This window comes from Caulobacter endophyticus (genome assembly GCF_003116815.1).
Classification (GTDB): Bacteria; Pseudomonadota; Alphaproteobacteria; order Caulobacterales; family Caulobacteraceae; genus Caulobacter; species Caulobacter endophyticus.
Genome location: NZ_QDKQ01000064.1, coordinates 1 through 111,688, shown reverse-complemented (window position 1 = coordinate 111,688; position 111,688 = coordinate 1). Strand labels below are relative to the sequence as shown.

105 protein-coding genes, 1 tRNA gene and 2 pseudogenes (1 of these 108 cut by a window edge) are annotated in these 111,688 nt (G+C 68.8%); 57 read left to right on the top strand and 51 right to left on the bottom strand.

The window, feature by feature from the left end:
- On the bottom strand, window positions 1-330 hold the start of the coding sequence (locus DDF67_RS19190) for an AsmA family protein (RefSeq protein WP_109102441.1). Its footprint begins 1,761 nt before the window's first position; 330 of the gene's 2,091 nt are visible here — the first part of the coding sequence; the start codon lies at window positions 328-330; its stop codon lies off the left edge, out of view.
- 359 nt (window positions 331-689) lie between these two features.
- On the opposite strand from DDF67_RS19190, the gene ahcY reads away from it, so the two are divergent.
- The gene (ahcY, locus tag DDF67_RS19185) at window positions 690-2,081 is read left to right on the top strand and encodes an adenosylhomocysteinase (RefSeq protein ID WP_109102440.1); all 1,392 of its coding nucleotides are present in this window, start codon (window positions 690-692) and stop codon (window positions 2,079-2,081) included.
- Window positions 2,082-2,225: 144 nt separating this feature from the next.
- Entirely contained in the window at window positions 2,226-3,074 is an 849-nt protein-coding gene (locus DDF67_RS19180) for a PfkB family carbohydrate kinase (protein WP_109102439.1), read from the top strand.
- A 50-nt stretch (window positions 3,075-3,124) separates the two neighbouring features.
- On the opposite strand, the gene DDF67_RS25375 is transcribed toward DDF67_RS19180, so the two are convergent.
- The gene (locus DDF67_RS25375; protein ID WP_146198058.1) at window positions 3,125-3,835 is read right to left on the bottom strand and encodes a hypothetical protein; all 711 of its coding nucleotides are present in this window, start codon (window positions 3,833-3,835) and stop codon (window positions 3,125-3,127) included.
- Between the two features lie 169 nt (window positions 3,836-4,004).
- A complete protein-coding gene (locus DDF67_RS19175) occupies window positions 4,005-4,916 on the bottom strand; it encodes a 2-hydroxyacid dehydrogenase (RefSeq protein WP_109102438.1) in 912 nt (303 codons plus the stop codon).
- Between the two features lie 73 nt (window positions 4,917-4,989).
- On the opposite strand from DDF67_RS19175, the gene DDF67_RS19170 reads away from it, so the two are divergent.
- A complete protein-coding gene (locus DDF67_RS19170) occupies window positions 4,990-6,129 on the top strand; it encodes a serine hydrolase domain-containing protein (protein WP_109102437.1) in 1,140 nt (379 codons plus the stop codon).
- A gap of 28 nt (window positions 6,130-6,157) precedes the next feature.
- On the opposite strand, the gene DDF67_RS19165 is transcribed toward DDF67_RS19170, so the two are convergent.
- The 3 genes from DDF67_RS19165 to DDF67_RS19155 all read right to left on the bottom strand — a co-directional run bounded on the left by DDF67_RS19165 (window position 6,158) and on the right by DDF67_RS19155 (window position 8,683).
- Complete coding sequence (locus DDF67_RS19165; protein ID WP_109102436.1) at window positions 6,158-6,487, bottom strand: hypothetical protein; 330 nt, start codon at window positions 6,485-6,487, stop codon at window positions 6,158-6,160.
- Window positions 6,488-6,598: 111 nt separating this feature from the next.
- Window positions 6,599-7,504, bottom strand: a complete 906-nt coding sequence (gene rarD, locus DDF67_RS19160; protein WP_109102435.1) for an EamA family transporter RarD — start codon at window positions 7,502-7,504, stop codon at window positions 6,599-6,601.
- A gap of 150 nt (window positions 7,505-7,654) precedes the next feature.
- Entirely contained in the window at window positions 7,655-8,683 is a 1,029-nt protein-coding gene (locus DDF67_RS19155) for an aspartate-semialdehyde dehydrogenase (protein ID WP_109102434.1), read from the bottom strand.
- Between the two features lie 226 nt (window positions 8,684-8,909).
- Here DDF67_RS19155 and DDF67_RS19150 point away from each other — a divergent pair, with 226 nt between their 5' ends.
- Window positions 8,910-10,160 (top strand): UbiH/UbiF/VisC/COQ6 family ubiquinone biosynthesis hydroxylase, encoded by a 1,251-nt coding sequence (locus DDF67_RS19150; RefSeq protein ID WP_109102433.1) that lies wholly within the window; start codon window positions 8,910-8,912, stop codon window positions 10,158-10,160.
- Window positions 10,161-10,251: 91 nt separating this feature from the next.
- On the opposite strand, the gene DDF67_RS19145 is transcribed toward DDF67_RS19150, so the two are convergent.
- Window positions 10,252-10,458, bottom strand: coding sequence for a Trm112 family protein (locus tag DDF67_RS19145; protein WP_058348402.1), 207 nt, complete (start codon window positions 10,456-10,458; stop codon window positions 10,252-10,254).
- A gap of 106 nt (window positions 10,459-10,564) precedes the next feature.
- Here DDF67_RS19145 and DDF67_RS19140 point away from each other — a divergent pair, with 106 nt between their 5' ends.
- Complete coding sequence (locus DDF67_RS19140; RefSeq protein ID WP_109102432.1) at window positions 10,565-10,969, top strand: hypothetical protein; 405 nt, start codon at window positions 10,565-10,567, stop codon at window positions 10,967-10,969.
- A gap of 143 nt (window positions 10,970-11,112) precedes the next feature.
- On the opposite strand, the pseudogene DDF67_RS19135 reads toward DDF67_RS19140, so the two are convergent.
- Window positions 11,113-11,768: pseudogene (locus DDF67_RS19135) on the bottom strand (LON peptidase substrate-binding domain-containing protein).
- 95 nt (window positions 11,769-11,863) lie between these two features.
- Entirely contained in the window at window positions 11,864-12,772 is a 909-nt protein-coding gene (gene trxA / locus DDF67_RS19130) for a thioredoxin (protein ID WP_109102431.1), read from the bottom strand.
- 150 nt (window positions 12,773-12,922) lie between these two features.
- On the opposite strand from trxA, the gene DDF67_RS19125 reads away from it, so the two are divergent.
- Window positions 12,923-13,390 carry a hypothetical protein gene (locus DDF67_RS19125; protein ID WP_109102430.1) on the top strand — a complete coding sequence of 156 codons (468 nt, stop codon included), beginning with the start codon at window positions 12,923-12,925 and terminating at the stop codon, window positions 13,388-13,390.
- A 9-nt stretch (window positions 13,391-13,399) separates the two neighbouring features.
- On the opposite strand, the gene DDF67_RS19120 is transcribed toward DDF67_RS19125, so the two are convergent.
- A complete protein-coding gene (locus DDF67_RS19120; RefSeq protein WP_109102429.1) occupies window positions 13,400-13,906 on the bottom strand; it encodes a prolyl-tRNA synthetase associated domain-containing protein in 507 nt (168 codons plus the stop codon).
- 77 nt (window positions 13,907-13,983) lie between these two features.
- Window positions 13,984-14,676 carry an OmpA family protein gene (locus tag DDF67_RS19115; protein WP_109102428.1) on the bottom strand — a complete coding sequence of 231 codons (693 nt, stop codon included), beginning with the start codon at window positions 14,674-14,676 and terminating at the stop codon, window positions 13,984-13,986.
- A gap of 166 nt (window positions 14,677-14,842) precedes the next feature.
- On the opposite strand from DDF67_RS19115, the gene DDF67_RS19110 reads away from it, so the two are divergent.
- Entirely contained in the window at window positions 14,843-15,778 is a 936-nt protein-coding gene (locus tag DDF67_RS19110; RefSeq protein WP_109102427.1) for an isopenicillin N synthase family dioxygenase, read from the top strand.
- An 81-nt stretch (window positions 15,779-15,859) separates the two neighbouring features.
- On the opposite strand, the gene DDF67_RS26275 is transcribed toward DDF67_RS19110, so the two are convergent.
- Complete coding sequence (locus DDF67_RS26275) at window positions 15,860-17,725, bottom strand: TadE/TadG family type IV pilus assembly protein (protein WP_109102426.1); 1,866 nt, start codon at window positions 17,723-17,725, stop codon at window positions 15,860-15,862.
- A gap of 92 nt (window positions 17,726-17,817) precedes the next feature.
- Window positions 17,818-18,717 carry a LysR family transcriptional regulator gene (locus DDF67_RS19100; RefSeq protein WP_109102425.1) on the bottom strand — a complete coding sequence of 300 codons (900 nt, stop codon included), beginning with the start codon at window positions 18,715-18,717 and terminating at the stop codon, window positions 17,818-17,820.
- Between the two features lie 137 nt (window positions 18,718-18,854).
- On the opposite strand from DDF67_RS19100, the gene DDF67_RS19095 reads away from it, so the two are divergent.
- Both DDF67_RS19095 and DDF67_RS19090 read left to right on the top strand, forming a co-directional pair.
- Window positions 18,855-19,853, top strand: a complete 999-nt coding sequence (locus tag DDF67_RS19095) for an aldo/keto reductase (RefSeq protein ID WP_109102424.1) — start codon at window positions 18,855-18,857, stop codon at window positions 19,851-19,853.
- Between the two features lie 74 nt (window positions 19,854-19,927).
- Complete coding sequence (locus tag DDF67_RS19090) at window positions 19,928-21,280, top strand: metallophosphoesterase (RefSeq protein ID WP_109102423.1); 1,353 nt, start codon at window positions 19,928-19,930, stop codon at window positions 21,278-21,280.
- Window positions 21,281-21,304: 24 nt separating this feature from the next.
- Here DDF67_RS19090 and glmS read toward each other — a convergent pair whose 3' ends face one another.
- Complete coding sequence (gene glmS / locus DDF67_RS19085; RefSeq protein WP_109102422.1) at window positions 21,305-23,125, bottom strand: glutamine--fructose-6-phosphate transaminase (isomerizing); 1,821 nt, start codon at window positions 23,123-23,125, stop codon at window positions 21,305-21,307.
- 208 nt (window positions 23,126-23,333) lie between these two features.
- Between glmS and glmM the strand changes: the two genes are divergently transcribed.
- The 3 genes from glmM (at window position 23,334) to DDF67_RS19075 (ending at window position 26,262) form a co-directional block, all read left to right on the top strand.
- Window positions 23,334-24,680, top strand: a complete 1,347-nt coding sequence (gene glmM / locus DDF67_RS19080; protein ID WP_109102421.1) for a phosphoglucosamine mutase — start codon at window positions 23,334-23,336, stop codon at window positions 24,678-24,680.
- A gap of 163 nt (window positions 24,681-24,843) precedes the next feature.
- Window positions 24,844-24,996: a hypothetical protein gene (locus DDF67_RS25590; RefSeq protein ID WP_158278073.1), complete on the top strand. Its 153-nt coding sequence runs from the start codon at window positions 24,844-24,846 to the stop codon at window positions 24,994-24,996.
- 111 nt (window positions 24,997-25,107) lie between these two features.
- Window positions 25,108-26,262 carry an acyltransferase family protein gene (locus DDF67_RS19075; protein ID WP_109102420.1) on the top strand — a complete coding sequence of 385 codons (1,155 nt, stop codon included), beginning with the start codon at window positions 25,108-25,110 and terminating at the stop codon, window positions 26,260-26,262.
- Between the two features lie 150 nt (window positions 26,263-26,412).
- Here the strand turns inward: DDF67_RS19075 and DDF67_RS19070 are convergent, their stop codons facing one another.
- The 3 genes from DDF67_RS19070 to kefF are packed head-to-tail and all read right to left on the bottom strand — an operon-like array spanning window position 26,413 to window position 29,768.
- Window positions 26,413-27,159, bottom strand: a complete 747-nt coding sequence (locus DDF67_RS19070; RefSeq protein ID WP_109102419.1) for a DUF6065 family protein — start codon at window positions 27,157-27,159, stop codon at window positions 26,413-26,415.
- 50 nt (window positions 27,160-27,209) lie between these two features.
- Entirely contained in the window at window positions 27,210-29,171 is a 1,962-nt protein-coding gene (locus tag DDF67_RS19065) for a monovalent cation:proton antiporter-2 (CPA2) family protein (protein WP_109102418.1), read from the bottom strand.
- Window positions 29,172-29,174: 3 nt separating this feature from the next.
- Window positions 29,175-29,768, bottom strand: coding sequence for a glutathione-regulated potassium-efflux system oxidoreductase KefF (gene kefF, locus DDF67_RS19060; RefSeq protein ID WP_199229280.1), 594 nt, complete (start codon window positions 29,766-29,768; stop codon window positions 29,175-29,177).
- 108 nt (window positions 29,769-29,876) lie between these two features.
- Between kefF and DDF67_RS19055 the strand changes: the two genes are divergently transcribed.
- The 8 genes from DDF67_RS19055 to DDF67_RS19020 all read left to right on the top strand — a co-directional run bounded on the left by DDF67_RS19055 (window position 29,877) and on the right by DDF67_RS19020 (window position 36,605).
- A complete protein-coding gene (locus tag DDF67_RS19055; RefSeq protein WP_109102417.1) occupies window positions 29,877-30,596 on the top strand; it encodes a CoA transferase subunit A in 720 nt (239 codons plus the stop codon).
- On the top strand, window positions 30,596-31,237 hold the full coding sequence (locus DDF67_RS19050) for a 3-oxoacid CoA-transferase subunit B (RefSeq protein WP_109102416.1): 642 nt from the start codon (window positions 30,596-30,598) through the stop codon (window positions 31,235-31,237). Before DDF67_RS19055 ends, DDF67_RS19050 begins: the two co-directional genes overlap by 1 nt.
- A 224-nt stretch (window positions 31,238-31,461) precedes the next feature.
- Complete coding sequence (locus DDF67_RS19045) at window positions 31,462-32,391, top strand: alpha/beta hydrolase (RefSeq protein ID WP_199229279.1); 930 nt, start codon at window positions 31,462-31,464, stop codon at window positions 32,389-32,391.
- Between the two features lie 56 nt (window positions 32,392-32,447).
- Complete coding sequence (locus tag DDF67_RS19040) at window positions 32,448-32,918, top strand: SRPBCC domain-containing protein (RefSeq protein ID WP_109102414.1); 471 nt, start codon at window positions 32,448-32,450, stop codon at window positions 32,916-32,918.
- A complete protein-coding gene (locus DDF67_RS19035; RefSeq protein ID WP_109102413.1) occupies window positions 32,915-33,376 on the top strand; it encodes an iron-sulfur cluster assembly scaffold protein in 462 nt (153 codons plus the stop codon). The genes DDF67_RS19040 and DDF67_RS19035 overlap by 4 nt, the downstream gene beginning before the upstream one ends.
- A gap of 55 nt (window positions 33,377-33,431) precedes the next feature.
- Complete coding sequence (gene yidD, locus DDF67_RS19030) at window positions 33,432-33,686, top strand: membrane protein insertion efficiency factor YidD (RefSeq protein WP_101716378.1); 255 nt, start codon at window positions 33,432-33,434, stop codon at window positions 33,684-33,686.
- Entirely contained in the window at window positions 33,683-35,659 is a 1,977-nt protein-coding gene (thrS, locus tag DDF67_RS19025) for a threonine--tRNA ligase (RefSeq protein WP_109102412.1), read from the top strand. Before yidD ends, thrS begins: the two co-directional genes overlap by 4 nt.
- A 1-nt stretch (window position 35,660) precedes the next feature.
- Entirely contained in the window at window positions 35,661-36,605 is a 945-nt protein-coding gene (locus DDF67_RS19020) for a glycosyltransferase family 2 protein (protein ID WP_109102411.1), read from the top strand.
- Here the strand turns inward: DDF67_RS19020 and DDF67_RS19015 are convergent.
- The 5 genes from DDF67_RS19015 to DDF67_RS18995 all read right to left on the bottom strand — a co-directional run bounded on the left by DDF67_RS19015 (window position 36,602) and on the right by DDF67_RS18995 (window position 40,155).
- Window positions 36,602-37,150, bottom strand: coding sequence for a DUF4166 domain-containing protein (locus DDF67_RS19015; RefSeq protein WP_109102410.1), 549 nt, complete (start codon window positions 37,148-37,150; stop codon window positions 36,602-36,604). The genes DDF67_RS19020 and DDF67_RS19015 overlap by 4 nt on opposite strands.
- Entirely contained in the window at window positions 37,147-37,569 is a 423-nt protein-coding gene (locus DDF67_RS19010; protein ID WP_233247701.1) for a thiol-disulfide oxidoreductase DCC family protein, read from the bottom strand. Before DDF67_RS19010 ends, DDF67_RS19015 begins: the two co-directional genes overlap by 4 nt.
- Entirely contained in the window at window positions 37,566-38,108 is a 543-nt protein-coding gene (locus DDF67_RS19005; RefSeq protein WP_109102408.1) for an SRPBCC family protein, read from the bottom strand. Before DDF67_RS19005 ends, DDF67_RS19010 begins: the two co-directional genes overlap by 4 nt.
- 51 nt (window positions 38,109-38,159) lie before the next feature.
- Complete coding sequence (gene galE, locus DDF67_RS19000) at window positions 38,160-39,149, bottom strand: UDP-glucose 4-epimerase GalE (protein ID WP_109102407.1); 990 nt, start codon at window positions 39,147-39,149, stop codon at window positions 38,160-38,162.
- A 127-nt stretch (window positions 39,150-39,276) separates the two neighbouring features.
- Window positions 39,277-40,155 (bottom strand): isoaspartyl peptidase/L-asparaginase family protein, encoded by an 879-nt coding sequence (locus DDF67_RS18995; protein WP_109102406.1) that lies wholly within the window; start codon window positions 40,153-40,155, stop codon window positions 39,277-39,279.
- Window positions 40,156-40,276: 121 nt separating this feature from the next.
- Between DDF67_RS18995 and DDF67_RS18990 the strand changes: the two genes are divergently transcribed.
- The 5 genes from DDF67_RS18990 (at window position 40,277) to DDF67_RS18970 (ending at window position 44,144) form a co-directional block, all read left to right on the top strand.
- Entirely contained in the window at window positions 40,277-41,275 is a 999-nt protein-coding gene (locus DDF67_RS18990) for an NADPH:quinone oxidoreductase family protein (RefSeq protein WP_109102405.1), read from the top strand.
- Window positions 41,276-41,442: 167 nt separating this feature from the next.
- Window positions 41,443-42,351 (top strand): WecB/TagA/CpsF family glycosyltransferase, encoded by a 909-nt coding sequence (locus tag DDF67_RS18985; protein ID WP_109102404.1) that lies wholly within the window; start codon window positions 41,443-41,445, stop codon window positions 42,349-42,351.
- A gap of 21 nt (window positions 42,352-42,372) precedes the next feature.
- Window positions 42,373-42,582 carry a hypothetical protein gene (locus DDF67_RS18980; protein WP_109102403.1) on the top strand — a complete coding sequence of 70 codons (210 nt, stop codon included), beginning with the start codon at window positions 42,373-42,375 and terminating at the stop codon, window positions 42,580-42,582.
- Between the two features lie 99 nt (window positions 42,583-42,681).
- Entirely contained in the window at window positions 42,682-43,572 is an 891-nt protein-coding gene (locus DDF67_RS18975; protein ID WP_109102402.1) for an SDR family NAD(P)-dependent oxidoreductase, read from the top strand.
- A gap of 59 nt (window positions 43,573-43,631) precedes the next feature.
- Entirely contained in the window at window positions 43,632-44,144 is a 513-nt protein-coding gene (locus tag DDF67_RS18970) for an SMI1/KNR4 family protein (protein ID WP_109102401.1), read from the top strand.
- 13 nt (window positions 44,145-44,157) lie between these two features.
- On the opposite strand, the gene DDF67_RS18965 is transcribed toward DDF67_RS18970, so the two are convergent.
- Complete coding sequence (locus DDF67_RS18965) at window positions 44,158-45,135, bottom strand: NAD-dependent epimerase/dehydratase family protein (protein ID WP_109102400.1); 978 nt, start codon at window positions 45,133-45,135, stop codon at window positions 44,158-44,160.
- Window positions 45,132-45,635 (bottom strand): annotated as a pseudogene (locus DDF67_RS18960) (UDP binding domain-containing protein); the annotation flags it as partial. The pseudogene DDF67_RS18960 and the gene DDF67_RS18965, both read right to left, overlap by 4 nt.
- Before the next feature lie 269 nt (window positions 45,636-45,904).
- Between DDF67_RS18960 and DDF67_RS18955 the strand changes: the two are divergent.
- The 4 genes from DDF67_RS18955 (at window position 45,905) to DDF67_RS18940 (ending at window position 52,396) form a co-directional block, all read left to right on the top strand.
- The gene (locus tag DDF67_RS18955; protein ID WP_109102399.1) at window positions 45,905-46,702 is read left to right on the top strand and encodes a metallophosphoesterase family protein; all 798 of its coding nucleotides are present in this window, start codon (window positions 45,905-45,907) and stop codon (window positions 46,700-46,702) included.
- 66 nt (window positions 46,703-46,768) lie between these two features.
- Window positions 46,769-47,404 (top strand): polysaccharide biosynthesis/export family protein, encoded by a 636-nt coding sequence (locus tag DDF67_RS18950; RefSeq protein ID WP_109102398.1) that lies wholly within the window; start codon window positions 46,769-46,771, stop codon window positions 47,402-47,404.
- A 168-nt stretch (window positions 47,405-47,572) separates the two neighbouring features.
- A complete protein-coding gene (locus tag DDF67_RS18945; RefSeq protein ID WP_109102397.1) occupies window positions 47,573-49,987 on the top strand; it encodes an EAL domain-containing protein in 2,415 nt (804 codons plus the stop codon).
- A gap of 93 nt (window positions 49,988-50,080) precedes the next feature.
- Complete coding sequence (locus DDF67_RS18940; protein WP_109102396.1) at window positions 50,081-52,396, top strand: ATP-binding protein; 2,316 nt, start codon at window positions 50,081-50,083, stop codon at window positions 52,394-52,396.
- A 26-nt stretch (window positions 52,397-52,422) separates the two neighbouring features.
- On the opposite strand, the gene DDF67_RS18935 is transcribed toward DDF67_RS18940, so the two are convergent.
- Window positions 52,423-53,964 (bottom strand): helicase HerA-like domain-containing protein, encoded by a 1,542-nt coding sequence (locus DDF67_RS18935; RefSeq protein ID WP_109102395.1) that lies wholly within the window; start codon window positions 53,962-53,964, stop codon window positions 52,423-52,425.
- Window positions 53,965-54,072: 108 nt separating this feature from the next.
- On the opposite strand from DDF67_RS18935, the gene DDF67_RS18930 reads away from it, so the two are divergent.
- The 4 genes from DDF67_RS18930 to DDF67_RS18915 all read left to right on the top strand — a co-directional run bounded on the left by DDF67_RS18930 (window position 54,073) and on the right by DDF67_RS18915 (window position 63,672).
- A complete protein-coding gene (locus tag DDF67_RS18930) occupies window positions 54,073-55,200 on the top strand; it encodes an AI-2E family transporter (RefSeq protein WP_109102394.1) in 1,128 nt (375 codons plus the stop codon).
- A gap of 343 nt (window positions 55,201-55,543) precedes the next feature.
- Window positions 55,544-60,370 (top strand): NAD-glutamate dehydrogenase, encoded by a 4,827-nt coding sequence (locus DDF67_RS18925; protein ID WP_109102393.1) that lies wholly within the window; start codon window positions 55,544-55,546, stop codon window positions 60,368-60,370.
- Between the two features lie 212 nt (window positions 60,371-60,582).
- Window positions 60,583-61,752, top strand: a complete 1,170-nt coding sequence (locus DDF67_RS18920) for a DUF418 domain-containing protein (protein ID WP_109102392.1) — start codon at window positions 60,583-60,585, stop codon at window positions 61,750-61,752.
- 216 nt (window positions 61,753-61,968) lie between these two features.
- Entirely contained in the window at window positions 61,969-63,672 is a 1,704-nt protein-coding gene (locus tag DDF67_RS18915; RefSeq protein WP_109102391.1) for an alkaline phosphatase D family protein, read from the top strand.
- A gap of 118 nt (window positions 63,673-63,790) precedes the next feature.
- On the opposite strand, the gene DDF67_RS18910 is transcribed toward DDF67_RS18915, so the two are convergent.
- On the bottom strand, window positions 63,791-64,417 hold the full coding sequence (locus tag DDF67_RS18910) for a LysE family translocator (RefSeq protein ID WP_109102390.1): 627 nt from the start codon (window positions 64,415-64,417) through the stop codon (window positions 63,791-63,793).
- Window positions 64,404-64,826, bottom strand: coding sequence for a phosphoribosyl-AMP cyclohydrolase (gene hisI / locus DDF67_RS18905; RefSeq protein WP_109102477.1), 423 nt, complete (start codon window positions 64,824-64,826; stop codon window positions 64,404-64,406). Before hisI ends, DDF67_RS18910 begins: the two co-directional genes overlap by 14 nt.
- Window positions 64,827-64,900: 74 nt before the next feature.
- On the opposite strand from hisI, the gene DDF67_RS18900 reads away from it, so the two are divergent.
- Window positions 64,901-65,785 carry a DUF817 domain-containing protein gene (locus tag DDF67_RS18900; RefSeq protein ID WP_109102389.1) on the top strand — a complete coding sequence of 295 codons (885 nt, stop codon included), beginning with the start codon at window positions 64,901-64,903 and terminating at the stop codon, window positions 65,783-65,785.
- 137 nt (window positions 65,786-65,922) lie between these two features.
- Here DDF67_RS18900 and folE read toward each other — a convergent pair whose 3' ends face one another.
- Complete coding sequence (gene folE, locus DDF67_RS18895; protein WP_109102388.1) at window positions 65,923-66,558, bottom strand: GTP cyclohydrolase I FolE; 636 nt, start codon at window positions 66,556-66,558, stop codon at window positions 65,923-65,925.
- A 192-nt stretch (window positions 66,559-66,750) separates the two neighbouring features.
- Between folE and cysS the strand changes: the two genes are divergently transcribed.
- Entirely contained in the window at window positions 66,751-68,142 is a 1,392-nt protein-coding gene (gene cysS, locus DDF67_RS18890) for a cysteine--tRNA ligase (RefSeq protein ID WP_109102476.1), read from the top strand.
- 88 nt (window positions 68,143-68,230) lie between these two features.
- Here cysS and DDF67_RS18885 read toward each other — a convergent pair whose 3' ends face one another.
- A complete protein-coding gene (locus DDF67_RS18885) occupies window positions 68,231-69,814 on the bottom strand; it encodes an ArnT family glycosyltransferase (protein WP_109102387.1) in 1,584 nt (527 codons plus the stop codon).
- A gap of 188 nt (window positions 69,815-70,002) precedes the next feature.
- Between DDF67_RS18885 and DDF67_RS18880 the strand changes: the two genes are divergently transcribed.
- The 3 genes from DDF67_RS18880 to aguB all read left to right on the top strand — a co-directional run bounded on the left by DDF67_RS18880 (window position 70,003) and on the right by aguB (window position 74,481).
- Window positions 70,003-72,444, top strand: a complete 2,442-nt coding sequence (locus tag DDF67_RS18880) for a TonB-dependent receptor (protein WP_109102386.1) — start codon at window positions 70,003-70,005, stop codon at window positions 72,442-72,444.
- A 143-nt stretch (window positions 72,445-72,587) separates the two neighbouring features.
- The gene (locus DDF67_RS18875) at window positions 72,588-73,592 is read left to right on the top strand and encodes an agmatine deiminase family protein (protein WP_109102385.1); all 1,005 of its coding nucleotides are present in this window, start codon (window positions 72,588-72,590) and stop codon (window positions 73,590-73,592) included.
- A 7-nt stretch (window positions 73,593-73,599) separates the two neighbouring features.
- A complete protein-coding gene (aguB, locus tag DDF67_RS18870) occupies window positions 73,600-74,481 on the top strand; it encodes an N-carbamoylputrescine amidase (protein WP_109102384.1) in 882 nt (293 codons plus the stop codon).
- Between the two features lie 146 nt (window positions 74,482-74,627).
- Here aguB and DDF67_RS18865 read toward each other — a convergent pair.
- Window positions 74,628-74,703: transfer RNA gene (locus DDF67_RS18865), tRNA-Ala, on the bottom strand.
- A gap of 239 nt (window positions 74,704-74,942) precedes the next feature.
- Between DDF67_RS18865 and DDF67_RS18860 the strand changes: the two genes are divergently transcribed.
- The 3 genes from DDF67_RS18860 (at window position 74,943) to DDF67_RS18850 (ending at window position 77,506) form a co-directional block, all read left to right on the top strand.
- Window positions 74,943-75,257 carry a YggT family protein gene (locus DDF67_RS18860; RefSeq protein WP_109102383.1) on the top strand — a complete coding sequence of 105 codons (315 nt, stop codon included), beginning with the start codon at window positions 74,943-74,945 and terminating at the stop codon, window positions 75,255-75,257.
- Window positions 75,258-75,264: 7 nt separating this feature from the next.
- Window positions 75,265-75,552, top strand: a complete 288-nt coding sequence (locus DDF67_RS18855) for a DUF167 family protein (RefSeq protein ID WP_109102382.1) — start codon at window positions 75,265-75,267, stop codon at window positions 75,550-75,552.
- A 193-nt stretch (window positions 75,553-75,745) separates the two neighbouring features.
- Window positions 75,746-77,506, top strand: coding sequence for an ATP-binding protein (locus DDF67_RS18850; protein ID WP_109102381.1), 1,761 nt, complete (start codon window positions 75,746-75,748; stop codon window positions 77,504-77,506).
- On the opposite strand, the gene DDF67_RS18845 is transcribed toward DDF67_RS18850, so the two are convergent.
- From DDF67_RS18845 to DDF67_RS18830, 4 genes are all read right to left on the bottom strand, one after another.
- A complete protein-coding gene (locus tag DDF67_RS18845) occupies window positions 77,503-77,961 on the bottom strand; it encodes a very short patch repair endonuclease (protein WP_109102380.1) in 459 nt (152 codons plus the stop codon). The two genes, DDF67_RS18850 and DDF67_RS18845, sit on opposite strands and share 4 nt — an antisense overlap.
- A complete protein-coding gene (locus DDF67_RS18840; protein ID WP_109102379.1) occupies window positions 77,958-79,160 on the bottom strand; it encodes an FAD-dependent oxidoreductase in 1,203 nt (400 codons plus the stop codon). The genes DDF67_RS18845 and DDF67_RS18840 overlap by 4 nt, the downstream gene beginning before the upstream one ends.
- 79 nt (window positions 79,161-79,239) lie before the next feature.
- Complete coding sequence (cysK, locus tag DDF67_RS18835; RefSeq protein ID WP_109102378.1) at window positions 79,240-80,226, bottom strand: cysteine synthase A; 987 nt, start codon at window positions 80,224-80,226, stop codon at window positions 79,240-79,242.
- Between the two features lie 78 nt (window positions 80,227-80,304).
- Entirely contained in the window at window positions 80,305-81,432 is a 1,128-nt protein-coding gene (locus DDF67_RS18830; RefSeq protein ID WP_109102377.1) for a DNA cytosine methyltransferase, read from the bottom strand.
- Window positions 81,433-81,479: 47 nt separating this feature from the next.
- Here DDF67_RS18830 and DDF67_RS18825 point away from each other — a divergent pair, with 47 nt between their 5' ends.
- Both DDF67_RS18825 and DDF67_RS18820 read left to right on the top strand, forming a co-directional pair.
- A complete protein-coding gene (locus DDF67_RS18825; RefSeq protein WP_109102376.1) occupies window positions 81,480-81,947 on the top strand; it encodes a COG3650 family protein in 468 nt (155 codons plus the stop codon).
- 84 nt (window positions 81,948-82,031) lie between these two features.
- Window positions 82,032-82,340, top strand: a complete 309-nt coding sequence (locus tag DDF67_RS18820; protein WP_146198057.1) for a hypothetical protein — start codon at window positions 82,032-82,034, stop codon at window positions 82,338-82,340.
- A 4-nt stretch (window positions 82,341-82,344) separates the two neighbouring features.
- Here DDF67_RS18820 and DDF67_RS25800 read toward each other — a convergent pair whose 3' ends face one another.
- On the bottom strand, window positions 82,345-82,482 hold the full coding sequence (locus DDF67_RS25800; RefSeq protein ID WP_199229278.1) for a hypothetical protein: 138 nt from the start codon (window positions 82,480-82,482) through the stop codon (window positions 82,345-82,347).
- A 289-nt stretch (window positions 82,483-82,771) separates the two neighbouring features.
- Window positions 82,772-83,251 carry a cupin domain-containing protein gene (locus DDF67_RS18815; protein WP_109102374.1) on the bottom strand — a complete coding sequence of 160 codons (480 nt, stop codon included), beginning with the start codon at window positions 83,249-83,251 and terminating at the stop codon, window positions 82,772-82,774.
- An 80-nt stretch (window positions 83,252-83,331) separates the two neighbouring features.
- Here DDF67_RS18815 and dapE point away from each other — a divergent pair, with 80 nt between their 5' ends.
- From dapE to DDF67_RS18790, 5 genes are read left to right on the top strand one after another with little or no spacing between them, the layout of a single operon-like run.
- Window positions 83,332-84,492 carry a succinyl-diaminopimelate desuccinylase gene (gene dapE, locus DDF67_RS18810; RefSeq protein WP_109102373.1) on the top strand — a complete coding sequence of 387 codons (1,161 nt, stop codon included), beginning with the start codon at window positions 83,332-83,334 and terminating at the stop codon, window positions 84,490-84,492.
- 58 nt (window positions 84,493-84,550) lie between these two features.
- On the top strand, window positions 84,551-85,306 hold the full coding sequence (locus tag DDF67_RS18805; protein ID WP_109102372.1) for a hypothetical protein: 756 nt from the start codon (window positions 84,551-84,553) through the stop codon (window positions 85,304-85,306).
- A gap of 10 nt (window positions 85,307-85,316) precedes the next feature.
- A complete protein-coding gene (locus DDF67_RS18800) occupies window positions 85,317-86,237 on the top strand; it encodes a glutaminase (RefSeq protein ID WP_109102371.1) in 921 nt (306 codons plus the stop codon).
- A complete protein-coding gene (locus tag DDF67_RS18795) occupies window positions 86,237-86,758 on the top strand; it encodes a DUF3916 domain-containing protein (protein ID WP_109102370.1) in 522 nt (173 codons plus the stop codon). The genes DDF67_RS18800 and DDF67_RS18795 overlap by 1 nt, the downstream gene beginning before the upstream one ends.
- Window positions 86,755-87,303, top strand: coding sequence for a hypothetical protein (locus tag DDF67_RS18790; RefSeq protein ID WP_109102369.1), 549 nt, complete (start codon window positions 86,755-86,757; stop codon window positions 87,301-87,303). The genes DDF67_RS18795 and DDF67_RS18790 overlap by 4 nt, the downstream gene beginning before the upstream one ends.
- 298 nt (window positions 87,304-87,601) lie before the next feature.
- On the opposite strand, the gene truA is transcribed toward DDF67_RS18790, so the two are convergent.
- Both truA and fmt read right to left on the bottom strand, forming a co-directional pair.
- The gene (gene truA / locus DDF67_RS18785) at window positions 87,602-88,345 is read right to left on the bottom strand and encodes a tRNA pseudouridine(38-40) synthase TruA (protein ID WP_109102368.1); all 744 of its coding nucleotides are present in this window, start codon (window positions 88,343-88,345) and stop codon (window positions 87,602-87,604) included.
- Window positions 88,345-89,271, bottom strand: coding sequence for a methionyl-tRNA formyltransferase (gene fmt / locus DDF67_RS18780; RefSeq protein ID WP_109102367.1), 927 nt, complete (start codon window positions 89,269-89,271; stop codon window positions 88,345-88,347). Before fmt ends, truA begins: the two co-directional genes overlap by 1 nt.
- 138 nt (window positions 89,272-89,409) lie before the next feature.
- Between fmt and DDF67_RS18775 the strand changes: the two genes are divergently transcribed.
- The gene (locus DDF67_RS18775; protein WP_109102366.1) at window positions 89,410-89,766 is read left to right on the top strand and encodes a cell surface protein; all 357 of its coding nucleotides are present in this window, start codon (window positions 89,410-89,412) and stop codon (window positions 89,764-89,766) included.
- 9 nt (window positions 89,767-89,775) lie between these two features.
- On the opposite strand, the gene DDF67_RS18770 is transcribed toward DDF67_RS18775, so the two are convergent.
- The 10 genes from DDF67_RS18770 to DDF67_RS18725 all read right to left on the bottom strand — a co-directional run bounded on the left by DDF67_RS18770 (window position 89,776) and on the right by DDF67_RS18725 (window position 97,642).
- The gene (locus DDF67_RS18770; protein ID WP_109102365.1) at window positions 89,776-90,225 is read right to left on the bottom strand and encodes a DUF805 domain-containing protein; all 450 of its coding nucleotides are present in this window, start codon (window positions 90,223-90,225) and stop codon (window positions 89,776-89,778) included.
- 86 nt (window positions 90,226-90,311) lie between these two features.
- On the bottom strand, window positions 90,312-91,157 hold the full coding sequence (dapD, locus tag DDF67_RS18765; protein ID WP_109102364.1) for a 2,3,4,5-tetrahydropyridine-2,6-dicarboxylate N-succinyltransferase: 846 nt from the start codon (window positions 91,155-91,157) through the stop codon (window positions 90,312-90,314).
- Window positions 91,154-91,819, bottom strand: coding sequence for a pyrimidine 5'-nucleotidase (locus tag DDF67_RS18760; RefSeq protein WP_109102363.1), 666 nt, complete (start codon window positions 91,817-91,819; stop codon window positions 91,154-91,156). Before DDF67_RS18760 ends, dapD begins: the two co-directional genes overlap by 4 nt.
- A gap of 136 nt (window positions 91,820-91,955) precedes the next feature.
- Window positions 91,956-92,870, bottom strand: a complete 915-nt coding sequence (gene argB, locus DDF67_RS18755; RefSeq protein WP_109102362.1) for an acetylglutamate kinase — start codon at window positions 92,868-92,870, stop codon at window positions 91,956-91,958.
- Window positions 92,871-92,930: 60 nt separating this feature from the next.
- A complete protein-coding gene (locus DDF67_RS18750; protein ID WP_109102361.1) occupies window positions 92,931-93,227 on the bottom strand; it encodes a SemiSWEET family sugar transporter in 297 nt (98 codons plus the stop codon).
- Window positions 93,227-93,691 carry a response regulator gene (locus tag DDF67_RS18745; RefSeq protein ID WP_109102360.1) on the bottom strand — a complete coding sequence of 155 codons (465 nt, stop codon included), beginning with the start codon at window positions 93,689-93,691 and terminating at the stop codon, window positions 93,227-93,229. The genes DDF67_RS18750 and DDF67_RS18745 overlap by 1 nt, the downstream gene beginning before the upstream one ends.
- A gap of 13 nt (window positions 93,692-93,704) precedes the next feature.
- The gene (lovK, locus tag DDF67_RS18740; RefSeq protein ID WP_109102359.1) at window positions 93,705-94,814 is read right to left on the bottom strand and encodes a photosensory histidine protein kinase LovK; all 1,110 of its coding nucleotides are present in this window, start codon (window positions 94,812-94,814) and stop codon (window positions 93,705-93,707) included.
- 159 nt (window positions 94,815-94,973) lie between these two features.
- Window positions 94,974-96,020, bottom strand: a complete 1,047-nt coding sequence (locus DDF67_RS18735) for a sulfate ABC transporter substrate-binding protein (protein WP_109102358.1) — start codon at window positions 96,018-96,020, stop codon at window positions 94,974-94,976.
- Window positions 96,021-96,124: 104 nt separating this feature from the next.
- Window positions 96,125-97,153 (bottom strand): sulfate ABC transporter substrate-binding protein, encoded by a 1,029-nt coding sequence (locus tag DDF67_RS18730; RefSeq protein ID WP_109102357.1) that lies wholly within the window; start codon window positions 97,151-97,153, stop codon window positions 96,125-96,127.
- A 99-nt stretch (window positions 97,154-97,252) separates the two neighbouring features.
- Complete coding sequence (locus DDF67_RS18725; RefSeq protein WP_109102356.1) at window positions 97,253-97,642, bottom strand: hypothetical protein; 390 nt, start codon at window positions 97,640-97,642, stop codon at window positions 97,253-97,255.
- A 153-nt stretch (window positions 97,643-97,795) separates the two neighbouring features.
- Here DDF67_RS18725 and DDF67_RS18720 point away from each other — a divergent pair, with 153 nt between their 5' ends.
- Window positions 97,796-98,389: a hypothetical protein gene (locus tag DDF67_RS18720; RefSeq protein ID WP_109102355.1), complete on the top strand. Its 594-nt coding sequence runs from the start codon at window positions 97,796-97,798 to the stop codon at window positions 98,387-98,389.
- Window positions 98,390-98,458: 69 nt separating this feature from the next.
- On the opposite strand, the gene DDF67_RS18715 is transcribed toward DDF67_RS18720, so the two are convergent.
- Together DDF67_RS18715 and DDF67_RS18710 are read right to left on the bottom strand one after the other, a co-directional pair.
- The gene (locus DDF67_RS18715; RefSeq protein ID WP_233247699.1) at window positions 98,459-99,988 is read right to left on the bottom strand and encodes an OprO/OprP family phosphate-selective porin; all 1,530 of its coding nucleotides are present in this window, start codon (window positions 99,986-99,988) and stop codon (window positions 98,459-98,461) included.
- Window positions 99,989-100,194: 206 nt separating this feature from the next.
- Window positions 100,195-103,437 (bottom strand): autotransporter outer membrane beta-barrel domain-containing protein, encoded by a 3,243-nt coding sequence (locus DDF67_RS18710; RefSeq protein WP_109102354.1) that lies wholly within the window; start codon window positions 103,435-103,437, stop codon window positions 100,195-100,197.
- Between the two features lie 242 nt (window positions 103,438-103,679).
- On the opposite strand from DDF67_RS18710, the gene DDF67_RS18705 reads away from it, so the two are divergent.
- From DDF67_RS18705 to phoB, 6 genes are all read left to right on the top strand, one after another.
- Complete coding sequence (locus DDF67_RS18705) at window positions 103,680-105,137, top strand: sensor histidine kinase (protein ID WP_109102353.1); 1,458 nt, start codon at window positions 103,680-103,682, stop codon at window positions 105,135-105,137.
- A 101-nt stretch (window positions 105,138-105,238) separates the two neighbouring features.
- Window positions 105,239-106,681: a phosphate ABC transporter permease subunit PstC gene (gene pstC, locus DDF67_RS18700; RefSeq protein ID WP_109102352.1), complete on the top strand. Its 1,443-nt coding sequence runs from the start codon at window positions 105,239-105,241 to the stop codon at window positions 106,679-106,681.
- Window positions 106,674-107,987, top strand: coding sequence for a phosphate ABC transporter permease PstA (gene pstA, locus DDF67_RS18695; protein WP_109102351.1), 1,314 nt, complete (start codon window positions 106,674-106,676; stop codon window positions 107,985-107,987). Before pstC ends, pstA begins: the two co-directional genes overlap by 8 nt.
- A gap of 55 nt (window positions 107,988-108,042) precedes the next feature.
- Entirely contained in the window at window positions 108,043-108,885 is an 843-nt protein-coding gene (pstB, locus tag DDF67_RS18690; RefSeq protein ID WP_408608625.1) for a phosphate ABC transporter ATP-binding protein PstB, read from the top strand.
- Between the two features lie 18 nt (window positions 108,886-108,903).
- Window positions 108,904-109,596, top strand: coding sequence for a phosphate signaling complex protein PhoU (gene phoU, locus DDF67_RS18685; protein WP_109102349.1), 693 nt, complete (start codon window positions 108,904-108,906; stop codon window positions 109,594-109,596).
- Between the two features lie 21 nt (window positions 109,597-109,617).
- Window positions 109,618-110,310, top strand: a complete 693-nt coding sequence (phoB, locus tag DDF67_RS18680; protein ID WP_058349669.1) for a phosphate regulon transcriptional regulator PhoB — start codon at window positions 109,618-109,620, stop codon at window positions 110,308-110,310.
- 126 nt (window positions 110,311-110,436) lie between these two features.
- Here the strand turns inward: phoB and DDF67_RS18675 are convergent, their stop codons facing one another.
- Window positions 110,437-110,841 carry a MerR family transcriptional regulator gene (locus DDF67_RS18675; protein WP_109102348.1) on the bottom strand — a complete coding sequence of 135 codons (405 nt, stop codon included), beginning with the start codon at window positions 110,839-110,841 and terminating at the stop codon, window positions 110,437-110,439.
- 60 nt (window positions 110,842-110,901) lie between these two features.
- Here DDF67_RS18675 and DDF67_RS18670 point away from each other — a divergent pair, with 60 nt between their 5' ends.
- Window positions 110,902-111,576 (top strand): cation transporter, encoded by a 675-nt coding sequence (locus DDF67_RS18670; RefSeq protein WP_109102474.1) that lies wholly within the window; start codon window positions 110,902-110,904, stop codon window positions 111,574-111,576.
- Window positions 111,577-111,688 lie beyond the last annotated feature (112 nt).

Below are 111,688 nucleotides of genomic sequence, written 5' to 3'. Positions count from 1 at the left end.
GCCCGCCTGCGGACCGGTCTTGGGCGCCCAGCCGGGCTGGCCCACGAACAGACCGTAGGCCTCGGCCTTGGGCGAGAACGACCAGGGATGGACGCGCAGGTCGCCGTCGATCCTCACCTCGCGCTTCAGCTGGGCCGAAGCGAACCGACCGACCGGTCCGCGCAGCATGTTCCAGTCGAACCAGACGAAGAAGGCGACGATGGCCGCCAGGATCAGCAGGGCGCCGCCGATGCCCCAGCGGGCCGATCGGGGCAGGGCGCGCCAGCGGCTCCCGGGCTTGCGCCCGGGGCTGGTCGGCGGCGGCGGTGTCGAAACGGAACCTTCCGGCATCCGCCTACAACGCGCGGCGAACGCCGTTCCGTTCCCTGATCGCCTGTCCGGAGCCTAAATCAGTAGACGAGTTTCAGGCTGCCGACGACGGCGGCGACGATGACGAAGGCCACGATGGCCACGACTTCATAGGCCTTGAAGAAAGGCCGGCTCGGCGAGCGCATATCGATAGTCCCCCACATCCCACATTGGCACTAGAGCCGCGGTCGTCCGCAAGGGTCACGCCAGTTCTCCCGTCGCGCGTATTCGCCTTGCCGCTTTCTTGGGCTGGCGGACATAAGGAAATCTTTATGTCAGTTTGCCAGTGTCGCCGCCGCGCGCTATAGAGCGCACAAGACACCCCCATCAGGAGCCGAAACGTGGCTGACTACATCGTCAAGGACATCTCGCTCGCCGACTTCGGCCGCAAGGAACTCGCGATCGCCGAGACCGAAATGCCGGGCCTGATGGCCACGCGCGCTGAGTACGGCCCGCAGCAGATCCTGAAGGGCGCCCGCATCGCCGGCAGCCTGCACATGACCATCCAGACCGGCGTGCTGATCGAGACCCTGACGGCTCTCGGCGCCGAAGTCCGCTGGGCTTCGTGCAACATCTTCTCGACCCAGGATCACGCCGCCGCCGCCATCGCCGCCGCCGGCATCCCGGTCTTCGCCTTCAAGGGCGAAAACCTGGTCGAGTACTGGGAATACGCCCACAAGATCTTCGAGTGGCACGACGGCGGCTACCCGAACCTGATCCTCGACGACGGCGGCGACGCGACCCTGCTGTGCGTCCTCGGCCCGAAGGCCGAGAAGGATCCGTCGATCCTCAACAACCCGACCAACGAGGAAGAAGAAGCGCTCTACACCGTGATGAAGCGCTACCTGGCCGAAAAGCCGGGCTTCTACTCGGCCATCCGCGACGCCATCGGCGGCGTGTCGGAAGAAACCACCACGGGCGTGCACCGTCTGTATCAGATGGCTCAGAAGGGCGACCTGCCGTTCCCGGCCATCAACGTCAACGACAGCGTCACCAAGTCGAAGTTCGACAACCTGTACGGCTGCCGTGAATCGCTGGTCGACGCGATCCGTCGCGGCACCGACGTCATGCTGTCGGGCAAGGTCGCGGTGGTCTGCGGCTACGGCGACGTGGGCAAGGGTTCGGCCGCCAGCTTGCGCCAAGGCGGCGCCCGCGTGATCGTCACCGAAATCGACCCGATCTGCGCCCTGCAGGCGGCGATGGAAGGCTACGAAGTCCAGACGCTGGACGACGTCGCCGGCAAGGCCGACATCTACGTGACGGCGACCGGCAACAAGGACGTCATCACCGTCGACCACATGCGGCAGATGAAGAACAACGCCATCGTCTGCAACATCGGTCACTTCGACTCGGAAATTCAGGTCGCCGGCCTGAAGAACTTCAAGTGGGACGAGATCAAGCCGCAGGTCCACCACGTGGAATTCCCGGACGGCAAGAAGATCATCCTGCTGTCGGAAGGCCGTCTGGTGAACCTGGGCAACGCCACGGGCCACCCCTCGTTCGTGATGTCGGCCTCGTTCACCAACCAGACCCTGGCCCAGATCGAACTGTGGACCAACAAGGACGCCTACAAGAACGAGGTCTACACCCTGCCCAAGCACCTCGACGAGAAGGTCGCCTTCCTCCACCTGGAGAAGCTGGGCGCCAAGCTCTCGACGCTGAGCAAGGACCAGGCCGACTACATCGGCGTGCCGGAAGCCGGTCCGTTCAAGCCGGACCACTACCGCTACTAGGCGAACCGCCGACAGGCGTTTCACGGAAAGCCCGCTCTTCGGAGCGGGCTTTTTTGTTGCGGAGGCGGCAGCGAGACGGCGGCCTCGGTTTTGCCGTCGTGACGCCCTGTTCAAGTTCCGCAGGCTCGGCTAATCGCTTTGGCCATGCCGCTCGCGCTTCTCATTTCCAGCCATGTCGCCGGCAGCCAGGTCGGCGCCACCGCCCAGGCCGCGGCCCTGACCCAGTTCCGCATCGACACCATGGTCGTGCCGACCGTGCTGTTCGGCCGCCATCCCGGCTGGGGCGTTCCCGGCGGCGCGCCGGTGCCGATCGAGGTGGTCGAGGGCATGCTCGACGGGCTGGAGGCCAACGGCCTGTTCGGCCTGACCGACCTCGTCATCACCGGCTATTTCGCCACGGCCGCCCAGGTGCGCGCGGCCGCCCGCGCCATCGACGCCGTGCGGGCCGCGCCACGCGACGGGTCTTCGGGCCGCAAGCCGACCATCATCGTCGATCCGACCATGGGCGACGCCGGCAAGGGCCTCTACGTGCCCGCCGAGGTGGCCGACGCGATCGCCGCCGACCTGATCCCGCGCGCCGATATCGTCGCCCCCAACGCTTGGGAACTGCAGCGCCTGACCGGCGCGGAGGTGCGCGATCCGGCCGGGGCCGTTCGCGCCGCCCGCCTGCTGAACAAGCCGGTGATCGTCTCGTCGGTGCAGCGCGGAAACGAGATCGGCGTCGTCTACGCAGATCGCAAGGAAGGCTGGCTGGCCGCCCACGCCAAGGCCGAGCGCTCGCCCAGCGGCACCGGCGACCTTTTGACCGCCCTGTTCGCCGCCTCGATCCTCGAAGGCCAGACCCTGTCCTACGGCCTGGCCCGCGCCGTCGGCGGCGTCGCCGAGACCGTCACCGCCGCCAACATCTGGAACGCGCCGGAGCTGCCGATCGTGGCCATGGCTGCCCGCATCAAGCAGACCTCGCCGACGGTGCGCATCGAGCGGCTGGCCTAGGGGCGATCCTCGTTCTCTGGCGGGCTCGCCCGGGATGCGGTTCGTAAAGTCTAAAAAATAGCTTTCAGATATAGATCGGCCCTTTCGGAGGCGCTTATGATAGAATCCCTGGAAGACATATCCAGGGGTATTTTATCGATATTTGCCTTCAAGTCGGAATTGTAAATCAGCCGCGCCATGTCAGGAGATATGAAGCGACTATTTTTAATTAATCCATGTATGGCAAATATTCCCTGCGCATCATTGTGGGCGCGAAGTATAAGTTTCGTCCATCCGGAAAATATTTTATCTTTAATGTTGGCTTTGTTTCCGAACGTAGACTTTTCCCAGTCTACGCAGTCCACCCTATTCCAGCAATTCAGGATATAGTATCCATCAATGACATCGCCTCCGCCGAGCTCGTTTGAGGCAATGTCCTTTCCTGTTTCCAGTTCAATCGGGATGTATTCCAGGCGGTCCCAATCGCCGACAGTTGAGCGAAAAGCCTGTGAGACCACGATCAGGTGACCGGAAGCCATCAGGTCGGGAAGGTTATCTCGGCTTGCGCTAGCGTATACACGCAAAGGTGACGGCAGGCGGTGCGCGATGGATTCAGCGATCTCGTTTCTCATATCGCTGGCGACGCCGCCAAGCCTCAGTCTGCCGCCGCCAATCCCGAATATCTTTACATGGGAAATATCTTGATCTGGCAGGTCTTGAAGCGTGACGCCCACATAATTCGTGGTTCTGAGAACAAAAAGAACGGGTGGGACGTGCGTCATTATTAAATCCATTCGGCCAAATCGTGTGGGATATACAGGCGCTATAACCGTGCCGCGCGGTGATGGTGGCGATGCCGCCCCCGGAGCCTCCGAAGCGCACTCCGGGTTCCTGGCCCAAGCGCTACGCGCTTTTCGGTACGACAGTGGCGGTTCGGTCGGCGCGCCGTTCTCAAGTCTCGAAATGCCGCGACAGGTTCGCCAGCACAAGCGTGGCCATTGCCGACCGCGCCTCTTCGGTGGCGCTGCCGCGGTGGGGTTGCAGCACGACGTTTTCCATCGCCCACAGCGCCTCCGGCACGTTCGGCTCGTCCTCAAACACGTCGAGCCCCGCGCCCGCGATCGTCCCATTCGCCAGGGCCGCGACCAGGGCGGTCTCGTCGACCACCGAACCGCGTGCGACATTGATCAGCAGGCCGTCAGGCCCCAACGCCTTCAGCACGGCCGCGTCGACCAACTGGCCAGCGTCGCCGGGCGTGACTAGGAATAGTACGTCCACCGCTTCAGCTAGAGCCTCGGGGCTGGGATGGTAGGCGTGGGCGACCTCCTCAACCGGTCTGCGACTGTGATAGGCGATCTCGCTGGTGAACGGCGCGGCCATGACCGCGATCGCCCTGCCGATCTGGCCAAGCCCGAGGATCCCGACCTTGCGGCCGCTGGCCCGTCGCGCCAGGGGGAGGCGCTCGGCCTTGGCCCAGCGGCCCTCGCGCACATAGCGGTCGGCGGTCACCATGCGGCGTGAGAGGGCAAGCCACAGCCCGATCGCCAGTTCCGCCACGTCCCGGGTCAGCACGCCCGGCGTGGTGGTGACGGTCACGCCTCGCGCGGCGGCGATATCGAGGTCGACCTTGTCGAGACCGACGCCGTGTACGGCGACGATCTCCAGGGCCGGCAGGCGGTCCCAGAGGTCGGCGGGCACGCCCAGGTCGCCGCCGGTGACCACGGCCCGCGCTTTGCCCGCGACCTGCGCGATCAAGGCGTCCGGATCGGCGGCCCGATAGGGGCGGTGGACCGTGTAGGCCGCCTCCAGCCCGGCTTCGAGCTGCGGGGAAAGGGCCTTGAGCTGCAGGACATCGGGCTTCATCGGCGGGCTCCGGTTACGCATCGCACTGTCCTTCGGATGACAAACCCCGGCCCGGCGGGCTAGACGAAACTTCATGAGCCTCGACATCACCGGCGTCTGCCCCGCCCCGTTCGCCCAGGTCTACGAAGCCTTCGAGGCCAATTTCGATCCGGCCTCGCCGGGCGGCGGCGAGCTTGGCGCGCGCTTCACCCTGGCGATCGACGGCCAGGTGGTGGTCGACCTGATGGCCGGCTATGCGGACCGCAAGCATCAGGTCGCCTTCGGGCCCGACACCCTGACCCCGCTGTTCTCGACCACCAAGGCGATCGCAGCCCTGCTGGTTGCGCGCCTGGTCGACCAGGGCAAGCTGACCTACGACACGAGCGTCGCTTCCGTCTGGCCGGAGTTCGCCCAGGCCGGCAAGCAGGACGTCACCGTCGGCCAGGTGATGTCGCACCAGGACGGCCTGTCCGGCTTCCTCGACGAGGTCGACCCGGCCATCTGGTTCGACTGGGAGGCGACGACCGTGAAACTGGCGGCGATGGCCCCGCTGTGGCCGATCGGCTCGGCCAGCGGCTACCATCCGGTGACGTTCGGCTTCACGGCCGGCGAGATCTTCCGCCGCGTCGATGGCCGCACCATGGGCACGGCGCTTCGCGAGGACCTGGCCCAGCCGCTGGGCCTCGACATCTGGATCGGCCTGCCCGACAGCGAGCATGCGCGCTGCGCCGACCTGATGCGCCCGACCGCCTTCCCGAAGTTCGGCGAGATCAACGACGCGGTGAAGGCCGCCTTTATGACCAAGTGGGCCGCGCCCGGCGGCCGCGGCACCGGCGAGTGGCGCCGGGCCGAGATCCCCTCGGCCAACGGTCACGCCACCGCCCATTCCCTGGCCCGCCTGATGGGCGCCCTGGCCAGCGGCGGCACGCTCGACGGCGTGAAGATCCTGTCGCCGGAGACGATGGAAAAGGCCCGCGCCGAGCGCATCGCCGGCCAGGACCTCGTGCTGCCCTATCAGATCAGCTGGGGCGCGGGCTTCATGCGCAACACGCCCAACTTCTTCTACGGCCCGACGGCCGACGCCTTCGGCCATTCGGGCTGGGGCGGCTCCTGCGCCTTCGCCGATCCGAAGAGCGGCGTCTCGGGCTCTTACGTGATGAACCGCCAGGGCAACGAACTGATCGGCGATCCGCGCGCGGTCAGCCTGATCAAGGCGGCGTACGCGAGTCTATGAGGCCGTGCGTCGAAGGACGCAGGGCTGATCAGACCGCCAGCCGGCCTCTCAGGCGTTCGGCCACCGCGCCCAGGGTGATGGTCGACAGGGCGTCCTGCACGGCCAGCGGCACGCCTTCCGGAGCGGACTGCACCAGCTTGGCCGTGAAGTCGGTGATGGCGGTGATGTGCTGGGCCAGGTGATCGACCGTGTGCAGCTCCTGCATCACGGCCATGCGCGACTCTGGTGGAGTGTTCTCGAGGATCTTGCCCAGAGCGCTGTCGAGGTGCCCGCAGGCCTCGGCGGCCAGCGACATTTCGACCGACAGGGCCTCGAGCACGGCGGCCAGATCGGGCGTGGTGATGGTTTCCGTGGACATGGTTCCCCCAGCATCAAGTCTGTCGGCATACCTGACGCAGCGCGTCTTGCCGCCGGCTTAAGGGCCAGCGGCGGTGCGACAAATTGACCAACGTTTGTCGGCCGTGACGGTTCAGGCGGCGGCTGGCGCCGTTCGCGTGCGCTTCCAGGCGCCGTAGGCGAAGGCCGCCACGCCCAGCCAGATGAACACGAACGACAGCGCCCGCAGCGGCGTGAAGGCCTCGCCCAGGAACACGCCCAGCAGGAACTGCAGGGTCGGGGCGATGAACTGCAGGAAGCCCATGGCGCTCAGCGGCAGGCGGCGGGCCGACCAGGCGAACAGGGCCAGGGGCACGACGGTGGCGGGGCCGGCGGCCAGCAGCAAGATCGCCGTGCGGGCGTCCTGGGTGAAGTGCCCGGCGCCGGTCGACTGCAGATGCCAGACATAGAGCAGGCCGGGGATCGCCAGATAGGCGCACTCGATGAACAGGCCCGTCTGGGCGTCGGCCTTCACCTGCTTCTTGAGGATCGCATAGATGCAGAAGCTGAGCGCCAGGCCCAGCGACACCAGCGGCAGGTGGCCCAGGGCGATGGTCTGGATGGCCACGCCGATCGCGGCCAGGCCGATGGCGACCTTGCCCTCGGCGCTCATGCGCTCGCGGAACAGCAGGGCGCCGGCCGCCATGTTCATCAGCGGGTTGATGTAGTAGCCGAGGCTGGCCTCGATCACCCGGCCGGCGTTCACCGCCAGCACGTAGATCGTCCAGTTGCCGAAGATCGCCAGGGTCGAGAGCAGCAGTATGCCCAGGGTCTTGGGCTGGCGCAGCACCTCGCCCACCTGGCCGCCCTGCCTGGCCAGCAGGACGAGGCCCCCGGCCCAGATCACCGACCATAGCGTCCGATGCGCGATCATTTCGAACGAGGTGACGCCCATGATCGACAGGGTATGGAAATAGAGGGGCAGGAAGCCCCAGAGCAGATAGCAGCCGACGCCGGCGAGATAGGCCGAACGCGCGTCTGTGGACGGACTGGGAGGCATGGACCGCACCTTTCGCGGAGGGATCTGACAGATAGGGATCCCGCTGTCCGCCCACATCTTGCGGGCCCGCGCTCTGGAGGGTGCGAAGGTTCGCCGTAAGGCGTTCCCGTCGTCCCTCCTCTGGCGGAAGGACGACGGGGAGAAGTCGTCTTAGGCCAGGGTCTTCTGCTTGATCAGGCCCTTGTCGTGCAGCAGCTGGGCGATCTGCACGGCGTTCAGGGCCGCGCCTTTGCGCAGGTTGTCGGCGACGCACCAGAGGGCGATGCCGTGCTCGACGGTCGGGTCCTTGCGGATGCGCGACACGTAGACCGGGAACTCGCCCTGGCTTTCCTTCGGCGTGATGTAGCCGCCGTTCTCGCGCTTATCGACCACCACGATCCCTTCGGCGTCGCGCAGGATCTCGCGGGCGTCGTCCTCGTCCAGCGGACCGGTGAACTCGATGTTGACCGATTCCGAGTGGCCCACCATCACCGGCACGCGCACGCAGGTGGCGACCAGTTGGATGGCCGGATCCAGGATCTTCTGGGTCTCGACGGTCATCTTCCACTCTTCCTTGGTGAAGCCGTCGTCCATGAAGACGTCGATGTGGGGAATGACGTTGAAGGCGATCTGCTTGGTGAACTTCTTGGGCTCGGGCGCGCCCAGGACGAAGACGCCCTTGGTCTGGTCCCACAGCTCGTCCATGCCTTCCTTGCCCGCGCCGGAAACCGACTGGTAGGTCGACACCACCACGCGCTTGATCGGCACCTCGTCGTGCAGCGGCTTCAGCGCCACCACCAGCTGGGCGGTCGAGCAGTTGGGGTTGGCGATGATGTTCTTGGGGATGCTGTTGACGGCGTCCGGATTCACTTCCGGCACCACCAGCGGCACGTCCGGGTCCATCCGGAAGTGGCTGGAGTTGTCGATCACGATCGGACCGGCCGCGCCGATCTTCTCGCCCCAGGCGGCCGAGATCGAGCCGCCGGCGCTCATCAGCACGATGTCGACCTTGGAGAAGTCGAACTGCTCAAGGTCCTCGCACTTGAGGATCTGGCTGCCGAACGAGACCTCCGTGCCGATGGATTTGCGCGAGGCGATGGCGTGCATCTTCTCCACGGGGAATTTAACTTCCTCGAGGATGTTGAACATCTCGCGGCCCACGTTGCCCGTGGCGCCGACCACGGCGACCCGGTAACCCATCGCAGTCTCCAATCTTTCAGCCCCGACAAGGGGAAATGCGCCGTCCCGTTACGCCTCGTAACGCGGGTAGGCAAGGGCATGGTTTTGCAAACGCAGCGGCGGATGGCCGCGTCTGGAGGAAAAATCTTGCTTTGCCTATATGGCGAGGCCGAGGCGGCTCCCTAAGGGCCCGTCGGACGCTTCGTCCAACTGGACAGCACGCCCGGCGCGGGCGCATACCCACGCCATGCGCAAGCACGACGCCGACGTCATCATCGCCGGGGCCGGCATGGCCGGAACCACCCTGGCGCTCGCCCTCGCTTCCGGCGGCGTCAGGCCGCTGCTGGTCGACCCGCAGCCCTTCGACGCTCAGCTGGCGCCGACCTTCGACGGCCGCTCGTCGGCCATTGCGTACTCGTCGTTTCGCCAATGGCGGGCGATCGGCGCTGGCGAGGCCCTGGCGCCCCACGCCCAGCGCATCGAGCAGATCCTGGTCACCGACGGCAAGGCGCCGGGCGCGGCTTCCGGAAAGCCCTCGCCCTTCTTCCTGCGCTTCGACAGCGGCGAGATCGCCGACCGCTCGGAAGGCGAGCCTCTGGGCTACCTGATCGAGAACCGCCAGATCCGCGCGGCCCTGTCCATGGTCGCCATCGAAAAGGGCATCGAGGTCATCGCCCCGGCCGGCGCGAAGGGCCTGGAGGTCGACGCTTCTGGCGCGCGTGTCACGCTCGCCGACGGCCGGGTGCTGAGCGCGCCGCTGGCGGTCAGCGCCGAAGGGCGCAACTCGGCCCTGCGCAAGGCGGCCGGCATCGGCGACATCGGCTGGGGCTATGGCCAGAGCGGCGTCGTCGCCACGGTGAAGATGCAGCACCCGCACGAGGGCGTGGCGCATGAATATTTCCTGCCCAGCGGCCCTTTCGCCATCCTGCCGCTGACCGACAACCGCGCCAGCCTGGTCTGGACCGAGAGCACCGCCCGCGGCGAGGCGCTGCGCCACGCCAGCCCCGAGGCCTTCCACGCCCACCTGATGCGCCGCTTCGGCGACTTCCTGGGGCAGGTCGAGATGGCCGGGCCGGTGTTCGTCTATCCGTTGTCGCTGTCGCTGGCCGAGCGCCTGACCGCGCCGCGCCTGGCCCTGATCGGCGACGCCGCCCACGGCGTGCACCCGATCGCCGGCCAGGGGCTGAACCTTGGCCTCAAGGACGCCGCGGCCCTGGCCGAGGTGGTGGTCGAGGCGATCCGCAACGGCGAGGACATCGGCGCCGAGGCGACGCTGGAGCGCTACGCCCGCTGGCGCCGGTTCGACAACGTCACCAACGCCCTGGCCTTCGACGGCTTCGTGCGGCTGTTCTCCAACGACAACCCGCTTCTGCGCGCGGCGCGCGGGATCGGCATGGCGGCGGTCAACCGCATCGCGCCAGCGCGCCGGTTCTTCATGCATGAGGCCGGCGGCGGGGTGGGCGATCTACCCAAGCTTTTGCGCGGGACGGCGCTTTAGGCCTCCCTCAGTCGCTTCGCGACAGCTCCCCCAGACGGGGCATCCAAATCCTCCCTCGTTGGGGGAGGTGGCCCGTAGGGCCGGAGGGGTTCTACTCCCCGTCCGCCAGGCTGCGGGCTTCTTCCGGCAGCATGATCGGCACACCGTCGCGGATCGGATAGGCCAGCTTGGCCGTGTGGCTGACGAGCTCGCCGCGGGCGCGGTCGTAGAACAGCGGCGCGCGGGTCACCGGGCAGACCAGCACCTCCAGCAGGCGCGGATCGACGTCGACGGGCGGGGGCGGAGGAGCGGCGGTCATGGCGCTGTTCTAGATCGGGGTTTCCAAATGGGAAACCCCGTACCGGAACCTCTCGCGCAGGCTCGCGGTTGTCGCAGAAGCGATAACAACGATCCCGGATAGCCACATGACCGTCATCGAACGGACCTTCTTGGCCGCCGCCGTGGCCACCAGCACCCTGACCCTGGCCGCTTGCGGCTCCATGGGCGGCTCTATGGGCGCCGAAAACGCCTACAGCCCGCGGCTGTCGGCGGGGGCCAGCGACGAGAAGGCCTTCGCCAGCACCTTCGCCTCGTGCCGCGACGAGGTGCGCGCGGGCAAGACCAGCGGCTTCAAGGTTCACCCCGCCAGCGCCACGGCTCGCGATCTGCAGCCGGGTCCGACGGGCCTCGTCCTGAAGGTGCCCTACGACAAGGCCAAGGGCACCAAGAGCCAGCGCGCGGCCTATGATGAGCGCCACAAGGCTGCCGTCGCCCAATGCCTGTCGGAAAACGGCTATCAGGTGGCCGCCTGGGATGCAGTGAAGCCGTAGGCGGCGCGTCCGCGCCATGCGTCCTTCGAGGCTCGGCTGCGCCTCGCACCTCAGGATGAAGACGTCATTGCACTGAAACAACCTTCATCCTGAGGCGCGGGCCTTGGCCCGCCTCGAAGGACGCAGGGCATCTCCGCCGCGCTCTACTGCACCGACGGCGGCTCGTCGTCGTCCTGGGCCGCGTCGATCTCCAGCAGCGCCACGAGGGTGCTGCGGCGGTCGGCGATCGTACGGGCTTCGAGCAGGGCCTGCTTCTCCAGCGGATCGAACGGCAGGGCCATGGCCAGGCTGTTGATCAGGGCGTCTGACGGCGCAGCCTGGGCCTCGCTCCAGTCGATGGCCAGGCCGCGGTGGTCGAGATAGCGGCGCAGGGCGTTCAGCAGCGGCGCGGAATCGCCGACAGGCTCTTGCTGGTCCTCGCGGAGATCCAGGTCGTAGGGCGCGAAGTCGGCCCGCACCTGGCGGTAGGGGGTCTGAGTCGGCAATTCCTCGCCCAGCCGGACCGCGCTACCCCGGTCAGGGTGATCAGGTAGCGGCCGTCGCTGGTCTCGGCGAAGCTGGTCACCCGTCCCGCGCAGCCGATAGGGGCCAGCGCCGGCCGCGTGGCGTCGCCGCCCGGCCGGGTCTGGACCATGCCGATCATCCGCTCGCCCGACATGGCGTCGTCGAGCATGTTCAGGTAGCGCGGCTCGAAGATGTTCAGCGGCAGCTGCCCGCCGGGCAGCAGCAGCACCCCGTCCAGAGGAAAGACGGGAATGACCAGCGGCAGGTCGAGGGTCTTCCGGTATACGCCCGGCATGGCGGCCTCCTTGACTGGACTGTTCTGAACGCGTGACCGCGCCGGGGTTTCCTCAGGGTTGGAGCGCGCGGGGCGACACCTTCGCCCGACGCGCCCTAGCTGAACAGGATCGACGACAGGCGCTTGCGGCCCTGCTTGGCGACTTCCGAGGTCGGACCGGCCGCCTCGAACACCGTCAGCAGCTGCTTGCGGGCGGCGTCGTCATTCCAGGTGCGATCGCGCTGGATGATGGTCAGCAGCTGGTCGCTGGCCTCGTCCAGCCGGCCGGCGCCGGCCAGGGCCTTGGCCAGTTCGAGCCGGGCCTCGTGGTCGTCGGCGTCGGCGGCCAGGCGCTGTTCGAAGGCGGCGGTCTCGGACGGAGCGGCTTCGGCCAGCTTCAGCGCCGCGCGCACGCTTTCCAGGTCCGGGTCCTTGGCGTTGGCCGGGGCCATGTCGGCGATCTCGGCCGCGCGCTCCAGGTCGCCCCCCGCCAGGTAGACGCGAGCCAGACCGCCCAGCGCCTTGATGTTGTCGGGCTCCATCTGCAGCACCTGGGCGAAGGCCTGGGCCGCGCCACCCCGGTCCTCGACGTCCAGGCTCTCCTTGGCCATGGCCAGCAGTTCGTCAACGGCGCCGGCGGCCGGCGGTCCCGAGATGCGCTCGACGAACTGCTGGATCTGGCTTTCGGGCAGGGCGCCCTGGAAGCCGTCCACCGGCTGGCCGTCGACGAAGGCGTAGACGGTGGGGATCGACTGCACGCGCAGCTGGCCGGCGAAGCCCGGGTTCTTGTCGACGTCGATCTTGACCAGCTTGACCGCGCCCTTGGCGGCGGTGACCACCTTTTCCAGCGCCGGGGTCAGCTGGCGGCAGGGGCCGCACCAGGTGGCCCAGAAGTCGACGATGACCGGCTGTGTCTTCGAGGCCTCGATGACGTCGGCCAGGAAGCTGGCGTCGGTTCCGTCCTTGATGTGCTCGCTTTTGCCGCCGGCCGGGATGGGGGCCGGCTTTTCACCGATCAGGGACATGACTGCTTCTTCTCTCGTGCGCGGACGCTCAGCGCCGCAAGATGGTCCTTGGCGAGGCGGTTCGCAATCGGGGGCTGCGCCTTCTTGCTGTGAAGGCGTTTGGCGGCGATGGTGCGCGCCGCCCGTTCGGGGTGTTCCGCCAGGACCCACATGATCCATCGTTTCGTATCGCGCGTACCTGCGGGCCTGGCCCTGGCGACGGTGCTGGGCCTTTGCTGCGCGGGCCAGGCGGCTCAGCCGGCGGGACCGGCCAAGGCGATGGCGTGCGATCCGCTGTACGCCTTCATCGGCTCGACCCCGCCGGCCGACAGCCACGAGGCGGTGTTCTTCTGGCCGGCCGACGAAACCGCCGATGCGGTCTACATGTACGCGGTGCTGGCCGGCTCGCCGGCGACGCCTGACGAGGCCCGCACCGTGCTGTGGGAGGGCTATGCCCGCGCCACCCACCATGTCGAGCTGGAGAAGATGGCCAAGACCCTGAGCGACTGCCTGACCGCGCCGGCCGGTCGCAAGCTGACGGCGCTGCGCCCGGCGACGGTCGATCTGGACTGCACCGGCGAGCCGACCGTGCGCGCCCGCGGCGCATGCCTGCGCTTCCGGGTGGGGCCCCAGCGCTAGGACCCGGCGTCAGCCGACGACGGCCATCGCCTCGAAGTCGACGATCATCGGCTCGATCCCCAGCGCGGACAGGAAGCGGCGGAAGCCGGCCTGGCTGACGGCGGTGGTGGCGTCGTTCTTCAGCGGGTGGAAGTTCACCGGATCGGCCTCGCTCAGCGCCTTGTCGAGCACGAAGCGGATCCTGCGCTCGCCGTCGTTGATCAGGCCGAAGGCGGTGACCGAGCCGGGCGTGACGCCCAGGGTCTCGACCATCATGGCCTCGGGGCCGAACGACAGCCGGCCCGAGCCGATCACGTGATGCAGCTTCTTGAGGTCGATGGTCGTCTCGCCGAGCGCCGAGATCAGCCACAGCTGGCCCTTGGCGTCCTTGAGGAACAGGTTCTTGGTGTGGCCGCCGGGCAGGGCCTTCTTGATCTCGAGCCCCTCCTCGACGCGGAACACCGGCGGATGGTCGAGGGTGGCGTGGTCGACGTCGTGGGCGTCGAAGAAGGCGAAGAGGTCGGCGCGGGTCTTCATGGGGTCTTGTAAAGCGAAGGGCGGGGCCGCTGGTCAAGCCGCCCTGCCCCTTTCAAGGACGATCCCGCCGCCTCCGCCTACTGGGTCAGCGGACGCAGGATGATCTCGACCCGGCGGTTCTGGGCGCGGCCCTCGGCGGTGTCGTTGCTGGCGATCGGCTGGCGCTCGCCCTGGCCGGCCACGAAGACGCGGTCGGGCAGAACGCGGCCGGGACCCGTCAGATAGCCCGCCACCGAGCCGGCGCGGCGCTCGGACAGGGCCTGGTTGTAGTCGTCCGGACCGGTGCTGTCGGCGTGGCCGACCACGTCGATGGTCGTCTGGGGATAGGCGTTCAGGGTGCGGGCCACGTCGTCGAGCACACGGGTGAACTGCGGCTGCACGTCCGACTTGTCGACGGCGAAGGTCACGTCGCTGGGCATGACCAGGACGATCTGGTCGCCGTTGCGGCGGATGGCGACGCCCGAACCTTCCAGGCTGCGGCGGAAGTCGGCCTGCTGGCGGTCCATGTAGTTGCCGACCGCGCCGCCGGCCAGCGCGCCGATGCCCGCGCCGATCAGCGCGTTCTTGCGGCCCTGCTCGCCCTTGTTGGTGTTGGTCAGGTAACCCAGCAAGGCGCCGCCAGCGGCGCCGGCCAGGGCGCCGGTGCCGGTGTTGTTGCGAACGGGCATGCCCGTGTACGGGTCGGTGGTGGTGCAGGCCGTCATCGCGCCAGCGCCGATCAGGAGCGCGCCGAAAGCAGCGGCGCGGAACGCGGTCTTCTTGGTCGTCATGGCCGGGATCCTGTCGTTGGTCGTGCCGAGTGTAAGCTCAAGCCGGGCAAACGCGCCCGTTTATAGTCAAGTTCCGACAAACCAGATGAGCGGGGAATGAACGGCCTTCGTTCCGCCGCCTGTTGGGTGTAGTAAGGCCCGTCTTACTAATCTTCGAAGGCCAACCGTGTCCGCATCCGCCATCGAGCCCATCTCGTTCACCCTTTACAGCAAGGACTTCGCGCGCTTCGCCCAGGAGCTGGGCGCTTCGTTCGAGCGCTATGGCTTTGCGGTGCTGTCGGAGTACGACCTGCCGCAGGATCGCATCGACGCGGCCATCTCCGACACCAAGGCCTTCTTCGCCCTGCCGGTCGAAACCAAGAAGCAGTACGCCGGGGTCAAGGGCGGCGCGCGCGGCTACATCCCGTTCGGCGTCGAGACCGCCAAGGGCGCCACGCACTACGACCTGAAGGAATTCTGGCACATGGGCCGCGACCTGCCGCCCGGCCACCGCTTCCGCGCCACCATGGCCGACAACGTCTGGCCGGCCGAGATCCCGGCCTTCAAGCATGACGTCAGCTGGCTCTACAACGCGCTCGACAGCATGGGCGGCAAGGTGCTGGAGGCCATCGCCACCTACCTGAAGCTCGACCGCGAGTTCTTCAAGCCGACCGTCGAGAACGGCAATTCGGTGCTTCGCCTGCTGCACTATCCGCCGATCCCGCAGGACGCCACCGGCGTGCGCGCCGGCGCCCACGGCGACATCAACACCATCACCCTGCTGCTCGGCGCCGAAGAGGGCGGCCTGGAGCTGCTCGACCGCAATGGCGAGTGGCTGCCGATCAACCCGCCCCCGGGCTGCATCGTCATCAACATCGGCGACATGCTCGAGCGCCTGACCAATCATGTCCTGCCCTCGACCATCCACCGCGTGCAGAACCCGCCGCCGGAGCGCCGCCACCTGCCGCGCTATTCGACGCCGTTCTTCCTGCACTTCGCGTCGGACTACGAGATCAAGACCCTGCCCAACTGCGTGACCGAGGAGAACCCGGACCGCTATCCGGAGCCGATCACGGCCGACGAGTTCCTCCAGCAGCGCCTGCGCGAGATCAAGCTGGCCTGATCGGCCGGCGCGGTCCCTGAACGACGAAGGCCCCGTCCTCGCGGACGGGGCCTTTTTCATGCGCCGCGACAGGGTTGGTCGCTACTTGGCGATCCGCAGGGCCGAGATTTCCTGGGCGATCGACTTGAAGGCGGTCTTCAGCTCGCCTCCGGTGGCGGGGAAGTAGGCCTGGGTGGTCTTGGTGGCGCAGGTGGTCAGCATCGACTTGGCGGTGGAGTCGACGTCGAAGCCGACGGTGAACACCACCACGTTCTTGGCCTTGATCTTGGTGCACAGCTCCTTGGCCTGGGCCGTGGCGTCGCCGTTGGTGGCGTTGCAGTTGATGTGGTCGGAGGCCGAGCCGGAGCCGGAGCCCGCGTTGGCGGCGATCACGCCCTTGCAGTAGGGGGTGTTGAAGGCGCCGTCGGTCATCATCACCACGATCTTCATGGTCTCGGCCGTGCCGTAGGCGGCGGGCTTCTGGCTGGCCTTGGGCCACAGATAGGCGAAGTTCGGCGACACCATGTACCAGCCCCAGGCCAGGCCGATTTGGCCGGCGGTCGAGCCGCCGTCGTCCAGCGTCGAGATCTGGTTCTTCAGCACCGTGCGGTCCGAGGTCAGCGGGGTGATCGTCGGCCCCGGGCACGGGTTGCTCGAGGCCTCGTAGTTGCGGCCGACCAGGGCGGTGGACGGGGAATCGTCGGTATAGGCGTAGCTGCCCGTGCGCTCGGTGGCGCAGGTGCTCAGGGGTAGCGACTTTGCGCTGTTGTTGGCGTTGGTGAAGTTCAGGTTGGCGCAGCTGATATCGCTGCGCGAGGTGCTCAGGCACGAGGCCGATCCGTTCGCACCGGCGGTGGTGGTGGCGTAGGACGAGTGGGCGGTGGGCAGCAGGCTGCTGGTCAGGGCCTGGCCCGAGACCGAGGTGATGGTCGGGTTGGCGCTGTTCAGCGCCGTCAGGTTGGTGACGCCGGTCAGCTTCAGCTGGTCGCCGCTCTGGAACACGTGCGTCGACTGGGTGGTGAAGACGAAGGTGCAGCCCGAGTTCAGGCACTTGTAGACCGAGCCGCTGGAGCCGGAGCTGATCGTCGTGCCCGACTGGTTGGCGCCGGTGAACTTTGTGGTCGAGGCCACGGAGGTGACCCGCAGGACCTTGCCGTTCATCGAGCTCTGGTTGGAGCCGAACACCATGGCGTAGTCGTTGACCGCCAGGCCGTGGGCGGCCGAGGTGGTGACGGTGGTCGAGGTTCCGTTGGTGAAGCTGGACACGGTCTTGGCGACGCCGGTGTTCCAGGCGGCCGAAGACAGCGAAGCGGTCGGCACGGCGCCGCGCACGGCGTCGGCATAGGTGTCGACATTGACGCCCATCGAGTAGGGCACGATGGCGACCTTGGAATAGTAGGGGTCCTGGACGTCCTGCACGACGATATCGACCAGGTCGGTGGCGGCGGTCTTCAGGTCGCTGATCCGCGTGCCGGACATCGAGCCGGTGATGTCGAGCACCAGGGCGATTTCCAGGTTGTTGGCGGCGCGCACGACTACCGACTGGGCGCCGACGGTCAGTTTGCTCTTGCCGATCATGCCCAGCATGATCGCGTCGATGGTGACGCTGGCCGTGCCGGTCACCTGCTTGCCGTTGGTCGAGCCGACGAAGCTGGCGCTGGTGATCGACTTTCCCAGCTCCGAGGCCAGGGCGGCCTTGCCCAGAGTGGTCAGGGTGTCGGTGTCGGTAGCGGTCGAGCGGGCGGCGATCAGGGTGGCCGCGTCCAGCGAGTCCTGCAGGCGCCGTCGCTCGATGCTCATCCGGCTGAGGTCGAAGAAGCCGAACACCAGCAGGCACAACGGGATCAGGCTCAGCGCGACCCAGACGGCGATGGCGCCGCGTCGGTCGGACCGGAAGCCGCCCAGGCGCGTGGTTGCGCGGGCGAGCGCCCCGCCCTGGCGGGCGGCGGTGCGGCGGCGGACGATCATCGGCTGTAGCCCCTCGTTCTTTCGCCAGGAGCATGACAGGCGACGGTGAACAGGCGGCAAACGCCCCAGAAATTTGGATTTCTTGGAGAGACTCAGATTTCGGGCCGTCGGGCCCGGATGAAGTCGATGAAGGCCCGCAGCGGCGCGGGCATGTGCCGGCGGCTGGGATAGTAGAGGAAGGGGCCCTCGAACGGCGGGTTCCAGTCCTCCAGTATCGGCACGAGGCGCCCCGCGGCCACCGACGCCGCAAGGAATCCCTCGAAACTGGCGATGACCCCCAGGCCCTCCTCGGCGGCCCGCAGCTCCAGCTCCATCGACGAGCTGATCAGCGGTCCGTCGGGAGCGATGCGCACGATCTCGCCGTCCTTTTCGAACTCCATGACGATGAGGGCGCCGCTGGAAAAGCGATGGCGGATGCAGGGCAGCGACAACAGGTCGCGCGGGTGGCGGGGCACGCCATGCCGCACCAGGAAGTCGGGCGAGGCGGCCGCCTGATAGCGTTGCGGACCCGACAGCGGCACGGCGATCATGTCCTTCTCCAGCCGCTCGCCGTAGCGCACCCCGGCGTCGGCCCCCGCCGCCAGCACGTCGACGAAGGTGTCCTCGGCGGTGATTTCCAGGGTGATCCCGGGATTGGCCTTCAGGAACGGGCCGACGATCTCGGGCAGGACGAGGCGGGCCACAACGATGGGCACGTTCAGCTTCAGGGTTCCGGTCGGGCTGTCGCGGAACTGGTTCACCGCGTCCAGGGCGCCGGCGACTTCGGCCAGGGCCGGGGCCAGGCGTTCCAGCAGGCGCTCGCCGGCCTCGGTGGATGTGACGCTGCGGGTGGTGCGGTTGAGCAGGCGCACGCCCAGCGCCGTCTCCAGCCGCCGCACCGCCTCGCTCAGCGATGAGGGCGACACCCCGCGTCCCACGGCCGCGCCGCGAAAGCTCCTGGCGCGCGCCACCGCGGCGAAGGCGTCGAGATCGGCGAGGTCGGGGCTGGCCATTGTGCGAAATTCCAAACGGCCCGTGCGCCGCTGGCCGGATTATCGCACAGGTCGCGCGAGGTCATAGTCGGCTCGTCCAACACCCGCGGCGTCCTCCCCAGTCTTCGAGCGGGGCGTCGCCATCCAAGGAGATCCGCATGCGTACGCTCAAGCTCGGCAACACCGGTCCCGCCGTCTCGGCCCTCGGCCTTGGCTGTATGGGCATGTCCGACGACCTCTACGGCCCGGCCGACCGGGACGAGGCCATCGCCACCATCCATGCGTCCATGGAGGCGGGGATCACCCTGCTCGACACCGGCGATTTCTACGGCATGGGCCACAACGAGATGCTGATCGCGCAGGCTCTGCAGGGGCAGGACCGCGACAAGGCCGTGATCAGCGTCAAGTTCGGCGCCCTGCGCGGCCCGGACGGCGCCTTCCTCGGCTTCGACAGCCGGCCCAAGGCGGCCCGCAACTTCGTGACCTATTCGCTGCGCCGCCTGCGGGTCGACCACATCGACATCTACCGCCCGTCGCGGCTGGATCCCGACGTGCCGATCGAAGACACCATGGGCGCGCTCGTCGAACTGCGCGACGCCGGCTATATCCGCCACATCGGCCTGTCGGAGGTCGGCCCCGAAACCATCCGCCGCGCCGCCGCCGTGGCGCCGATCTGCGACCTGCAGATCGAATATTCGCTGATCTCGCGCAGGATCGAGGACGCCATCCTGCCCACCCTGCGCGAGCTTGGGATCGGCCTCACCGCCTATGGCGTGCTGTCGCGGGGCCTGATCAGCGGCCACTGGAGCAAGGACGCAGGGCGCGAGGCTCGCGATTTCCGGGGCCACTCCCCGCGCTTCCAGGGCGAGAACCTCGACCGCAACCTGGCGCTGGTCGAAACCCTGCGGGCGGTGGCCGACAGCAAGGGCGCGACGGTCGCCCAGATCGCCATCGCCTGGGTCGCTTCGCGCGGCGACGACATCATCCCGCTGGTGGGCGCGCGCCGCCGCGATCGCCTGGCCGAGGCCCTGGGCGCGCTCGACGTCGTCCTGTTGGCTCAGGATCTGGCGGCGATCGAGGCGGCCGTGCCCAGGGGCGCGGCGGCCGGCGAGCGCTACGCGCCGGCGATGATGGCCCACCTCGACAGCGAACGCTGACCATCCAAAGCCCGGTTGGCGCCTTGCCTGGAGCGGTCTAGGCAAGGCGCGACTTTCCCTGGAGGCAGGCGGGCATGAACGGTTTCAATCGGCGCACGGTGCTGGGCGGCGCGGCGGCGGCCATGAGCCTGTCCTTCGGCCCGCACGCGGGCGCGGCCACGGGCCGGGCCAAGGTGCTGATGCTGTCGGACCTGCACTCGGCCTACGGGATCACCCCGGCCCTGCTGGAGGCCATGCGCCGCATCGTTCGGCGCGACGCCGCCCCCAGCCTGATCCTGCTGAACGGCGACCTCTTCGAAGCCGGCAACGTGGTGGCCAAGCGCACCCACGGCCTCCTCGACTGGGCGTTCCTGGAAGCGGTCGCCAGTCTGGCCCCCACGGTGATCAATATCGGCAACCACGACGCCGACCTCGTGGAGGACGTCGCCGCCGCCGCCGACCGCGCCCGGGCCCTGGGCATCACCGTGATCAGCAACATCGTCGACAAGCGCACCGGCCGTCCAGTGGCGAGCTCGCGCGCCACGCTCGACCTCGGCTTCCCTGTCCACCTGATCGGCTGGGCCACCAACTCGATCGACACCTATCCCAAGGCGATACGTCCGGACCTGTCGATCCCAGCTCCGACCCCATGGGCCCAGGCCAACCTGCCGGCCGCGCCGCCCGAAGACGGCATGCTGGTGGTGATGAGCCATGCGGGCCTGCCCGCCGACCGGCCGCTGCTGGCCGGCCTGCCCGAACGCACCCTGTTCCTGGGCGGCCACAACCACCTGACCGTCGAGCGCGCGCAAGGGACCAGCCGTTACGTCCACACCGGCGCCTGGGGCCAGCCGCTGACGGTCGCCACCATCGATCGCGCCCGAAAGGCCGATCCGATCCGCATCTCCCGCGTGGTCGTCGATCCGCGCGGGCCGGCAGATCCGGCCCTGGCCCGCCGGGTGAACGACACTCTCGCCGCGACCCTGACGCCCGAGGAGCGGGCGGTGGTCGCCAAGGTCCCCAGGGCGCTGTCGCTGGGCGATACGGGCCGCCACGTCGCCGGCCTGATGGCCCGCGCGGCCGGCGCCGATATCGGCTTCATGGGCCACACGACCCTGGGCATGGGCCTGCCGGCCGGCGACCTCTCCCGCTACGCCTATGACGCGGTGGTGCGTTTCGACGGCAAGATCGTGAAGGCGCAGGTCGATGCGGCGACTCTCGCCGACATCCTCACCCGCACCGACCAGGACAGTGGCTTCCCGTTCGACAGGCTGACCGGCGACTTCGCCTACGCCAGCGGCCCCACGCGTCCGGACAAGACTCACCTCACCGTCGTCACCACCGACTGGTGCGCCGGCCGCCAGCACGAATATTTCGGCCGCGAGGACCTAGTGTTCAGCGATACCGGCCTGAAGGTGAAGCCGTCGATCCTGGCGGGGCTGGTGTCCTGAGCCCCTCTCCCTCTGGGAGAGGAATTATTCCACCGTCACCGATTTGGCCAGGTTGCGCGGCTGGTCGACGTCGGCGCCCTTGATGACGGCCACGTGGTAGGCCAGCAGCTGGATCGGGGCCGACATCACCAGGGTCGAGACCAGCGGATCGCTGGCCGGGGCGGTGACCACCACCTTGGCGCCCTCGGGGGCGTGCTTCACGCCTTCGGTGTCGGTGATGAAGATCACCTGGCCGCCGCGCGCCATGACCTCGCTCATGTTCGAGGCCGACTTCTCGAACCAGCTGTCGTAGGGCGCGAGGATGACGATCGGGGTCTTGTCGTCCACCAGGGCGATCGGGCCGTGCTTCAGCTCGCCGGCGGCGTATCCCTCGGCGTGGATGTAGCTGATCTCCTTGAGCTTCAGCGCGCCTTCCAGGGCCAGGGCCGACATCGGGCCGCGGCCCAGGTAGAGCACGTCGCGGGCCTTGGCCACGTCGGCGGCGATGTCCTTCAGCGCGTCTTCCAGGCCGATGGCCTCGGCGATCAGGCGCGGGGCCTCCAGCAGCACCTTGACCAGGCGCTGCTCCTCGGCCGCGTCGATGGTTCCGCGCGCCTTGGCGGCGGCGACGGCGATGGCGGTCAGCACGCTGACCTGGGCGGTGAAGGCCTTGGTCGAGGCCACGCCGATCTCGGGACCGCAGTGGATCGGCCAGACCACGTCGACCTCGCGGGCCATGGTCGACTCCGTGGCGTTGACCACCACGGCGCTCTTCATGCCCTTGGCCTTGCAGTAGCGCAGGGCCGCAAGCGTGTCGGCGGTCTCGCCCGACTGCGACATGGCCACCACCAGGGCGCCCGGCCGCAGGGCCGGCTGGCGATAGCGGAACTCCGAGGCGATCTCGACGTCCACCGGCAGGTCGGCCAACTGCTCGATCAGGTACTTGCCGACGACGCCGGCGATGTAGGAGGTGCCGCAGGCGACGATCTGGATGCGTTCCAGCCTGGCCCAGTCGACGTCGCCCGGGACGGCGGTCTTGCTGGTCAGGGCGTCCACATAGGCCGCGATGGTGCGCTGGCACCCCTCGGGCTGGTCATGGATCTCCTTTTCCATGAAGTGGCGGTAGTTACCCTTCTCCATCATCACGGCGCTGGTCGGCACCACGCGGACGGGGCGGGTCACCGCCGCGCCCGAGGCGTCGAAGATGCGGGCGCTGTCGTGGTCGAGGGCCACGTAGTCGCCCTCGTCGAGATAGATCACCCGGTTGGTGAAGGGGCCTACCGCCAGCGCGTCCGAGCCCAGGAACATCTCGCCCTGGCCCTCGCCCACCACCAGCGGGCTGCCGCGGCGGGCGCCCAGCACCAGGTTGTCGGCGCCCTCGATCAGCACGGCCAGCGCATAGGCCCCGGTCAGGCGGTCGAGCGTGGCCTTGAAGGCGTCGATGGGCGCAAGGCCCGTAGCCAGTTCGGCGTCGATCAGGTGGGCGATCACCTCGGTGTCGGTGTCGCTCTCGAACACCCGGCCGGCGGCGGCCAGCTCGGCCTTCAGTTCGGCGAAGTTCTCGATGATGCCGTTGTGCACCAGGGTCACGCGGCCGGCGCTATGGGGGTGGGCGTTCTGGACGTTCGGCGCGCCGTGGGTGGCCCAGCGGGTGTGGCCGATGCCGGTGGTGGCGACCAGAGGATCGGCGGCCAGCACCTCTTCCAGGGCCTTGATCTTGCCCTTGGCCCGGCGGCGCTCGACGCTGTTTCCGACCACGCCGGCCACGCCGGCGGAGTCGTAGCCCCGGTACTCGAGCCGCTTTAGGCTCTCGACCAGACGCTCGGCGACGGGGGCCTTACCGACGATGCCGATGATGCCGCACATGGGACATGATCCTTTGTAGAACGCGCCTGGAGGACTTATTGCTACCAGCCGGGGATATTTCGAGCGCGGCCTTTAGCACTCGTGCAGGGGCCGGCGACGTAAATCTGCATTTCGGATCGTTTCGCGGTCCGTACGAGACTTCGAAGACGCTCTATATGGCGTCGATCCGATTCACACAGCGACCCGCACAGCGACGAAGACGACGACCATGAGCAAGCGCGCCTATTTCGGCACCGACGGCATCCGCGGCCAGGCCAACAAGCATCCGATGACCGCCGAAGTCGCCCTGCGCGTCGGCCTGGCGGCCGGCAAGCTGTTCCGCTCGCAGGACGACCGCCGCCACCTGGTGGTGATCGGCAAGGACACCCGCCTGTCGGGCTACATGATCGAGCCGGCCCTGGTGGCGGGCCTGACCAGCGTGGGCATGGACGTGCGCCTGTTCGGTCCGCTGCCGACCCCGGCCGTGGCGATGATGACCCGTTCGATGCGCGCCGACCTGGGCATCATGATCTCGGCCTCGCACAACAACTTCGCCGACAACGGCATCAAGCTGTTCGGTCCCGACGGCTACAAGCTGTCGGACGAGCAGGAGCTGAAGATCGAGGCCCTGATGGACGAGGGCCTGCAGGAGGGCCTGGCGGCCCCGCGCGACCTTGGCCGCGTCAAGCGCATCGACGACGCCCAGGCCCGCTATGTCGAGATCGTCAAGGCGACCTTCCCGCGTCACCTGTCCCTGTCGGGCCTGCGCATCGTCATCGATTGCGCCAATGGCGCGGCCTACAAGGTGGCCCCCACCGCGCTCTACGAGCTGGGCGCCGAGGTCATCAGCCTGGGCGTGACGCCCGACGGCACCAACATCAACGAGGAATGCGGCTCGACCCACCCGGACGCGATGGCCAAGCTGGTGCGCGACTATCGCGCCGATATCGGCATCGCGCTCGACGGCGACGCCGACCGGCTGGTGATCTGCGACGAGAAGGGCCTTGTGGTCGACGGCGACCAGATCATGGCCATCATCGCGGCGGCCTTCGCCAAGGCCGGCGCGCTGAAGGGCGGCGGCGTCGTGGCCACCGTAATGTCGAACCTGGGCCTTGAGCGGCAGCTCGGCGGGCTGGGCCTGACCCTGGAGCGCACCTCGGTGGGCGACCGCTACGTCATGCAGCGCATGCGCGAAGGCGGCTTCAATGTCGGCGGCGAGCAGTCGGGCCACCTGATCCTGTCGGACTTCTCGACCACGGGCGATGGTTTGATCGCCGCCCTGCAGGTGCTGGCGGTGATGGTCGAGAGCGGCCGGCCGATGAGCGCCCTGGCCCGCCAGTTCGAGCCGGTGCCGCAGCTGCTGGAAAACGTCCGCTTCGCCGGCGGCAAGCCGCTGGAGGCCAAGGCGGTGAAGGAGGCGATCGCCGACGGCGAGGCCCAGCTGAACGGGGCCGGCCGCATCGTCGTGCGCGCTTCGGGCACCGAGCCGCTGATCCGCATCATGGCCGAGGGCGACGACCCGGCGCTGGTGCGAAAGGTGGTCGGCGACATCGCCGCGGCGGTGAAGGCCGTCTGAGCAATAATGTTCCGTGCGGACGCACTAATTTGGGCGAAAAAGCGGCTGAAACCCGCCTAAAAGGCGACGGCTCAGGTTGTGTTTCGTCAGTTTCGTGACATCGTCTTTCTCGTGGTTAACGGCGCGAGCCCCCACAGCGCCGGGCCACGGGAGGAAATCCGAGGTGTTCCACACGCAGCATTCGCGGCCCGTCGTCGCGCCCGGTCTTCTGCACAGCCGCGAGTTCCGCCGCGCCCTGGTGTTCGGCGGCGCGATCAGCGGTCTGTTCTGGCTTGCGACGGCGTGGGCGGCCAGCCGCCTGCTGCTGAACCTCTGAGACGCACGGGCCAGGCTCGGCCTTAGAGAGCTCCGGTCGTAAAGAGGGTTGTGGTCGGGGGAAAGAAGCCAACCAAGCTTTTGCGCGACTCATCATCAGCGAAGCTTGCCCATGACCTTTGCCGCCGCGACCTCGACGGACGCCACAGCGCCCGCCAAGAGCCACTATGTCGTCCTCGACGGCCTGCGCGGCGTGGCCGCCCTGATGGTGGTCGCCTTCCACCTGTTCGAGGCCTATTCCGGCGGCAGCCCGCACAAGCAGATCATCAACCACGGCTATCTGGCGGTGGACTTCTTCTTCCTGCTGTCGGGCTTCGTGGTCGCCTACGCCTATGACGACCGCTGGGGCGCCCAGGGCGCCGGCATGAGCCAGCGGCAGTTCTACAAGCGCCGCCTCGTGCGCCTGCAGCCGATGATCGTCATCGGCGGCCTGATCGGCGCGGCCCTGCTGGCCTTCCAGCATTCGCCGATGTTCCCGAAGCTCGAGACCGTCACCGCCTGGCAGGTGACCGGCGTGCTGCTGCTGAGTTTCGTGATGATCCCGCTCCTGCCCTCGGCGGAGATCCGCGGCTGGGGCGAGATCTATCCGCTGAACGGCCCGCAATGGTCGCTGTTCTACGAGTATGTCGCCAACATCCTCTACGCCGTGGGCCTGCGAAAGCTGCCGATCCGCTGGCTGGCCGTCTTGGTCGCGATCTCGGCCCTGGCGCTAGTCGGCCTTCTGGTGCTGGGCCCGCGCGGAGACGTCATCGGCGGCTGGGCGCTGGACGCCAAGGGGGTCCAGATCGGCCTGACCAGGGTGATGTTCCCGTTCTTCGCGGGCGTACTGCTGATGCGCCTGGGCAGGCGGATCAAGATCCGCCACGGCTTTGCTCTGTGCAGCTTGCTGCTGGTGATTGCACTGGCCTTGCCGCGCTTCGGCGGCCCTGAGCGCCTGTGGGTCAACGGCCTGTACGAGGCCGCCTGCGTGATCCTGCTGTTCCCGCTGATCGTCGCCATCGGCGCCGGCGAGAAGGATGTCGAGGGCCCCAGCCTGCGCGTCGCCCGCTTCTTCGGCGACCTGTCCTATCCGCTCTACATCACCCACTATCCGCTGATCTACGTCTACACCGCCTGGGTGGTGGACCATAAGATCCCCGCCGCTCAGGGCGCGCTGGTCGGGGCTGGGGTGTTCGTGGCGGCGGTGGCGATCGCCTGGGTCAGCCTCAAGCTCTACGACGAACCCGTGCGCCGCTGGCTGGCGGGGAAGCTGCTGCGGCGGGGTTAGGAGGGGCGGCGCCTCAAGCGTCCATACTTCCCTCCCCCTTGATGGGGGAGGGGCAGGGGAGGGTGCGGCGTCAAACGCCGCGCCGTCGCCGGCTCGGCAGTCACCCCCATCCCCGACCCTTCCCCCATCAAAGGGGGAAGGGAGGAGGGGTCAGAACCCGATCTTCGGCGCCTTCAGGCGGCGCTTGTTGACGTGGCCCTTGGGGGCGGGGGCCTCGATCTCCTCGGGCAGTTCGCCCTTGAAGTAGAAGCGCTGCCAGGCCTCCTTGGTGGCGGCCGGGTCGCGGGCGGCGATGCGGGCGTTGAACTCGCCGCGCTTCTCGGCCCAGACATCGTACTGCTTGCGCATGTCGGGGTTGGAGTTGAAGTGCCGGATCACCGGCTGCACCGTCTCCAGCGGCTTGTCCTGGATCATGGTGATGAAGCAGAACGGCTCGCCCTTGTTGAAGCGCACCGTGCCGGGGCGGGTGAAGACCCAGTTCATCGTGAAGGGGAAGGGCAGCCAGTCGGTCTCGACGAGGCCCGCCAGCGGCTGGATGCCGTCCTTGATGTGGTTGGGCGGGCCCATGGTCCAGATCAGCCAGTCCGGCGGCGTGCGGAACAGGTAGCCGGTGTGGAAGGTGATCGTCCCGCGCGAGAAGTGCGACTTGACGAAGTCGTCGAAGCCCGGGTGCGGGTGGTCGGCCTTGAAGGTGATGTCGTTCTGGTGGACGCCGCCGTTCCAGGTGGCCTCGAAGCCGACCGGGCACAGGATCTCCCAGCCGGTGGTGTTGGCCATGGTCAGCGGCAGGCAGCGATAGGGGTGGCGGTCGGCGAAGTTGTCCATCCAGGCCCGCTGCGGACGCCCGGGCACGATTTCCGGCGGCCGGCTCTCGGTGGGATAGCACTCCAGGTACATGCCGCTTCTTTCCCGTTCTTGTCGCGCCGAACCCGGCCCTTTTCCCTGCTCTAGCCCTGCGGAGGCGTTCGCGTCCAGCCGTCGGCTTCGGCGGTTTCGGTCTCGCCGCCCGCGTCGCCCTTGCGCTGGGCCAGCTTGCGCAGTTCCTCGTCGCGGGCGGCCGTGTCCCAGGCGCCGCCGGCCTCGCCGGGACGCATGCGCGCAAGGTCGGCGGCGAGCAGCCGGTCCATGGTCTGGGCCGCGTCGCGCGAGGCCAGGATGTAGGCCTCTTCCTGGCCCCACATCGGCTTGAGGTCCTCGAAGGTCTTGCGGTCGTGGCGGCGGAAGAACGAAGTGGCGCGGAAGGCCTTGTGGGCCCGGAAGCCCAGCTTCTGCAGGGCCGTCGAGCCCAGGGCCAGGGCGGCCTCGAAGGTCTCGCGCTCCACCGCGTCGGCGCCGTTGGCCAAGAGGTCGTAGGCGTGGCGGCGGTCCCAGGCGCGGGCCAGGATGATCAGGTTGGGGAAGGCCTTGCGGGCGGTCTCGACCAGTTCGGCGGTCTTTTCGCGGTCGTCCAGCGCGACGATCAGCATGCGGGCGTGCTCGGCGCCGGCGGCGCGCAGCAGGTCCAGGCGCGTGGCGTCGCCATAGTGCACCCGCCGGCCGAAGCGCCGCAAAAGCTCGATCTGCTCGATGTCGCTGTCCAGAACCGTCGACTTGAAGCCGTTGGCCTGAAGCAGGCGGCCGGTGATCTGACCAAAGCGTCCGAAGCCGGCGATGATGATGTCGGGCTCGCCCTCGTCGAACTGCGGGGCTTCCGGCTCGACGTCGGCTATGGCCGCGTTCATCAGCTCGGCGATGCGCTCGTACAGGATCATGGCCACCGGCGTCAGGGCCATGGAGACCGCGACCGTGGCGGTCAGCAGGGCCGCCAGGTCCGCGCCGATGACGCCGGCGCCGACCGTGAAGCTCAGCAGCACGAAGGCGAACTCGCCGCCCTGGGCCAGGGCGGTGGCCACGGCGGCGGCGCTGCGGCCCTGCGCGCCGGCGATGCGGGCGATGCCGAACATCACCGCGAACTTCAGGACCATCAGGCCCAGCACCAGGCCGATCAGGGTCAGCGGCTGGCGGGCGATCAGGGTCAGGTCGATGCCGGCGCCGACAGTGATGAAGAAGAGGCCTAGCAAGAGGCCGCGGAACGGCTCGATGTCGGTTTCCAGTTCGCGGCGGAACTCGCTCTCGGCCAGCACCACCCCGGCCAGGAAAGCCCCAAGAGCGGGAGATAGGCCCACCGACTGCATCAGGCCGGCCACGCCCACGACGATCAGCAGGGCCGCGGCGGTGAAGATCTCGCGCAGGCGGGCCTCGGCGATGAAGCGGAAGATCGGCCGCACGATGAACCGGCCGCTGCCGACGACGACGCCCACCGCGCCCAGCACGGCCAGCCCTTGAGCCCAGGCCGGCAGGTGCGAGATCAGGCTGGCCCCATGGCCGCCGGCGCCCTCGGCATGGGCGTCGGGCGCCACGGTGGCCAGGAGCGGCAGCAGCGCGAACATCGGGATCACCGCCAGGTCCTGCAGCAGCAGCACGCCGAAGGCGGCGCGGCCGACCGGCCCCTGGCGCAGGCCCTTCTCGTCCAGGGTCTGCAGCACGATGGCGGTCGAGGACATGGCCAGAACCAGGCCCACGGCCAGGGCCGTCTGCCAGGGCAGGCTGAGGAGGTAGCCGACGGCGGCCACGGCCAGGGCCGTGCCCACCACCTGGGCGCCCCCTAGGCCGAAGATCGTCTTGCGCATCTCCCACAGGGTGGAGGGGCGCACCTCCAGGCCGATCAGGAACAGCAGGATGACGACGCCGAACTCGGCGAAGCGCATGACGTCGTGCTGCTCGCCCACCAGCGACAGCATGGCCGGGCCGATGAGCACGCCGGCGATCAGGTAGCCCAGCACCGAGCCCAGCCCCAGGCGCTTGGCGATCGGCACCGAGATGACGGCCGCGCCCAGATAGACCAGGGTCTGCTTGAGGAACGGTTCCATGCTCTACGCTCCCTCGGCCGCGTGGTCGGCGGCCAGCAGGGCCGACATCCGCGCCTGGTAGCGCAGGGCTTCGGCTTTCAGCTGCTCGTCGTCCTTCATCGCCGCCCCATGCACCACGAACGGCGTTTCCCAGACCATGCCGCACAGATAGGCCGTCTGCTCCAGCGGGCGCAGGAATTCGTCCAGGGTGAAGCGGTTGTAGCCCTTGGCATGATAGGCCTGGGCCGGGCCGCCGGTGGTGCAGGCCACGAACAGGCGCTTGCCGGCCAGGGCGTCGCCGCCCAGGCCGTAGGCGAAGCCGTGCAGCCAGACCAGATCCAGCCATTCCTTCATCAGGGCCGGCGGCGAGTACCAGAACAGCGGGAACTGCAGGGCTATGATGTCGTGCTGAACCAGCTTCTGCTGCTCGGCCTCGATATCGATCGAAAAGTCCGGATAGGTCTCGTAAAGGTCGTGGAAGGTGACGCCGGAAAGTGCCTTGGCCGCCTTGGCCAGCACGCGATTGGCGCGCGATCGCTCAAGCGCCGGATGGGCCAGGGTCAGCAGGGCGCCGGCGGTGGCGGGCGTCACGATCGGGGTGCTAGGCTGGTTCGTCACGCCCGGCCGCCTACAGCATCCACGTGACGGGAAAATTTATTCATCAAGGCTTGAATTTCTCCGGCCGGCGGGCGAGAGCAGTCGGCGAACGTCGCTCCGGGAGGAAGCATGGTCGACAAGGTGAAATCCGACGCCGCCGAAGCGTTGGCCGGTCTGCTGTTCGACGGCATGACCATCATGGCCGGAGGCTTTGGCCTCTGCGGCATTCCCGAAAACCTGATCGCGGCGATCCGCGAGACGGGGGTCAAGGACCTCACGGTCATCTCCAACAACTGCGGGGTCGACGGATTCGGCTTGGGCATCCTGCTGGAGAACCGTCAGATCAAGAAGATGGTCTCGTCCTATGTGGGCGAGAACAAGCTGTTCGAACAGCTATACCTGAGTGGGGAGCTCGAACTGGAGTTCAATCCGCAGGGCACTCTGGCCGAACGCATCCGCGCCGGCGGCGCGGGCATCCCGGCCTTCTTCACGCGCACCGGCTACGGCACCCTGGTGGCCGAGGGCAAGGAAGTGCGCGAATTCGACGGCGAGATGTACGTGATGGAGCGCGGCCTGACCGCCGACCTCTCGATCGTCAAGGCCTGGAAGGCCGACGCCGAGGGCAACCTCGTCTACCGAAAGACCGCCCGCAACTTCAATCCGATGATGGCCACGGCCGGCAAGGCTACCGTCGTCGAGGTCGAGGAACTGGTCGAGATCGGCGCGCTCGACAAGGACAACATCCATACCCCCGGCATCTTCGTCGACCGCCTGATCAAGGGCGCCAAGTTCGAGAAGCGCATCGAACGCGTCACCACGCGTCCCCGCGAAGCCAAGGAGCAAGCGTAATGGCCTGGACCCGCGACGAGATGGCGGCCCGCGCCGCCAAGGAGCTGCGCGACGGCTTCTACGTCAACCTCGGCATCGGCATCCCGACCCTGGTGGCCAACTACATCCCCGAGGGCATGCACGTGACGCTGCAAAGCGAGAACGGCATGCTGGGCATGGGCCCCTTCCCCTACGAGGGCGAAGAGGACGCCGACCTGATCAACGCCGGCAAGCAGACGATCACCGAGCTGGATTCGAGCTCGTACTTCAGCTCGGCCGACAGCTTCGCCATGATCCGTGGCGGCCACATCGCCCTGTCGATCCTGGGCGGCATGCAGGTGTCAGAGACCGGCGACCTCGCCAACTGGATGGTGCCGGGCAAGATGGTCAAGGGCATGGGCGGCGCCATGGACCTGGTGGCGGGCGTCAAGCGCGTGGTGGTGGTCATGGACCACTGCGAGAAGTCGGGCGCGCCCAAGCTGCTCAAGCAATGCTCGCTGCCGCTGACCGGCGCCGGCGTCGTGGATCTGCTGATCACCGAGCTGGGCGTCTTCGAGATCAACCGCGGCAAGAGCCCGGTGAAGCTGATCGAGCTGGCGCCGGACGTGAGCGTGGACGAGGTCAAGGCCAAGACCGAGGCGGCGTTTGAGGTGGCTCTCTAGTTTCCTCTCTCAAAGAGAGGGTTTCCATCGGGCGCAATTGGCCGGCCCATGCGCGACTACTTCGCCCTGATGGCCGGCTGCAGCGCCTGGGCCAACGCCATCTTGCTGGAGGGCTGCGCCCTGCCAGTCTGCAAGCGCGCGGTCGGGGCCTGAGATGCGCCAAGGCCGAGTTTCGCCACATTCGCCCCTAGGGTGCCCCGGTGCAGCTTTCAGGGGAATCGGGCATGCGGGCATTTGGACTGGCGATGACGCTGCTGGCGGCGGGCCTGATGTCGGCCTGCACAGAAAAGGCCGACGCCCAGTCGGCGCCGCCTGCGGCCGCGGTCTCCGCCGCCCAGGTCGAAGGCGGCCCCTATGTGCTGAAGGGCACCCAGGTCTGGACCGTGCCCGACCCCGTTTCGGGCCGCGACTACGAGGTCTTCGTCAGCCTGCCGGCCAGCTATGAAGCCAGCCCAAGGCGGCGCTATCCGGTGGTCTTCGTCACCGACGCAGACTACGCGTTCCCGATCATCCGCCAGGTCGCGCGGCGGGTGAACCTGGACGGGCCGGTGATCGAGGAGTTCATCCTCGTGGGCCTGTCCTATTCGCGCGGCGACAACGGCGTCGTCAGCCGCAATCGCGACTACACGCCCACGCCCAACGGCCCCCGCAACGCCGGCGCCGCCGTCCACGGCCAGGGGGCGGCCTATCAGGCCTATCTGAAAAGCCAGGTGATCCCCTTCGTCGAGGGCCGCTTCCGCGCCGATCCCGCCAAGCGGGTGCTGCTGGGCCATTCCTATGGCGGCCTGCTGGGCGCGCAGGTTCTGTTCACCGACCCGGCGATGTTCCACGCCTATGTGCTGGGCAGTCCGTCCTTCTGGTTCGACAAGCGCCACATCATGACCATGGAGGCCGACTACGCCCGCGCCCACAAGGACCTGCCGGCCGACGTCTTCATGTATGTCGGCGGCTACGAGGCGCCGGGCCCCAGCGCGCGCAATACCACCGGCCCCGACATGGTCGCCGACATGAAGGCCATGGAGCAGGCGCTCAGATCGCACGGCTATCGGGGCCTGAAGGTGCGCTCGACCGTACTGGAAGACGAGGATCACCTGACCGTGGCCCCGGTCGGCTTCACCCGCGCCCTGATGGCCGTATTGCCGGCCAAGCGCTGATGGGCGGATCAATTCACGCCTGTAGCTCCACCCCCTGGATGTGCTAGATCGCGACCATGAAACGCGCCGTCGAGCACCGTATCGGGGTCCAGGCCCCCGCCGAGATCGTCTGGGAAGTCGTGTCCGAGTTCGAGCGCTGGCACGAGTGGAACCCGCTCTACGTCAAGGCCGCCGGCCAGCTGAAGATCGGCACGGCCCTGACCCTGGAAGAGGCGATCGCCGACCGCCCGGTCAAGGTGATCCAGCCGATCGTCCAGGACTGGGTGCCCTACGAGCAGCTGCACTGGCGCAGCCAGCGCCTGGGCGGCTTCGTCACGGCCATCCGCTACCTGGAAGTCGAGAACATGGGCGAGAGCAACGCCACCTTCTCGAACGGCGAGCTGTTCATGGGCCTGCTGGTCAAGTGGATCTCCAAGGACGAGCGCCGCGCCCTGAAGGCCGCCTTCACGGCCATGGGCGAGGCGGTGCGCGACCGCGCCGAGGCCCTCTGGCAAGCGCGCGCGGCCGCCCCATCTGAAGCCGGATGATCGACGATCTCTACAGCGCCAGGATCCTCAACCTCGTGGCCAACATGCCGCGAGCCGGACGCCTGGCCGCGCCGGACGCCAGCGCCGAGCGGGCGGCCAAGCTGTGCGGCAGCCGGATCCTCGTCGACGTCGTGGTCAAGGACGGCAAGGTCGCCGACTTCGCCCAGGAGGTTTCGGCCTGCGCCCTGGGCCAGGCCAGCGCCGCCGTGCTGGGCGCCAACGTGATCGGCGCGGATCTTTCCGAACTTGAGTTGGCCCGCGACGCCCTGGCCGCTATGCTGAAGGCGAACGGCCCGCACCCTGCGGGCCGCTTTGCGGAGCTCGCCGTGCTGGAGCCGGTCAAGGACTATCCTGCCCGTCACGCCTCGACGCTTTTGGCGTTCGAGGCCGCGGTCGAGGCTGTCCGGAAGGCCACAGGGGCGACCCAAACGCGAACTAGCCGCGCCGGCGCCGCTTGATCGGAGCTTTTCGCGGGTGCGATAAGTCCCCGACTCCGTTCGCGAAAGCGCCGGCATGAGCCTTTATCACCGCGTCGTCGACTTCGGCCTGCGCGCCTACAAGTTGACGCTCTCGCCTCTCATCGGGCGCCAGTGCCGCTACCTGCCGACCTGCTCGGAATACGCGGCCCAGGCGCTCAAGGATCACGGACCCGCCAAGGGGTCCTGGCTCGCTCTGCGACGGATATGCCGCTGCAATCCGTTCGGAGGCTGGGGGTACGACCCGCCGCCTCCGCCGCGCGAGCCGCGCAAGTGGATGTGTGAAGAATGATCGATCTGGTTTTCCCCGACGGCTCCTCCCGTCAGTACCCCGACGGCTCGACGGGGCGTGACGTCGCCGCGGCCATTTCCAAGTCGCTCGAGAAGAAGGCCCTGCTGATCAAGCTGGACGGCCAGGTGCTCGACCTCGATCGCGTCCTGACGCCCGACCTGCTGACCGGCGAGCGCAAGTTCGAGATCCTGACGCGCGACGCCCCCGAGGCTCTCGACACGATCCGCCACGACACCGCCCACGTGCTGGCCGAGGCCGTGCAGGAGCTGTTCCCCGGCACGCAGGTGACGATCGGCCCCAACGTCGAGGACGGCTTCTACTACGACTTCGCCCGCGACGAGCCGTTCAGCCTGGACGACCTGGCGACGATCGAAAAGCGCATGAAGGAGATCGTCGACCGCGACGAGAAGATCACGCGCGAGGTCTGGGACCGCGACGAGGCCATCAAGCACTTCGACGAGATCGGCGAGCAATATAAGGCCCAGATCATCCGCGACCTGCCGGGCACGGACACGATCACGGTCTATCGCCAGGGGGCCTGGAAGGACCTCTGCCGCGGGCCGCACCTGCCGTCGACCAAGCACGTCGGCAAGGCCTTCAAGCTGACCAAGCTGGCCGGCGCCTACTGGCGCGGCGACCAGAACAACGCCCAGCTGCAGCGCATCTACGGCACGAGCTGGGCCTCGGAAGCCGACCTCGAAGCCTATCTGAAGCGCATCGAGGAAGCCGAGAAGCGCGATCACCGCAAGCTGGGCAAGGCGCTCGGCCTCTTCCACATGCAGGAAGAAGGCCGGGGCATGGTCTTCTGGCATCCCAAGGGCTGGAAGCTGTGGCAGAACCTCGAAGCCTACATGCGCCGCAGCCTCGACCGCGCCGGCTATATCGAGGTCAAGACGCCCCAGGTCCTGGACAAGACCTTCTGGGAGAACTCGGGCCACTGGGACAAGTACCGCGCCAACATGTTCGTCTGCGAGACCGTCGAAGGCGAGATCCTGTCCCTCAAGCCGATGAACTGCCCGGGCCACGTGCAGATCTGGAATGTCGGCCAGCGCTCGTACCGTGAGCTGCCGATGCGCATGGCCGAGTTCGGCGCCTGCCACCGCTACGAGCCGTCGGGCGCGCTGCACGGCCTGATGCGGGTGCGCGCCTTCACCCAGGACGACGCCCACATCTTCTGCCGTGAAGACCAGATCGTCGAGGAGACCGAACGCTTCATCCGCCTGGCGCGGATGATCCACGCCGACCTTGGCATGACGACCAAGTACATCGCCCTGGCCACGCGCCCGGAACTGCGCGCCGGTTCGGACGAGTTCTGGGACAAGGCCGAAGGCATGCTGGCCGAGGCTGCGCGCCTGGCCGGCGTCGAGCCGGTGATCGCAGAGGGCGACGGCGCCTTCTACGCGCCCAAGCTGGACTTCATCGTGCAGGACGCCATCGGTCGCGAGTGGACCTGCGGCACGCTGCAGTTGGACTACGTGCTCCCGGAACGTTTGGACGCCGAATACGTTGCCGAAGACGGATCCAAGAAGCGGCCGGTGATGCTGCATCGCGCGATCCTGGGGTCGTTCGAGCGGTTTATCGGTATCTTGTTGGAAAACTACGCGGGCCATCTGCCGCTTTGGCTGGCGCCGACGCAGATCGTCGTGGCGACGATCACGTCGGATGCGGACGATTACGCGCGGACTGTCGTTGAGCGGTTGACTGCGGCGGGATTGCGCGCGGAGGTCGACCTGCGTAACGAGAAGATCAACTACAAGATTCGCGAGCACAGCCTCGCAAAGGTTCCCGTGATCGCAGTGGTCGGGCGTAAGGAAGCGGAGACGGGGCAAGTCGCCCTGCGGCGCCTGGGCGGCGAGGGTCAGCAGATCCTGTCGCTCGACGAGGCGCTGTCGGTGCTGGGCCAGGAGGCCACGCCTCCGGACCTCGCGCGGGCTCTGGCTCCGCAAGCCATGCCGGAGCCTGCCCAGGTCTGACATGAACAGCATTCTCCCGTCCTTTACGGTCCTCGCCGCAGGCGCGCGTCCCGCCAAGCCCTTGGTTTCGGTGGTGATGGTCGTCTACTGGACGGGAGAAGCGCTGGTCGACAGCATCCGCCACGTGCTGGCCGAGCCGATGGTCGACGAGTTCGTCATCGTCGATAACGGCTCCTCGCCGCAGGAGGCCGACATGCTGCGGGCGCTCGGCCTGACCGAGCCTCGCGTGCAGCTGGTGCAGGGACACGGCAATGTCGGCTTCGCCAGGGGGGCCAATCTCGGCGCCCAGGTGGCGCAGGGCGAATACCTGATCTTCCTCAATCCCGACGCATACCTGCAACCGGACTGCGTGCCTGCGATGGTCGCGGCCTTCCGCGACCAGCCGGTCCCGACCGTAATGGGCGCGCGGGTCATGAACATCGACGGCACCGAGCAGCGCGGCGGTCGTCGCGGCGAGGTGACGCCGGTCACCACCCTGCTCAGCCTTTCGCAGCTCAGCCAGAAGGTGGCGCGGTTCAAGCGGTTCGAGATCCACCGCGAGCATGAGCCTCTGCCCGCCGAGCCGACGTCGATGCCGACCATCTCGGGCGCCTGCTTCGCCCTGCGCCGGACGGACTTCGACGCCCTGGCCGGGTTCGACGAGGGCTACTTCCTGCACGTCGAGGACGTCGACCTGTGCTGGCGCGCCCGCCAGGCCGGCGGCCAGGTGCTGTTCCATCCCAACGCCCGCGTCATCCACCTGGGTCACACCAGCCTGGAACACCCGGTCAAGGTCGAGTTCCACAAGGGCGTGGGCCTGGCGCGCTACTTCATCAAGCGGGCCGACAGCATCCAGCGCTATGCGCTGGCGGTGATGCTGGCGCCTCTGATCCTGGGCCTGTCGGTCTGCCGGCCGGCCATCAACGCGCGCTTGCGCAAGGCCAAGCTGAAGAAGGCCAGAGCCTAGGGCCGGCTTTCCAGCCGCCCGGCATAGCCGAAGATCACGCCCAGCCAAGGATGGGCGACCAGCACGCGGAAGCGGTAAAGTCCGTCGCGCGCGAAGATGCGGGCCCGCGTGCGTGGCGCCCAGGCCGTCGGCAGGGGCAGCCGCCCCAACCGCCAGCTCTCGAAGTTCCAGGAAAAGCCGTCGGCGCGGGGCGAGGCGTGGAAGCGGAAGGTCAGCAGGCCGACCGTTTCCTCGAAGGCGAACGGATCGCCAAGCGCGGGGTGGACGTGCGAGGCGAAGGCCCGGCCGCCGAAACGCCGGCTCCATGCCTCGCCGCCGCCCGGCAGGGGCGTGATGAACACCGCCGTGGCATGGACGCCCGGGGCGGGCAGGCTCTGCAGCTGCCGGACCATCACCGCGGGGCCGCCGTCGCCCCGCGCCCGGGCGTGGCCGTGCAGCGCTACGGGCGTCGCGCCGTGATGGGCGGCGCGCACGGCCTGCGGCAGGTCGGCGAAGGCCTTGCCCAGCGCGCGCGGGAACACGCCCCCAGGGTCGTGGATGCTCATGCGGCCGGCGGTTCGAGCACGAAGCGGGCCCGCTGCGCCAGCGTCGGAACCATGCAGGTCGAGCGCTTGCCCATCAGCCGGTAGCGGTTGGCGGCCAGCCAGTCGTAGCCGGCATCGAGCCAGGCCCTGGGCAGCACGCCGACGACCGCCGCCAGCCACGACCATGGTCCGCCCAGCCGTCGCAGCAGGGCCAGGATCGCCGCGCTCTTTTCCAGCGCCTGGCCGTTATCGAGATAGAGGAAGCTGGCCGGATGGTCCGGATCGATCCCGTGGGCGAGCGCCAGGGCCCGGCCGTAGTCCGACTGGATCGGGGTGAAGCGCATGATCCCCTTGCGGTCGATGGCCAGCACCGCGCGCACCGAACCCGAGCACAGGTTGCAGACCCCGTCGAACAGCCACAGCGGTTCGGGATGGCTCATGGCCTGTCTCCCAGGCATTCGCGCCTGAGGGCCTGCAGGGCGGCGGGCACGTCGCGGCGCATGGCGGCCGCCGCCATCCCGGCCGGCAGGCCGAATGGAGCGCTGACCTTGTTCTCATAGACCACTCGCGTGGCCGTTCCGTTCTCCAGCGGAGTCAGCAGCCACTGGCCTTCGCAGTCGTCGATGTCGCCGCCGATGCAGCGAAAGCCGATGCGCCGGCTTGGGTCCAGCTCCAGACGCGACACCGACCGCAGCATCGGCGAGAACAGGCCGCGCTTGATCCAGTGCTCGCGGGTCTCGGCGCGGCCGTCGGGCGAGCGCTCCAGCACCGTGCAGCGCTTGACGCTGGGGGTCATGCGCGAGGCCAGCCGGCAGTCGAGGATCGTGCGCCACACCCGCTCGGGCGGGGCGGGGATGTCGATGGTCGCCCGGACTTCGCCGCGTCCGTCGGCGCCGGCCCGCACGGCGGCCGCACCGTCCGCCGCGACCGCCGGAGACGTCGCCGCAAGCCAGAAGAGAGCGAGGGCCAAGCCGTTCATGCGGTCAGGCTAGTGGGTTTCCACCCGGGCGGGAAAGCGGCTTTATCGCCGTCAGCGCTTGAGGGCGCCCGCGCCGTTGGCGTGCCAAGCCCAGGCGTGCTCGATGATCTCGTCGAGACCATAACGCGGGGTCCAGCCCAGCAGGTCGCGGGCCTTGCCGTTGTCGGCCACCAGGCTCGGGGCGTCGCCGTCGCGGCGCGGCGCCGGCTCCAGCGGGAACGGCCGGTTCGAGCGCCGCTCGATGGCGCCGACCAGTTCCTTGACGCTCGTGCCCGTGCCGGTGCCCAGGTTGAAGGCGGCGCTGTCCTTGCCGGCCAGCAGCCACTTCAGCGCCGCCACGTGGGCGTCGGCCAGGTCCAGCACGTGGATGTAGTCGCGCACGCAGGTGCCGTCGCGGGTGTCGTAGTCCTCGCCGAACAGCATGAACCTGTCGCGCTCGCCCCGCGCCGCGGCGATGGCCAGCGGGATGGCGTGGGTCTCCGGCTCGTGCTTCTCGCCGATGCGCCCCTGCGGGTCGGCGCCGGCGGCGTTGAAGTAGCGCAGAACCACCGAGCGGAAGCCCTTGTAGCGGTCCATGTCGCGCAGGATCTCCTCGACCATCAGCTTGCTGCGGCCATAGGGATTGAGCGGCGCCTGGGGGTGGGACTCGTCCATGGGCACGCGCACCGGCGCGCCGTAGGTGGCGCAGGTCGACGAGAACACCAGCTTGTCGATCCCGGCCCCGCGGGCGGCCTCGACCAGGGTGATCGTGCCGCCGACATTGTTGCCGTAGAACGGGCCGGGCTCGGCCACCGAGAAGCCCACCTCGATGAAGGCGGCGAAGTGGATGACGGCGACCGGCCTGTGCTTGGCGAAGACTTCGTCGAGACGAGCGGCGTCGTTGATGTCGCCCACCTCCAGCGGGCCCCACTGGACGAAGCTTTCCCAGCCGTTGGAGAGGTTGTCGTAGACCACGGGCGTGAAGCCGGCTTCGGCCAGCCGCAGGCAGGTGTGCGAGCCGATATAGCCCGCGCCGCCGGCCACCAGAATGGTTTCGCCCAAGGTCGCGCTCCGTTCAGCGATCGGTTGAAGGTCGCCCCCGGCTCTTCTTGGCGGAGGTCCCGTCCGGGTCAAGACGCCAAGAGGCCTAGCGGCGACTTATGACGGCTTTGCGGTCGCCGTCGCCCAATCAGAAGGCTTCGGCGACGATGGTTCCGTCCGGCAGCAGCGCCGCGCGCTTGAGGCCGCTGGAGGCGAAGGGCATGGCGACATTGCCCTCGCGGTCAATCGACACCAGGCCGCCGTGGCCGCCCAGGTCGGCCACGCCCCGGATGGCGCCGCGCGCGGCTTCTTCCAGGCTCTGGCCGCCGAAGCGGATGCGGTGGGCGATCTGCACGCCGACGGCGGTGCGGATGAAGTATTCGCCCTGGCCGGTGCACGAGACCGCGGCCCAGCCGTCGGCCCAGGCGCCCGCGCCGATGATCGGGCTGTCGCCCACCCGGCCGGGCAGCTTGCCAAACACGCCGGCCGTCGAGGTGGCGGCGGCCAGGCGCCCGTCCTGGTCCAGCGCCACGCAGCCCACCGTGCCGGTGGGAAGACCGCCGGGCGGGGCGTTGTCCTCGAAGGCTCCGGCGCGGGTGTAGTAGCCTTCCGGGTCCTCTACGGTTTCCAGCCCCTGGGCGCGGGCGAAGGCCATGGCGCCCTCGCCGGCCAGCATCACGTGCGGGGTCTGGTCCATCACCGCTCGGGCGGCGCGGATCGGGCTGGCGAAGCCTTGCAGCGCGGCCACCGAACCGGCGCGGCTGGTGGCGCCGTCCATCAGGCTGGCGTCCAGTTCGTATTCGCCCGCGGCGTTGGGCGAGGCGCCCTTGCCGGCGATGTAGAGCCCGCTGGCTTCCAGTGCGGCGACCGTCTCGACCACCACGTCCAGCGCCGAGGCGCCAGCCGCCAGCCGATCGCGTCCGGCCTCGATCAGGCCGCGCATGTGGGCGATCTCGACCGAGTAGTCATGGCCGCGCTTGGCGCCGGCGCCGCCGTGCAGGGCGAGGGTAAAACGTTTGTTTGACATTTGGCTTTCTCGGTCGTCGCGCCTGCGCTAGCGTCGGCCTTCTAAAGCGCGACAGCCAAAAGTGTGAGCGGTTTTGGCGGCCGTCGCGCGCTGTTAAAAGCAAGAACTAGGGAGAAGCGAGATGAAGGCGGTGCTCAGCAAGGAAGTCGGCGGTCCCGAGTCCCTGGTGCTGGAGGAACTGCCCGATCCGGTTCCCGCGCCCGGCCAGGTGCTGATCGACGTCAAGGCCTGCGGGGTCAACTATCCCGACCTGCTGATCATCCAGGACATGTACCAGTTCAAGCCGCAGCGCCCCTTCGCCCCCGGCGGCGAGGTTTCAGGCGTGGTCGCGGCCTTGGGCGAGGGCGTCACCAGCCTGTCGGTCGGCCAGCGGGTGCTGGCCTCGACCGGCTGGGGCGGCATGGCCGACAAGCTGGCCGTCGAGGCCGCTCGCTGCACGCCGATCCCCGACGCCATGCCCTTCGACGAGGCCTCGGCCTTCATCCTGACCTACGGCACCTCGTACTACGCCCTGAAGGACCGGGGCTTCCTCAAGCCGGGCCAGACCCTGCTGGTGCTCGGCGCGGCCGGCGGCGTCGGCCTTGCGGCGGTGGAGCTGGGCAAGGCCATGGGGGCGCGGGTCATCGCGGCGGCCTCCAGCCAGGAGAAGGTCGACCTGGCCATCTCGCGCGGCGCCGACGCCGGCGTCGTCTACGCCCGCGGCCCGTTCGACAAGGACGGCCAGAAGGTCCTGGCCGACCAACTGAAGGCCGCCTGCGGCCCCAATGGCTGGGACGTGGCCTATGACGCGGTCGGCGGCGACTATTCCGAAGCCACCATCCGCGCCGCCGGCTGGGGCGGACGCATGCTGGTGATCGGCTTCCCGTCGGGCATTCCGAAGATTCCGCTGAACCTGACCCTGCTCAAGTCGTGCGACATCGTCGGCGTGTTCTGGGGCGCGGCCGTCGCCCGCGATCCGGCCGGCCACGCGGCCAATGTGCGCGAACTGATGGACCTCTACGCCACCGGCAAGATCAAGCCGTACGTCTCCGAGCGCTTTCCGCTGGAAAAGGCAGGCGACGCCATCGCCCACCTCGCCAGCCGCAAGGCCATGGGCAAGGTGGTGGTTACGGTGGAGTAGGTGGCGTGGCGAGAGTGGTTAAGTCTTCGCAAATCGCCCCTCTGCCGTCCCGTTCTGAAACAGCAGTAAAATCATACGGTTAAACGGTCGGTAAGGACGTCCCTTAGCAAACCGGTTAGGTCACCTGGGCTATTGCTGCTCTTCGAATAGTCGGAGGCGGCGTTCAGATGTTCCTTCCTGCTCGCGACGCGTTTCCCGTAGAGGCGCGCCGCCCTTACCGCATGAACCGTCGACCCGAGGAGCGCGTGAAGGTGCTCGGGGGCGAGATGGATCTCGTGCGCCCCGAGGAGGTCTTCCACTTCGTGGCGGGCCGGATCGCGGGCGGCAAGGGCGCAATCGTCGCCAACCACAACCTGCACAGCCTGTATCTGCTGCAGAAGGACCCGCAGGTCGTCGACTTCTTCAAGGCCGCCGAGCTGATCGAAGTCGACAGCGTGCCGCTGATCTTCTGGGCGCGCATCGTCGGCCGGGCCAGTCGCCGCTTCCACCGCTGCACCTATCTGGACTGGCGCAACGACTTCTGGGCGCGCGCCACCAAGGAGAACTGGAAGGTGTTCTTCGTCGGCGGCGCCCCGGGCGTGGCCGACAAGGCGCTGGAAAACATCCGTCGCGACTGGCCGGCCGCCCAGGTCGAGAGCCATCAGGGCTATTTCGACGTCACCGACGGCTCGGCGGAAAACGAGGCCGTGGTCGAGAAGATCAAGGCCTACAAGCCCGATATCCTCTTCGTCGGCATGGGCATGCCGCGCCAGGAGAAGTGGCTGCTGGAGAACCACAAGAAGCTCGCGCCCTGCGTCGGCTTCACGGTCGGCGGCGCCTTCGACTACGAGGCCGGCGTCCAGTTGGCCGCGCCGCGCTGGATGGGCCAGGTGGGCATGGAATGGCTGTTCCGGCTGATGGCCGATCCCGAGCGGCTGTTCACCCGCTACTGCGTCGAGCCGTGGCATCTGTTCGGTCCGGCCATGGTCGACGCCCGAAGGGCTCTTGCGCGGCAGCTGAAGCCGGGCAAAAAGAAGAACGCCGTTCCGCCGGAGGCCGCCTATCGGCGGGCCACCGATCTCGCGCTCAAGCCTTAACCGGACGTCCGTGGGGGACCAATGGGTTTGAAGATCGAAAAGAAGCCGCGTCGCCGCGCGACCGAGCAGCCGAATGCGTGGCAGCGCGTCTGCGCCGTCTTCGGCCTGGCGGGCCTCGTCCTGGCCTGGGCGGTGATGCTGGTTCCGTGCGCCCTCTGGCTGCTGTTCAGCCTGGTGACCCGGCGTCCCGCGCAGGGGCGTCCGCTGTTCGGCCGCGCCTCGGCTGGCTGACGCCAGGTAAGGCTGGCCGCCCGCGCCCGGCCGTCCCATGATCCCGCCGCGCCAAGCGGCCCGCTCCCAGAGGCTGCGCGCCAATAGGGAGGATGCCGCATGGGCGGACGTCTGGACGGCAAGGTCGCCGTCGTCACCGGAGCCTGCTCGGGCATAGGCCTGGGAACCGTCGAACTGTTCGTCGCCCAGGGCGCACGGGTGATCGCCGCCGACCTGCAAGGCGAGAAGGGGGCGATGCTGGAGCAGCGTTTCCCCAACGCCGTGCGCTTTGCCCGCTGCGACGTCACGGTCGAGGACGATATCGCCGCCGCCATCGGCCTGGCTGCCGAGGCCTTCGGCGGGCTCGACATCCTGTTCAACAACGCCGGACACGGCGGCGCGCCCAACGGCGTGGCCGACATGACGGGCGCGGCCTGGGACGCGACCTTCGCGGTGCTGCTGCGGGGCCCTGTGCTGGGCATGAAGCACGGCCTGCCGGCCATGCGCGCCCGGGGCGGCGGCTCGATCATCAACACCGCCTCGATCGCCGGCCTGCAGGCCGGCTTCGGGCCGCTGGCCTATTCCTCGGCCAAGGCGGCGGTGATCCACATGACCCGCTGCGCGGCGGCCGAGCTGTCGCCGCTGGGCGTGCGGGTCAACGCCATCTGCCCGGGCCTGATCGCCACCTCGATCTTCGGAGCCTCGATCGGGCTTTCCCGGGACGTCGCCGACCAGATGGCCGCCCGTGTCGCCGAGGTCGGACCCAAGATCCAGCCGATCGCCAAGGCCGGCCTGCCCGAAGACATAGCCGCCGCGGCCCTCTATCTGGCCAGCGACGACAGCGCCTTCGTCAGCGGCACGCACATCGTCGTCGACGGCGGCATCACCATCGGCCCGCGCAGCAGCTGGGACGTACGTACGCCCTCGCCGATCCTGGCGGCCATGGGCGTCTCGCCCGAACAGGCCCAGGCCATGCGCGAGGCGATGATCGCGGGCCAGGCGGCCGAGTAAGGGGGCGACCTGCGCGATGGTGCTCGGCTTATCGCTTGTCGGGTGCTATCGTGAGCTGCATGTGGCCCGAGATCATCGCGCAGTTGGCCTCGACGCCCGAGGTTCTCGCCAGCCTCAATCCGCCTGCGAGCACGCGGGAGATCGATGCGCTGGAGCGACGGGTGGGCGCGCGGCTTCCCGACAGCTTCAAGGCGTACCTGGCGACGATGGACGGCCAGAACGATCTGGGCGAGACGGCTTGGCTCGTCGAGTACAACCGGTTCCTGCCGGTCGCCGAGATCATCGAGACCATGGACACGATGAAGGCGCTGTTCGCCGGCGAGGGGCGGATCGCGCACATCGCGGAAAACCGGATTCGGCCCGTGCTCTGGGACCGGCGTTGGATCCCCTTCGCCGGGTTCATGGGCTCAAACCATCTCGTCCTCGACCTGCATCCTGGTCGCAAGGGCGTGGCGGGCCAGATCTTTCAGTCGTTCCCTGGCGTCGATCTCGAAGACGACGCCACGGTGATCGCCGACAGTTTCACCGATTTCTCTCGCGACCTGCTGGCGACGCTCCAAGCGCGGTCGTGATCGGGTCGTCGCCTCAGCGGCCGTAGAAGTCGCCGTACCAGGCCGCGAAGCGCTGCAGGCCTTCCTCGACCCCGACCTTCGGCTGGTAGCCGGTCAGGGCATGCAGCTTGGAAACGTCGGCATAGGTCGCCGGCACGTCGCCGGGCTGCATCGGCAGGAACACCTTTTCGGCGTTTCGGCCGATGGCGCTTTCGAGGGCGGCGATCATGTCCATCAGGCCGACCGGATTGCTGTCGCCGATGTTGTAGACCTCGTGCCCGCCTTGCGGCGGCGGGTTGTCGAGCACCCCGACGATGCCGTCGACGATGTCGTCGATATAGGTGAAGTCGCGGGCCATCCGGCCCTCGCCATAGACCTCGATCGGCTCGCCGCGCAGGATCTTCTGGGTGAAGCTGAAATAGGCCATGTCCGGCCGGCCCCAGGGGCCATAGACGGTGAAGAACCGCAGGCCCGCCTGCGGGAAGCCGTACAGGCTGGCGTAGCTCTGGCTGATCAGCTCGCACGAGCGCTTGGTGGCCGCGTACAGCGACACCGGCGCCTCGGCCGGATCGGTTTCCTTGAAGCCCTCGCCGGCCAGCGGCCGCTCGCCATAGACGCTGCTGGACGAGGCGTAGACCAGGGCCTCGACCCCGCCGTGGCGGCAGGCTTCCAGCACCGACAGGTGTCCGGCCAGGTTCGAGCGCTCATAGGCGAAGGGATTGTCGATCGAGTAGCGCACGCCGGCCTGGGCGGCCAGATGGACGATCCGCCGGGCGCCCGACGATTTCACCAGCTCCAGCAGGGCCTCGTGGTCGGCGATGTCCAGGCGGATCATCGAAAAGCCCGGGCGGCCTTCCAGGCGCGCGGCGCGGGCGTCCTTCAGGGCCGGGTCGTAATAGGCGTTGAAGACGTCGACGCCGATCACCGTCTCGCCGCGCGCCAGCAGGCGTTCGGCGACGTGCATGCCGATGAAGCCGGCCGCGCCGGTGACGATGACCGGTCCGGCGCTCATGCCCCGCGCCCCACCGAGGCGTAGGTGAAGCCGTTGCGGACCATTTCGTGGGGCTTGTAGACGTTGCGCAGGTCGACGACGACGGGGGCGGCCAGCAGGGTCTTGAGGCGTTCCAGGTCGAGGGCGCGGAACTGGTCCCACTCGGTGAGGATCAGCAGCACGTCGGCCTTGTCGGCGGCCTCGTAGGGGCCGGCCACGAAGGTGACGCCGGGCAGCAGGGCCTCGGCCTCGTGGCGGCCCTCGGGGTCGAAGGCCTGGACCTTGGCGCCCTTGGCCTGCAGGGCCGGCAGGATGTCGAGACTGGGGGCGTCGCGCATGTCGTCGGTGTTGGGCTTGAAGGTCACGCCCAGCACGCCGACGGTCTTGCCCGAGAGGTCCTCGGTTCCGAGCACGGCGGCGACCTTGTCGGCCATGGCCTTCTTGCGGGCGGCGTTGACCTCGACCGTGGTCTCGATCAGCCGGGTCGGGGCGCCGTAGTCGGCGGCGGTCTTGACCAGGGCGGTGATCTTCATGACGGGCTCGCGAAGTTCGTGAGCGCATCATCGGGATATCCATTGAATTCGAGGTCAAAATGCTTGGTGTTTTAACGTATAATCAATCTGGTTTATTTGATGTTATTGGTAATCGCTGGTGAATATTCAGGGTTAAATTGATATCGAGAATTGCGGTTTATTTATCGTAAATACGCAAGGCGGCGGTTGAAGCGCCCTTGCGCGTAAGGCATTTTGGAGAACGACCCTTCCGATCCTCCTCAATCGTCTTCAGGTCCATGGTCTTCGGCTTCCTGCGCCCCAAGTCTCGATCCAAGTCCGAAGCAGCCTCCGCCGACGGCCGAGTGGTTTACGGCGTGGGCGACATTCACGGCCGTCTCGACCTGCTCGACCAGCTTCTCGACGTCGTGGCCGCCGACTTCGCCGCGCTTGGCCGGCAGGACCTGCCGGTCATCGTGTTCGTCGGGGACTATGTGGACCGCGGGCCGGACTCGGCCGGGGTCGTCGACCGCATCGCCGCGCTGAAGGCCGCCTCGGGCGGCGCCTCGGGCTTCGAGGTGCGGGCGCTGATGGGCAATCACGAGCAGACCCTGCTGCAATTCCTCGACAGCCCCGAGGGCGGCCCGGTCTGGACCGAGTTCGGCGGGGGCGAGACCCTGGCCTCATACGGCGTGGCGCGGCCGGTGGGGCGCGACCCCGAGGCCTGGCGCGCGGCGCAGGAGCAGTTCCAGCGCAACCTGCCCCTGCGCCACCTGAACTTCCTGCGGCAGCTGGAGCTGACCGCCGTCTACGGCGACTATCTGTTCGTCCACGCTGGCGTGCGGCCGGGCCGGCCGCTGGTCGACCAGGATCCGCAGGACCTGCTGTGGATCCGGGGCGACTTCCTGCACCAGCCGCACGGCCTGGGCATGGTCGTGGTGCACGGCCACACTCCCGACGAGGAGCCGTTCCTGGGCCGTGACCGGATCAATGTCGACACCGGAGCCTATGCGACAGGCGTTCTGACCGCGGTCCGGGTGGGGCAGGGCGCCCCGACCATGCTGCAAGCGCGAAAACGACGCCCCGTCCCGGTGTGAAGCTTGTGGGTCCTGAGTCTCCATGCGATGAGACCTCAGAGGGACGCAGCCGAGAGACTGACGAGAATGATTACCGTTCGACGCTTTATTCGGGCGGCTTCGATCTGCCTGGCCCTCGCCGCGACGGCGCCGATTGCCCACGCCCAGGATACCGCTCCGCCGCCTCCCGCCGCCGCTGCTGCGGCGCCGCAAGGCGCGCTTCCCGCCGGTCCGACCACTGGGGCGCCGGCCGCGCCCGTCGATCCCGACTACCAGCTCGGTTCGGGCGACAAGGTTCGGGTCACCGTCTTTGGCGAGCCCACGCTTTCGGGCGAATTCTTCGTCACCGGCTCGGGCCTGGTGTCCCTGCCGCTGCTGGGCGAGGTCAAGGCCGCCGGCCTTAGCGTCCGCCAGTTCCAGGAAACGGTCGAGACCGCCCTGCGCAACGGCTACCTCAAGCAGCCGCGCGTTAGCGCCGAGGTGCTGAACTTCCGTCCGTTCTATATCCTGGGCGAGGTCAGCAAGCCGGGCACCTATCCCTACACCTCGGGCCTGACTGTTCAGAACGCCGTGGCCACCGCCGGCGGCTACACCTACCGGGCCGACAAGAACAAGGTCTACATCAAGCGTCTCGGCGAGGAGAAAGAGACCAAGATGAGCCTGACCCCGTCGACCCAGGTCGCGCCGGGCGACACGGTCCGTATCGGCGAGCGCTTCTTTTAAGACTGCAAAAGCAGGCGTGGCGTTTTCCGGGGCCTGGATCGGATTAGGATCTCATTGACCACGAGGCGCGGCGATAGGCCGCGCCTGCGACTACCTGGCCGCGTAATAGAAACCATTTTTTTGTATCTTTCCGCACAGAGTGGGTAGGACCACTCTGGGGGAACGCCTTTGTTGAAGGTTCTGACCTGCCTGACGGGGCAGCACGACTTCAGGCTCGTGCTCGTCGCGGGCCTCGTCTGCTTCGCCGCCTGCTTCACGGCCTTCCGGCTATTCTCGCGCCTGCGCGGCGCGCGCGGTCTCGTGCGCGGCGCCTGGCTGCTGCTCACCGGCCTCGTCGCCGGCTCGGGCGTCTGGGCCACCCACTTCATCGCCATGGTCGCCTACGATCCCGGCCTGAAGACGGGCTACAGCCCGGCCGGCACGCTGCTGTCGCTGATGATCGCCGTGCTGTTCATGGCCGCCGGCTTCGCCGTGGCCTCGGCCGAGCGCACCCGGACCAACGACTGCGCCGGCGGCCTGCTGCTGGGCCTGGGCATCGGCGCGATGCACTTCACCGGCATGTCGGCCTTCGTCACCCAAGGCTATGTGGTCTGGGAACAGGCCACCGTCGCCGCCTCGGTGGTGATCGGCGTGAGCCTGTCGGCCGTGGCCTTGGTCGTCGCCGGCCGCGCCCGTTCGCTGGCCAAGCAACTGATCGGCGGCACGGTGCTGACGCTGGGCGTCTGCGGCCTGCACTTCACCGGCATGGGCGCGGTCACCATCGTTCCCGACGTCAACGTCGTCGTGCCCGACCAGCTGCTGTCGGGCGCCATGCTGACCCTGGCCGTGACCTCGATCACGGGCCTGATCATCCTGGGCGGCCTGGGCGCGGTGACCATCGAGTCCTCGACCAGCCGCTCGGCGCTGGACCGCATCCGCCGCCTGGCCAACGCCGCCTACGAAGGCATCGTCGTGGTCCAGGACGGCCGCATCAACGACGCCAACGCCGCCTTCGCCGAACTGGCCGGCGCCCCGCTGGGCGAGCTGGTCGGCAAGCCGCTCTACAACGCCATGCTGACTTTTGACGGCAAGGAGCCGGCCCGCGAGGGCGTGCGCCGCGAAGGGCTTCTTCAGCCCCTGGCCGGCGGTCGGGCCATTCCCGTCGAGGTGTTCTCGCGCCTGATGGACGACGGCGCCCGCACCGAGACCTCGGGCCTGACCGTGCTGGCCATCCGCGACCTGCGCGAGCGCCGCTCGGCCGAAGAGAAGATCCGCTACCTGGCCGAACACGACGGCCTGACCGGCCTGCCCAACCGCAATTCGCTGCAAGCGCGCCTGGCCGCGGCCCTGGAGCGCGTCGAGGCTTCCGGCGAGACGCTGTCGCTGGTCTGCATCGATCTTGATCACTTCAAGGAAGCCAACGACCTGCACGGCCACCTGGCGGGCGACGCCCTGCTGGTCGAGGCCGCGCGCCGCCTGCAGGACGCCGTGACCGCCCCGTCCTTCGCCGCGCGCCTGGGCGGCGACGAGTTCATCCTGGTGCAGATCGCCGCCGGCGATCAGCCCGCCGCCGCCGCCGAACTGGCTGGCCGCGTGCTCGAGCAGCTGTCGGTCCCTGCCGTCTACGAAGGCCAGGACCTGGCCATGGGCGCGAGCCTGGGCGTGTCGCTGTTCCCCGATGACGGCCGCACCGCCGAGGCCCTGCTGGCCAACGCCGACATGGCCCTCTACCGCGCCAAGGAAAGCGGCCGGGGCGTCTATCGCTTTTTCAAGCGCGAGATGGACGAGACCATCCGTGAACGTCGCACCCTGGCCCGCGAGCTGCGCCAGGCGATCACCGACGAGGAACTGGTGGTGTTCTACCAGCCCCTGGCCCGCGCCGCCGACGGCGAGGTCTGCGGCTTCGAGGCCCTGGTCCGCTGGAAGCACCCGGTGCGCGGCATGGTCCCGCCGCTGGAGTTCATTCCGGTGGCCGAGGAGAACGGCCTGATCACCCAGCTGGGCGAATGGGTCCTGCGCCGCGCCTGCGCCGACGCCGCCAGCTGGGACCGCCCGCTGCGCATCGCCGTCAACCTGTCGCCGCTGCAGCTGAACCAGCCGAACCTGCCGACCCTGGTGCACGAGGTGCTGATCGCCACCGGCCTGTCGCCCTCGCGCCTGGAGCTGGAGATCACCGAAAGCGCCCTGTTCAAGGACTACCAGCGCGCGCTCGACAACCTGCGCCGCCTGAAGGCCCTGGGCGTTCGCATCGCCATGGACGACTTCGGCACCGGCTTCTCGTCGCTGTCGACCCTGCAGTCGTTCCCGTTCGACAAGATCAAGATCGACAAGAGCTTCGTGGAGAACATCCACCGCCACGACCGCGCCACCGTCATCGTGCGCGCCGTGCTGGGCCTGGGCCGCAGCCTGGAGATCCCGGTCGTGGCCGAGGGCGTCGAGACCCAGGAGCAGATCGACTTCCTGCGCGGCGAGTCCTGCGCCGAGCTGCAGGGCTACGCCATCGGCCGTCCCGGCCCGATCGACAGCCTGTCGGCCTGGACCCTGGCCCGCGCCGCGGCGGCCGCCGCCGCGGAGGTCGAGACCAAGGCCCGCGGCGCGGCCTGATCAGAAGCAACCTGCGCGGGAACCTCTGCCGTTGGCCGGCGTTAGCACCTGCGTCGTCGGCGGGGGTGCGCCCGGCGACGCGGGGCTAGCGTAATGGGCCAGTTTCTCAGTCGGGCGACGATCCGGTTCGCATCGTCGGTCGATCGCCCGGTTCTTCGGTTCTGCCTGGCCGGCGCGGCCGTGGCGCTGGCGGCGGCCGCCCGCGTGGGCGCGGCGACCCTGACCGACCACCCCAGCAATTTCCCGCCCTTCTTCGTGGCGGTGATGCTGGCCGCCCTGGTCGGCGGCCTATGGGCGGGCCTGGCCTCGGTGCTGGCCAGCGCCCTGCTGGTCCGCCTGTTGTGGATGAGCGGTCCGCTGGAGACCGCCCAGGCCGCGCAACTGGCCACCTTCGGCCTGAGCAGCGGCCTGATCGTGCTGTTCGTCGCCGCCCTGCGGCTGGCCGTGCGCAGCGGCCTGGCCGCCGAGGAGCGCTTCCGTATCGCCCAGGACGCCTCGCTCGACGCCTTCGTGATCCTCGAGCCCGTGCGGCGGGCGGGCCGGATCGACGACTTCCGCTGGACCTATGCCAATCCCGCCGCCCAGGCCCTGCGGCCGCGCGGCGTCTCCACCCTGATCGGCCGCCGGGTGCGCGACGTGTTTCGCGACGAGACGGGCCAGCAGATGATCGATCGCCTGACCCGCCTGCTCGACGAGGGCGGCCCCGACGACCTTGAGGTGCGCCGGGTGATCGACGGCGAGGAGCACTGGGTGCGCTCCAGCGGCGTACGCATCACCGAGGGGCTGGCGGTGACCTTTCGCGACGTGACCCGCGAGCGGCGCGCCCAGGCGGCCCTGCGCACCAGCGAGGAGCAGTTCCGGGGCGTGGCCAACGCCGCCCCGGTGATGATCTGGATTTCCGGCGTCGACGGCGCCTGCGTCTGGTTCAACGACGCCTGGCTGAAATTCACCGGCCGCAGCATGGAAGAAGAGCTGGGGCGCGGATGGGCGGCCGGCGTGCATCCCGACGACCTATCGGCCGCCGAGGGCGAGGCGGCCGCCGCCATCGAGGCTCGCCGGCCATTCCGCGCCGCCTTCCGCCTGCGCCGCGCCGACGGCGCCTGGCGCTGGATCAGCAGCGCCGGCGCCCCTCGCTACGACGCCTACGGCCAGTTCCAGGGCTATATCGGCAGCTGCTTCGACAATACCGAGGTGGTCGAGACCACGCTGGACCTCGAAGCCCGCGTCGTCGAGCGCACCGCCGCGCTCGAAGCCAGCATCGCCGAACGCGCCAAGACCGAGGCGGCGCTCGCCCAGTCGCAGCGGCTGGAGACCGTCGGCCGGCTGACCGGCGGGGTCGCCCACGACTTCAACAACCTGCTGACGGTGATGGTCGGCGGGCTCGACATGATCCTCAAGCGCCCCGACGACGTGGCGCGGGTGAAGCGCCTGGGCGAGGCGGCCCTGGCCGCCGGCCAGCGGGGCGAGCGCCTGACCCGCCAGCTGCTGGCCTTCTCGCGCAGCCAGGAACTGAAGCTGGAGGTCGTCGATATCGCCGGCCTGATCCTGCAGGTCGAGCCGCTCGTGCGCCGCGCCGCCGGCGACGCCAAGAGCCTGGTGGTCCGCGCCGACCGCGAGGCCGGCGCCAGCCGCGTCGACGCCGCCCAGTTCGAGGCGGCCCTGCTCAATCTGGTGGTCAACGCCGTCGACGCCACCCCCGACGACGGCACGATCACCGTCGAGGTCGCCTCCGAGCGCCTGGCCGAGGGACAGGCGGGCGAAGCCCCGGCCGGCGACTATGTGCGGGTGGCGGTCAGCGACACCGGCCATGGCATGTCGCCCGAGGTGCTGGGCCGGGTGTTCGAGCCGTTCTTCACCACCAAGGAGGTCGGCAAGGGCACGGGCCTTGGCCTGGCCCAGGTCTATGGTTTTGTGCGCCAGTGCGGCGGGGCGGTGACCATCGACAGCCAGGAGGGCAGGGGAACCACCGTCTCGCTGCACCTGCCGGCCGCCGCTTCCGACGGGATCGTCGCCGAGAAGGCCGAGGACGCGCCGATCGCCGATCTCACCGGCGTGCGGGTGCTGCTGGTCGAGGACGACGCCAGCGTCCGGGCCATCACGGAAGGCGCGCTGTCGGAGCTGGGCTGCGTCGTCGTCACCGCCGAGCACGGCCGCGCGGCCCTGGCCCGGCTGGAGACCGAGGCCGCCTTCGACGTCCTGCTGTCGGACCTCGTCATGCCGGGCGGCGTCAGCGGCGTGGAGCTGGGCCGTATCGTCGCCGAGCGTACGCCTGAGACGGCCGTGCTGCTGACCACCGGCTACGCGGGCGACCGCCTGGCCGCGGCCCTGGAAGACCTGCCCTGGCCGGTGCTGCGCAAGCCGTTCCGGATAGAGCAGCTGCACCGGGCCCTGGCCGAGGCGGTGCGCTAAAGATCCTCCCCCAGAGGGGGAGGTTCCTACCGCCGCCGGCTCAGGCCCCCCAGCAACCCCCGCATGATCTCGCGGCCGGCCTGGCTGGCCACGGTGCGCAGCAGCGACTTGGCGAAGGTCTCGGCCATGCCCTGGCGGTTGGACGACGCGCGGGGCCGCGAGGCGCGGGCGGCTTGGCGTTCTTCCTGGGCGCGCTCGCGTTCGCGCACCTTGGCTTCGGCCGCGCGCTGGCGGTCGGCTTCGGCGGCGCTGGCGGCGGCGGCTGCGTCCTTCTGGGCCTGGGCGGCGCGGCCCTGCAGGGTCTCGTAGGCCGAGGCGCGGTCCTGGGCGGTGTCGTAGAGGTCGGCCACCGGGCTCTTGGCCATGGCCGCGGCGCGCTCCTCCGGCGTCAGCGGGCCCAGGCGCGAGGCCGGCGGGCGGATCAGGGTCTTCTGCACCACGCACGGCGCGCCCTTGGCGTCGAGCACCGAGACCAGGGCCTCGCCCACGCCCAGGGCCTGGATGGTCTCTGCGGTGTCGAAGGCCGGATTGACCCGGAACGACTGGGCCGCCGCCTTCAGCCCCTTCTGGTCGGCGGGCGTGTAGGCGCGCAGCGCGTGCTGCACGCGCGCGCCCAGCTGGCCCAGCACCGCGTCGGGAATGTCGGCCGGGTTCTGGGTGACGAAATAGATGCCCACGCCCTTGGAGCGGATCAGGCGCACCACCTGCTCGATCTTCTCCAGCAAGGGCTTGGGCGCGTCGTTGAACAGCAGGTGCGCCTCGTCGAAGAAGAAGACGAGCTTGGGCTTTTCCGGATCGCCCACCTCGGGCAGCTCTTCGAAGAGCTCCGACAGCAGCCACAGCAGGAAGGTCGAATAGAGCTTGGGCGACTGGATCAGCCTGTCGGCCGCCAGGACGTTGACATAGCCGCGCCCGGCCACGTCGGTGCGCATGATGTCGGAGAGGTTCAGGGCCGGCTCGCCGAAGAAGTGCTCGGCCCCCTGCGTCTGCAGGGTCAGCAGCTTGCGCTGGATCGCGCCGACCGTGGCGGCCGAGACGTTGCCGTACTGGACGCCGATCTCGCCGGCGTTGTCGGCCACGTACTTCAGCGCCGCTTGAAGATCCTTCAGGTCGAGCAGCAAGAGGCCGTCCTGGTCGGCGACGTGGAAGGTGATGGTCAGCACCCCCTCCTGCACGTCGTTCAGCTCCAGGAGGCGCGACAGCAGCAGCGGCCCCATCTCGGAGATGGTCGTGCGGATCGGGTGGCCCTTCTCGCCGAACAGGTCCCAGAAGATGGTCGGCGGGGCCGCCGGGGTCAGGGTGATGTCCATCGACGCGGCGCGGGCCAGCATCTTCTCGTTGGGCGTGCCCAGGGCGGCGACGCCCGAGAGGTCGCCCTTCACGTCGGCGGCGAACACCGGCACGCCCGCGTCGGCGAAGGCCTGGGCCATGACCTGCAGCGTCACCGTCTTGCCGGTGCCGGTGGCGCCGGCCACCACGCCGTGGCGGTTCGAGCGGTCCAGCCGCTGGGTGACGGGGCCCTCGCCAAGGCCGATGAGGATTTCACCGTCGCCGATCGCCAAGGTCATGCGCAACTTCCCTACATGATTGAGGCTTAAGCCTAGCTCCGGCCTTGTCTCTCGCCAATCGGCCTGAACAATGTCCGGCAAGACTTACGCCAGCAGAGATTCCCGTCGATGACGACCTTCACGCCCTCGATCACCAGCCGCAACGCCGTCGTCTTCCTGGCGGTGGTCGCGGCGGGTGCGGCCCTCTACTACATGCGCGGCATCCTCACCCCTCTGGTCCTGGCCATCTTCCTGGCCGTGATGATCGACAGTTTCGCCCGCGTGCTGACCGTGCGGGTGCCGAAGTTCCCGCAGAAGCTGGCCCTGCCGACGGCCATCGTGCTGTCGCTGCTGCTGTTCGGCGGCTCGGTGTGGATCGTGGTCGAGAACGGTGCGGGCTTCGTGGGCCAGGCCAAGGCCTACGCCCCGCGCCTCAACGAGGTGATCGCCAAGATCGCCGGCCTGGTGGGCGTGCGCGTGGCGCCCACGCTCGACGACGTGATCGCCCAGCTCAATCCGCAGCAATATGTCGGCGCGATCGCCGGCAGCCTGCAGAACTTCGCCTCCAACGCCGTGCTGGTGCTGATCTATCTGGGCTTCATCATCGCCTCGCGCCGTGGCTTCTCGCGCAAGATCGTCGCCCTGTTCCCGCACCACGCCGAGCGCGACCGTTCGGTCCAGCTGTTCCAGCGCATCCGCAACGGCGTGGAACAGTACCTGTGGATCCAGACCGTCACCGGCCTGATGATCGCCGTGGCCGCCTGGGCGGTGATGGCCCTGGTCGGGCTCGACAACGCCTTCTTCTGGGCTTTCCTGATCTTCATCGCCGCCTACATCCCGATCATCGGCGGGGCCATCGGCTGCATCCTGCCGCCGCTGTTTGCTTTGGTGCAGTTTCCCCACACCCTTCTGCCGGCCCTGATCCTTGCCGGGTCCCTGCAGGTGATCTTCTTCGTCGTCGGCAATGTCGTGCTGCCGCGCATGCAGGGCGACAGCCTGAACATGGACCCCACCGTCGTCCTGCTTTCCCTGGCCGTCTGGGGCGCGCTGTGGGGCGGCATCGGCATGTTCCTGTCGACGCCCCTGACCGTGGCCCTGATGCTGATCCTGGCCCAGTTCGACGGCACCCGCTGGATCGCCATCCTGCTGTCGGAAGACGGCGATCCGACCAGTGAGCGGGCCACTGGCCACGGCCCCGCGGGGGTCGCCAAACAGGGATCTCCGAGAAAAAAGCCAAGTTCGAAAAAAGGGACTTAAATTTCCTGGGAGCGCTCCTATCTAGAGTTGGCGCCGGGAGCCCCCCAATCCCGGTCCCGCGCGACGCCGGCCTGCTTTACTTGGCGCGTCGAACGCGGAAAACGCCCGCCGCTTCCCCCCAGGCGGGCCTGCGCCGCCGGTCTCCCCCCACCGGCGGCGCTTCCGTGTTCGGAAAGCAGCATTTCCGAACAATCCTCGGGCGGGGCGTCCGAATACAAATGTGGGTGGCGCTTCCTTCGGAATTTGGCAGTTTAGGCAAAATATTGTTCGGTTCTCAGGCGTGTCGGTTGAATGCGCGTGGGAAAGGGCTAGGTTGTCGCCAAAAATTCGCGAGGAAAAACCCATGGTCGGCGAGATTGACCGCAAGGCGAACCAACAGGCGTCCAGCGCCCAGGGCACGGCCCTGAGCGCGGCTCTGGAAACGGCTTTCGGCGGTGCGCTCACCCCTGTCCAGGCCCAGTTCGCGGCCCTGGCCGCGGAAGACTGGTCGGCCGAGGAGCTGCCCGGCCTGCAGGCTGGAGACGTGGCCGCGGAGCTCGCCGCCCTCTACCGTTTCGCCGAGGCCTCCGCCGACGAACCCCTGGCCCTGCGCGTGCGCGCCGCCCAGGGCGGCGACGTGCTCGAGATCGTCCAGCCCGACCGTCCCTTCCTCGTCGATTCGATCATGGGCGCCATCGCCGAGACCGGCTTCTCGGTGCGGGCCATGTTCCACCCGATGGTCGAGCTGGCCGGCCAGCGCCGCTCGCTGATCCAGGTGTGGCTGGAGCCGGTCGGCGCCGACCGCGAGGCGGCCCTGCTGACCGCCGTCCGCGACGCCCTGGCCGACGTCCATCGCGCCGTCGACGACTTCGACGCCATGCGCGCCCTGATGCGCCGCACGATCGACGAGCTGCGCGGCGCCCAGGTCGAGATTCCGGCCGAAGAGCGGGCCGAAGGCCTGGACTTCCTCGACTGGCTGGAAGGCGACCACTTCGTGTTCCTGGGCGCGCGGGTCTACGAATATCCCCGCACCGCCGACGGCGGCTATGCCGCCGAAGAGCCCCTGTACCAGCCGGAAGGCAGCCTGGGCGTGCTGCGCGACCAGACCCGCACCGTCCTGCGCCGCGAAAGCGAGCCGGCGATCCTGTCGCCGCAGGTGCGCGACCACTTGCTGCTGGGCGCCCCGCTGGTCGTGGCCAAGTCGAACCTGCGCTCGCGCGTCCATCGCCGCGGCTACATGGACTATGTCGGCGTGCGCCGCTACGGCGCCGACGGCAAGCCCTCGGGCGAGGTCCGGTTCGTCGGCCTGTTCACCGCCGAGGCCTATGAGACCCCCGCCCACGAGGTGCCGCTGATCCGCCGCAAGGTCGAGCACGTGCTCGGCCAGGCCGGCAAGGATCCCGACAGCCACAACGGCAAGCGCCTGCGCAACATCCTCGAGACCTGGCCGCGCGACGAGCTGTTCCAGATCGAGGAGGGCGACCTGCTCTCCATGGCCCTGGGCGTGCTGCACCTCTACGACCGCCCGCGCGTGCGCCTGTTCACCCGCCGCGACCCGTTCGACCGCTTCATCTCGGCCCTGCTGTTCGTCCCGCGCGAGCGCTATGACTCGGGCGTGCGCCAGCGCGCCGGCGACCTGCTGAGCGAGGCCTTCGAGGGCCGCGTCTCGGCCTATTACCCGAGCTTCTCCGACGCTCCGCTGGCGCGTGTCCACTACATCCTCGGCGTCAAGCCGGGCGTCCATCCCGAGCCGGACCTGGCCGCGCTGGAAGCGGCCATCGCCGAGACCACCCGCACCTGGGACGACCGCTTCGAAGCCATCGTCCGCGAGCGCGGCGCCACCCGTCCGGTGGTCGACACCCTCGCGCGCTGGACCGGCGCCTTCCCGCCCGGCTATCGCGACCAGTACGACGCGCCCGAGGCCCTGGCCGACATCGCGGTGGTCGACGACCTGAAGGCCGGCGAGGCCGTGCGGGTGCGGGCCTTCCGCCGCGACGGCGACGACGCCATGACCTTCCGCTTCAAGCTCTATCGTCCGGGCGCGGCCGCGCCGCTGGCCGACGTGCTGCCCATCCTCGAGCACATGGGCCTGAAGGCCCTTATCGAGGACGGCTTCAAGCTGAAGCCCACCATCGACGGCCTGAGGGCCCCGACCTGGGTGCACGAGTTCGTGCTGCGCGACGAGGAAGGCGAGCACCTGTCGTTCGCCGACGTGAAGGGCGCCTTCGAGGCCGCCTTCGTCGCCATCTGGACGGGCAAGGCCGAAAGCGACGGCTTCAACCGCCTGGTGCTGGAACTGGGCATCGGCTGGCGCGAGGCCGCGCTGGTCCGAGGCCTGGCCCGCTATCGCCAGCAGACGGGCCTCGATCCGTCGCAGGCCGTGCAGGAAGCCGCCCTGGCCGACAATCCGGGCGTCGCGCGCCTGATCCTGGATCTCTTCCGCATCAAGTTCGACCCGGCCATCGCCGCCGACCTGACCGCCCGCAAGGCGCAGGCGCAGGCCGTGGCGGAAAAGATCACCGAGGCCCTGCAGGCGGTCGAAAGCCTGGACGCCGACCGCGCGCTGCGCCGCATCGCCGCACTGGTGGGCGCGATCCAGCGCACCAACTTCTACCAGTCCGGCGAGGACGGCGCGGCCAAGCCGCACATCAGCTTCAAGATCGCCTCGCGCGAACTGGCCGACCTGCCCGCGCCCAAGCCCTATCGCGAAATCTACGTCTCGGCCCCGCACGTCGAGGGCGTGCACCTGCGCTTCGGCCCCGTCGCCCGCGGCGGCCTGCGCTGGAGCGACCGCCGCGACGACTTCCGCACCGAGGTCCTGGGCCTGGTGAAGGCCCAGCAGGTCAAGAACGCGGTCATCGTGCCGGTCGGCTCGAAGGGCGGCTTCTATCCCAAGCAGCTGCCGCGCGGCGGCGACCGCGACGCCATCCAGGCCGAGGCCATCCGCGCCTACAAGACCTTCCTGTCGGGCCTCTTGGACATCACCGACAACATCGACGCCGACAACCAGGTGATCGCCCCGCCGGCGGTGGTCGCCCACGACGGCGAGGATCCCTACCTGGTCGTCGCCGCCGACAAGGGCACGGCCACCTTCTCCGACATCGCCAACGGTCTGGCGGAATCCTACGGCTTCTGGCTGGGCGACGCCTTCGCCTCGGGCGGTTCGGTCGGCTACGACCACAAGGTCATGGGCATCACCGCCCGCGGCGCCTGGGAGGCGGTCAAGCGCCACTTCCGGGAACTCGGCAAGGATATCCAGGCAGAGCCCTTCACCGTGGTCGGCGTGGGCGACATGTCGGGCGACGTGTTCGGCAACGGCATGCTGCTGTCCAAGCAGACCAAGCTCTTGGCCGCCTTCGACCACCGTCACATCTTCCTCGATCCCGATCCGGATCCGGCCGTCTCGTGGGCCGAGCGCGACCGCATGTTCAAGCTGCCGCGTTCCTCGTGGGCCGACTATGACGCCAGCAAGCTCTCCAAGGGCGGGGCCATCGTGCCGCGTAACCAGAAGGAGATCCCGCTGTCGCCCGAGGTCCAGGCGATGCTCGACCTGAAGGCCGCCAGCGTCTCGCCGGCCGAGCTGATGACCGCGATCCTCAAGTCGCGCGCCGAGCTGCTCTATCTCGGCGGCATCGGCACCTATGTGAAGGCCAAGGGCGAGACCAACGCCGACGCCGGCGACAAGGCCAACGACGCCATCCGCGTCAACGGCGCCGACCTGCGCGTCAAGGTGGTGGGCGAGGGCGCGAACCTCGGCCTCACCCAAGCGGGCCGCATTGAGTTCGCGCAAGCTGGCGGCCACTCGAACACCGACGCCATCGACAACAGCGCCGGCGTCGACAGCTCCGACCACGAGGTCAACATCAAGATCCTCACCGGCCTGCTGGAGCGCTCGGGCGAGCTGACCCGTCCGGACCGCAACACGCTGCTGGCCTCGATGACCGACGACGTCGCCCATCACGTGCTGGAGCACAACTACGACCAGACCCTGGCCCTGACGCTGCTCGAAAGCGACAGCGCCGAGGAGCTGGAGGCCCACGCCCGCTTCATGAGCGAGCTGGAGGCCCGCGGCCGCCTGGACCGCAAGGTCGAGGGCCTGCCCGAGGCCGCCGTCCTGGCCGACCGCGCCCAGGCCAGGAAGGGCCTGACGCGTCCGGAGCTGGCCGTGCTGCTGGCCTACGGCAAGCTGGATCTGTTCGACGACATCATCGCCTCGCGCGCGCCGGATGATCCCTGGTTCGAGACCACCCTGCGCGGCTACTTCCCCAAGGCGCTGGGCGTCTATGCCGACGCGATGCAGAAGCACCGCCTGAAGCGCGAGATCATCGCCACGGTGGTCGGCAACCAGATGGTCAACATGTGCGGCCCGACCTTCCCGAGCCGCCTGAGGGCCGCCGCCGGCTGCGACGTCGAGGCCCTGGTGGTCGGCTTCGCCGCCGCCCGCGAGATCCTGGGCGTCGACGCCCTGTGGGACCAGGTCTCGGCCCTGGACAACCGGGCCGGCGCCGAGGGCCAGACCGCCCTCTACAAGGCCCTGGCCTACGCCCTGCGCAGCCTGACCTTCTGGCTGGCCCGCCGGGCCTTCCGCGACAAGTCCAGCGTCCAGCAACTGGTCGAGGCCTATGGTCCGTCGGTGGCGGCCCTGAAGGACAAGACCCCGGCCATCCTGTCGGCCTTCGAGCAGAAGACCACGGCCAAGCGCGCCAAGGCCTATGTCGCCGACGGCGCGCCCCAGGCCCTGGCCGAAGCGGTCGCCGCCCTGCAGCCGGTGACCACGGCCGCCGACCTCGTCGACCTGGGCAATGCGTCCAGCTGGTCGGTCGAGAACGTCGCCCGTCTCTATCACCAGGTCGGCGCGGCGCTGGGCTTCGACCGCCTGCGCTGGGCGGCCGGTCAGTTCGTCGGCGGCGACAGCTTCGAGCGCCTGGCCGTGCGTCGCCTGATCGAGGATCTGCTGTTCGAGCAGGCCGCCATCACCCAGGCGGTGCTGAAGTTCTCGGCCAACGCCCAGGCCGGCGACGACGAGGCCTCGGCCAAGCAGGCGGTCGCCTCCTGGGCGGCCCTGCGCGCCGACCGCGTCAAGGCCGCCAAGCGCACGGTGGAAGACATCGAACAGGCCGGCGGCGGCTGGACCTTCGCCAAGCTCACCATCGCCAACGCAGCGCTGCGCGAGCTGTCGGTGCAGGGGTAATCCGGATCCCTCTCGTCGTTCTCCACCCCTCCCCTTGTCGGGGAGGGGCAGGGGCGGGGGTGACCACGGCGGCGGACGCGGCGCATCGCGGCCAAGTCAGCAACACCTCCATCCCCCGACCCTTCCCCCATCAAGGGGGAAGGGAATAGAGACTACCCCCCGCCCGCGACGCAGGCCACCATCGCCGCCGAACTCCGGGGGGAACGGGCCCGATGGCCGCTGACAAAGACCGCATCATCCTGCTCGACGCCCTGCGGGGGCTGGGGGTGCTGGGCATCCTCCTGTGCAACGCGCCGGGCTTTGCGTTTCCCATGGAGCTCAGCGACAGCGTGCGCGCCTGGCCGTTCGGGACGGGGCCGGGGACGATGTCGGTGTGGCTGGTCACCCAGTGGCTGTTCCAGCGCAAGTTCGTCACCCTGTTCTCGATGCTGTTCGGGATCTCGATGTTCCTGGTCGGCGGCGAGAAGGGACCTGAGGGCAGGGGCGGAGTGCTCTACCGCCGCCTCGGCTGGCTCCTGGTGTTCGGGATCATTCACGGCTTCGCCATCTGGTGGGGCGACGTGCTGCTGAGCTACGCCCTGGCCGGTTTCGCCGTGGCCCAGGCCCGTTCGTGGCCGGCCCGCCGGCTGCTGTCCTGGGGGATAGGCCTGTGGGCCGCCTTCGCGCTGGTGACCCTGCTGGCCCTCGCCACGCCCGCCGACGTCGCCGCTGACGCCGTGCAGGAGGCCGCCCGAGGAGCGGCGGCGATCGCCGCCTATCGCGGCGACTTCCTGTCGTCCCTGGCGATCAACGCCCGCGAGCGGCTGGAGAACCTGCCCTTCGAGCCGATCATCTTCCTGCTTACGACCGGCCTTATGATGATCGGCCTGGGCGCCTACAAGAAAGGCGTGTTCACGGGCGCAGTCTCCAGCCGGACCTACGGGGTGCTGATCGCGGTCGGCCTGGCCGCCCTCGCCCTGGTCGGCTGGCCCTACTTCGCCTTTGCGCTGAACGGCATGCAGGAACGCGACCTGCGCCTTGCCGAGGTCTTGCAGATGGTCACCGCGCCGCTCACCACCCTGGCCTATGTGGGCTTGATGGCCCTGGCGGCGCGTTCGGCCGGTTTCTGGAAGAAGATCCCCGCCGTCCTGGCGCCCGTCGGCCAGATGGCCTTCACAAACTATATCGCCCAGTCGCTGGTGATGACCGCCATCTTCTACGGCGGCCGCGGTCTTGGCCTTTTCGCCCGCCTCGATCGTCCGGCCTTGGCCCTGATCGTGGTCGCGATCTGGATCGCCCAGGTGCTGTGGTCGCGCTGGTGGCTGGAGCGCTTTTCCATGGGGCCGCTGGAGTGGGTCTGGCGCCGGCTCTATCGCGGGCCGACGCAGCTGGGGCGCGGGTAGACGCTTCCCCCGAAGGGGAACTGTCGCGGAGCGGCCGAGCGAAGTGTCCGCCAACGTCTCGTCAGCTGAAGGCGCCCCCCCTCCAACGCTTCGCGCCACCTCCGCCAGAGGGGGAGGATCTCTTTTCCGAATAACCCTGTGCGTCATAAGGTTGTCGCGGGCCGCCGCTAACGCCACCGCAAGACGTCGCGGGCGTCCAGTCGGGGAGTGCGTTGCATGAAGATCGATCGTCGCGGGCTTCTGGCCCTGCTCGGCTCCGGCGCGGCTACGCCCGTCGCGGCCGCCGCTTCCAAGACCTTCGAGGGCGAAGTCCGCTTCGCCCACGGCTTGGCTTCGGGCGATCCGCTTTCGGACCGGGTGATCCTGTGGACACGCATCACCGCCGACGGGGCCGGCGCGCCCGTCGCCCTGCGCTGGGACGTGGCGACCGACGAAGGCTTCAAGACCATCGTCGCCCAGGGCCAGGCGCTCACCGACGCCGGCCGCGACTGGACGGTCAAGGTCGATGCGACGGGCCTGAAACCGGGCACGGACTATCACTTCCGCTTCCGCCCGCTGAAGGCCGGCAAGCCGGTGGGCGAGGGGATCGTCGGCCGCACCCGCACCCTGCCGCAGGGATCGGTGAAGGACGTGGTCCTGGCCGTCGCCTCCTGCTCGCTCTATCCGAACGGCTACTTCACCGCCTACGACGCCATCGCCAGGCTGCCGCGCGTCGACGCGGTGCTGCACCTGGGCGACTACATCTACGAGTATGGCGGCGGTCCCAAGGACTACGGCATGAGCTCGCCGGTCGCCGCCCAGCGCCAGCCCGATCCGCCGCACGAGATCGTCTCGCTCAGCGACTACCGCCGCCGCCACGCGATCTACAAGACCGATCCGATGCTGCAGGCCGCCCACGCCCGCGCGCCGTGGATCGTGGTCTGGGACGACCACGAGACGGCCAATGACAGCTGGGTCGGCGGGGCCGAGAACCACGATCCTGAAAAGGGCGAGGGCGACTGGGCCGCGCGCAAGGCCGCCGCGCTCAAGGCCTATTACGAGTGGATGCCGATCCGCGAGCCCTCGGCCGGAACCCTGCCGGAGGCCGCCTGGCGTCGCTTCCAGTTCGGCGATGTCGCCACCCTCCTGATGGTCGAGACGCGCCTCACCGCCCGCACTGAGCAGTTGGACTACGCCAAGGACCTGGCGTTCTCGGCCGACGGCAAGCCGCAGGTCGAGGCCTTCGTCGCCAAGTGGAAGGACCCATCGCGCCGGATGATGGGCGAGGGCCAGGAGCAGTGGCTGGCCCGCGAGGTCGACGCCTCGGTCAAGGCCGGCACGGCCTGGCAGGTGCTGGGCAACCAGGTGGTCATGGCCCGCGTCGCCGCCCCCAACCTGAAGGCCACGATGGGCGCTGGGAAGTTCGACGCCATGGTCGCGGCCCTGCCCGACTACGCCCGGGGCCGGGTGGCCAAGAGCGTGGCCATGTCGGCCTTCGACATCCCGTCCAATCTCGACGCCTGGGACGGCTATCCGGTCGATCGCCAGCGGGTCTACGACATCTTCAAGGCCAGCAAGGCCGCCCCGATCGTGCTGGCCGGCGACAGCCACATGTTCTGGGCCAACGAGCTGTGGGATGACACCGGCTCCAGCCGCGTGGCCGCTGAGTTCGGCGCAACCTCGATCACCTCGCCCGGCTACGGCGACCTGATGCCGGGCGCGCCGATCGGCGAGGCCTTCGTGCAGCGCAATCGCGAGGTCAAGTACGCTCACCCCAGCGCCAAGGGCTTCGTCCTGCTGACCCTGGAGAAGGGCAAGGCCACCGGCGAGCTGGTCGCCGTCTCGACCATCCTGTCGACCGACTACACCACCAGCGTGCTGAAGACGTTCGTGGTGACGCCTGCCGAGGGCGGCGGGGTGAAGGCGCTCAGCGAAGCGTAAGGGGCGTTGCGTGCTTCGGGGCCCGCTGCGCGGGCGCCTCGGGATGGGGAGCTGGCAGCTCTGAACTCCTCGTCCTTAGGTGCGAGGCGGCGCCGAGCCTCGAAGGACGCACGGCAGTTCAGCGCCGCTCCAACGCCAGGCGCAGGCCGAAGGCGATGAACACCCCGCCGCTGATGCGGTCGAGCCAGCGCACCACGGCCGCCTCGCGCAGCAGGCCGGCGAGCGGCGCGGTGGCGGCGATCAGCAGGCCGGCCCAGGCCAGGCCCAGCAGCACATGGATCCCCGCCAGCAGCGTGCCGAACACGCCAGGATTGGCGCCGGCCGGCACGAACTGCGGCAGGAACGAGATGTAGAACACCCCGACCTTGGGATTGAGCAGGTTGGTGAACAGGCCCCGCCGGAACGAGTCCGCCAGCCCGCCGCCGGTGGGCGACACCGCGCCCGGCTCGAAGCGGTCGCGGGGCTTCCACAGCATCTTCACGCCCATCCAGACCAGATACGCCGCGCCGGCCCACTTCAGCGCCGTATAGGCCAGTTCCGAAGCGGTCAGCAGAGCGCCTGCCCCGAAGGCCGCGGCCATCCCCCAGACCAGGCAGCCCATGCCGATGCCCATAGCCGCGGCAGCCGCCCGGCGTGGGCCCTCGGTGGCGGCGCTGCGCAGGACGAGCGCGGTGTCGAGGCCCGGGGTGATGGTCAGCAAGGACGCGGCCAGGGTGAAGGCCAGCAGGGCCTCAGGCGTGGTCATGGACGTGCTCTTCTTCCCGCTCGACCAGCTGGCCGTTCTCCCAGACGCGATAGAAGCACGAGCGGAAGCCCACGTGACAGGCCCCGCCGTCGCCCTGCGGCCGCACCTTGATCACGACCGCGTCCTGGTCGCAGTCGATCCGCACCTGGGTGACGATCTGCAGCTGGCCGCTGGTCTCGCCCTTCTTCCAAAGGCCGTTGCGCGAGCGGCTGAAATAGTGGGCCACGCCAGTGTCCAGCGTCAGCTTCAGGGCCTCGTCGTTCATCCAGGCCAGCATCAGGATCTCGCCGGTGTCGGCATGCTGGGCGACCGCGGCCACCAGGCCGTTGGCGTCGAAGCGCGGGGCGAGAGCCGGGCCCCGTTCCAGGGCCTGCTTGTCGGGGGCGGCGGGGAAGATCGGGCTGGTCATCAATGACATATGGCGCATCACCCCCGGTTTGGGCTAGCCTCCGCGCACCGGCGGGGGACGGAACGACAGGGACGATGGACCTCAAGTCCAGGATCAAGGATGGCGTGGCGGCGTTGGACCGCTGGGCGCGTCCATGGGCGCAGCGCTCGAAGGCCAACGCATGGGCCTACGAGTTCCTGCTGTTCGGCCTCAAGCAGGCCTGGGCGTGCCTGTTCGGGGGCCTGATGCTGGCCCTGCTGGTCGGCACCTACCTGTTCTGGCCTCACGACGCGGCGCTCGCCCGCTACGACTTTCTCGTCATCGCCTCGGTCGCCATCCAGGCGCTGCTGCTGTTGCTCAAGCTCGAACGCTGGGACGAGGCGGCGGTGATCCTGATCTTCCACATGGTCGGCACGGTCATGGAGATCTTCAAGACCGCCCACGGCTCGTGGATCTATCCCGAGGACAGCGTCCTGCGGATCGGCGGCGTGCCGCTGTTCACCGGCTTCATGTACGCCTGCGTCGGCAGCTACATCGCCCGCGCCTGGCGGCTCTTCGAGTTCACCTTCGTGCGCTATCCGCCGTTCTGGAGCGCGCATATCCTGGCGGTGCTGATCTACATCAACTTCTTCAGCCACCACTACGTCACCGACATGCGGCTGGGCCTGTTCGTGCTGTCGGCGCTGCTGTTCGGCCGCTGCTGGATCGTCTACACGCCCGATCGCGTCGCGCGGCGCATGCCGCTGCTGCTGGGCCTGATGCTGGTGGCGCTGTTCATCTGGCTGGCCGAGAACCTGGGCACGGCCGCCGGCGCCTGGATCTATCCCAGCCAGCGCGAGGGCTGGCACATGGTGCCGATCGAGAAGCTGGGCGCCTGGTACCTGCTGATGACCATCAGCTTCGTGCTGGTCAGCCTCGTCCACCGCCCGCTCGACGCCTGCGTCGAACGCCTGCGCGAGGGGATCCGGGCGGCGGCGTAGAAACCCTCTCCCTGAAGGGTGTCGGCGAAGCCGACGGAGAGGGAAGGGGCTGAGGCCGTCCAGCATCTCGGAAGCTGAAAACGGCCCCCCTCCAGCCCTACGGGCCACCTCCCCCAGAGGGGGGGCATCTTTGCAGCCTACTTCCGCACCAGGTCCATGAACCGCTGCTGCAGGACCTTGTCGGTCTTGAACACGCCGCGGAACTGGGTGGTGATGGTCGAGACGTCGTGATGGTGGACGCCGCGGGTGCTCATGCACTGGTGCTCGGCGTCGATCAGCACGGCCACGCCGGCGGCCGAGAGGTGGTCCTCGATGGCGTCGGCGACCTGCATGGTCATGGTTTCCTGGGTCTGCAGGCGCTTGGCGTAGATTTCCACGAGGCGCGCCAGTTTCGACAGGCCCACGACCTTGCCGGTGGGCATGTAGGCCACCCAGGCCTTGCCCAGGAACGGCGCCATGTGGTGCTCGCAGTGGCTCTGCACGTCGATGCCGCGCAGCATGACCATGTCGTCATAGCCCTGCACGTCCTCGAAGGTGCGCGACAGCTCCTTGGCCGGATCGCCCTGGTAGCCGGCGAACCACTCGCCATAGGCGTCGACCACGCGCTGGGGCGTGTCGAGCAGGCCCTCGCGGTCGGGATTGTCGCCGGCCCAGGCCAGCAGAGTCCGCACGGCGGCCATGGCTTCGTCGCGGGTGGGGCGCTGGGCGGGTTCAAGATCAAGACCGGCGTCATCCGTGCCGATCAGGGTTCGCTCGCGGGTCAGTGCGTCCATGTTGTCGAGGGGGTTCTTTCCACGGGCTGAGTTGCGCCAGGACGCCTGTCGCCCTGGAATTACGCGTGCCACCCGTTCAAGGCGCGTCTTTCACGTCGCAAAGACATGGTTCGAAGGCGCGCACCCCGCTATATGGGTCCGGTTTTTCGATCCGACAACACCCTTCCGCTGCGTCAAGGCGACCGACTTTTCATGACCATCAGGCTCTACGACACCATGGCGCGCGAGAAGCGCGACTTCGTTCCCGCCGATCGCGACCGGGTGACGATGTATGTCTGTGGACCGACGGTCTACGGCTACGCCCACATCGGCAACTTCCGTCCGGTGGTGGCCTTCGACGTCTTGTTCCGCCTGCTGCGCCACGAGTTCGGCGACGAGGCGGTGGTCTATGCGCGCAACGTCACCGACGTCGACGACAAGATCAACAAGAAGGCCGCAGACGAGGGCGTCGAGATCAAGGTCATCACCGACCGCTATCTTGAGGCCTATCACCAGGACGCCGACGCTCTCGGGGCCCTGCGCCCGACGCTGGAGCCCAAGGCCACCGACCACATCGGCGCCATCGTCGAGATGATCGGCAAGCTGGTGGACAACGGCAGCGCCTACGCGGCCGACGGCCACGTGCTCTTCGACACCCAGAGCTTCCCCGACTACGGCCAGCTTTCCGGCCGGCCGCTGGACGAGATGATCGCCGGCGCCCGCGTCGAGGTCGCGCCCTACAAGCGCCACCCGGCCGACTTCGTGCTGTGGAAACCCTCCAAGGAGAACGAGCCCGAGTGGGAAAGCCCCTGGGGCGCGGGGCGTCCGGGCTGGCACATCGAGTGCTCGGCGATGATCGACAAGCAGCTGGGCCTGCCGATCGACATCCACGCCGGCGGTATCGACCTGCAGTTTCCCCACCATGAGAACGAGGTGGCCCAGGGCCGCTGCGCCCATGGCCTGCCGACCTACGCCCGCTACTGGATGCACAACGGCTTCCTCGACATGGCCGGCGAGAAAATGTCCAAGAGCCTGGGCAACGTCATCATCCCGCACGAACTGGTCAAGACCGTGCCGGGCGAGGTGGTGCGCTGGGCCCTGCTGAGCGCTCACTACCGCCAGCCGCTGGACTGGACGCCGGAATTGCTGGAGCAGAGCCGCAAGTCGCTCGACCGTCTCTACGGCGCCCTGCGCCGCGCCAAGGACGTCGTCCCCGACCAGGCCGTCGAGGCCCCGCAGGAGGTGATGGACGCCCTGTGCGACGACCTCAACACCCCGGCCGCCGTCGCCAAGCTGTTCGAGGTGTCCAGCGCCATCGAGAAGGCCGTCACCGCCGGCGACCTGACCGAGGTGGCGATCCACAAGTCGCGCCTGCTCGAGGCCGGCGCCCTCCTGGGCTTCCTGCAGGCCGACCCCGACAGCTGGTTCGAAGGCGACGCCTCCGACGAGCTGAAGGCCCAGGTGGAAGACCTGCTGGCCCGCCGCGTCGCGGCCCGCACCGCCAAGGACTGGACCGCCGCCGACGCCATCCGCGGCGAACTCGACGCGCTTGGCGTGGTGGTCATGGACAGCCCGACCGGGGCGACGTGGCGGATGAAGGACTGATCAAGATGCTCCCCCTGAAGGGGGAGCTGTCGCGGAGCGACTGAGGGGGAAGACCCCTAGGAACCTCCCCCAGAGGGGGAGGGCCTCCCTATCGCGCCGTCGATCCCCCGTTCTCCGGATCCGGCGGCAGGCCGGTCTTCGGATCGCGCGGCACGGGCGCGAAGCCCTCGGCGATGAACAGGTCGGTGCGGCGGTTGCGCTTGGCGTCCAGGCGCACGCGGACGATCTCGTCGCCCGAATGGGCCTTGAAGTCCTGCTCGATCTTGGCGCGGTAGACGCCCTCCAGGCTGGCGACCAGCGCGCGGCGTCCGTACTCGGCCGTCAGCGGGGCCTCGGTCTCGGCCTGGTTCTGCGGATGGGCCTCGTGCACCCAGATGCGCAGCGGCGGGGCGCCGAACGTGCCCCAGTAGTCGCGGCCGTAATAGGCCGCCACGTTGAACAGGAAGCGGTCGTCGACGGCCACCGAGGTCACGCCGACGCCGGCCTGCTCCTCGCGGGCCCGGTCGATGATCGCCTGCACCGTCTGGTCCCAGCCGCGCACCCGCTTGAAGCTGTTGGAGAGGCCGATGCCGTCGGCCAGCCGCGGGTTGGTCAGGCAGGCCAGGAACAGGCCCGCGAACACGCCTTGCACGGCCAGGCCGGCGATCAGCCACCTGCGCGCGCCCCAGCGCACCATCCAGCCGGCCGCCAGCACCGAGCCGGCGACATAGGCCGCGGCCGCCCAGTTGGCGTTGGCGCGGCTGACGAAGGCCTGGCCAGCTACGGTCAGCAGCGGGGGCAGGGCGAAGCACAGCAGCAGCACGTCGGCGGGCGCAAGCTTGCGGCGCACCGCCAGCACGATGCCGCCGCCCAGCAGGACGCCGAAGGGCAGGGGGCCGAACACCCCGAACTGCGAGCCGATGAACTCGACCAGCTCGCGCGGATTGAACAGCGACTTGGCCCCCCAGTTGGCGTTGGCGGCGGTATGCTCGACCGTCGCGAACTTGTGGGCGGCGTTCCAGATCAGGTTGGGCGCGAAGACGGCGATCAGCACGCCGAAGAAGGCCAGGGCCATCGGCCAGGTCCACACCTTGCGGGCCTCGCGGGAAAGAGCCAGGTGCGCGCCGATGCTGAAGAGGACGTAGACCGCCGCGTACTTCGACAGGAAGGCCAGACCCAGCGCCGCGCCCAGGCCGGCGGCGACGAGGAGGCGCTTGCGGCCGGCTTCAGCGGCCGGCAGCGAGACGTAGGCCCAGATCGTCAGCGCCAGGAAGAACAGCAGCGGCGCGTCGGTGCCGATCACCGCCGAGGACAGGGCCACGCCCGGCATCAGGGCGTAGACCGCCGCGGCCGCCATGCCGGTCCAGCCGCCGTAGAGGCGGCGGGCGATGCGATAAAGCACCAGGGCGGTGGCCCCGTGCAGCAGGGGGGCGCCCAGCCGCAACCAGGCCTCGGCGTCGCCGCCGATCTGGGTGGTCAGCCAGATCACCCAGGCCACCATCGGCGGCTTGGAATAGTAGCCGAAGTCGAGGGTCCGCGACCAAAGCCAGTACTGGGCTTCGTCCGGGTACAGCTCCAGCGGCGTGGAAAAAATCGCCAGCACCCGGACGATCGTCAGCAAGCCGACCGCGATGAGCGTCAGGCGCCAGGCGCGGGCTTCGGAATCCAAGGCGGACAAGGCGGTCACGGTCATGCCCTCTCCTTAGCCAAGTAAGTGGAATCTGACCAATCGTTCCGCAAACGACCGTCGTTATGGCGGTTTCTGGGCGATCGTGGCCTTTCCGTCACCAAACCTTCGAAATGTTTCGCTAAACCCCCGGAACGATGCGGATTGATGCTCACCTTTAGGGCTCGCGTCAAAGAATGAGGGGATCCTTCGATATGAACACGAAAAAAATCGCCTGCCTGGCGTCGACCGCGCTGGTCGGCAGCCTGCTGGCGTCGACCGCCGCTTTCGCCCAGTCGACCGGCACCGACGCCGTCGAAGCCATCGTCGTCACCGCGACCACCACCCGCAACCAGAACGGCGCGATCGTTTCGCAGACCGTTCCGAAGTCGCGCTCGACCATCACGCAGGAATTCATCTCCCGCCAGGTTCCCGGCCAGACCATCCTGGATTCGCTGAACCTGATGCCGGGCGTGAACTTCACCAACAACGACGCCTTCGGTTCGGCCGGCGGCGACATCAACATCCGCGGCTTCGACAGCCAGCGCGTCGCCCTGCTGCAGGACGGCATTCCGCTGAACGACAGCGGCAACTACGCCATCTACCCGAACCAGCAGATGGACTCGGAACTGATCTCCAAGGTTGACGTGAACCTGGGCACGACCGACGTCGACAGCCCGACGGCCGCGGCCGCCGGCGGCACCATCAACTACGTCACCCGCAAGCCCTCGGAAGACTTCGGCGCCACGATCGAGCTGCAGGGCGGCGAGCAGAACTTCAAGCGCTTCTTCGGCGTTATCGACACCGGCGCCATTGGCCCGCTCGGCACCAGCGCCTGGATCAGCTACGCGGAGTCGAAGAACGACATCTTCAACGGCCCGGGCAAGATCCACAAGAAGCAGTTCAACGCCCGCATCTATCAGCCGATCGGCGACAACGGCGACTTCGTCAGCCTGATCGCCAACTACAACGAAAACCGCAACAACTTCATCAACCGCATGTCGCTGGCGGCCTTCCAGGCCGGCACGGGCGTCGGCTACACCGACGCGGTCTCGGGCACGAACGCCGCTGGCGCCTGTAACCGCGCCACGCCGGTCGCCGGCACCGCTCAGGTCGATCTGAACACCGGCACCTGCTACAAGTACAACATCAACCCGTCGAACACCGGCAACATCCGCGGTCAGTCGCTGTTCCACATCGGCGAGAACCTGATCGTCACGGCCGACCCGTACTTCCAGTACACCCTGGCCAACGGCGGCGGCCGCGCCCTCTTCCGTGAAGACGGCAGCGGCACCGGCAACGGCTTCATCCGCGGTTCGTCCCTGACCGGCGGCCTGGACCTGAACGGCGACGGCGACACGCTCGACACCGTCCTGCTGTACGGCCCCAACATCACCAACACCCGTCGTTACGGCGTGACCTCGTCGGCGATCTGGAAGTTCTCGGACAGCCAGAGCGTGCGTGCGGCCTACACCTTCGACACGGCCAACCACCGTCAGACCGGTCAGTACACGACCTTCGACCTGCAGATGAACCCGAACGACGTGTTCGGCGGCAAGGACGGCTACGGCCAGCCGATCAAGCTCTCGGACGGCAGCATCCTGCGTCGTCGCGACCGCGTCTCGGTGGCGACCCTGAACCAGTTCTCGGTGGAATACCGCGGCAAGTTCATGGATGACGCCCTGCTCGTGAACGTCGGCCTGCGCGCCCCGTTCTTCAAGCGCGAGCTGAACAACTTCTGCTACCAGGTCGACACGTTCAACGCCTACTGCACCAACCAGGCCCCGACCGCCGTCGCGGGCACTGACGACGGCAATGGCCAGACCCTGGTCACCCTGCCGGGTCAAGGTTCGACCCAGTACGGCCGTCCGCGCAAGTTCAACCGCAAGTACGACGACGTGCTGCCGAACTTCGGCGCCAGCTACAAGCTGACCGGCGCCCAGTCGGTCTACTTCAGCTACGCCCAGACCCTGTCTGCGCCGCGTACTGACGACCTGTACGACCGCAAGATGACCGATCCGGATCCGGAAACCGCCAACGTCTACGACATCGGCTACCGCTTCCAGAACTCGACGGTCCTGTTCGCGGCCTCGATGTACTACAACGACTTCACCAACCGCATCGAACGCGCGTTCAACGAGCAGGACAACATCGCCTTCTCGGTCAACGTCGGCGACGTGGTGCTGAAGGGCTTCGACGCCCAGCTGGGCGTTCGTCCGGTCGACTACCTCGGCTTCTACGCCTCGTTCTCGTATGTCGACTCCGAGATCCAGTCGAACATCCCGGGCACCTCGGCCGGCACCACCCTGCCGACCAAGGGCAAGGAACTGTACGAAACCCCGAAGTACCAGGGCGGCATGCGCGTCGACTGGGACATCACCGAGGCCTTCAGCGTCGGCGTCCAGGCCAAGTACGTCGGCGAGCGCTGGACCAACCTGACCAACACCGAAAAGGTGCCGAGCTACGCTCTGCTGGACCTGGACGCGCGCTACACGCTCGACCAGTTCGGCGCGAAGGGCTCGTACATCCAGCTGAACGTCAAGAACCTGTCGGACGAGAAGTACCTCGGCGACCTGTCGGTGAACCCGTCGGGCACCGGCACCGGTCAGCCGGGCTACCCGCGCACCGTCATGGTCACCCTGCACGCCAAGTTCTAATCGAACTTGGACACGTAAGATGGGGAAGGGCGGCTCTTCGGAGCCGCCCTTTTTCTTTTGTCGCACCAATTTGCTAGAACGCGCGCTTGACCCCCGGGCCATCCGGGGCCATCTGCGCCCCTCGTTTTGACCAGGTTTCGAAAATGACCCTCACCGTTCCCGCCGAGTGGGCTCCGCACCGCGCCATGTGGCTGGGCTTCCCGAGCCATGGCGAGCATTGGAAGGAAGACCTCGAGCCGGCCCAGAAGGAGGTCGCCGACCTCGCCCGCGCCCTGGCCGGCCCGGGCGGCGAGCGTGTGCGCCTGATGGTCGTGGGCGACGAGGCCGAGGCCGCCGCCCGCGCCCTGCTGTCGGACACGACCGTCGAGATCGTCCGCGGCCAGTTCGGCGACATTTGGCTGCGCGACACCGGCCCGATCTTCACCGCCACCGACAAGGGCGCCTCGGCGGCCGGCTTCAAGTTCAACGGCTGGGGCGGCAAGTACGAGATGGAGGGCGACGACATTGTCGCCGAGCAGATCGCCGCCGCCTCGGGCGCGCCGCTGGTCCGCAACGACTTCGTGCTCGAAGGCGGCTCGCTCGACCACGACGGCCTGGGCACGGTGCTGACCACCCGCCAGTGCGTGCTGAACGACAACCGCAACCCAGGCATGGACGAAGCCGCGATCACCGCCGCCTTCGCCGCCTCGATGGGCGTCAGGAAGGTGCTGTGGCTGGGCGACGGCCTGCTCAACGACCATACTGACGGCCACGTCGACAACCTGGCCCGCTTCGTCGCCCCGGGGGTCGTCGCCTGCCCGATGGCCTTCGGCGCCGATGATCCCAACGCCGAGGTCTATGCCGAGACCGCCCGCCTGCTGGGCTCGATGACCGACAGCCGCGGCTCGCCGCTGCAGGTCGTGCGCATTCCCTCGCCGGGCCGCATCCTCGACGAGGACGGCGAGCCGATCCCGGCCTCGCACATGAACTTCCTGATCGCCAACGAGGCGGTGATCGTGCCGATCTACGCCGAGGAGTCGGGCGCCTTCGCCGTCGAGGTGATCAGGGGCCTGTTCCCCGAGCGCCAGGTCATAGGCCTGCCCTCGATCGCGATCCTGACCGGCGGCGGCTCGTTCCACTGCATCAGCCAGCAAGAACCCGAGGAGTAAAGTCCGCATGACCCGTACGCTCAGCGTCGCCGCCATCCAGACCTCCTACGGCCTGGACCTGGAAGCCAACATCAAGAAGACGGAAGCCTTCATCCGCGAGGCCGCCGCCGGCGGCGCGCAGGTGATCCTGCCGTCGGAGCTGTTCCAGGGACCCTACTTCTGCGTCACCCAGGAAGAGCGCTGGTTCGCGCAGGCGCATCCGTGGCGCGAGCACCCGGTGGTGAAAGCCATCGCCCCCCTGGCCGGCGAGCTGGGCGTGGTCATCCCGATCTCGATCTTCGAGCGCGAGGGCCCGCACTACTTCAACAGCCTGGTGATGGCCGACGCCGACGGCTCGATGCTGGGCCTCTACCGCAAGAGCCACATCCCCGACGGCCCCGGCTACCAGGAAAAGTACTACTTCCGTCCGGGCGACACCGGCTTCAAGGTCTGGGACACGCGTTTCGGCCGCATCGGCGTGGGCATCTGCTGGGACCAGTGGTACCCCGAATGCGCCCGGGCCATGGCCCTGATGGGCGCCGAGGCCCTGTTCTACCCCACGGCCATCGGCAGCGAGCCGCATGACCCCAGCCTGATCACCACCCTGCCCTGGCAGCGGGCGATGCAGGGCCACGCGGTCAGCAACGTGATCCCGGTGATCGGCGCCAACCGCATCGGCTTCGAGCCGTGGGAGAACTATCCCAACGGCGGCCAGACCTTCTACGGCTCGTCCTTCGTGGCCGACCATCGCGGCGACCTGGTCAGCGAACTGGGAACCAGCGAAGAGGGCCTCGTCAGCGGGACCTTCGACCTCGACTACCTGACCACCCACCGCGCCGCCTGGGGCTTCTTCCGCGACCGCCGCCCGGACCTCTACACCAGCCTGGCTGGCCCGCGCCCGACGGCGTGAGACCGGCGGTCAGCACGACAACGGAAAGGGCGGGGGAAACCCCGCCCTTTTTCGTTCAGGCTCCTGGGCGCCGGAGAAGCCAGGCGATATCCGTCCGCCACCCCAGGCGAGCCGTCGGCCTATTCATCGATGTCCGGAAAGGTCCTTGGTGGAGCCGAGGGGAATCGAACCCCTGACCTCCTCATTGCGAACGAGGCGCTCTACCATCTGAGCTACGGCCCCAAGGAAGCGCGGAGATACGGTGACCGGGAGCGTCCGTCAAGCGGCAGTTGCGGCTTGGGCGAAAACAGCTCGGCCTTGCCAGGGAGGGCGGGGGCGGGCAAGAAGTCGACGACCGGGAGCCGGCCTGGCCGCGATGGCGACATCGGGGCGAGCGGGCGGCTCTCATCGAACACCGCGAGCGTGGCGGGCGCCCGAAACCGATCCTATCTTCGGTCGCCACGCTCCAGCCTGGAACCCACATGGCCCCGCTGATCTATTTCGTCTTCTTCATCCTCAACGCCCTCCTGGACCTGCTGAAGTGGGCGGTGATCATCAGCGCGATCATCAGCTGGCTGGTGGCCTTCGACGTCATCAACCTGCGCAACAACGCCGTCTATCAGATCAGCCGCTTCCTCGACGCGGTGACGCGGCCCCTGCTGGCCCCGCTGCGCAAGGTCATCCCGCCGCTGGGCGGCGTCGACATCACCCCGATCATCCTGATCCTGGTGATCATCGGCGTGCAGAGCTTCCTGCTGTTCCCGCTGCGCAACACCCTGCTTAGCATCCTCGGCTGATCCAGCCGTGAGCTGCGCCGTCCTGGCCGTGCGCCTGACCCCTCGGGGCGGGCGCGACGCCGTCGACGGCTGGGCCGCCGACGCCGACGGCCGGCCCTATCTGAAGGTGCGGGTCAGCGCCCCGCCGGTCGAGGGCGAGGCCAACGCCGCCCTCGTGGCGCTCCTGGCCAAGCGCCTGGCGGTGTCGCGCTCGGCCGTGCGCGTGGCGAGCGGCGCGACCGCCCGCCTAAAGCGGCTGGAGATCGACGGCCTGACGCCCGAGGATCTCGACCGGCTGCTCGGCCGCCCGGCCTGATCCCTTCCGAGCTGGCCGGAATCGCCTGTTTCGCGGGCGGGGTGCGGCGAATCGCCCGGCAGCCCCTTACCGCCCTCGCCAAGTCCCGCCACGGCGTGCCATTGAGAGAATGGCGTTCTTTCACGCCCTCTTAGCGTCTGTCGCCCATGGTGGGGCGGGACTTTTTCGAGTTCGGGCCAGCGGGGGCAGCGCCATGAGCGCCAGGTCCATCAACGTCAAGGATCGGCAAGCGGCGATCGTGCACGCCGCCGCGGCGCGGCGGGGCAACGTCTATCTGCGCCTGGTCGCCACCATCTCGATCGCCGTCATCCTCTACGTCTTCATCGGCATGGACTGGGTCTGGGCCTGGGCGGCGGTCTACACCCTGGCCCAGCTGTTCGAGCTGTGGCTGTTCCGGCGGCTGAAGGCCGCGCCCGAGCGCTTCCTGACCGGCTGGCGGCATTGGGCGCTGGCGATCATGCCGGCGGTCACCTCGATCATCTTCGGGGCTCTCGCCCTGCCGCTGTTCGCCTCATCCGAGCGCTTCGCCCCCACCCTGGGCGGCATGCTGCTGGCGGGCGCCCTGCTCAACGTCATCGTCGTCAATGTCAGCCTCAGGTCGGCGACCCTGGCGGCCGCGGCGCCGCACGTCGTCTACCTGCTGATCGCGCCGTTCATCGGCCGGGCCGCCAATCCCGGCGCGCCCCTGGCCAACGCCCTGTGGTTCGGGGTGCTGCTGCTGATCGTTTCGGTGGCGGTGGCCGCCCGCACCCTGGAGGCCGCGCTGAGGGCCGAGGAGGCCGCCAAGGCCGAGGCCGAGCGCCGCCGCCACGAGGCCGAGGAGGCCGTCGCCGCCAAAAGCGCCTTCGTGGCCATGATCAGCCACGAGCTGCGCACCCCGATCAGCGCCATCCTGGCCGGCGCGGCCCGCCTGCACAGCGAGGTTCCCGAGGCCAGCGCGAAGGTCCACGCCCAGCTGATCGCCGACGCCGGCGGCATGATGCGCACCCTGCTGAACGACCTTCTGGATTTCTCGCGGCTGGAAGCTGGCCGCATGGCCGTGGAGCGCGCGCCCTACGACCTGCGCCAGGCCCTGGCCGACACCCTGCGTCTGTGGCGGCCCGAGGTGCAGAAGAAGGGCCTGCGGCTGCGCATCGAGGGGGCGGCGGGCCTGCCGCGCTGGGTGGCCGGCGACAGCCTTCGCCTGCGCCAGGTGCTCAACAACCTTTTGTCCAACGCCATCAAGTTCACCGAGCTGGGCGAGGTGGCGGTGTTCCTGGCCGCCCATCGCCAGGGCGAGGGCTGGACGCTGGAGATCGCCATCGTCGACACCGGCCGGGGCATCGAGCCCGAGGCCCTGCCGCGCCTGTTCACGCCCTTCGACCAGCTGACCGCCGAGGTCGTGCGCCGGCATGGCGGCTCGGGCCTGGGCCTGGTGATCAGCCGTGAACTGGCCCGCCTGATGGGCGGCGACATCACCGTGGCCAGCGACGGCCTGGGCAAGGGCGCGACCCTACGCCTGACCGTGCGTCTGGACGAGGCGCAGGCCCCGCCCGCCAGCGCCGACGCCGCATCGATCGCCGGGACCCGGGTGCTGGTGGTCGACGACCACGTGGTCAACCGCCGGGCCGTCGAGCTCGTCCTGCAGACCTTCGGCGTCACCCCCGTCCTGGCCGAGTCCGGCGAGCGGGCCCTGGAGCTGCTGGGCGCGAGCGCCTTCGACGTGGTGCTGATGGACGTCTATATGCCCGGCCTCGGCGGACGCGAGACCACCCGCATCCTGCGCGGCGAGCCGGGCCCCAACCGCGAGGTTCCGGTGATCGCGGTCACCGCCTCCTCGACCGCCAAGGACTGGGACGCCTGCCGCGCCGCCGGCATGGACGCCCACGTCGCCAAGCCCATCGACCCGGCCCAGCTGCACGGGGCCCTGGTCGAGGTGCTGTCGGCCGCCCCGTCGCGAACGGCGGCGGCTTAGGCAATACATCTCCTACCCTTGATCAAAACTCTCCCACGGGAGAGGGTAAGCTTCAGCCGTTCCACCAGCGCGGCCTCGTCCTTCATCTGGCATTCCCAGATCGTCTCGACACGCCAGCCGGCGTCGATGAGCGCGGCCTCGTTGCGGGCGTCGCGGGCCTTGTTCCTGGCCACCTTGGCCAGCCAGTAGTCGCGGTTGGCCTGGGGCACGCGGGCGCCGCGCTTGCAGTCGTGGCCGTGCCAGAAGCAGCCGTGGACGAAGAAGGCCAGCCTGCGCCCCGGCATCACCACGTCGGGCGAGCCGGGCAGGTCCTTTCGATGCAGGCGATAGCGGGCGCCCAGGCTGGTCAGCAGGCGCCGCAGGGCCTTCTCGGGCGTGGTGTCCTTGCTCCTGACCCTGGCCATGACGGCCGAGCGCTTGGCCGGGTCGAAGACGTCGGTGGTCGGCGGGGTCATGGACGCGTAACGCGCGGGAAGCGGCCCAGGCGCAGCGTGCCGGTCAGCAGCCTCGCGCCGATTTGCCTGAAGCCCGGCAGGCGCGAGGTCGGGGTGAAGGCGAAGGTGCGCACCGCCGGCCAGAACCGGCCGCGCGACTGGAAGAGCGGGGTCAGGGCCCTGGAGGCCAGCTGGTAGAGGCCGGTATGACGTCGGCGGCCGGCCTGCCAGCCCTTCAGGGCGGCGGGCGAGGGAACGGTCTGCAGCCGGTCGGCCAGCTCGACGGCGTCGACGAGGGCCAGGTTGGCGCCCTGGCCCAGCTGGGGGCTCGTGCCATGGGCGGCGTCGCCGATCAGCGCGCAGGCGCCCACGTCCCAGCGACCGACGTAAACGTCGCGATAGATGGCCCGCGAGAAGCCGCTCCAGTCGGCGTGGCCGGCGAAGGCTTCGGCCAGGCCAGGCCACAAAGGGGCCAGGCGCTGGTCGCGCCAGGTGGAGAAATCTCCGGCCAGGAACTCGTCCATGCCGGCCACGGGGACCGACCAGAACACCGCCGTGCAGTTTTCCTCGCCGTCCGGCCCCAGGCCCACCGGCAGGGCGCCGCACATTACCTCGGCCCGGTGATAGACCTGCCGCAGGGCGCCGGCGAAGCGGCCGTCGGGGTCGCTGATGTTGGTCCACACCGCGCCCCACGGATAGACCGGGGCGCGGGCCCTGGGCCTGAGTAGCGGACGCAGGGCCGAGGCCGAGCCGTCCGCCGCCAGCACGATGTCGAAGGGACCGAAGGCGCGGCCGGCGTCGTCGTGCAGCACCGGGCGAGCGGTGTTCTCCAGGCGGACGATCCGGGCGCCGGTGACGATCTCGACCCCCGCGGGGGCCAGGGGCGCATGCAGGGCGTCGAACAGGGCGGCGCGATGGATGCCGACGCCGTGGGCGCCGCGCCGCCAGTCGCCGTAGTCCAGGGCCATCACCCGGCGGCCAAGGCTGTCGTGGCCGATCAGTTCCTGCACCGGGGCGCCGGCGGTCCGCACGGCGTCTTCCAGCCCAAGCGCGCGCAGGGCCGCCAGGCCCGTGGGCTGAAGCAGCAGGCCCGAGCCGACAGGCCGCGGCTGCTCGAAGGCTTCCAGCAGCATCACGGCATGGCCCTGGCGGGCGAGCGCGAGGGCGGAGGCCATGCCGCCTACCCCGCAGCCGACGATGCCGACCTTGAGTTTGGTCATGGAATGAGGGCCTGAAACGCGGTGGCGAAACCCTCGTCCTTCGACAAGCTAAGGACGAGGACCACGCGCTCAGAACGCCCTACAGCCCCTCGAACAGGGCCGTCGACAGGTAGCGTTCGGCGAAGCTGGGGATGATCGCTACGATCAGCTTGCCGGCATATTCGTCGCGCAGGGCCAGGTCGAAGGCGGCGGTCAGGGCTGCGCCCGAGCTGATGCCGACGGTCAGGCCTTCGGTCGAGGCGGCCTTGCGGGCCATGGCGAAGGCGTCGTCGTTGCTGACCTGGACGATGTCGTCGATGACGCCGCGATCGAGGATGCCCGGCACGAAGCCGGCGCCGATGCCCTGGATCTTGTGCGGACCCGGCTGGCCGCCCGACAGCACGGCCGAGGCTTCCGGCTCGACCGCCACCATCTTCAGGCCCGGCTTGCGGGCTTTGAGCACCTGGCCGACGCCGGTGATCGTGCCGCCGGTGCCGACGCCCGAGACCACGGCGTCCACGGCGCCGGCCGTGTCGTTCCAGATTTCCTCGGCGGTCGAGACGCGGTGGATCAGCGGATTGGCGGTATTCTCGAACTGCTGGGGCATCACCGCGCCGGGGGTGGCGTCGACGATTTCCTGGGCGCGGGCGACGGCGCCGCGCATGCCCTTCTCGGCCGGGGTCAGTTCCAGCTTGGCGCCGAGCAGCAGCAGCATCTTGCGGCGCTCGATCGACATGCTTTCGGGCATGACCAGGGTCAGCTTGTAGCCCTTGGCGGCGGCCACGAAGGCCAGGGCGATGCCCGTGTTGCCGCTGGTCGGCTCGACGATCGAACCGCCCGGCTTCAAGAGACCCTTGGCTTCGAGATACTCGATCATCGCCACGCCGATGCGGTCCTTGACCGACGACAGCGGGTTGAAGAACTCGAGCTTGGCCACGACCTCGCCCTTGGGCTTCAGCTCGGCCGACAGGCGCGGCAGGCGGATCAGCGGGGTGTCGCCGACGGTGTCGATGATGGAGTCGTAGATCTTGCCCCGGCCGGCGCGCTTGAAGCGAGCGGCGTCGTACAGGCTGGAAGCGTCGTCCATGGTGATCTCTCGGAGCGTTTGAATTTCGACCCTTGGGTGATCTCCACCTTAGGCCGTGGGGATTGGCCTGTCAGCGACCTATTCGGCCGCCAGGGCTGCAGTTTTCCTGGCAGCGAGCGGAGTCAAAAGGTGCTCCGCCAGCCAGCGCACGGCCGGGGCGGCCACGCCGTCGCCGATCACGTGCAGGCCGGCCGTGGCGCTCCTGGGCAGCTCGTAGCTGTCGGGCAGGCCCATCAGCCGGGCGCCTTCGCGGGGGGTGACCAGGCGCGAGCGCACGGCGCCCTTGTCGATGACGAGAAGCGTCTGGCGCGAGGAGCCGCCGCGCGGCGTGCGCAGGCAGCCGGCCAGGCCGTCGAAGCGCACCTCGGCGCGCTGTTCGCCGCCGCGCATGCGCCGGAATACGCCGCCGACGGCGCGCTCGCCGCTGGCGATCCGGGCGTCCACCGAGGCGCGGTGAGCCGGAGCCATCAGTTCCAGCAGCGCGGCGGTGGCTTCGTCGCTGCGCCATTCGACGGCGTCGTCAGGCTCCAGCACGGTGGAGAGATCGGTGTTGCGGGCCGGCGGGGCGGGCAGAGCCCACCACAGCCACTTGTCCTTCAGCGCCTGGGGCAGGCGGGCGGCGGCCTCGCGCACGGCGCGGCTGTGGAACGGCCCCTGGCCGGTCAGATCACTGGCGTCGGCGCGGGTGGCGACGACGAAGACGCGCGGCCGCGACTGGGGGGTGAAGCTGGAGGCGTCGATCTCCAGCGCGCCGAAGCGGTAGCCCTGGTCGGCCAGCGCCTGGCACAGGGCCGTGAAGTCCTCGCCCCGGTGCGAGGTCAGAAGCCCGACGACGTTTTCGATGACGATGGTGGTCGGGGCGCGGCCCTCGTCCTCCAGCGCCTCGATCAGCCGCCAGAAGCCGAAGAAGGCCGAGGAGCGCCCGCCGTGCAGGCCCGCCCGCGCGCCGGCCAGGCTGAAGTCCTGGCAGGGGCTGGACGCCCAGGCGAGATCCGCCTGGCCTGGCAGGTCGGACGCCTCCAGCTTGAAGACGTCGCCGGTGTGGAAGTGATCGTCGGCGCCTTCGAAGTTGGCGCGATAGGTCTGCGCCTTCACCGGGTCGAAATCGTTGGCGAAGGCGCAATTCCAGCCTTCGCCGAGGCCGATGCGGGCCATGCCGCCGCCGGCGAAGAATTCATAGAAGACGGGGCGGGCGTTGTGATTCATCGTGGCCGGATTCTAGCTTGAGCCGCCGCTTCGAGGATAGCGCCCGCATGATCCGATCCACCGCCGTCTTCGCCGTCTGCCTGCTGCTGGCCGGATGCGGCGACGGTCCGCTGGGCGCGGCCGAGGGGGCGGCGTCCGCGCCGGCCGACGCGCCGGCCGGCGTGGCGCCCGGTCCCGACTATGCCGGCGACTTCGACCTGGCGGGCACCGAGCCGTTCTGGGCAGGCCGGGTACGTGAGACCGTCCTGACGCTGGACCGCATGGAGGGCGGGGCCGTCAGCCTGCCCAATCCCGGCGTCCGGATCGACGGCGAGCAGGGCGTCTGGGACGCCGAGCAGCCGGGCGAGGCCGGCGCGGAGGGGCATCGGCTGGTCTTCCGCCTGACACCGCAGCCTTGCTCGGACGGCATGTCCGACCGGGTGTTCAGCCATGCGGCCGAGGTCTGGCTGGATGGGGCGACGTTAAAGGGATGCGCCGCGCGGACCGAGGATCTGGCCAAGCAGGGGCGGCCTTAGAGCTTGCGACTCACCCTAAGCGAGAGCATGATCAACTCCATAGCGCCGTCGGATGACGCCGCAGGCCTGCAAATGGAGAAAGTCATGAACATCGTTCGTGCGTGCAAGTTTCTTGGACCGATCCGCGTCAGTCAGACCGGCTGGTCTAGAGAATACGATGGTGAAATCACCCACACGGAAGCGACCACCCCCAAGGGTGAAAAGCTAACCGCAGTGGAAGTTCATATTTTCTGCAAGCTGTTGGAAGCTGGCCCGCATGTCGGCGAGCGAGTGCGCGCGGAGAGCGATGCGTACTGTGTTGGGGAAATCCGCTTTGAAGATTTCCACGAGCAAGATCATGGCTGGGTGTTCATCGCTTACGACGGCGACGAGCTAGCAAGTTTCATCAGCTAGCAATTCAGCCGCCCTTGATGTCGATGGTCTCGATCTGCGACTGGGTCGCCTCGGCCTTGTGGTTGCGGCCGGGGATCGGCAGCAGCAGTCCGACGGCGATGGCCGCGACGATGGCGAGAGCGATGAGGGCCTTGGCCGCCATGGCGTGTTTCAGGTCCGTTTCGGGTCTGTAAATTCAGCGCCCGCGCTCGACATATGGTTCCGCCTGCGGAGCTTGCAAGTGTGGCCAAGAACGACGGTATTCCGTCCTTCTCGCGTCGGCGGGCCCATGCACAAGTCCACCTCTCCCATAGGGAGAGGGAGGGGCCCGTCGCGAAGCGATGGGAGGGTGAGGGGTTTCACCCTCGACCGCCTTATCCCCTCATCCTCCCACGGCTGACGGCGCGGGCCCCTCCTTCTCCCGATGGGAGAAGGGAATTGATCCAGCGCCGCTAACGCTTGCGTCCGCTTTCGGTCTCGTAGGGCGTCCCGTCGCGATGCCGATAGGTCTCCTCGCCCGGGCGGATGATGAGATCCAGGTCCGGATAGTCGCAGCCGTCCTCGCCTGGCCGGCGCGAGCCCATCTCCAGCAGCACGGCCGGCGCGTTCGAGCGGTTCTGGATCTGGTGGCCGTTGGGAACACCCGCCTTGAAGCCCGCGCAGTCGCCGGCCCGAAGGATCGTCTCGCCCTCATCCTCGACCAGCACCACCTCGCCCTCGACCACCCAGACGAACTCGTCTTCCGCCGTGTGCCAGTGGCGCTGGCTGGACCAGGTTCCGGGCTCCAGCCGCATCAGGTTGACCCCGAACTGGGTCAGGCCGACCGCGTCGCCCAGCTTCCAGCGCTTGCGCGCCCGGCACGGCTCGTCGAAGGGCGAGGGATAGGCCGTGCCGTGACGGGTGGGGGCCTGGTCGATGTCGATCTTGGGCATGGTCGGCCTTGGGGTGTTCGCAGCGGGAGATATTCGTGCGTGGTTTGCGTCCCGCCCATGGGAAGCCTAAAGCCTGCAGCATGACCAGCCCCGCGCCCGTTTCCGTCAGCATCGACCCCGTCGAGCTCGCCCAGGCCCTGATCCGCCGCCCGTCCGTCACGCCCGCCGACGAGGGCGCGATGGACGTGCTGCAGCGCCAGCTGGAAGGCCTGGGGTTTGACTGCCGCCGCATGAAGTTCGGCGAGATCGAAAACCTCTACGCCAGGCGCGGGACGGCCCAGCCCAACCTCTGCTTCGCCGGCCATACCGACGTGGTGCCGGTGGGCGACGACGCGGCCTGGACCGCCGGTCCCTTCGAGGCCGAGATCAAGGACGGGGTGCTATACGGCCGCGGCGCGGTCGACATGAAGTCGGCGATCGCCGCCTTCGTCTCGGCCGTGGCCCATACCGAGGAGGTCCCCGGCTCGATCAGCTTCCTGATCACCGGCGACGAGGAGGGCGTGGCCGAGGACGGCACGGTCAAGGTGGTCGAGGCCCTGGCGGCCGAGGGCGAGATCATCGACCACTGCATCGTCGGCGAGCCAACCAGCGCCAACCTGCTGGGCGACATGGTCAAGATCGGCCGGCGCGGCAGCATCAACGCCTGGATCGCCGTCGACGGCAAACAGGGCCACGTGGCCTATCCGCACCGGGCGGCCAACCCGATCCCGGTGATGGTCGACATCCTCTCGCGCCTGCAGGGCCGCGTGCTGGACGAGGGCTATACCGGGTTCCAGCCGTCGAACCTGGAGGTCACCACGGTCGACGTCGGCAACCCCGCCACCAACGTCATTCCCGCCTCGGCCAAGGCCCGCATCAACATCCGCTTCAACCCGGCCCACAAGGGCAAGGACCTGGCCGCCTGGATCGAGCAGGAGTGCCGCGAGGCGGCCGAGGGCTTCTCGGGCCGTGTCGAGGCCCTGTGCAAGATCAGCGGCGAGGCCTTCCTGACGCAGCCGGGCGCCTTCACCGACGTCATCGTGGGCGCCGTGGGCGACGCCACGGGCCGCGTGCCCGAGCTGTCGACCACCGGCGGCACCAGCGACGCCCGCTTCATCCGCGCCCTCTGCCCGGTAGTCGAGTTCGGCCTCGTCGGCTCGACCATGCACCAGGTGGACGAGCGCGTGCCGGTGGAAGAGGTCCGCCAGCTGGCCGGCGCCTACACCGCGCTGATCCGGCGGTATTTCGAGGCGTTCGCCTAGCCACGGTGCGACCAGGGATTGAAATCCTCCATCAACCCTCGTCGGGCGACAAGGGCTGATGATCCGGGCCAAAGATTATGACGGCGAGTTCTCGCTGACCGAGCAGCTGCTGGGTTGGGCGCTGGCTGTCGGCATGGCGGGCCTGTTCATCGCCGCCTTGCTGTGGGTGGACGCCCGAAACGACATGCGTCTGGAGATGGCGGCCGCCGAGACGCGGAACGTCGTCGCGGCCTGGCGCATGGACGGTCCCCCACCTTGGCTGACCCTGTTGGTCGGCGCGGTGCCGTTCTATTTTGTCCCTGGGCTTTTCGGCGTCCGAAACTGGCGTCTCCACCCGACTCTGGGCCGGAAGGCGAGGGGCCGCGTGCTGACCCTGCTGGTCCTGGTCTTGGCCGGAGCCACGGCGGCTGTCGCGGTATTTTCCGGCCATCGGCGCGGTATCGCCACTATCGACGAGGTCGTTTGGCTGAAGAACCGGGAGGTCATCGCCCGGGCGCCCTGGAGCGCGGCGACCGGCGTGGCCTTGAACTGCGTGGAACACGGCCGTTCGAAGCGGCTCAAGCTGGCCTATGTCGTCACCTTCGCTGGGGGCCGCCGGGTTGATCTGTCTCCCGACTGGGGCGAGCCGGCGCTGCATTGGATAGAGCGCCTGGAGGACGCCCCTATCCTTCACGTCGTGCCCCATGGGGCTGTGAGCCGGGGAGAGCTTTCCGCCTGCGTCCGGCTTTATGCGCGGCGGCTGGACGAGGAAGACAGGCGTCGCCTCGACGGCGTCCTTGGCCTGCGGGCCGACAACCCTGATTACGTCGGCTAAACAGGGAGCCATGAACGAGCTCTCCATCGACGAAGTCCTGGCCGAGGTCGCGGTGCTGGTGAAACCGCACTTCGGCAAGGGCCGGGTGCCCGACTACATCCCGCAACTGGCCACCGTGCCGGCGACGAAGTTCGGCATGGCGGTGCGCACGGTCGAGGGCGGCGAGCACGTGATCGGCGACGCCGACGAGGGCTTCTCGGTCCAGAGCATCACCAAGGTGTTTTCCCTGGGCCTGGCGCTCAACCGCATCGGCGACGAGGTGTGGACCCGGGTGGGCAAGGAGCCGTCGGGCACGCCGTTCAACCACCTCTCCTTGCTCGAGGCCGAGGGCGGCTTTCCGCGCAATCCGTTCATCAACGCCGGCGCCCTGGCGGTGACCGATATCCTGCTGGACAAGGTCAAGGACCCCGCCGCCCTGGTGCGGGGCTTCGCCGGCTTCCTCGCCGACAGCCCGGTGGCGATCGACGAGGCGGTGGCCGCCTCCGAGCTCGACAACGCCTGGCAGAACCGCGCCATCGCCAACCTGATGCGCGGCAAGGGCACGGTGCGCCACGATCCGGAAGCCGTGGTCGCCGCCTATAGCCGCCAGTGCGCCCTGACCATGAGCTGCCGCCAGCTGGCGCGGGCCTTCCTGCCGCTGGCGGCCGGCGGCTTCTCGCCCGTGGTCGAGGAAACCATCTTCGCCGAGCGCCTGACCCGGCGCCTCAACGCCCTGCTGCTGACCTGCGGCATCTATGACAGCGTCGGCAGCTTCGCCTACCGCGTCGGCCTGCCGGCCAAGAGCGGCGTCGGCGGCGGCGTCGTCGCGGTGGTTCCCGGCAAGGCGACGGTGGCCGTCTGGTCGCCAGAGCTCGACCGCTTCGGCACGTCGGTGGTCGGCGCCAGCGCGCTGGAGGCGTTCAGCCAGCTGACCAACTGCTCGGTGCTGTGATGAACGGACGTGGACGCCGCGACCGGTACGACGTCGTGCGCGAGCTGCGGGCGCTGCGCCGGCGGGCCGACGCCCTGGCCTTTCCCGCCGCGCCCTGGGAGGGGCTGGGCTACCACAACTGGAAGATCCCTGTGCGCAGCGACATCGTGCGCGGCCCCGCGGGGCGGCGGCCGGTGCAGGCCGCCTGCGCCCAGGTGCTGATCGACACGGCCGCCCGCCTGGCGGCGGAGAAGCCGGCCCACCTTGGCGAGACGCGGGTGGTGGCGATCCTGGGCTGGCCGGATCTCTTCGCCAGCGAGATCTGCGTGTTCTTCGACCCGGCCGCCTACGACGCCTTCCGCCAGCGCGACGACGAATGGCGCCGCTGGACGCCCCGCGCCGACCAGGCCCTCGTGCGGCATCTGGACCTGAGGGTCCCAGCGGGCTTCGCGGTCGAGGGCTTCGACATGCTCTATCGCGACGACGACCCGCCGCTGGAGATCACCGGCGAAGCCTGGCTGATCGGAGAGGTCTTGGCATGATCGCCGCTTTTGTCGTCGGCCCCGTCGTCCTGTGTCTGATCGGCGGCCTGTTCTGGCTGTTCCAATGGCTGGTCACGCGTTTCACTCCGCAGCGGCCCGGCGAGCATCGCACACCAGCCATCCAGACGGCGGTGGGCCTCCTTGGCGTGACGATGGCCGTGTTCTTCCTGGGCATCGGCCTGCTTGGCCACATGACACCACGCCGGGACGACTTCTGGGCCTGGGTGATGGTGTGCGGAGGCTTTGGCCTCGGTGGACTCCTGCTGATCGTCGCGGCTGGCAACTGGCGGATGCGGCTCGACGAGAACGGCGTGCAGGTGCGCAGCAGCCTAGGAATCGACGGCCCATGGATCGCCTGGAAGGAGGTCGTCCACGTGCGGAGCAACCTCTGGGGCCAGATCGTCTTCGAAACGCGATCAGGCCGCGCCCTGCGCCTGAATGACGGCCTTTCGGGCTTGGCTGAGGCGATCCTGGCCGCTCGCGCGGCCGGGGCCCAGGTCGATCAGCTTCTGCTGGAGCGCGCCCGGGTCACGATCGACGGTTGACCCAGATCAAGGCGACCCGTCGCCCGCGGGCGCAACCTCCATCCGTTCCCCGATGGAGCCCGCCATGCCGATCGCCCAGCTCGTCTATCTTGGTTTCGTCCTCGCCGCCTTCGGCGTGTTCATGCTGGCGCTGGGATCGGTCTGGATCGCCGAGCGCGTTTCGGACGATTGACGCCTTTCGAAAGCCCTCGTTCCCTCCAACCCCGGGGGCTTTCCTCCGGAGGCCGATGTCGGTCGGCCTCCGGCCCCTCGCGGCCTTCGCCGGATGTCGAGCCGGCGAAGGCCGCGGGTCGGGACTTCAGTCCTCGTAGCCCACGCCCACCAGGTAAAGGCCGTCGGCCGGGGCCACCGGTCCGCAGGCGCGGCGGTCCTTCGCCTCCAGAGCTTTCTTCACATCGTCGGGCGCCCAGCGGCCGGCGCCCACCTCGACCAGCGTCCCGGTCATCGAGCGCACCTGACGATGCAGGAAGCTGCGCGCCTCGAAGTCGAGATGAATCTCCTCGCCCACCCGCCGCACGCGGGCCACGTCCAGGGTCTTCATCGGGCTCTGGGCCTGGCAGTGCATGTCGCGGAAGGTGGTGAAGTCGTGCAGGCCCACCAGGGCCTGGGCCGCCGCATGCATGGCCTCGTGGTCGAGATCCTTCTTCATGTGCCAGACCTTGCCCTTGTCGAGGGCCGGCGGGGCGCGGCGGTTGAGGATCCGGTAAAGGTAGCGCCGCTCGTTGGCCGAGAACCGCGCATGCCAGCCCTCCGGCGCGACCTGCGCGTCAAGGATCGACACCGCCTCGCGGGTGAGGTGGGCGTTCAGCGCGTTCATCACCGTCTGGGGCGGCCAGTCGCGCTCGAGGTCCACATGCACGACCTGGCCCGTCGCATGTACGCCGGTGTCGGTGCGGCCGGCCGCGGCGATACGCAGCTCCTGGCCGGAGAAGGCCTTCACCGCCGCCTCGATCGCCCCCTGCACGCTGGGCAGGGTCGCCTGGGCCTGGAAGCCCGAATAGGGACGGCCGTCGTACTCGACGAGGAGGCGGTAGCGGGGCATCAGGCCAGGACCGTCCCGGTCGCCAGCGGGAAGCCGCGCAGGAAGACCTCGGCCTCCTGCACGCCCTTGCCCTCGCGCTGGGCCTTGAGCAGGCGCACCGCGCCCTCGCCGCAGGCGATCAGCAAAGCGTCGTCGAGCACCGTTCCCGGCGCGCCGGAAGCGTCCTCCACCGTCGACAGCAGGGCCTTCACACGCACCGGACCCTTGTCCGACGGGGCCTCGAACCAGGCGCCGGGGAAGGGCGAGAGGCCGCGGATATGGCGGTCGACCTCGGCGGCCGAACGCGTCCAGTCGATGCGGGCCTCGGCCGGCCTGATCTTCCTGGCGTAGGTGACGCCCTCGTCGCTCTGCGGGGTCTCGATCGCGCCGCCGCGCTCGACGGCGGCCAGGGCCACGGGCAGGATGCGGGCGCCGACGGCGGCCAGGCGGTCATGCAGGCTGGCGACGGTGTCCAGCGCGTCGATGCGCACCGTTTCCGAAAGCAGCACGGGGCCCTCGTCGAGGCCCTCGCTCATCCGCATCACCTGGACGCCGGTGACAGGGTCGCCGGCCATGATGGCCCGCTGGATCGGGGCGGCGCCGCGCCAGCGCGGCAGGAGGCTGGCGTGCAGGTTGAAGCAGCCCAGCCTGGGGGCGTCGAGCACGTCCTTCACGAGGATCTGGCCGAAGGCGACGACGACGGCCGCGTCGAGGTCCAGCGCCTTGAAGGCCTCGATCTCCTCGGGGGTTTTCATCGAGACCGGCGTGCGCACCGGCAGGCCCAGCCCTTCGGCGAAGGCGTGGACCGGCGAGGGCTTCAGCTCCTGGCCGCGGCCGCGCGGGGCGGGCGGTTGGGAATAGACACAGGCGATCTCATGGCCGCTGGCGACCAGCTCGGCCAGGCAGGCGACGGCGAAATCGGGAGTTCCGAGGAAGGCGATGCGCATGGCGGGGGTTTAGCGGTCGGAGCGCGCTGGGGAAAGCCGTGCGTCGGCCCCAAGCGAGCCCCAGAGTCGGAACCTCGACCGTTCGACCGCCGTTCTCTGCCCGACTCTTCGCAAACCGGATCGTCGGAGGAACACTAGATGCGCACCCTCGCCCTGATCGCCGTCTCCGCCCTGGCCCTGTCGGCCGCCGCCTGCTCGGACCAGCACGCCCAGCAGATCAAGGAAGGCGCCAGCGCCGCCGGCCAGGACATCAAGGACGCCGCCAACGAGATCAAGAACGATCCGGACGTCAAGGAAGCCGGCACGGCGCTGAAGGAAAGCAGCAAGGAGACCGCCGCCGAGCTGAAGGCCGCCGCCGGCGACGCCGTCGACGCGGCCAAGGACGCCGGCGCCAAGGCCGGCGACGCGGCCCAGGAAGCCGGCAAGGACATCACGCGTGAAAGCAAGGAAGCCGGCCAGGCCGCCAAGAAGGAAGTCCACGAGGCCACCCGCTAGCGGCGGGCTTCAGCGGCGGGCGGGTTCGGGTCCGTAGCGGTTCTTGCCCCGCGCGCCGCGCAGGAAGCCTAGCTCCACCCAGGCCCAGAGCGACAGGGCCATGGCGGCGAGGGCCAGCAGCGGCGCGGCCAGGATCAGCACCGAGTCGCCGGCGTAGAGCCCGCTGGCCAGGCCGCTCAGCGCGTAGGGGCCGGCGGCGAAGACGGCCATCCACCAGGCCGGCTTGCCCCGGTCGTGCAGGCGTCGCACCGCGATGGCCACGCCCGCCGCCAGCACCGGCAGGAACAGCAGTCCGGGAACCGCCCCCAGCCAGCCGCCGGCCATCGTGGCCAGCACCGTCAGGGTCAGCACCAGCGCGGTGGCCAGGGCCAGCCCGACCTGCGCACGCCAGTAGTCCAGCCGCGAGGCGCGGCCGGAGAAGGCGAAGATCGGTTTCAGTCTGTCGGCCAGGCCCCGCATGGGGCGACAAGAGCCTGATCCGTCCGCCGGGGAAAGGGATCAGGAAGAGGCGGGGCGACCCCCAGGGCCGCCCCATCCGGCGCGGATCAGTCGCGCAGCAGGTCGTTGATCGAGGTCTTCGAGCGGGTCTGGGCGTCGACCGTCTTGACGATCACGGCGCAATACAGGCTCGGGCCGCCGTTCTTGTCGGGCAGGCTGCCCGGCACCACGACGCTGTAGGGCGGCACCTTGCCGATGTGGATCTCGCCGGTCTTGCGGTCGACGATCTTGGTCGAGGCCGACAGGTAGACGCCCATCGACAGGACCGAGCCCTCGCCCACGACCACGCCTTCGACGACTTCCGAACGCGCGCCGATGAAGCAGTTGTCCTCGATGATGGTCGGGTTGGCCTGCAGCGGTTCCAGCACGCCGCCGATGCCGACGCCGCCCGACAGGTGGACGTGCTTGCCGATCTGGGCGCACGAGCCGACCGTCACCCAGGTGTCGACCATGGTCCCCTCGTCGACGAAGCCGCCGATGTTCACGAAGGACGGCATCAGGATGACGTTCTTGGCGATGTGGGCGCCGCGGCGCACGATCGCGCCCGGCACGGCGCGGAAGCCGCCGGCCTCGAACTGCGGGGCTTCCCAGCCGTCGAACTTGTTGGGCACCTTGTCCCACCACGGACCCACGCCGCCGCCCAGCGAGCCGGCGCGCATGACGGTGTTGGGGTTGAGGCGGAACGACAGCAGCACGGCCTTCTTCAGCCACTGGTGGGTGGTCCACTCGCCGTCGATCTTTTCCGAGACGCGGGCCTTGCCGCTGTCGAGCAGCAGCAGGGCTTCCTCCACGGCGGTGCGGACCGGGCCGGTGGTGGCGGTGGAGACGCCGTCGCGGGCTTCCCAGGCGGCTTCGATCTCGGTCTGCAGGTCGGCGAGTGTAAGGGCGGTCATTGGTCGGATCCCTTCAGGCGCGCCGAGCTCAGGAACCCGGCGAGGTCGTTGGTGCGGTGGTGGACGTATTCGGAGGTCGATGCGGCCGCGTGGGCGCCGACCAGGACGGTGGTCATGCCCAGCCGCGCGGCCGGGACGAGGTTCTTTTCGCTGTCTTCGAAGAAGGCCGTGGTCGGCGGATCGATGGCGTGCAGCTTGGTGATCTTGTCGAAGGTCGCCAGCGAGGGCTTGGGAATGTAGTCGGCCGTCTCGATGGCGAAGACGTCCTCGAACAGGCCCCGCAGGCCCAGATGGCCCAGCACCCGCTCGGCATGGCCTAGCGAGCCGTTGGTGAACACCAGCCGGCGGCCGGGCAGGGCCTTGATGGCCTCATGCAGCGCCTGGTCGGGGACCAGGTTCTCCATCGAGACGTCGTGCACCTCCTCCAGGAACTGGGCGGGGTCCATGCCGTGATAGGTCATCAGCCCGGCCAGGGTGGTGCCGTGCTCCAGATAATACTTCTTCTGCAGGGCCCGGGCCTCTTCGCGGGGCAGGCCCGTGAAGCGCTCGACGAAGTCGGTCATCCGGCCCTCGATCAGGCCCATGAACTCGGTCTCGGCCGGGTAGAGGGTGTTGTCGAGGTCGAACAGCCAGGTGTCGACGTGGGCGAGGTCGGCGGCCATGGCTAGAACCTCCCCCTGTGGGGGAGGCGCCCGCGCAGCGGACGGAAAGGGGAGGGACCTTGGCGCGGCGGAAGCTGAGAACGGCCCCCCTCCGGCCCTTCGGGCCACCTCCCCCACAGGGGGAGGATCCTGTCGATCATTTCGAGATCAGCGTGCCCGCGCCGTGCTCGCTGAACAGTTCGACCAGCATGGCGTGCGGGCGGCGGCCGTCGAGGATGACCACGGCCTCGACGCCGCTCTCCACGGCGTGGATGGCGTTCTCGAGCTTGGGGATCATGCCGCCGGTGGCCACGCCGTCGGCGATCAGCTGGCGAGCCTGCTCGATCGTCATCTCGCGGATCAGCTCGCCGTCGGCGTCGAGCACGCCCTTGATGTCGGTCAGCATCAGCATCCGCTTGGCCTTCAGGGCGCCGGCGAGCGCTCCGGCCACGGTGTCGGCGTTGATGTTGAAGGTCTCGCCCTGCTCGGAGACGCCGATCGGGGCGATCACCGGGATGTAGTCGGTTTCCGAGGTCAGCAGGGCCTGGATCAGGTGCGGGTCGACCTTGGTCGGCTCGCCCACGAAGCCCAGGTCGACGGCCTGTTCGATGTTGCTGTCCGGATCCTTCCTGGTCCGGGTCACCTTCTCGGCCGTGATCAGGCGGGCGTCCTTGCCCGACAGGCCCACGCCGCGCACGTCGGCTTCAGCCCCCGCGAGCGTGATCCAGTTGGCGATCTCCTTGTTGATGGCGCCCGAGAGAACCATCTCGGCCACTTCCATCGTCGCCTCGTCGGTGACGCGCAGGCCGTCGATGAAGGTCGACTTGACGCCGGCCTTGTCGAGCATGCGGCTGATCTGCGGACCGCCGCCGTGGACGACGACGGGATGCACGCCCAGCAGCTTCAGCAGCACGGCGTCGGCGGCGAACAGCTTGGCCACCTCTTCCTGGCCCATGGCGTGGCCGCCGTATTTGATCACGACCGTCTCGCGGTCGTAGATCTGGATATAGGGCAGGGCCTCGGCCAGGGTCTTGGCGGTGGCCCAGCCAGCTTCCTCGGCGACGTTGGTCAAGGGCGGTGGTCCTGGTGCGCGAAATTAGGCGCGCCTCGATAGCGGACCCCGCCCCCCCTGTCACCCTTTGACGTCGTCTCCGGACCCCTGGCGCCCATAGCGCCATTTCAGCGCGAGCACGGCGGCCGACATGGCCAGGCAGGCGAGGTTCGAAAGCGCGACCGGCCAGGCCTTGATCATCAGGCCGTAGGCCAGCCAGCAGGAAAAGCCCGTCACGGTCACTACGTAGGTCCGCAGCGACACCGACGAGGCGTCCTTCTCCCGCAGGATCTTGACGATCTGAGGGGCGAAGCTGGTGATCGACAGCAGGGCCGCGGCGGTCCCGACGAAGACGGCGGCGGGGTGGATCTCGGCCATCAGGCCGTGCGCGGCATTTCGGTCAGGCCCCAGAGCTCGGCGAAGGCGGGCGCCAGCTCCAGCCCTACCGGCGGCAGACCCGGGGCGCGGCCCTCGTCCATGCAGACGGCCAGATAGGCCAGGGCCGTCTTCACCCCGTGCTCGGAATAGGGCTTGCCGATCACCCCGCAGGCGCCGGCGAAGTCCTCCGGCAGGCGCTTGACATTGGCGGTCATGAACAGGGCCACGCAGCCGCAGTCGTCATGGATCTTGCGCACCACGTCGACGCCGGTCGGGCCATCGCGCAGATGGACGTCGACAAGGGCCAGATCGGGGTGCAGCGACTTGGCCAGGTCCACGGCCTCGTCCGAGCTCATGGCGCAGCCCACCGGGTGGTAGCCCACTTCCTGGACCAGGTACTCCAGCTCGGCCGCCAGCAGCACCTCGTCCTCGACGATCAACACATCCAACGCGCGCCCTGGCATGGGTCACTGGTTCCTAATGGTGCGCGCCGTTGACGGGCAGGTTGACGACGACACGGGTTCCGGGCTCGGCGCTTGTCGTCTCGGACCGCGCCTTCAGCTGCTGGCACAGCAGCTGGACGATGGTCAGTCCGAAACCCGAAGTCCGGGCCCCTTCAGCCATTCCAACGCCGTCGTCGGCGATTTCGATCCGGAACTCGCCGTTCGTGCGAGTGATCGATACCGAGATGTGTCCTCCGCGCCCCTCCGGAAAACCGTGGCGCAGGGCGTTTGAGAACAGCTCGCTGATCACCAGGGCGAGCGGTGCGGCCTTGGAGGCCGGCACGTCCACGCGCTCCAGGTCCAGGCTGACGCGGATCTCGTCGCGATTGGCCGAGCCGGCCATGTCCGAGACAAGGTCGCGCACGAAGGCCGAGACGTCGAAGCGCTCGACGTCCTCGCTCTGGAACAGCCGGCGGTGGACGGTGGCGATGGCGTTCACCCGTTCCAGCATGCCGCGCAGGCTGTGCTTGACCGCCGGCTCCTTCTCGCGCCGGTTCTGCAGCAGCAGCAGCGAGGAGATGAGCTGCAGGTTGTTTTTCACCCGGTGGTCGACCTCGTGCAGCAGGGCGGTCTTCTGCTCCAGGGCCTGGGACAGCTCGCGGGTGCGCGCCTCGACGGCGTCCTCCAGGTCGCTGCGGGTCGCGCGCAGGTGGGCCTCGGTCTGCTTCTTGTCGCTGACGTCCAGCTGCGAGCCGAAGAAGTAGATGATCTCGCCCAGCTTGTTGCGCACGGGGCTGAGGTACAGCGCGTTCCAGAAGCTGCTGCCGTCCTTGCGGTAGTTGAGGATGTCGATGGCGATGTCCTCGCCCGAAGCGATCGCCAGCCGCAGATCGCCGACCGAGGCGGGATCGGTGTCGGGTCCCTGCAGGAAGCGGCAGTTGCGGCCGATCACCTCGGCCCGGGCGTAGCCGGTCAGCCGCAGGAAGGCGTCGTTGGCGAAGATGATCGGATTGTCGGCCTGGGTGGCGTCGGTGACGATCATGGCCATGCGGGTGGCGCGGATGGCGGCGGCGAAAGGGTCGTCGATGCCGTGCTCGGTCGCGAGCTGATCGCCCGCCCGTTGCGACTTCAGATAATCCGTCATTCCTGAGCCCGACCCCGGCTTGTTCGATGGACGCCCCGTCATCGGCTGAACGTGCTTTTAAGGGTCGGGTTCCCGACAAAGCTTCAGCGTGGAAACGCAAGACGCGGCGGCCCCATGGGGACCGCCGCGCCTGGAATGGTCAAGCTGTGAAAGCTGCGCCTATTTCGGACGGTAGATGCGGTCGAAGACGCCGCCGTCGGCGAAGTGGGTGGCCTGGGCCTTCTTCCAGCCGCCGAAGGTGTCGTCGATGGTCGACAGCGGGATCGACTTGAACTTGCCGGCGTACTTCTTGGCCACGGCCGCGTTGCGCGGACGGTAGTGGTGCTTGGCGATCAGCTCCTGGGCCAGCGGGCTGTAGAGGAAGTTGAGGTACCCCGTGGCGGCCAGGCGGGTCTTGTGGCGGTCGACGTTCTTGTCGACCAGGGCCACCGGCGGCTCGGCCAGGATCGATCGGGAGGGCACCGCGATCTCGAACTGGCCCGGCAGTTCCTCCAGCGCCAGGAACGCTTCGTTCTCCCAGGCCAGCAGCACGTCGCCGATGCCGCGCTGGGTGAAGGTGGTGGTGGCGCCGCGGGCGCCGGTGTCGAGCACCGGCACGTGGTTGAACAGGTCCTTCAGATAGGCCTCGGCCTTGGCCGGATTGCCGCCCGGCTGCTTCAGCGCCCAGGCCCAGGCGGCCAGGTAGTTCCAGCGCGCCCCGCCCGAGGTTTTCGGGTTGGGAGTGATGACGCCGACGCCCGGCTTCACCAGATCCGGCCAGTCGGCGATCTTCTTCGGGTTGCCCTTGCGGACCAGGAACACGATCGTCGAGGTGTAGGGCGTCGAGTTCTGCGGCAGGCGCGACTGCCAGTTGGCCGGCAGGAGCTTGGCCTTGTCGGCGATTTCATCGATATCGTAGGCCAGGGCCAGCGTGACCACGTCTGCCTGCAGGCCGTCGATCACCGAGCGGGCCTGCTTGCCCGAGCCGCCGTGGCTCTGGTTGATGGTCAGGGTCTGGCCGACCTTGTCCTTCCAGTACCGGGCGTAGGCGGTGTTGATATCCTTGTAGAGCTCGCGGGTCGGGTCGTAGCTGACGTTCAGCAGGGTCAGCGACCCGGCGGCCTGGGCCTGGCCCGCCAGCAGGGCGGGGGCCCCGAAAGCGGCGGCGCCGGCGCCCGCCGCGCCGAGCAGGCCGCGCCGGGTGGGAGACTTGAAGGCGTTGGTCATGGCGATGTCGCTCTTGGCTCCGATGGGTCCGAGCGATTAACGCACGAACCGGATGGAGGCGTCATACCCTATTGTCCAGGTAGGCTTCACGCCCAAGAAGACTCTCACGGCCGGTAGATTTGATCGAAGACGCCGCCGTCGGCGAAGTGGCGGCCCTGCGCTTTCTTCCAGCCGCCGAACTGGCCGTCGATGGTGGCCAACGGGATCTTGGGGAACTTGGCGGCGTATTTCGCCGCCGCCTGGGCGTTGCGCGGGCGGTAGTGATGCTTGCCGATCAGGTCCTGGGCCAGCGGGCTGTAGAGGAAGTTGAGATACCCTTCGGCGACCAGCTTCGTGCCGCGCCGCTTCACCACGCTGTCGACCACGGCCACTGACGGCTCGGCCAGGATCGAGCGCGACGGATAGACGATCTCCAGCCCGTCGGCGGCGAACTCCTGGCGGGCCAGGTGGGCCTCGTTCTCCCAGGTCAGCAGCACGTCGCCGACGCCTCGCTGGGCGAAGGTGGTCATCGAGCCGCGCGCCCCGCTGTCGAGCACCGGGACCTGGCGATAGAGCTGGCGCACGAACGCCTGGGCCGAGGCGTCATTGCCGCCCGGCTGCTTCAGCGCCCAGGCCCAGGCGGCCAGATACGCCCAGCGCGGCGCGCCGCCGGTCTTGGGATTGGGGGTGATGATCGCCACCCCGGGTTTGACGATGTCGCCCCAGTCCTTGATCCGCTTGGGGTTGCCCTTGCGCACCAGGAACACGATCGTCGAGGCGTAGGGGGCCGAGTTCTGCGGCAGGCGCGACTGCCAGTTGGCCGCCGTCAGCCCGCGGGCGGCGATCTGGTCGATGTCGTCCGCCAGCGCCAGGGTGACGACGTCGGCCTGCAGCCCGTCGATCACCGAGCGCGCCTGCTTGCCCGAACCCCCGTGGCTCTGGCGGATCTCCAGCGTCTGGCCCACCCGGCGCTTCCAGTAGGCGGCGAAGGCCGGGTTGATGTCCTGGTAGAGCTCACGGGTGGGGTCGTAGCTGACGTTCAACAGGGTGACGACCTTGGGCGCCTTCTGGGCCAGCGCGCTCGCGGGCGCAGCCGCCAGGGCGCCCGCGCCGACCGCGAGGTCACGACGGGTGGGAAGGCGGAACAGGGTCATCGGGCGTCCTCTCGGATAACGCCGCGACCTTGACCGATCAGGCGGCCGCCACGCGCGCGAATGTTTCTGATGGAGGCATCAGAAAGCGGCGCTCGCCGGTCAGCGCTCGATCCGGAAGGGATGCTCGGGGTTTCGTCGGACGAACGCCTCGACCTCGCCTGGACGGTCCGGGAAGGGCTCGGCCTCCCGCCCCCGCGTGTGACTGACGAAGCGAAACCCGGCGAGCCACAGGAGCCGGACCTTGGTCCACTGGTCCTTGTCGGCCTTGCGAGGCGCCTTGAAGGCCCGGCCCATCCAATGCAACGGCCGCGCGCACTCCGGGCAGGCGCCGGCGGCGGCGTTGCTCAGCTTCCAGGACTTGCGGCACTCGAAGCACGCATGCGGCCAGAGGCAGGCCGCGGCGGGGCCACGCGCGACGGGCGTCGGGACGACCCGGTTCCCGATCGAACGCCGCAGGTCCATCCGCTCGGTCTTGGACGGGTTGGTCATGGGCGCATCTATGCGGGCCGCTCGCGCGGTCGCAAGTGACGCTTTTCAGTACTTGCGGGCGGAGTGGTTCAGATCAGGCCTTGCAACCTGAGGGCTGCGCATGCGTCCGCATCGCACTATGATTTCAATCGAAGCCCGTCTGAAGTTGTTTCGATGATTGTCACGAAAACACGTCTCGTAGCCGCCGCGCTGATCGCACTAGGGGTGCTGTACCTGGCGCCGACCGCCTACTGGATATGGAGCGGGGCTAGATCGGGCGGGCCGGTAACGGGACTGGGCGTCGCGCTCAATTCCGCACCGGGAGTTCTCCTGCTCGTGGCGGCCGCCACGTTCCTGGCCAGGCCGAGCCGAACGATCATTGCTTTCTGGCTTGCGCCGCTGTGGGCGCCCATTCTCGCCTTTGCCTGGGCGCTTTGGAGCCGGGGGCCATATCCGGCGGCGGCCGCGGTCACGGTGGCGATTGTCGCCTACCTCGTCATGCTGGTGGTCGGCCTTCCTCTCTTTGCCCATCTGGGCGCTCGTCGACGGACCGGCTTGGGGGTGACCGTTGTCGCGGGAGGCTTGGCCGCCGCCCTTGTCACGGGCTTGGGGCGAGCGCTGATCGTTTCGGCGGGGGAAGCGACCAGCATGGGGTTGGCCGTCGAGTTCGGGCTCGATCCAGCGGTGCTGGCAATGAGCGCGGCTTTGGGCGTGGCCGCGACGGCGAGCTTCTGGGCGATCGTTCGACCTGACCTGAAGGCTGCCTAGGCGCCGGAGGGGCAGCCTGCCAAGAAGGGCGGAGATGACGGGCCATGGGATGGCCCGTCACCAACCTCGTCAGAACGCGAACTGGCTGCGCAGGTTGACCGCCTGGTAGCCCTGGCTCAGCGGGATCGCGCCGCCGGCCGGGTCCAGCCGGTCGATGTCGACGTCCAGATAGTCCAGCGAAACCTTCGTCACCGAGTTGGGGAACCAGTTGACCCCCGCGCTCCAGATCGTCTGCTCGCCGCCGCGCACCCGGTCGGCGGCCAGGGCGGCCAGTTCGTGGTGGTTGAGGTCGAGCACCGAATAGCGCGCCGCCAGCTCCCAGGCGCCCCACTGGCCCGCCTTCGGGTCGAAGGGGTGGGCGATGGACGGGGCGTCGAAGGCGAAGGTCGAGGCGTTGTAGCGGCGGCTCTCGCCGGTCAGCACCAGGCCGCCCTCGACGTACCAGCCGCCGAACTTCGGGTCGCTGACGCCCGCGGCGGCGTTGCGGCGTTCCAGCGCAAGGTCGAACACTTCGCTCTGGATCAGCAGGCTCTTGTGCTGCACGGCAAGCTCGGCGCCCAGGTGGCGCAGGTTCCTGGCGTCCAGGGCGCCGGTCGAGACCAGGGTGGCCCCGTCGACGCGCAGCTCGGGCCGCTCGGCCAGGGTCAGGGCGTAGGCGCCGCCGACCGCCGCCTGGGCCGGGGTGGCGATGTAGCCGCCGTTGACGCCCAGGTGCAGCAGCCAGTCCTTGCTCTTGATCGGGGCGAAGGCGGCGCGGCCGACATAGGCCTGCTGCTCGTCGAAGGTCTGCGCATCGCCGCTCTTGCCGCCGGTGGCGGCGGCCGACAGCAGCCAGTTCTCGCCCGAGGTCTGCACCTGCAGGCCATAGCGGCGGTCGGCGGCGGCCAGGCCCCGCACCATCTCGGCGATCGCCGGGCGCTCGGGGAACAGCGAACCGTTCTGCGACGCCGCGTCGCTCAGGCCCACGCTGGGCGCAAAGGCCCCGACCCGCACCTTGAACGGCGCGTAGTTGTACTGGACGAACAGCTCCTGGAGCATGCCGGGCCCGTCGGTCCCGTTGCCGCCGAAGTCGAGCAGGATCGAATAGTCGAAGTTCCTGAAGAACCGGCCGTCGAGACCCAGGCGCGCGCGGCGGAAGTTGCTGCCGCTGTTGAGGTCGCGACCGTTGCCGATCACCGCCGGCAGGCCCTTGTCCTGGAAGTAGTGGGCGGTGTCGAGCTGCATCACCCCGTGCAGGCTGGCGGTGAAGGCGCCGTCGGTGGAGGCGATGGTCGGGCGGCCGGCGGCGATGCTGACGGTGGCGGCCGGCAGCGGCGATGCGGCAGGGGCCGCCTTCGGCGCGGCGGCGGGCGCGCTGGCGGCAACCTGGATCGGCATGGGCGCCGCTGCAGGGACGGCCGTCGGAACCGGGGCGGCGGCGCTGGCGGCCTTCAGGTCGTTGATCTGCTGCTGCAGGAACTTCAGCTGCGCTTCCAAGGCCTCGATCCGAGCCTGCTGGTCGCTCGGCGTCGACGTCTGCGCCTGGGCGCCGCCCGCGATCGCCAGCGTCGAGGCGCAGGCGATCAGGGCCATGCGCGAGGCAAGGCGGTTGATGGTCACGGTCTTCCCCTCGCGGCGGGCTGGGGCCGCCGTCCTATTGCTCAGGAGAATATGACTAACGAGTAGGCCTAAATGGAGCTTTGACGATCCAAGTCCTTGGTTTTGTTCGCTGCTGCGGCCAAACGTCGCTCCGGGAGCGGACAATCCAAAGAAAAAGGCCCCGCGCGTTGTGCGGGGCCTTCAACTCCACCTGGCAGTCGGGCGGTCTAGAACATCGTCCGGCCGGTGAGCTTCACGTTGTAGCGCTTCTGGCGCTTGGTGCTTTCCGCGCCGCCTTCCAGGGCGACGTAGGACATGGCCGTGCCGGCCCGCAGGGCGAAGCCCAGGGTCAGGGCGCCGTCGCGGTTGTCGAAGGCTTCCAGCACGTACTTGCCGTTCTTCTTGGTCACGACGGTGTCGGCCAGGCTGCCGGCGATGGTCTTGCGGTAGCCGACGCGCACTTCGGGGCGCAGCCACACTTCGCGACCGAAGTCGGCGCCCATGACCAGGCCCAGGTCGCCCGACAGGTTGCTCCACTTGCGGCTGCCGATGGCGCCGTCCAGAACCTCGCCGCCGCCGACTTCGTCGTGGCTGCTTTCGTTCAGGTAGGTGTAGTCCATGCGCGCTTCGGGACGGGTGAAGAACCGGCCCAGCTTGGCCTCGTAGGCCGCGCCGGCGAAGGCGTTGGCGGTCACCGCGCCCCAGTCGGCCTTGGTCACGCGATCCTCGTCGGTGACGCCGTCGCCGTTGAGGTCGAGGAACAGCACGCGGTTGCTCTCGAACCAGCCGTAGCCGGCGCCGCCGCCCATGTTGAAGCGCCAGGGACCGACCGAACGGCGCCAGTAGACGCCGGCCTGGACGATCGAGGCGGTGGTCTGCTCGCCCACCTGGGCGACCGTGTCGTGTTCTTCCAGCGCGGTGTAGGCCAGGGTCACGCCCAGGGCCCCGCCCGCGTCGCCCATGGCCTCGTAGCCGGCCACGAAGCCGAAGGCCTGGGTGTCGGTGCCTAGAGTCTCGCCGTCCTCGCGGCGCACCAGGCCGTTGATCTCCTGCACCCAGATGCTGTCGGGGCCATAACGGTCGCCCGGATCGGGCCGGATCGCGGTGGCCGCCGAGATCTGCTGGTTGATGTTCTGCAGCGTGGCGAACATCCCCTCGCCCTGGTCGGGCAGCAGCTGGTTGTAGTTGTGGACGAACGTGCCCTTGTCGTTGATGCCCAGGAACAGGTTGGCGACGTCCTTGTCGCCGGCCAGCGAGCCGAACAGCGTGTCGTAGGCCTGGGAGCCCGAGCGGGCCAGGCCGATCTCCGCGGCGGTGCGGCGGCGCACGTCCAGATAGACGTCGTTGCCGGCGGCGCGGGCGGTGGCGACGTACATGTACGGCGCGTTGTCGAGCAGGCCCTGGCCGAAGACGCCGCTGGTCAGCGAGCCGGCGCTGATGACGTTGTACGAGGTCGGCGCGGTCAGGAGGCTGGTCAGGCGCAGGCCAAGCTGCGCGCCCGAGGCGATGTTGGCCGCGCCCGAGACCACCAGGCGGGTGTTGGTTCCCGCCGTCGGATCGGCCGTGAACACCAGCTTGCTCTCGGCGCCGAGGGTCAGGCTCGTGACATTGATGGCCTGGGCGTTGCTGATGCCCAGCGAGCCCTTGCCGATGGTGACGTCCAGCTGGCCGTCGCCGCTGTCGAGCGCGCCGACCACGGCCGCGCCGCCGTCGATGCGGAACTTGTCGGCGCCGCCGCCGAACGAGATGTCGCCGATCACGGCGCCGTTCAGGACGTTGAAGGTGTCGGCGCCCGAGCCGAAGCGGATCTGGCCGATGATCGACGGCTCGGCGTTGTCGGGCACGCCGTCGCCGTCGGCGTCGGGCAGGGTCTTGTCGGTGCTGACGACGCCGTTCTGGGTCAGGGTGACGCCGGTGGTGTTGCGGCTGACGTCGATCGCCACGGCCTTGCCGGTGATCGTCTCGTTGCTGGGATCGGTGTCGGCGTCGTCCTTGTCGTCGGCGTCGTCGGTGGGCGAGATGGCCGCGATGATCGAGCCGGTGTTCTCGATCGCGTTGAGGCCGCCCGAATAGTCGATCACGCCGTAGGACGAGCCCTTCTCGCCGTAGACGGTGGAGATGATCACGCCGCCGTTGCGCAGGGACGGAACGTTGGCGCCGGCCTCGATGATGACGCCGCGGGAGTCGAACAGGCCTTCGGAGACGCTGTTCGTGGTGATCGTGCCCTTGTTGACGATCACCGGCGCGTTGGCGCCGGCGGTCACCCGCACGCCGTTGGCGTTGGCCTCGTAGGCCTGCGAGGTCAGGGTCGCCTCGAGGCTCGCGCCGTTGGTGATGGTGGTCGACTGGCCGGCGTTGCCGCCCAGCTGGATGCCGGTCGAGCTGACGCCGTCATAGACGCCGTTGGCCGAGATGCCGCCGCGCACGCGCAGGCCGTAGGCGTTGTCGCCCGTGCCGATGACGCCGAGGGTGATGGCCTTGGTGTCCGAACCGACCAGCAGGGCGGGGGCCGAGCCGTAGACGGCCAGCGCCGAGTTGCCCTCCAGGGCGTCGTCGATGCCGTCGCCGTCTTCGTCGGTCTTGGTGGTGTCGCTGTCGGTCGGGCGGATGTCGAGGAAGACGCCGCCGCCGACATTGCCGGCGATGCGCACGGCCGGACCGCCCTGCAGCAGGTCGTCGGCGTCGAGCTTGTCGCGCACGGTCTTGTCGGCCGGGCGGGTGGTGTAGCGGTAGCCGGTCGCGCTGATCGCGCCCTGCAGCAGGACTGCGCCGCCGACGTCGCCGTCGACCGCGAAGCCGGTCGCATTCTGGCCCAGGGCCGAGATGGTGCCGGCGGTCATGGACACCTTGCCGCTGACCGGGGCGGCGACGCGCACGCCGTAGCTGTTGTTGCCGGTGACCGAGATGGCGGCCGACGCGGCGGTCGTGTTGCCGAGGGTCAGGTTGCCGTTGAGGGCGCTCTCCAGCGAGATGCCGGCAGAGTTGTTGCCCTCGATGAGGATCGAGCCGCCGCTGTTGATGATGTCGCCGGTGAAGGCGCCAGGACCGGTCAGGCGGATGCCGTAGCGGTTGCTGCCCAGGGCGAAGGCGCCGTCGAGGTCGCCGTCCGAGTCGGTGTCGGTCGGGGTGTAGTCCTCGTCGAGCGTGATCGTGCTGGTGTTGGTGACCGTACCGGTCACGCCGCCGATGATCAGGATGCCCGTCGAGTCGTTGACGCCCTGGGCGCTCAGCGTCCCGCCGCTGGTGACCTTATTGTTGCTGTTCAGCGTCACCAGCGCGCCGGGCGTGGTGACCTTGATCGAGCCGGCCGTGTCGATCTTGACATCATCGGCCGCGCCGTTCGCCCCGGCCGTGCCTGTGGCGATGGGCGTGGTCCGCGCGGTGTTCACCACCGTCTCGGCCTGTGCGGCCAAGGCGATAGCCATCAGAGGAGCGGCCGCGACCGTCGCGACCAGGACCTTGCGCTGCATACGAACAGACCACCCTAAGGAGAATTCCCTCGATCCCCAGATTGCGTCAGGTTGCGGCGAAATTGCGGTGACTTCCGCACCCGACACGCATCCGGGGGTTCCCCGTCTATCCCATGCTCCGCGGCGGCGCCATATCTGGTTCGTCGAATCATCGCATCGTCACAAAACTGGCCTACGAGCCTTGGCCCCCGCCCCGTACAGCCGGAGGCCTTCGCCCTATCCAGGAAGCCCGGACGCCCGCCATGCCCACCCTCACACCCGTTTCGCCGGTCGCGCCGGAGCGCTGGGGCGCCGGTCTGGCCGGAGCCTGGGCGGGGGCTTGGACGGCGGTGGCCGCCGGGCCGACGGCGCTGGTGGCCATGACCGCCATGGGCGCGGCCAAGCCGGGCGTGGCCTTGCCTGCCGCGCTGCTGCTGGGCGTCGGAGGGGTCACCCTGCTGCGCCGCCTGCGCCGGCGGCTCGACGACTCGGTGCTGAGCCTCGCCCCCGCCGCGGCCTCGGCCGACCGGGCCCCGCCCTTCGCCGTCATCCTCGAAAACCTGCCCGACCCCCTGATGGTCATCGCCGCCGAAGAGGCCGACGACCTGACCGGCCGGCGCTTCGTGTTCGCCAACGCCGCCGCCCGCGATCGCTTCCGCATCCGCGAGGGCGCCCTGCTGGTCACCGCCGTGCGCAGCCCGCAGGTGCTGGAGGCGGTGGACGAGGCCCTGTTCGGCGGCGTCGAGCGCACGGTGGAATGGACCGGCGTCGGTTCGCAGGGGCGCGACTGGTCGGCCCGGGCCCGGCCGCTGGGCCGCGACGAGGCCGGCTCGCAGCTGGCCCTGCTGGTGCTCCGCGACGAAACCGACATCCGGCGCAGCGAGCGCACCCGCGCCGACTTCCTGGCCAACGCCAGCCACGAACTGCGCACGCCGCTGGCCTCGCTGTCGGGCTTCATCGAGACCCTGCGCGGCCACGCCAAGGAGGATCCGGGCGCGCGCGACAGGTTCCTGGCCATCATGCAGGCCCAGGCCGAACGCATGTCGCGCCTGATCGACGACCTGATGAGCCTGTCGCGCATCGAGCTGAACGAGCACATCGCTCCGGCCGGCCGCGTCGACCTGGCCATGGCCGCGCAGGACGTCATCGACGCCCTGGCCCCGCAGGCCCGCGACAAGCAGGTCAGCTTCGATTCCGTCCTGCCGCCGCGCGGCGCGGCGGTGGTCGAGGGCGATCGCGACCAGATCGTCCAGGTGATCCAGAACCTGGTGGACAACGCCATCAAGTACACGCCCAAGGACGGGACGGTGCGGGTCGAGATCTTCCCGGGCCTGACCCCGGCCACGGCCGTCGCCGCGCGCGACCCGGCCGCCGCCCGCCTGTCGCTGCTTACGCCCGACCATTCCGACGTCGAGGAGTTCTACGCCGGCCTGCGGGTCAGCGACCGTGGCCCTGGCATCGCCCGCGAGCACCTGCCGCGCCTGACCGAGCGCTTCTACCGCGTCGAGGGACAGAAGAGCGGCGAGCGCCAGGGCACGGGCCTGGGCCTGGCCATCGTCAAGCACATCGTCAACCGTCATCGCGGGGGGCTGCACGTGGAGTCCGTGCGGGGCGAGGGGGCCACCTTCGGGGTCTACCTGCCGATGGCCAAGTCCTTGCAGGACAAGGATCTTCCGGCCTCGGAAGAACCTGCCCAGGCCGGTGTCGTAAAACTGTCGTAGAAACGTCGCATAAGGTCGTCGCCCGGCCGGCATAGATCGGTTGACGGGCGGGGCGGTGCAACGGGCGCCGTCTTCGCATCCAGCGCAAGACCGCTTCACGCATGCTGACCTGGCTCTCGCTCCTGTTCCTGGCGCTGTTCGCGCTGGCGGCGTTCCTGCTTGGCCGCGGCCGAGCGCTCAAGGCCGCCGGCGGCGCCTCGGTGCGCCTGCACTCGCTGCCCAACTATTACGGCGCCTACGCCGCCCTCTGGGCCGGCGCCCCGGCCGCCCTGCTCCTGCTGCTCGGCGCCGTGTTCGGCGGCCGCATCGAGGAAGCGGTGCTGCAGGCCGAGCGTCCTGCCGCCATCGCCTCTCTGACCCCCGACCGCCAGGACGTGTTCTTCGGCGACGCCCGCGCCATCGCGGCCAAGGAGTCGCCGTCCGAAGTCGTCTACGAGGGCGAACTGAAGACCGCTCTCGACGCCAAGGTCGAAGAGTCGCGCAGGATCACCGCCACCGTCCGCTACAGCACCATCGCCCTGGCCGCCCTTGTGGCCCTGATCGGCGCGCTGCTGGCGCTGCCGCGCGTCGGCCTTGAGTTCCGCGCCCGCAACCGCGTCGAAGGCTGGATCAACGGCCTGCTGATCGCCTGCTCGGTCGCCGCCGTGCTGACCACGCTCGGCATCGTGCTGTCGCTGGTCTGGGAAAGCTGGCGCTTCTTCCAGAGCGTCAATCCGCTGTCGTTCCTGTTCGGCACCGAGTGGAGCCCGCAGATCGCCATGCGCGCCGACCAAGTGGCCTCGTCGGGCGCCTTCGGGGCCGTGCCGCTGTTCGCCGGCACCTTCCTGATCATGCTGATCGCCATGCTGGTGGCCGCGCCGGTCGGCCTCTACTCGGCGATCTACCTTTCGGAATACGCCGACCGCCGCGTTCGCTCCGTGGTCAAGCCGCTGCTCGAGGTGCTGGCCGGGGTGCCGACCGTCGTCTACGGCTTCTTCGCCGCCCTGACGGTGGGCCCGCTGTTCCGCGCCTTCTTCAATGCGATCGGCGAGGGCATGGCCGGCGGCCCGCTCGATGGGATCGCCCAGTACCTGATGCAGGTGCAGAACCAGATGGCCCTGGTGGCCGGCGTGGTGATGGGGATCATGCTGATCCCGTTCGTCTCGTCGCTGTCGGACGACATCATCAACGCCGTGCCGCAATCCCTGCGCGACGGCAGCTACGCCATGGGCGCCACCAAGTCCGAGACGGTCAAGAAGGTCATCCTTCCCGCCGCCCTGCCGGGCATCATGGCCGCCATGCTGCTGGCCATCTCCCGCGCCGTCGGCGAGACCATGATCGTGACCATGGCCGCCGGCCTGCAGGCCAAGCTGACCGCCAACCCGCTGGACACGGTCACCACCGTCACGGTGCAGATCGTCACCCTGCTGACCGGCGACCAGGAGTTCGACAGCCCCAAGACGCTCTCGGCCTTCGGCCTGGGCCTGACGCTGTTCGTCGTGACCCTGGCGCTCAACATCATCGCCCTGCGCATCGTCCAGAAGTATCGGGAACAATATGACTGACGCCGCCATCAACGCCGGCGCCGCCCCGCGCGAGCAGGGTCCCCGCCCGCAGCTCTCGGCCGCCGAGGCGCGCCTGAAGAAGCGCTACCGCTCGGAGATGTGGTTCAAGGCGCAGGGGATCGCCGCCATCGTCGTGGCCATGATCTTCCTGGTCGTGCTGGTCGGCCGCATCGTCGCCCAGGGCTACACCACCTTCGAGACCCACTCGATCAGCGTGCCGGTCTACCTGAACCCGGACCGTATCGACCGCTCGGCGCTGGACGGGGTCAACTACGACTACATCGTCGCCGAGGCGGTGATGAAGAAGCTGAACATCCAGGACGACGACCTGGGCACGACCTCGGGCAAGGTCATGGACCTGGTCTCGCGCGATCTCGGCTTCCAGCTGCTCGACAAGATCAAGGCCGACCCGTCGGTGATCGGCAAGACGATCGAGGTCACCGGTCCGGTCAAGGCCGACGCCGACCTCTACTACAAGGGCGAGATCAAGCGCTCTACGCCTGAGGAAGACCGCAAGCTCGACAACCAGCAACTGACCTGGCTGGACCAGCTGGAGAAGGACGGCACCGTCAAGGGCGGCTTCAACTTCGGCTTCTTCACCAAGTCCGACTCGACCGAGCCCGAACAGGCCGGCGTGCTGGGCGCGGTGGTCGGCTCGGCCCTGATGCTGGTCATCACCGCCCTGATCGCGGTGCCGGTCGGCGTGCTGGCCGCCGTCTACCTGGAAGAGTTCGCCCCGAAGAACCGCTGGACCGACGTCATCGAGGTCAACATCAACAACCTCGCGGCCGTCCCCTCGATCGTCTACGGCCTGCTGGGCCTGGCCCTGTTCATCAACTGGCTGCACGTGCCGCGCAGTTCTCCCCTCGTCGGGGGTCTTGTGCTGGCCCTGATGGCCCTGCCGACCGTGATCATCGCCACCCGCTCGGCGCTCAAGGCCGTGCCGCCCTCGATCCGCGAAGCCGCCCTCGGCGTCGGCGCCTCCAGGGCCCAGACCGTGTTCCACCACGTTCTGCCGCTGGCCATGCCGGGCGTGATGACCGGCGCCATCCTGTCGCTGGCCCACGCCCTGGGCGAAACCGCCCCGCTGCTGATGATCGGCATGGTCTCGTTCGTGCCGGGCGTGCCGGAAGGCTTCACCGGCGCCTCGACCGTCCTGCCGGTCCAGGTGTTCATCTGGGAGAACGCGTCGGAACGCGCCTTCCACGAACGCACCGCCGCGGCCATTCTCGTCCTTCTGATCTTCATGATCGTCATGAACGCCGCGGCCGTCATCCTGCGCCGCCGCTTCGAACGCCGGTGGTAGGATCCCGATGACCTTCACCCATCCCAAAGCTCAGGCCCTCGTCCAGGGACACGCCATGCCCACCCAGAACCGCGACGCTTCCGTCGCCGCGCCCGTCATCCACACCGCCGTGCCCCAGGGCCACGGCGTGGTCGAGAGCCGCGACTTCAAGATCCGCGCCCGCGACGTCAAGGTGTTCTACGGCGAGAAGCAGGCGCTGTTCGACGTCAACCTCGACATCCCGGCCAAGTCGGTCACCGCCTTCATCGGCCCGTCGGGCTGCGGCAAGTCGACCTTCCTGCGCTGCATCAACCGGATGAACGACACCATCCCGTCGGCCCGCGTGCAGGGCTCGATCGAGATCGACGGCGCCGACGTCAACGCCAAGAGCGTCGACCCGGTGGTGCTGCGCTCGCGCGTCGGCATGGTGTTCCAGAAGCCCAACCCGTTCCCCAAGACCATCTTCGAGAACGTCGCCTACGGCCCGAAGATTCACGGCCTGGCCACCCGCAAGGACGAGCTGGAGGCCATCGTCGAGAGCAGCCTCAAGAAGGCCGGCCTCTGGAACGAGGTCGCCGACCGCCTGCATCAACCCGGCACGGGTTTGTCGGGCGGCCAGCAGCAGCGTCTGGTCATCGCTCGCGCCATCGCGGTCTCGCCTGAAGTGATCCTGATGGACGAGCCCTGCTCGGCGCTGGACCCGATCGCCACCGCCAAGATCGAGGAGCTGATCGACGAGCTGCGCAGCCAGTTCTGCATCGTCATCGTCACCCACTCGATGGCCCAGGCCGCCCGCGTGTCGCAGAAGACGGCCTTCTTCCACCTGGGCAAGCTGGTCGAGAGCGGCCCGACCGAGGAGATGTTCACCAATCCTCGCGACAGCCGCACCCAGGACTACATCACCGGCCGCTTCGGCTAGGCGGGAGGGGACGAGGACATGACCGAGCATACCGTCAAATCCTACGGCGAAGAGCTGAACCACCTGACCGCCGAGGTGACCCGCATGGGCGGCCTCGCCGAAGCCCAGGTGGCCGACGCCGTCGAGTGCATCGCCCGCCGCGACGCCCCGCTGGCCCAGCTGGTGGTCGGCCGCGACGAGCGCCTCGACACGCTGCAGGTCGAGATCGAGCGCAAGGCCTTCCGCCTGATCGCCCTGCGCCAGCCGATGGCCGTGGACCTGCGCCACGCCGTCGCCGCCCTGAAGATCTCGATGAGCCTTGAGCGCTGCGGCGACATGGCCAAGAACATCGGCAAGCGCGCCCTGATCCTGACCGAGGCCGAGCCGATGAGCGCCCTGACCCGCTCTATCGAGCGCATGGGCCGCCTGGTGCAGAGCCGTCTCAAGGACGTGCTGGACGCCTACACGGCCTCTGACGTGCAGCGCGCCATCAACGTCTGGAGCAGCGACGAGGAAGTCGACGAGCACTACAACTCGATCTTCCGCGAACTGCTGACCTACATGATGGGCGATCCGCGCACGATCAACGCGTGCACGCATCTGCTCTTCGTCGCCAAGAACCTCGAGCGGATCGGCGATCACGCCACCAACATCGCCGAGATCATCCATTTCGAGCTGACGGGCGAGGAGATCATCTCCCAGCGTCCCAAGCTCGATGTCGTCGCTCAGTAAGCTTTCGGGAGGCCTTTAAAAGTGACTCCGTACGTTCTGGTGGTCGAGGACGAGGACGCCCTGGCCACCCTGCTTCACTACAACCTCGACAAGGAGGGCTACCAGGTCGCGGTGGCCGCCGATGGCGAGGAAGCCTTGACACTGGCCAGCGAACGCGCGCCGGACCTGGTCATCCTCGACTGGATGCTGCCCAAGGTCTCGGGCATCGAGGTCTGCCGCCGCCTGCGCGGCCGCACCGACACCCGCAACGTGCCGATCATCATGCTGACGGCGCGCGGCGAGGAGAGCGACCGCATCCGCGGCCTCGACACCGGCGCCGACGACTATGTGGTCAAGCCGTTCTCGATGGTCGAGCTGACCGCCCGGGTCCGCGCCGTGATGCGCCGCATCCGTCCGGCCCTGGCCGACGACCGCATCACGGTCGGCGACATCGTCATCGACCGGGTCGCCCACCGCGTGAAGCGCCAGGGCAAGGAAGTGCACCTCGGCCCGACCGAGTTTCGCCTGCTCGACTATCTGATGCAGCATCCGGGCCGGGTGTTCAGCCGCGAACAGCTGCTGGACGCCGTCTGGGGCTCGGACGTCTATGTCGAGGCCCGCACGGTCGACGTCCACATCGGCCGCCTGCGCAAGGCCCTGAACGGCTCCACCGAAGCCGACCCCATCCGCACCGTCCGCTCGGCCGGCTACTCACTGGACGTCGAGGCGGCTTAAGTCTTGATCCTCCCCCTCTGGGGGAGGTGGCCCAGAGGGCCGGAGAGGGGACGTTTTCAGCTTCCGCGGCAGCTGAAAACGTCCCCCCTCAGTCGCTCCGCGACAGCTCCCCCAGCGGGGGAGCATCTATTCTACCGCCCCCCGCAGTCGCCCGATGATCTCGCAGTCGGCGACGGTGTCGTTGCGGCAGTGGCCCAGCATGTCCTGCAGCTCGGCCCGCATGGCCGTCAGGTCGGCGATCTTGCGTTCGACCTCGGCCAGCTGGTCGCGGGCCAGGGCGTCGACCTCGCCGCAGGGCCGGTCGGCGCCGTCGGCCAGGTCCAGCAGGGCCCGGATGGCGTCGAGCCCGAACCCCAGGTCCCGCGAGCGCTTGATGAAGGCCAGCCGACGCTCGTGCGTGGCCTCGTAGGCGCGATAGTTGCCCTCGGTGCGCGGCGGCTTGGGCAAGAGGCCCATGCGCTCGTAGTAGCGGATGGTCTCGACCGGCACGCCTGTGCGGCGGGCCAGATCCCCGATCGATAGCGTCGACATGCTCTTGACCCTGTAGCGACTACAGGGTGCAGAGATGGGGCTTTCTCGATGGAGGTCCAGATGTCCGGCTGCTGCGGCGACGATCTTTGCAAGCCCGAAACCGCTCCGCCCGCGGGCCGCTGGCGCCTGGCGCTGTGGATCGCCCTGGTAGTCAACGGCGGCATGTTCCTGGTCGAGGGGACGGCGGGCCTGCTGTCAGGCTCGGCGGCACTGCAGGCCGACTCCCTGGATTTTCTCGGTGACGCGGCCAACTACGCCATCAGCCTGGGCGTGGCGGGCATGGCCCTGGCCTGGCGGGCCCGGGCGGCGATGCTGAAGGGCGCGACCATGCTGGCTTTCGGGCTCTGGGTCAGCGCCACGACGCTGTGGGGCGTTTTCGAGGGACGAACCCCCGAGGCGCCGGTGATGGGCGCCCTGGGCCTGGCCGCACTGGTCGCCAACGTCGCCGTGGCGATCATGCTCTACGGCTTCCGCACCGGCGACGCCAACATGCGCTCGGTGTGGATCTGTTCGCGCAACGACGCCATCGGCAACGTGGCGGTGATGCTGGCGGCTGTCGGCGTGTTCGGCACGGGATCGCGCTGGCCCGACCTGGCGGTGGCCGCGGTGATGGCCGCCCTGGCCCTGCACGGCGGCTGGGAGATCGTCCGCCAGGCGCAGGGCGAACTGCGCCAGGCCAAGGCCCCGCCGGCGCCAACGCCCGCGCGGTTCAGCGTCGCGACGCGGAAGCGCTAGGTGTCGAAGCTATGAAGGTTGTTCACCCGGGGCGGTGCTGAGAGGCTGGGGTTGCGAAGCTCCAAACTCTAGCCCGGAGGCCCCGGATGAACGTGCATGAGAATGCGCGGCT

Coding starts and splice junctions, on each gene's coding strand:
- DDF67_RS19180 (WP_109102439.1), top strand. CDS start 2,226: ATGCCGCTCGCGCTTCTCATTTCCAGCCATGTCGCCGGCAGCCAGGTC.
- DDF67_RS25375 (WP_146198058.1), bottom strand. CDS start 3,835: ATGACGCACGTCCCACCCGTTCTTTTTGTTCTCAGAACCACGAATTAT.
- DDF67_RS19175 (WP_109102438.1), bottom strand. CDS start 4,916: ATGAAGCCCGATGTCCTGCAGCTCAAGGCCCTTTCCCCGCAGCTCGAA.
- DDF67_RS19170 (WP_109102437.1), top strand. CDS start 4,990: ATGAGCCTCGACATCACCGGCGTCTGCCCCGCCCCGTTCGCCCAGGTC.
- DDF67_RS19165 (WP_109102436.1), bottom strand. CDS start 6,487: ATGTCCACGGAAACCATCACCACGCCCGATCTGGCCGCCGTGCTCGAG.
- rarD (WP_109102435.1), bottom strand. CDS start 7,504: ATGCCTCCCAGTCCGTCCACAGACGCGCGTTCGGCCTATCTCGCCGGC.
- DDF67_RS19155 (WP_109102434.1), bottom strand. CDS start 8,683: ATGGGTTACCGGGTCGCCGTGGTCGGCGCCACGGGCAACGTGGGCCGC.
- DDF67_RS19150 (WP_109102433.1), top strand. CDS start 8,910: ATGCGCAAGCACGACGCCGACGTCATCATCGCCGGGGCCGGCATGGCC.
- DDF67_RS19145 (WP_058348402.1), bottom strand. CDS start 10,458: ATGACCGCCGCTCCTCCGCCCCCGCCCGTCGACGTCGATCCGCGCCTG.
- DDF67_RS19140 (WP_109102432.1), top strand. CDS start 10,565: ATGACCGTCATCGAACGGACCTTCTTGGCCGCCGCCGTGGCCACCAGC.
- trxA (WP_109102431.1), bottom strand. CDS start 12,772: ATGTCCCTGATCGGTGAAAAGCCGGCCCCCATCCCGGCCGGCGGCAAA.
- DDF67_RS19125 (WP_109102430.1), top strand. CDS start 12,923: ATGATCCATCGTTTCGTATCGCGCGTACCTGCGGGCCTGGCCCTGGCG.
- DDF67_RS19120 (WP_109102429.1), bottom strand. CDS start 13,906: ATGAAGACCCGCGCCGACCTCTTCGCCTTCTTCGACGCCCACGACGTC.
- DDF67_RS19115 (WP_109102428.1), bottom strand. CDS start 14,676: ATGACGACCAAGAAGACCGCGTTCCGCGCCGCTGCTTTCGGCGCGCTC.
- DDF67_RS26275 (WP_109102426.1), bottom strand. CDS start 17,725: ATGATCGTCCGCCGCCGCACCGCCGCCCGCCAGGGCGGGGCGCTCGCC.
- DDF67_RS19100 (WP_109102425.1), bottom strand. CDS start 18,717: ATGGCCAGCCCCGACCTCGCCGATCTCGACGCCTTCGCCGCGGTGGCG.
- DDF67_RS19095 (WP_109102424.1), top strand. CDS start 18,855: ATGCGTACGCTCAAGCTCGGCAACACCGGTCCCGCCGTCTCGGCCCTC.
- DDF67_RS19090 (WP_109102423.1), top strand. CDS start 19,928: ATGAACGGTTTCAATCGGCGCACGGTGCTGGGCGGCGCGGCGGCGGCC.
- glmS (WP_109102422.1), bottom strand. CDS start 23,125: ATGTGCGGCATCATCGGCATCGTCGGTAAGGCCCCCGTCGCCGAGCGT.
- glmM (WP_109102421.1), top strand. CDS start 23,334: ATGAGCAAGCGCGCCTATTTCGGCACCGACGGCATCCGCGGCCAGGCC.
- DDF67_RS19075 (WP_109102420.1), top strand. CDS start 25,108: ATGACCTTTGCCGCCGCGACCTCGACGGACGCCACAGCGCCCGCCAAG.
- DDF67_RS19070 (WP_109102419.1), bottom strand. CDS start 27,159: ATGTACCTGGAGTGCTATCCCACCGAGAGCCGGCCGCCGGAAATCGTG.
- DDF67_RS19065 (WP_109102418.1), bottom strand. CDS start 29,171: ATGGAACCGTTCCTCAAGCAGACCCTGGTCTATCTGGGCGCGGCCGTC.
- DDF67_RS19055 (WP_109102417.1), top strand. CDS start 29,877: ATGGTCGACAAGGTGAAATCCGACGCCGCCGAAGCGTTGGCCGGTCTG.
- DDF67_RS19050 (WP_109102416.1), top strand. CDS start 30,596: ATGGCCTGGACCCGCGACGAGATGGCGGCCCGCGCCGCCAAGGAGCTG.
- DDF67_RS19045 (WP_199229279.1), top strand. CDS start 31,462: ATGCGGGCATTTGGACTGGCGATGACGCTGCTGGCGGCGGGCCTGATG.
- DDF67_RS19040 (WP_109102414.1), top strand. CDS start 32,448: ATGAAACGCGCCGTCGAGCACCGTATCGGGGTCCAGGCCCCCGCCGAG.
- DDF67_RS19035 (WP_109102413.1), top strand. CDS start 32,915: ATGATCGACGATCTCTACAGCGCCAGGATCCTCAACCTCGTGGCCAAC.
- yidD (WP_101716378.1), top strand. CDS start 33,432: ATGAGCCTTTATCACCGCGTCGTCGACTTCGGCCTGCGCGCCTACAAG.
- thrS (WP_109102412.1), top strand. CDS start 33,683: ATGATCGATCTGGTTTTCCCCGACGGCTCCTCCCGTCAGTACCCCGAC.
- DDF67_RS19020 (WP_109102411.1), top strand. CDS start 35,661: ATGAACAGCATTCTCCCGTCCTTTACGGTCCTCGCCGCAGGCGCGCGT.
- DDF67_RS19015 (WP_109102410.1), bottom strand. CDS start 37,150: ATGAGCATCCACGACCCTGGGGGCGTGTTCCCGCGCGCGCTGGGCAAG.
- DDF67_RS19010 (WP_233247701.1), bottom strand. CDS start 37,569: ATGAGCCATCCCGAACCGCTGTGGCTGTTCGACGGGGTCTGCAACCTG.
- DDF67_RS19005 (WP_109102408.1), bottom strand. CDS start 38,108: ATGAACGGCTTGGCCCTCGCTCTCTTCTGGCTTGCGGCGACGTCTCCG.
- DDF67_RS18995 (WP_109102406.1), bottom strand. CDS start 40,155: ATGTCAAACAAACGTTTTACCCTCGCCCTGCACGGCGGCGCCGGCGCC.
- DDF67_RS18990 (WP_109102405.1), top strand. CDS start 40,277: ATGAAGGCGGTGCTCAGCAAGGAAGTCGGCGGTCCCGAGTCCCTGGTG.
- DDF67_RS18985 (WP_109102404.1), top strand. CDS start 41,443: ATGTTCCTTCCTGCTCGCGACGCGTTTCCCGTAGAGGCGCGCCGCCCT.
- DDF67_RS18980 (WP_109102403.1), top strand. CDS start 42,373: ATGGGTTTGAAGATCGAAAAGAAGCCGCGTCGCCGCGCGACCGAGCAG.
- DDF67_RS18975 (WP_109102402.1), top strand. CDS start 42,682: ATGGGCGGACGTCTGGACGGCAAGGTCGCCGTCGTCACCGGAGCCTGC.
- DDF67_RS18970 (WP_109102401.1), top strand. CDS start 43,632: ATGTGGCCCGAGATCATCGCGCAGTTGGCCTCGACGCCCGAGGTTCTC.
- DDF67_RS18965 (WP_109102400.1), bottom strand. CDS start 45,135: ATGAGCGCCGGACCGGTCATCGTCACCGGCGCGGCCGGCTTCATCGGC.
- DDF67_RS18955 (WP_109102399.1), top strand. CDS start 45,905: ATGGTCTTCGGCTTCCTGCGCCCCAAGTCTCGATCCAAGTCCGAAGCA.
- DDF67_RS18950 (WP_109102398.1), top strand. CDS start 46,769: ATGATTACCGTTCGACGCTTTATTCGGGCGGCTTCGATCTGCCTGGCC.
- DDF67_RS18940 (WP_109102396.1), top strand. CDS start 50,081: ATGGGCCAGTTTCTCAGTCGGGCGACGATCCGGTTCGCATCGTCGGTC.
- DDF67_RS18935 (WP_109102395.1), bottom strand. CDS start 53,964: ATGACCTTGGCGATCGGCGACGGTGAAATCCTCATCGGCCTTGGCGAG.
- DDF67_RS18930 (WP_109102394.1), top strand. CDS start 54,073: ATGACGACCTTCACGCCCTCGATCACCAGCCGCAACGCCGTCGTCTTC.
- DDF67_RS18925 (WP_109102393.1), top strand. CDS start 55,544: ATGGTCGGCGAGATTGACCGCAAGGCGAACCAACAGGCGTCCAGCGCC.
- DDF67_RS18920 (WP_109102392.1), top strand. CDS start 60,583: ATGGCCGCTGACAAAGACCGCATCATCCTGCTCGACGCCCTGCGGGGG.
- DDF67_RS18915 (WP_109102391.1), top strand. CDS start 61,969: ATGAAGATCGATCGTCGCGGGCTTCTGGCCCTGCTCGGCTCCGGCGCG.
- DDF67_RS18910 (WP_109102390.1), bottom strand. CDS start 64,417: ATGACCACGCCTGAGGCCCTGCTGGCCTTCACCCTGGCCGCGTCCTTG.
- hisI (WP_109102477.1), bottom strand. CDS start 64,826: ATGACCAGCCCGATCTTCCCCGCCGCCCCCGACAAGCAGGCCCTGGAA.
- DDF67_RS18900 (WP_109102389.1), top strand. CDS start 64,901: ATGGACCTCAAGTCCAGGATCAAGGATGGCGTGGCGGCGTTGGACCGC.
- folE (WP_109102388.1), bottom strand. CDS start 66,558: ATGGACGCACTGACCCGCGAGCGAACCCTGATCGGCACGGATGACGCC.
- cysS (WP_109102476.1), top strand. CDS start 66,751: ATGACCATCAGGCTCTACGACACCATGGCGCGCGAGAAGCGCGACTTC.
- DDF67_RS18885 (WP_109102387.1), bottom strand. CDS start 69,814: ATGACCGTGACCGCCTTGTCCGCCTTGGATTCCGAAGCCCGCGCCTGG.
- DDF67_RS18880 (WP_109102386.1), top strand. CDS start 70,003: ATGAACACGAAAAAAATCGCCTGCCTGGCGTCGACCGCGCTGGTCGGC.
- DDF67_RS18875 (WP_109102385.1), top strand. CDS start 72,588: ATGACCCTCACCGTTCCCGCCGAGTGGGCTCCGCACCGCGCCATGTGG.
- aguB (WP_109102384.1), top strand. CDS start 73,600: ATGACCCGTACGCTCAGCGTCGCCGCCATCCAGACCTCCTACGGCCTG.
- DDF67_RS18860 (WP_109102383.1), top strand. CDS start 74,943: ATGGCCCCGCTGATCTATTTCGTCTTCTTCATCCTCAACGCCCTCCTG.
- DDF67_RS18850 (WP_109102381.1), top strand. CDS start 75,746: ATGAGCGCCAGGTCCATCAACGTCAAGGATCGGCAAGCGGCGATCGTG.
- DDF67_RS18845 (WP_109102380.1), bottom strand. CDS start 77,961: ATGACCCCGCCGACCACCGACGTCTTCGACCCGGCCAAGCGCTCGGCC.
- DDF67_RS18840 (WP_109102379.1), bottom strand. CDS start 79,160: ATGACCAAACTCAAGGTCGGCATCGTCGGCTGCGGGGTAGGCGGCATG.
- cysK (WP_109102378.1), bottom strand. CDS start 80,226: ATGGACGACGCTTCCAGCCTGTACGACGCCGCTCGCTTCAAGCGCGCC.
- DDF67_RS18830 (WP_109102377.1), bottom strand. CDS start 81,432: ATGAATCACAACGCCCGCCCCGTCTTCTATGAATTCTTCGCCGGCGGC.
- DDF67_RS18825 (WP_109102376.1), top strand. CDS start 81,480: ATGATCCGATCCACCGCCGTCTTCGCCGTCTGCCTGCTGCTGGCCGGA.
- DDF67_RS18820 (WP_146198057.1), top strand. CDS start 82,032: ATGAACATCGTTCGTGCGTGCAAGTTTCTTGGACCGATCCGCGTCAGT.
- DDF67_RS25800 (WP_199229278.1), bottom strand. CDS start 82,482: ATGGCGGCCAAGGCCCTCATCGCTCTCGCCATCGTCGCGGCCATCGCC.
- DDF67_RS18815 (WP_109102374.1), bottom strand. CDS start 83,251: ATGCCCAAGATCGACATCGACCAGGCCCCCACCCGTCACGGCACGGCC.
- dapE (WP_109102373.1), top strand. CDS start 83,332: ATGACCAGCCCCGCGCCCGTTTCCGTCAGCATCGACCCCGTCGAGCTC.
- DDF67_RS18805 (WP_109102372.1), top strand. CDS start 84,551: ATGATCCGGGCCAAAGATTATGACGGCGAGTTCTCGCTGACCGAGCAG.
- DDF67_RS18800 (WP_109102371.1), top strand. CDS start 85,317: ATGAACGAGCTCTCCATCGACGAAGTCCTGGCCGAGGTCGCGGTGCTG.
- DDF67_RS18795 (WP_109102370.1), top strand. CDS start 86,237: ATGAACGGACGTGGACGCCGCGACCGGTACGACGTCGTGCGCGAGCTG.
- DDF67_RS18790 (WP_109102369.1), top strand. CDS start 86,755: ATGATCGCCGCTTTTGTCGTCGGCCCCGTCGTCCTGTGTCTGATCGGC.
- truA (WP_109102368.1), bottom strand. CDS start 88,345: ATGCCCCGCTACCGCCTCCTCGTCGAGTACGACGGCCGTCCCTATTCG.
- fmt (WP_109102367.1), bottom strand. CDS start 89,271: ATGCGCATCGCCTTCCTCGGAACTCCCGATTTCGCCGTCGCCTGCCTG.
- DDF67_RS18775 (WP_109102366.1), top strand. CDS start 89,410: ATGCGCACCCTCGCCCTGATCGCCGTCTCCGCCCTGGCCCTGTCGGCC.
- DDF67_RS18770 (WP_109102365.1), bottom strand. CDS start 90,225: ATGCGGGGCCTGGCCGACAGACTGAAACCGATCTTCGCCTTCTCCGGC.
- dapD (WP_109102364.1), bottom strand. CDS start 91,157: ATGACCGCCCTTACACTCGCCGACCTGCAGACCGAGATCGAAGCCGCC.
- DDF67_RS18760 (WP_109102363.1), bottom strand. CDS start 91,819: ATGGCCGCCGACCTCGCCCACGTCGACACCTGGCTGTTCGACCTCGAC.
- DDF67_RS18750 (WP_109102361.1), bottom strand. CDS start 93,227: ATGGCCGAGATCCACCCCGCCGCCGTCTTCGTCGGGACCGCCGCGGCC.
- DDF67_RS18745 (WP_109102360.1), bottom strand. CDS start 93,691: ATGCCAGGGCGCGCGTTGGATGTGTTGATCGTCGAGGACGAGGTGCTG.
- lovK (WP_109102359.1), bottom strand. CDS start 94,814: ATGACGGATTATCTGAAGTCGCAACGGGCGGGCGATCAGCTCGCGACC.
- DDF67_RS18735 (WP_109102358.1), bottom strand. CDS start 96,020: ATGACCAACGCCTTCAAGTCTCCCACCCGGCGCGGCCTGCTCGGCGCG.
- DDF67_RS18730 (WP_109102357.1), bottom strand. CDS start 97,153: ATGACCCTGTTCCGCCTTCCCACCCGTCGTGACCTCGCGGTCGGCGCG.
- DDF67_RS18725 (WP_109102356.1), bottom strand. CDS start 97,642: ATGACCAACCCGTCCAAGACCGAGCGGATGGACCTGCGGCGTTCGATC.
- DDF67_RS18720 (WP_109102355.1), top strand. CDS start 97,796: ATGATTGTCACGAAAACACGTCTCGTAGCCGCCGCGCTGATCGCACTA.
- DDF67_RS18710 (WP_109102354.1), bottom strand. CDS start 103,437: ATGCAGCGCAAGGTCCTGGTCGCGACGGTCGCGGCCGCTCCTCTGATG.
- DDF67_RS18705 (WP_109102353.1), top strand. CDS start 103,680: ATGCCCACCCTCACACCCGTTTCGCCGGTCGCGCCGGAGCGCTGGGGC.
- pstC (WP_109102352.1), top strand. CDS start 105,239: ATGCTGACCTGGCTCTCGCTCCTGTTCCTGGCGCTGTTCGCGCTGGCG.
- pstA (WP_109102351.1), top strand. CDS start 106,674: ATGACTGACGCCGCCATCAACGCCGGCGCCGCCCCGCGCGAGCAGGGT.
- pstB (WP_408608625.1), top strand. CDS start 108,043: ATGCCCACCCAGAACCGCGACGCTTCCGTCGCCGCGCCCGTCATCCAC.
- phoU (WP_109102349.1), top strand. CDS start 108,904: ATGACCGAGCATACCGTCAAATCCTACGGCGAAGAGCTGAACCACCTG.
- DDF67_RS18675 (WP_109102348.1), bottom strand. CDS start 110,841: ATGTCGACGCTATCGATCGGGGATCTGGCCCGCCGCACAGGCGTGCCG.
- DDF67_RS18670 (WP_109102474.1), top strand. CDS start 110,902: ATGTCCGGCTGCTGCGGCGACGATCTTTGCAAGCCCGAAACCGCTCCG.